Below are 114,068 nucleotides of genomic sequence, written 5' to 3'. Positions count from 1 at the left end.
ACGACGTCGGACAGGTGGTGGCCACCGCGCAGACCGCGGGGGCATCGGCGCTGGCGGTCGCCGTCGTCGTGAAGCTCACCAGGGTGATCCTGCTGGCTCCCATCGTCGCCGCCGCGGGCCTGCACCACCGCAGCACCGCCGACGCCGGCGAGGGGCTGAAGCGGCCGCCCATCGTCCCGCTGTTCGTGCTCGGGTTCGTCGCCCTGGCGGCCCTGCGGACCACGGGCTGGCTCTCCCCTGCAGTCCTCGACGCCGCCGCGGTGCTTCAGGACGTTCTGCTGGGGATGGCCCTGTTCGGCCTCGGTTCGGCGGTGCGGGTGGGCCAGTTGCTGCACACCGGTTCGCGGGCCCTGCTGGCCGCGCTGGCGTCCTGGCTGCTGATTGCCGCGCTGGGGCTGGGCGCCGCGTTCCTCATGATTAGATAGCTGGGTGTCGAACCAGAACCTGCGCCGCGATGAAGCCGCAACCCGCTCAGCCCTGATCACTACGCACAGCTACGACGTCTCACTGGACGTCCGGCAGGCCGCGGACCAGGATGTCGCCGGGTACACAAGCCGCAGCGTCATCAACTTCTCCGCCGGCGAGACCGGGTCCTCCACGTTCCTGGACTTCATCAGCAGCGACGTGCACAGCGTTTTCCTTAACGGAAAGGGTCTGGACGTCAAGGACGTCGTGGACGGCTCCCGGATCCGGCTGGACAACCTTCTTGCGGAGAACCAGGTCACCGTCACGGGCACCGCGCTGTACAGCACGTCCGGGGAGGGCATGCACCGCTTCTTCGACCCGGCTGACGGCCAGTGCTACCTGTACACCCAGTACGAGCCCGCGGACGCCCGCCGGGTCTTCGCAAACTTCGAACAGCCCGACCTCAAGGCGGAATTCACCTTCCACGTCATGGCCCCCTCGGCCTGGCAGGTGGCCTCGAACGGCGTCGAGACCGGGCGCACGCACCTGACCAGCGACCCGGACACCAGCCGCTGGGACTTCGCCCCCACCAAGGCGATGTCCACCTACATCACCACCGTCCTGGCCGGCCCCTACTTCAAGGCCGAGGATTCCTGGCGCGGGACCCTCGGGGACGGCACCAGCCTGGAGGTGCCCCTGGCCCTCTACTGCCGCGCGTCGATGGCGCCGTCCTTCGACCCCGAGGCGCTCTTCGCCCTCACGAGGAACGGCCTGGACTTCTTCAACGAGCTCTTCGACTTCCCGTACCCGTGGGGCAAGTACGACCAGGCCTTCGTGCCTGAGTACAACCTCGGCGCCATGGAAAACCCCGGACTGGTGACCTTCACGGAGAACTACGTCTTCACCTCCCGGGCCGCCGATTCGCAGTACCAGGCCCGCGCCAACACCCTGCTGCACGAGATGGCCCATATGTGGTTCGGCGACCTCGTCACGATGCAGTGGTGGGACGACCTGTGGCTCAAGGAGTCCTTCGCGGACTACATGGGAACCCTTGGCGTGGACCGCACCACGGACTGGGCCACGGCCTGGGTGAACTTCGCGAACAACCGCAAAGCCTGGGCCTACGTGCAGGACCAGCTCCCCACGACGCACCCGATCGTCGCCGACATCCCCGACCTTGAAGCCGCCAAGCAGAACTTCGACGGCATCACGTACGCCAAGGGCGCCTCGGTGCTCAAGCAGCTCGTCGCCTATGTGGGTTTCGAAGCCTTCATCGCCGGTTCGCGCCAGTACTTCAAGGACCACGCCTACGGGAACACGACCCTGGCCGAACTGCTGGCCGCGCTCAGCGCCGCCTCCGGCCGCGACCTCGCGGACTGGGCCCGCCAGTGGCTGCAGACCTCCGGGATCTCGACCCTCACCACCGGGATCGAGGAGCGCGACGGCGTCCTCGGGACCGTGACCCTCCATCAGGACGCCGAGGACCCGACGACGGGCCGGCAGGAGCCGCGGCCGCACCGCCTGCGGATCGGCCTTTACGAGATGGACGACGCCGGTGCCCTGGTCCGCACGGACAGCGTCGAGACCGACGTCAGCGGCGCCCGGACCGAGGTGGCGGCCCTGTCCGGCAAGCCGCGGCCGGCCCTGCTGCTGGTCAACGACGTTGACCTCAGCTACGCCAAGGTCCGGCTGGACCCGCGCTCCGAGGCCACCGTCCGGGCCTCGCTCGGCGCGCTCACGGATCCGATGGCCCGGGCCCTGTGCTGGACCGCGCTCTGGGATTCGGCGCGTGACGCGGCCACGCCGTCGTCCCTCTATGTGGACGCCGTGAAGCGCTTCGGCCCCGCGGAGACCGGCATCGGCGTGCTGCTCAACGTCCTGGGCAACGCGTCCACGGCGATCGAACGCTATGTGCCCGCGTCCCGGCGGGACACGGTCCGCCATGGCTTCCTGTCCCTGGCCGCCGACGAGCTGCAGAGGGCCGCGCCGGGCTCCGACGAGCAGCTGGCGTGGGCCCGGACGGTCGCCGCGACCAGTCGCTACGACGGCAGTCGGCTGGACCTGCTGCGCGGCATCCTGGACGGCAGCACCGTGATTGACGGCCTGTCCGTGGATGCGGAGCTCCGGTGGAACCTCTGGCACGCCCTGGCCGCCAACGGACAGGCCACTGCCGAGGAGCTCCACGGCGAACTGGCGCGGGACAACACCGCCGCCGGAAAATCCGGGCATGCCACCGCCCTCGCCGCCCGCCCCGAGTCCGCCGTCAAGGAGGCGGCCTGGCAGGAGGCGGTGCATGGCACCTCGCTCTCCAACCAGCTGCTGAGCGCCACGATCGCCGGTTTCAACACGGCCCCGGCGGCCCTGCTGGGTGGATTCGTGGACCGCTACTTTGAGTGCCTGGAGGACGTGTGGGCCGGGCGCAGCATCGAGATTGCCAGCCGGATTGTCCGCGGGCTGTACCCGGCGGGCCAGGACCTCGACGGCGGCGCTCCGGACACGCACGCCGTCGTCGTCCGGACGGATGAGTGGCTTGCCGGGCACGTGGACGCCCCGCGGGCGCTGCGCCGCATCATCATCGAACAGCGCAGCCACCTGCACCGCTCCCTCACGGCACAGGCCGTGGTCTAACCCCCGGTCGACTGCTCCGTAACTGCCCTTTTGGCGGCCCATAAGGGCGGCTGGGCCCACGCCGGCAGGGTTCCCTGGCCGAGCTTGCGAGGCGAGTGTGCCGGTACGGAGCAGCCGATGCGATCGCAGGGCCCTACGGGACGCGGTGCAGCCACTCCTCGGTGCCGAACTTGGACTCCACCCGTTGATGGGCCGCGGCCAGTTCTGCGTCGGTGAGCTCCGACGGCGTTGCAGCGTAGCGCTCGGTGAAGACGTCCATCATGGCCGCGACGATGTCGGTCCGGGACAGTCCGGTCTGCCGGCGGAGCGGATCCACCCGCTTCTTCGCACTGCGGGTGCCCTTGTCGGAGAGCTTCTCCTTGCCGATCCGCAGGACCTCCACCATCTTGTCCGCGTCGATGTCGTAGCTCATGGTGACGTGGTGCAGCATGCCGCCGTTCGCGAGCCTTTTCTGCGCGGCTCCGCCGATCTTTCCCTGCTCGGTGGCGATGTCGTTCAGCGGCACATAGAAGGCGCTGATGCCCATCTTCTCGAGGGCTGCCATCACCCAGGCGTCAAGGAAGCTGTAGGAGTCGGCGAAGCTGATGCCGTCCACCAGGGTCTGCGGCAGGTACAGCGAGTACGTGATGCAGTTGCCGGCCTCCATGAACATCGCTCCCCCGCCGCTGATCCGGCGGACCACGCTGATGCCGTGGCGTTCGACGCCGGCCGGATCGAGCTCGTTCCGGACCGACTGGAAGCTGCCGATCACCACAGAGGGTTCCTCCCAGTCCCAGAAGCGCAGGGTGGGGTTGCGGCGGCCCGCGCCGACTTCTTCGGTCAGGACCTCGTCGAGAGCGACGTTGATGTGGGTGGGCAGCACCGAAGGCCCAATGATGTTCCAGTGGTGGTCCGCCCAGCCGGTGGCCTTCGCGAGGGCGCGGCGGACGGTCACCGCCACGGCGTCGGCGGAAAAACCGAACAGGACTGCGTCGGCGGGCAAGGCAGCCGCCACGGCGGCGGAAATATCCGCCGCGCCGGACTCCGCCGGGAGGCCGGTGAGAGCCCGGTTGATCGCCAGCAGCGCCTCGTCCGGCTCCAGGAAGAAGTCGCCGCTGAGCGAGACGTTCGCGAGGGCACCGTCGACGACGTCGAGATCGGCCACCACGAGCTTGCCGCCGGGAACCTTGTACTCCCCGTGGCGGCGCGTGCCGCCGTCGTCAGCGCTGTTGGAACCGGGATCCGGGCGGAGGGTTGTCATGCCCTCAATCCTGCCACGTGGCGGCCGGCCTGCAGGAACAGGGTCGTTCGGGGGTCATCTGACGCAAAAAGCCCGCACCGTTTCCGGTGCGGGCTTTTCCAAAAGACCTTGGGGAGAAGTAGTTACTTCTTGCCGCCGAAGCCCTTGAAGCGAGCGTTGAAGCGCTCGACGCGGCCTGCAGAGTCCATGATGCGCTGCTTGCCCGTGTAGAACGGGTGGGACTCGGAGGAGATTTCGACGTCGATGACCGGGTAGGTGTTTCCGTCTTCCCACTCGATGGTCTTCTTGGAAGACACGGTGGACTTGGTCAGGAACTTGACGCCGGAAGCCAGGTCGTTGAAAACAACAGCTTCGTACTTCGGGTGGATATCAGACTGCATAATTGGACCTTTGTTCGCGCAACTGGATTTTGCCAGCTGCCAGGTATGAGTGGGATGGCCGGCGGAATGGACCGGACGGCCAGCTATCAATCATAGCGGAAGATCGGCGCGTTCGCCGCCTGACCAGCTGTTCCGTTTTTTAGCCGCGCGGTTCAGGCATACGGTTCAGTCGCGCGGCCGGAGTTCCCAGAATGCGACGGCGGACGCGGCCGCCACGTTGAGCGAGTCAACGCCCGGCCGCATGGGGATCTTGACGGCAAGGTCGACGGCGGCGAGGGTGCCCGCGCTCATCCCGGCACCCTCTGTGCCGAGGACAAGGGCGAGTTTCCCCGGCTGGCGGGCAGCCAGCTCATCGAGGTCGACGGCGTCGCCGGTGAGCTCCATGGCGGCCACGGTGAAGCCATGGTCCCGGAGCGCCTGGAGGTCCCCCGGCCAGTTCTCCAGCCGGGCCCACGGCACCTGGAACACCGTACCCATGCTAACCCGGACACTGCGCCGGTACAGCGGGTCCCCGCAGCGCGGGGAGACGAGGACGGCGTCGACGCCGAGGGCTGCGGCGGAACGGAAGATCGCGCCGACGTTGGTGTGGTCCACGATGTCCTCCAGCACGGCGACCCTGCGTGCCCCGGCGAGGAGCTCGGGCAGCGGCACCGGTTCGGGGCGCTGCATGGCGGCCATCGCGCCGCGGTGGAGGTGGAAACCGGCGATGTCCTCGAGCAGGGCGGCGGAACCGATATAGGCCGGGACGTCCGGGTACTCCGCGAACACATCGGCGAGGTCCTCGAGCCACTTCTCGGCGAGGAAGAAGGACCGCGGCCGGTGTCCTGCCGCGAGGGCGCGGCGGAGCACCCGTGAGGACTCGGCGATGTACATGCCCTCGACGGGTTCCCGGAGCTTGCGCAGGTGCACGTCGGTGAGCTGGGTGTAGTCGGAGACCCGCGGGTCGTCGGCGGACTCAAGGTGGTGGAAAGTCACGGGCGGGCCATTTCAGCGGAGTAATTCGGGAAAGGTTCAGGGGTCACGGGACGGGATCACTTGAACAGGTTGGCGATCATGAACCCCAGGGCCACGAGGCCCAGGACAAAGATGACCCCGCGCAGGACCACCGGGGACAGCCGGCGGCCGACCTTGGAGCCGATCACACCGCCGATCAGCGAGCTCACGGCGATCAGCCCGACGACATTCCAGTCGATCCGGCCGAACGCGAAGAGCAGATAGGAGGCCGCCGCCACAACGTTGACGGCGAGGACCAGGATGTTTTTCATGGCGTTGGCGTTCTGCATGGTCCCGGTCATGAAGATGCCCAGGATCCCGACGAGCAGGATGCCCTGCGCGGCGACGAAGTATCCGCCGTACACGCCGGCGAGGTACACGAGGACCACGAGGATGACGCCGTGGCGGCGGTCCCGGATGGCGTGCTCGGGGTTCTGTTCCCGGTTCCGGACCCATTGCTGCAGCTTGGGCTGGAAGGCCACCATCAGCAGCGCCAGCACGATCAGGACGGGGGCGGCGTAGTAGAAGACCCTCTCGGGCAGGTGCAGGAGCAGGTAGGCGCCGGTGATGCCGCCCAGTACCGAGGCGGGCAGCAGCTTGAGCAGCTGCCTGCCGCGTCCGGTGAGCTCCTTGCGGTAGCCCCAGGCGCCGGAGGCGTTCCCGGCCACCAGGCCCATCGCGTTGCTGATCGAGGCCGTAACCGGCGCGTAGCCGAGGGCGATCAGCACCGGAAAGGTCACCAGGGTGCCGGAGCCCACCACGCTGTTGATGGTCCCGGCCCAGAGCCCGGCAAAGAAAATGAAGACGCTATTGAGGAACTCCACGCGCGGTCAGCGGTCCGTTCAGCGGCGTGCGGTGGCCGTGTACCGGCCGGCGGCGACGCTGACGTCCAGCTGTAGGCCGAAGGTCTCGCTCAAGTTCTCCGCGGTCAGGACGCCTTCGATCGGGCCCTGGGCCACCACGCCGCCGTCGCGCATCAGCATGGCGTGCGTGAAGCCCGGCGGGACCTCCTCGAGGTGGTGCGTGACCAGCACAATGGCCGGGGCGGCCTCGTCGCGGGCAAGTTCACTGAGCCGGTACACGAGGTCCTCGCGGCCGGCCAGATCGAGCCCGGCGGCGGGTTCGTCGAGGAGTAGCAGTTCCGGGTCCGTCATCAGGGCACGGGCGATCTGGACGCGCTTGCGCTCCCCCTCGGAGAGCGAGGCGAACGGCCGGTTCAGCAGCGGGCCCATGCCCCACTCGTTCAGCAGGGAGAAGGCGCGGCGTTCGTCGTCCTTCTCGTACCCCTCGCGCCACCGTCCGGTGACACCGTAGGCGGCCGTCACGACGACGTTGAGGACCTTCTCGTGTTCCGGGATCTGATTGGCCAGCGCGGCCGAGGACAGGCCGATTCGGGGCCGGAGTTCGAAGACGTCGACGGCGCCGAGGATCTCTTCGAGGATGCCCGCCATCCCGCTCGTGGGGTGGATCCGCGCCGCGGCGATCTGCAGCAGAGTGGTCTTGCCGGCGCCGTTGGGGCCAAGAATCACCCAACGCTCGCCTTCCCGGACCTGCCAGTCGACCTTGTCCAGGAGGGTTTTTGCCCCACGCACAACGCTGACGGCGGCCATTTCAAGAACATCACTCATAGGAGTAGACACTAGGACATAAAAGCGGACGACTGATAACCGGAACACCGGGCGCGCGCCGGGCGCGCGCCGGGTGCGTGCCGGGCAGCCGCCGCCTGGCTGCCGCGGCGTCACCGGGGCGCAACGAATTCGGGCCCCCATCCGCCTGATCGCTAGGATTGAAGCCATGAACCTGTTCGTGACCGCAGTGAGCTATGCCCCGAAACTGACCCACCCCGAAGTGCAGCGGCTCCGTGCGCTGCTGGCAGACGCGGGAGTGGCGCTCGACGCCGAAACCCGCACCGGCGACTCCCGCTTCGAGGTGTACACGGCGGACGGCAGCGTTGATTTTGGTTCCGGCCCGGACAGCGGGGAGTCGGCACTGGCTGGACTGCGCCGGGCGGCAGCCGATACCGGCCCAGCGGGAGTGGACACGGCGATTGTCCCCGCCTCGCTGCGGAACGCGCAGCGGAAGTTCCTCATCATGGATGTGGATTCCACCCTGATCCAGCAGGAAGTCATCGAACTCCTGGCCGCCTACGCCGGCAAGCGTGAAGAAGTGACCGAAGTGACGGAGGCCGCGATGCGCGGTGAGCTGGATTTCGCCGAGAGCCTGCACGCCCGGGTGGCGGTCCTCGCCGGGCTGCCCGCCGACGTCGTCGATTCCGTCCGTGCCGAAGTGGAGCTGAGCCTCGGCGCGGCGGAACTCGTGGCCGCGTTCCAGGCCGCGGGCCACGTGGTGGCAGTGATCTCCGGCGGTTTCAACCAGATCCTGCAGCCCATCGCGGAGGGGCTGGGGCTGGACTACTGGATCGCCAACGAGCTCGAAATCGTCGACGGCGCCCTGACCGGGAAGGTGATCGGCGAGGTGATCGACCGGGCGGCGAAGGAGAAATACCTGCGCGCATGGGCCGCCAGGGAAGGCATCCCGATGGAGCACACGATTGCTGTGGGCGACGGCGCCAACGACCTGGACATGCTCGGCGCCGCAGGGATCGGCGTGGCGTTCAACGCCCAGCCGGCGGTCCGTGCTGTGGCGGACGCCGCGGTGAACCTGCCGTACCTTGACGCGGTGCGGCACATCGCCGGCGTCTGAGAGGCCGCACGGTCACCTGATGGCCCTGAACAAAGGAAGGCCGGGGCGGTTGCCCCGGCCTTCCTTGTTGTCCTGCCTGTGAGGCGGGTGCTTAGTTGTTCTTGTTGAAGTAGTCGGAGCCGCCGACGTACTCGGTGTGGCCGGACTCGACGTCGGCCGTGACCATCTTGGCAACCTCGCCGGCGAACTCGACCACGGAGTACAGCTTCCCGGCCTCGGCACGCCGGGCCTCGATGGCGCCCGGGTTTGAGCGGTCCAGCAGGGTGGCCGTCACGGTGCCCTCGATCATGTCGCCGGAGACGACGACGAGGGAGATGCCCTTCTCGGCCAGGTTCGGGACGAGTTCGCGGAGGGCGTCCTCGCCGGCGCGCTTGCTGCGTGCCACGGGCTCGTAGTTTTCCATGGTGGGCACGGTGTTGATGAAGTGTGCCTGGTGGCTGGTCACGAAGACCACCCGGGAACCCTCGGGCATCAGCGGCACGGCGGCGTTGAGCATGTTCACCTGGGCGTCACGGTTGAGCTTGAGGGCGTAGCCCTCTTCCACGCCGGATTCCATCCCGCCGGAGGCGTTGAGGACCAGGACGTCGAGCGAGCCGAAGTTTTCCATCGCGGCGCTTGCCAGGGCCTGGACGCCTTCCTGGGTGGTGAGGTCGGCCCCGACGGCGGCGGCACGGCCGCCGGCGGTCTCGATTTCCGTAACGACCTTGTTGGCGCGCGGCGCCTTCTGGCGGTAGTTCACGACGACGGCGGCGCCCTCGGCGGCGAGGATCTTGGCGACTTCAGCGCCGATGCCCCTCGATGAACCGGTCACGATTGCGGTCTTGTTGTCCAGCAGTCCCATACGAGCTCCTTTGTTCCAAACGTCCAAAAACGGTGGGTCTGCAGTCCATCATGCCAGCGCCACGGGCGTTTTCAGTTGTTCGGGTTCCACAAAGAAGCAGCAGCGGGCTAGTGGCGGCCGGGTCCACGGGCGCCGGCCCCGCCGCATCCGGCCCCGCTACGGGTGGTCGATCCTGATCTTCCGGGACGTCGTGTCGGGGGTGGTCACGGGGGCGGGTGCCCGCACCTCGAGGACGCCGTCCTTATACGTGGCGGTGATGTCCTCCGCCCGGGTGCCCGGCGGCAGCGCAACACTGCGCGAGAAGGAGCCGTAGCGGAACTCCGAGCGGTAGCCGTCCTTGCTCTTGTGCTCGGTTTTTTCCTCACGTTCCGCCCTGATGTGCAGCATGCCCCCGCTCACGGAGACGTCGACATCTTTGTCGGGATCGATGCCGGGGACTTCGGCGCGCACCACCTGCGTGGTTCCGTCCAGAAACTGTTCGACTTTGATGGACGGCGTCATGGTGAGGTCGCCGTCGAGGAAGCGTTTGATCGGCTCCAGCATGTCCGAGGCGACCCACTTGTTCAGTTCAGCCACAGTTGTCCTCCTGAATCCATGCCCCCGCCAAGGTGGGGTCAGGGGCTGTAGCCCTATTACACACCTGCGGACGCACGGCGCAAAGGGCTGAAGGTCCCAGCGAGGCAGGCCCTGAGCGGTGGTGGGCGGGCAGCCGCGTGCGGGCGGGTGCGGCCGGCCCGGTGAGGTGCCGGCCGCGGCGATTCCCGTCGTCGCCGTTGCCGCCTGTTGGAGCCTAGTGGCCCATGCCGAGGCCGCCGTCGACCGGGATGACCGCGCCGGAGATGTAGGCGGCCTCCTCGCTGGCGATCCAGCGGACCACGTTGGCAACCTCGGAGGCTTCGGCGAAGCGGCCGGCGGGGACCTTGGACAGGTAGTCCTTCTGGGTTGCCTCGGGCAGTTCCGCCGTCATGTCGGTGTTGATGAAGCCGGGCGCCACCACATTGGCGGTGATGCCGCGGCCGCCCAGTTCGCGGGTCAGGGAGCGGGCGATGCCGACCAGGCCGGCCTTGGACGCGGAGTAGTTGATCTGGCCGGGCGCGCCGTAGAGGCCCGAGACGGAGGAAATCAGGACGACGCGGCCCTTGCGTGCCCGGATCATTCCCTTGGAGGCGCGCTTGATCACGCGGAAGGCGCCGGTGAGGTTGGTGTCGATGACCGAGGTGAAATCGTCCTCGCTCATCCGCATCAGGAGTGTGTCCTTGGTGATCCCGGCGTTCGCCACCAGCACCTCGACGGGGCCGTGCGCGGCTTCAACTTCTGCGAACGCGGCGTCCACCGAGGCTTCGTCGGTGACGTCTGCCTTGACGCCGAGAATGCCCTCGGGGAGCGCTGATTCGCTGCGGTATGTGACAGCCACCTTGTCACCGTTGGCGAGGAAGGCTTCGGCGATGGCGAGGCCGATTCCGCGGTTTCCGCCGGTGATTAGGACGCTGCGGCCGGTGGTTGCTGTTTCAGACATGGTGGGGCTCCGGAATTCTGCGGCGGACGGCGCCGCGCTGGGGGCGGGATTTTCCTGCCTCCGATCTTAGCGCCCGGCCGGCCCGCGTTTGGGCGGCCCTGCCGTTGGTGAGAGAATTGGAGTAAGCCTTGGGAGCGTGATCTGACAGCCGTGACACTCAAAAACCGACCCGGTGTACCTGTGCCCGGGACCCCGGACGTCCCGTCCGGTGATTCCGAGGTTCACAGCATCACGGACGCCGCTACGGCGCATTCTGAAGAGATGCGCCAGCGGATGATCAAGTACGCCGTGGCGATGGGTATCCGCATGGTGTGCCTGATCCTGATCTTCGTGGTGGACGGCTGGTTCAAGGTCCTGCCGGTCATCGGGGCCGTGTTCCTGCCCTGGGTTGCCGTTATCATCGCCAACGGCGGTGACCAGGCGGAGGTCCACGCCGACTCGCTGCTGGACTACGCCCCGCTGGCCCAGCTCGATGCCCCGGCCCCGGTTCCGGGGGGCCCGGAACAGGAGGACCCGTCGATGACGCTGTTGCAGGGCGAACTCGTCGACGACGAGGACGCCCCGAAGGATGGGCGGGAAGACGCCGCGGAAGACGCCGGGGACGACGCCGGCCAGGGACGGGCGGCGTCGTGAACCTTTTTGATCTCACCGGGAACGGCGGAGCAGCCGGACCTGCGGAAGCCGTGTGCTCCCGCAAGGCATGCCGGAGCGGCGCCGAATGGCAGCTACTCTGGAACAACCCCAAGATCCACACCCCGGAACGGCGCAAAATCTGGCTGGCCTGCGGAGAGCATCGGGCCTGGCTCGAGGATTATCTGCAGACCCGCGGGCTCTGGAAAGACACTGTGGCACTGGACCCGGCAGGCAAGGCAATCTGAATGTACCGTTTTCTCTTTTCCAGCAAATGGCTGGGCTATTTGTTGCTGGTCGCTATTTTTGCGGCCGCCTGCGTCGGGCTGGGCCGCTGGCAGATGGACCGCCGCGCGGAAACCCTCGCGGAGATCAACCGCGTTACCTCCAACTATTCCGCCACGCCGGTCCCCTTCGCCGAGGTCAAGGAGCAGTTCAGCTCCCTCGCGGCGGACCGCGAGTGGACGCAGGTGGAGCTAAAGGGCACTTACGACGTCGACGGGCAGCGCATCGTCCGCAACCGGCCCCTCAATGGCCAGCCCGGCTACGAAGTCGTGGTCCCGTTCCGGGTGGAAACCGGCGAGACCGTCGTCATTAACCGCGGGTGGCTGCCGATCGGCAACAACAACCCGGGCCGCCCGGACTCGGTCCCGGCCCCGCCCCAAGGCACGGTAACCGTCGTCGCCCGTCTCAAGCCTTCCGAGCCCGAGCTCCAGCGCGGCGCCCCGGACGGGCAGCTGGCCTCGATCGACCTCAAAACCTACTCGAGCCAGCTCGGCTACCCCTTGCTGACGGGCGCGTATGGGCAGCTAGCGTCCGAGAGCCCGTCTGTGGCGGCGATGCCCTTCCCGTTCCCGAAGCCGACCACCGAGGAGGGTACCCACCTGTCGTACTCGCTGCAGTGGTTCGCCTTCGGCGTCCTGATGTTCATCGGCTTCGGGTACGCGGCACGTCAGCAGGCCCGGAACGCGGCCATCGACGCCGAGGACGCCGCAGCGCAGGCGGCAGAGGGAGGCTCCGCCGGCGGGTTCATGCACTCCAGCGGTCCGGTGACCCGCCGTCGTCCTGTCCCCCGCAAGCGGAAGAACGCGACGGCGGAAGAAGAGGAAGACGCCATCCTGGACGCACAGGGGTTCTGAGCCGTGGACATCGTGGTTCCGGATCCCGTGGCCCGGGTCAAGCGCGCGTTGACCGTGCTGGGCGCAGAAGACACCGTTACAGTGTTCGATTCGAAAGTCCCGACGGCGGCTGCGGCCGCCGCCACGCTGGGCTGCGATGTCGCGGCGATCACCAACAGCCTCGTATTCGACCTCGACGGCACCCCGCTGCTGATCCTGGCCAGCGGTGCCGCAAGGGTCGATGTCCTGAAGGTCGCCGCCCAGTTGGGTACGGGCCAAATCCGCCGCGCCTCCCCCGGATTCGTACTCGAACACACCGGCCAGGAAGTTGGCGGCGTAGCCCCGGTAGGCCACCCGGCGAAAATTCGGACGCTGCTGGACGAGTCCCTGGCGGCCCATCCCGTGCTCTGGGCCGGCGCGGGAGACCACAATTCGATGTTCTCCATCACCTACGACGAGCTGCATCGGATCACCGAGGCCAAAGAAATGCCCGTCCGCTAGTCCTCCCCGCGTGGATCCTTTGCCTCACATGGACGTTCGGTTTGGAGGTTCCGTGGCTGCCGGGACACGTGGGCGCGGCCATCCCTCGCCCGTTTGCCACGAATGGCCGCTAAACCTGCTCGGTTAGCGGCCATTCGTGTCATGTGGACGGGTACGGGGCGCCGGAACCGGGTCACAACTAACGTCGGCACTCCGACGTCTCGGGGTAAACCACCCGGGCCAGGCCGGAGGCGCCCGGAAGCAACCGCCGCAGCCGCTTACGCGAGCGTGATCAGGTCCAGGTAGTCCGCGTTCCAGAGGTCTTCGACGCCGTCGGGCAGCAGCACCACGCGCTCAGGATTCAGCGCTTCAACCGCACCCTCATCGTGACTCACCAGCACCACGGCGCCGGTGTAGTTGCTGAGGGCTCCGAGGATTTCGGCGCGGCTGGCCGGGTCCAGGTTGTTGGTGGGCTCATCGAGGAGCAGCACGTTCGCGCTCGAGGCCACAATGGTGGCCAGTGCCAGACGGGTCTTCTCACCGCCGGACAGGACACCGGCGGGCTTGTCGACGTCGTCACCGGAGAACAGGAACGAACCGAGGATGTTGCGCACTTCCGCGTCGTTCATGTCCGGGGCGGAGGAACGCATGTTCTGCAGCACGGTCCGGTCGACGTCGAGCGTCTCGTGTTCCTGCGCGTAGTAGCCCACTTTCAGGCCGTGGCCCGCGACGACTTCGCCGGTGTCCGGCTTGTCGACGCCGGCGAGCATCCGGAGCAGGGTGGTCTTGCCGGCGCCGTTGAGGCCCAGGATGACCACCTTGGAGCCGCGGTCGATGGCGAGGTCCACGTCCGTGAAGATCTCCAGCGAGCCGAAGGACTTGCTGAGGCCGTCCGCGGTGAGCGGGGTCTTGCCGCAGGGCGACGGATCCGGGAAGCGCAGGGCTGCCACGCGGTCGGTCGCGCGCACGGCCTCGAGGCCGCCCAGCAGACGCTCGGCACGCTTGGCCATGTTCTGCGCGGCGACGGCCTTGGTGGCCTTGGCACGCATCTTGTTGGCCTGGTCCATGAGGACCTGGGCCTTCTTTTCCGCGTTGGCGCGTTCCCGCTTGCGGGCACGCTCGTCCGTCTCGCGCTGCTGGAGGTAGCGCTTCCAGTCCATGTTGTAGAAGTCGATCTGCGCGCGGTTGGGGTCCAGCAGGAACACCTTGTTCACGGTGGCTTCAAGCAGTTCCGTGTCGTGGCTGATCACGATCAGGCCGCCCTGGTGGTTCTTAAGGAACTCGCGGAGCCAGGAGATCGAGTCGGCGTCGAGGTGGTTGGTGGGCTCATCAAGGAGCATCGTTTCGGCGTCCGAATACAGGATGCGGGCCAGCTCCACACGGCGGCGCTGGCCGCCGGAAAGAGTCTTGAGCGGCTGGTTCAGCAACCGGTCCGGGAGCGCCAGGTTGGAGCAGATCGCGGCGGCCTCGGCCTCGGCCGCGTAGCCGCCGGCCGCCAGGAACTCGGATTCAAGCCGGTCGTAGCGGTTCATCGCCTTGCGCTGGATGTCGGCGTCGTCGCTGGCCATCTCTTCGTGGGCCACGCGGAGCTTCCCGACGGCGATGTCCAGGCCGCGGGCGGACAGGATCCGGTCACGGGCCAGCTGCTCCATGTCCGGCGTGCGGGGGTCCTGCGGCAGGTAGCCGATCTCGCCGCTGCGCGTCACCTTGCCGCCGGCGGGCAGGCCCTCGCCCGCGAGCACCCGCGTCAGTGTGGTCTTGCCTGCACCGTTACGGCCCACAAGGCCGATCTTGTCTCCCTTGTCGATCCGGAAGCTCACCTGGTCCATAAGGAGGCGGGCGCCGGCGCGCAGTTCGAGATCCTGGACGGTAATCAATGCAGCTAAGGCCTTTCACAACAGGGAACGCCGCGGCACAAAAGTGGAGTCTGGAAAGGCCGGGGCAGTGTGGCCGAGAGAACGGCCTCTCCCAGTCTACCGGCCAGGCCTCCACCCCATGACAAGGACACTGGCCGGGAGCCTTTGGCGCTGCCCTCCAGCAACCGGGCCGGCGGTTAGTGGAGCATCTACAAAAAACGCGCGCCGCCATGCTCGTACAGTCAGAAACAGAGAAGCATGTCCCCGGTTCATTCGCGATAGGAACTCCCATGACACAGACCGACGGCGCCGCTGCCGCCGCCCCCGCCGCCGCCCCCGCCCGGCGCCGCAACCGCTGGAACGCCACCGACCTGGGCCTGATCGCCGTCTTCGCCGCGCTCGTCGCAGGATCAGCCCTGATCGCCGCCATCCCGGTGGGCGGCCTCGGTGTCCCCATCACCCTTCAGACGCTCGCCGTGATGCTCACCGGCCTTGCCCTGGGCCCCGGCAGGGCTTTCGCCGCCGTCGGGCTCTACGTCCTCCTCGGGTTCGCCGGGCTGCCGATCTTCAGCGGCGGCCGCGCCGGACTCGGCGTCCTCGCGGGCCCCTCCGCGGGTTACATCATCGGCTTCGTGTTCGCGGCCACGGCGGTGGGCTGGCTAACCGTCGTCGTGCTCCGCCGCACGGCGGGCCGTCCCGGCAAGCTCCGGGCGCTCCTCCTTTTCGCCTCCGCGATGGTGAGCAGCATCATCTTCATCCATGGCCTCGGCATCCTGGGAATGATGGTCAACGCGAAGCTGGACTTCTCCAAGGCGTTCCTCGCCGACCTGGTTTTCTACCCCGGCGATGTGATCAAGAACGCACTGGCCGTGACCATTGCCCTGGCGTTGCACAAGGCGTTCCCGGATCTGCTCATCCGCAGGGTCCGCACTGCCGGGATTCCCGGTCCCGTAACCGCCGCGACCGTTCCCGGCGCCGAGGCGGACAGCCGGCCGTGAGCACCATCGTCCTGGACCGGGTTGCGGTGCGGGTCGCCGTCGACGGCCGCCCTGCGCCCAAGATCCTGCTGGAGGAGCTGAGCCTGCGGCTCACAGAGCAGCGGATCGGCGTGATCGGCGCCAACGGTTCCGGCAAGTCCACCCTGCTGCGGCTCCTCAACGGGCTCGTGGCGCCGAGCAGCGGAACCGTCACGGTGGACGGCTCGGATACGGTCCGCGCGGTGCGGGAAGTACGGCGGCGTGTCGGCTTCGTGTTCACCGATCCCCTGTCCCAGCTGGTGATGCCGACGGGGCGGGAGGATGTCGAGCTGTCACTCCGGCGTTCGGTCCGTAATTCCCGCGAACGCAGCCGCCAGGCGGAGGCAACCCTGGACCGCTTCGGCCTGCTGCCGCTGGCCGACCAGAGCATCTATGAGCTTTCCGGCGGTGAACGGCAGCTGCTGGCCCTCGCGGCGGTTCTCGCCGTTGACCCGGAAGTGCTGGTCCTCGACGAGCCGTCCACCCTGCTCGACCTGCGCAACAGGGAGCTGCTCCGGCGCACGCTGGCCGGGCTCAGCCAGCAGATCTTCCTTTCCACGCACGACCTGGAACTCGCGCTGGACCTGGACCGGGTCCTCGTTGTCGACGCCGGGGCGGTGGTGTTCGACGGCGGTCCGGCCGCCGCCGTCGCGCATTACCGCGAGCTCTGCGCGGCGGTTCCCGCGGCCCCCGGCGGGGGCCTGGAAAAGCCGCGCCTGGAGCAGCGGTGAGCGGCCACGGGTTCCTGCTGGCCAACTATGTGCCAGGGAACTCCCTGCTGCACCGCGCACCGCTGTGGCTGAAGTTCCTGCTGGTCCTCGGCTGCGGCATGGCGTCGTTCCTGATTGTGGACTGGGCCGTGGCGGCCGGGGTCCTGGTGCTGATGTGCGCCCTGTTCCTGCTCAGCGGGGCAGGTTTCCCGCGGCTGTTCCGGGCGGTCCGGCCCGTGCTGCCCGTCCTCGCTGCCATCGGCCTGTTCCAGTGGTGGCAGCTCGGCGGTCCCACGGCGGCGCGGATTGTGCTCAACGTGCTGGTCTGCATCGTGGCGGCGTCGATCCTCACCGCCACCACTCCGGTGCAGCGGCTGCTGGACGGGGTAGCTTCCCTGGCTACGCCGTTCCGCCGCTTCGGTGCGGATCCGGAGCGGTTCGCCCTGACGATCGCGATCATGCTGCGCAGCATCCCGTTCATCGCGGGCGCGTACAGCGATGTCCGCGACTCCGCCCGTGCCCGCGGCCTGGAGCGCAACCCCCGGGCGCTGATTCTTCCGGTCTTTATCACCACGGTGGCCTTCGCCCGGCAGACCGGAGACGCCCTCGCGGCCCGCGGCCTCGGCGAAGCCGAGACCGAGGAGCATGCACCTCCTGCCACCCCCTTCACGGGACATGCCCTCCCCTAGCGCGGACCACTGGACATGCCCTCCCCACCGCGCGGCCGCTGGACATAAGCCCGGTATGTCCACTGGCCGGGCCCAGGAATGGGCATGTCCCGCAGTGCCCGGGTGAAGTGACCGGGAGCAGCAGCTAGGAAATGCTCCGGTACTCCAGCAGCGCGGCGGTTCCCATGCCCCCGGCGATGCTGATCATCGCCAGCGCCAGTTGCCCCTCGACCGGGTTGCGGCGGGCCTGCGCCAGGAGCCGGGTCACCAGTACCGCGCCGGATGCCCCGTAGGCGTGGCCCAGGGCCAGGGCGCCGCCGTCGAGGTTGGCGCGTTCCGGCGCGATGCCGAGGCAATCCAAGCATGCCAGGGTCTGCGACGCGAAGGCCTCGTTGAACTCGACGAGCCCCACCCCGGCGGACGTGACGCCACACCGCTCCAACAGACGTTCGGCAGCCGCGGCGGCCCCGATGCCCAGCAGCTGCGGGTCCACGCCCGCCGTGTCCGTGCCGCGCACCAGGAATCCGTCGGCGGCCCCCAGTTCGCGGGCCCGCTGCACCGAGGTGATCACGACGGCGGCGGCCCCGTCCGCGTCAAAGCAGGAGTTCCCTGCGGTGACGGTGCCGCCCTCGGCGAACACCGGTGGGAATCGGGCCAGCACAGCTGCGGTCAACCCCGGGCGCGGCCCGTCGTCGGCTGACACCGTGCCGCCTCCGGTGCCAACAGCGCCGTCCGGTCCGGGAACACCGGGGAGCTGAACGATCTCGGCGTCGAACATCCCGGCGGCGGCGGACGCCAGGGCACGCCGGTGGCTGCGCAACGCCAGCTCATCCTGCCGCTCCCGGCTGATGCCGAAATGGGCGGCCACATTCTCTGCGGCCACTCCCATGTCCGGATCGCCGAGGCCCTTGGGGGCGAACTGCGCCCGCGAAAAGAACTCGGGGTCGCCCAGGGCACTCCGGCGGGCGCGCAGCGGTGCCGTGCTGATGCTTTCCACCCCGCCGGCCAGGAACAGGCCGCTGCCGCCGGCTGCCACGAGATGGGCGGCGAGCACGATCGCGTCGAGTCCGGAACCGCACTGCCGGTCCACCGTGACACCGGGGACGCTGACCGGCAGCCCGGCTTCGAGGGCCGCGAGCCGGGCCACGTTTCCGCCGCCGCCCACGGCGTTGCCGATCACCACGTCCGCGACCGATTCCGGGGCGGCTCCGGCGTCGGCCAGCAGGCTGCGGAGCACGGGGGCGAGTAGTTCGTGGGCGTGGAAGGTCTTCAGGACGCCGTTGGCGCGGCAGACTGGGGTGCGCCGCGCCGCGATGATGACGGGCTGCCGGTCGTCGGGCAGAATCCGCAGCTGCTCAGCCAAGGCGCCGGATCCGCGGGTCGTTGTGTGCGATCCAGTCGAGCAGCACTTCGCGGCTGAGCTTGCCGCGGTCCGTCAGGGGCAGCTCGGCCAGGGCGAAGTACTCCAGGGGCCGCTTGTTCCGCGCCAGCACGTCCTCCACGCCGGCCTTCACCTGGGTGGCAGTCACGCCGCCGTGGGAGGGAACGATGCCGGCGACGACCTTCTGGCCGCGGAGATCGTCTGCCTGGCCGGCGGCCACCGCAGCGGCCACGCCCGGCACGGACGCCAGCGCCAGCTCCACCTCGTGCGGGTAGACGTTGGTGCCGGCGGTGATGATCATGTCGGAGCGGCGGCCCAGCATGTGCAGGATCCCGCCGTCGAGGTAGCCCTGGTCCCCCACCGTGTGCCAGCCGTCGAAGCTCTGCAGGGCCTGGCCGTCGTCGCCCCAGAGATACCCGTTGCTCACCATGCCGCTGCGGACACTGATGTTGCCGTCGGCGCCGTTCGGCAGCTCGGCTCCGTCGTCGTCGAGGATGCGGATCTCGACGCCGGGAAACGGCCGCCCGATCCCGGTTCCGCGCTGCTCCGGCTGCTGCCCGGGCGGGAGTCCGGCCCCGGAGACGAAGCTGAGTTCCGAGGCGCCGTAGTACTCGAAGATGGTCGCGTTGGGTGCCCAGCGGCGGGCCGCCTCGAGGGTCCGGGCGTCCAGTTTTGACCCGGCGCAGATGATGCTCCTGATGCCGGAGGCGTCCACCCCTCCGCTCAGTCCCCGCTCGCTGAGGAGCCGCAGCATCGTGGGGACGAGCACCAGCCGGGTGATGCCGTCATGGCGGACCGCGGCGTGGGCGTCGCCGACGTCGAACCCGGACAGGGTGTGGAACTCCGAGCCGGCGTACAGGCATTCGGCCAGGGCATACAGGTTCAGGCTGGCCGCGAGGGGACCGGGCGCCAGGGTCTTGTCGTCCGCGGCCAGGCCAAAAAACTCGACCGACGCGTCAAAGGACAACTGCCAGGACCTTCGGGAGCGGCTGAAGGCCTTGGGGACGGACGTAGTCCCGGAAGTCAGGCCGATCAGGAACGGAGTGTCCGGTGGCCCGTCGACGAGCTCCGGCGCGGACGCCCCGCCCGATCGAATAGACAGGCCGCGGATCCGGTCCCGGATCCCGACCTGCAGCTGCGCCGGCCACGACGGGTCCAGCACGGCACACTGCCGCTCCCCTGCAACGCCGGATGCGAACGCGGCGGCGAAGTGCAGGGAGTTCTCCTCCGACAGCACGGTCACAGCGGGCGCGTCCGGCACCAGCCCGGCGGCCGTGTCGCGCAACTCTTCCCAGCTCAGGCGTTGCCCGGCCACGACGACGGCGGTCCCGTCGGGGCGGTCATCGGCCCAGCGCTGAAGTCTGTCGAGGAAAGGCATCAGACCAACTTTACCGGCCGCAGGCCGCCCGGAAGCCGGCACGCGATATTGTGACAGCATGAGTTTCAACGACAATGTTCAACTGGATCCCTCGCAGGTCCAGGACCGTCGCGGCATGGGCCGCGGCGTCAAAGTCGGGGGCGGGATCGGCGGCGGCATCGTCCTGCTGATCGCGGTGCTGCTCGGCATCAATCCGAGTCTGCTGGAGGGCCTGGGCGCCGGCACGCAGGATCCCGGATCGCAGAGCCAGGGCACCGCCCCGGCCTGCACGACGGGCGCCGACGCCGATGCCCGGCTCGACTGCCGCATCACCGGAACGGTCAACAGCCTGAACGCCTTCTGGCCCGCCTACCTGGCCCAATTCAACAGGCAGTACCCGCAGCCGGAAACCGTGATCTTCGACAGGGCCACCAACACCGGCTGCGGCTCGGCGACGTCGGAAGTGGGCCCGTTCTACTGCCCCGCCGACTCCACCGCGTACTTCGACCCGGGCTTCTTCCAGGAACTCGTGGACCGCTTCGGCTCCTCCGGCGGACCCCTCGCGCAGGAATACGTCGTGGCGCACGAATTCGGCCACCACATCCAGAACGTGCTGGGGAACCTGGACCGGGCCCAGCAGGACCCGCAGGGACCGGAATCCGGGGCTGTCCGGGTGGAGCTGCAGGCTGACTGCTATGCCGGCCTCTGGGTCCGCTACGCCACGACCCAGCAGGATCCCAAGACCGGGCTGCCGTTCCTGGAGCCGCTGACGGAGCGGGACCTGCAGGATGCCCTTTCCGCCGCCTCCGCCGTCGGTGACGACCGGATCCAGCAGGCCGCTACCGGCCGGGTCTCCCCCGAGGCCTGGACTCACGGCTCCAGCGCCCAGCGGCAGAAATGGTTCTACCAGGGCTACTCGACCGGCGACATCAACCAGTGCGACACGTTCGCCGTCGCCACCCCCTGACACCGTAGCGCCGTCGGCTGCTCCGTAACTGCCGTCATGGGCTGCCAAAAGGGCGGTTGCGGAGCAATCGATAGAACGACGACGGCGGGCCCACCTCAGAAAGGTGGACCCGCCGTCGTCGTTTAAGCGGTTCAGTTCTAGATGTTGAAGCCGAGGGCGCGCATCTGGTCGCGGCCGTCCTCGGTGATCCGTTCCGGACCCCACGGCGGCATCCACACCCAGTTGAGGCGCCAGTCGTCGACGACCCCGTCCAGGGCCTTGCCGACCTGCTCCTCGATCACGTCGGTGAGCGGGCACGCGGCCGTGGTGAGCGTCATGTCGATCAGCAGGGCGCCGTCGTCGTCTGAGTACTTGAGGCCGTACAGCAGGCCGAGGTCAACGATGTTCACCCCCAGTTCAGGGTCGATCACATCCTTGAGTGCCTCTTCGACATCCTCGAGGCCCGTGCGGGCCACATTGAGTTCGGTCATTGTGAAGTCCTAACTAGGCCTGGGCTGCAGCGTCAGCGGCAGCGATGGTGGCTGCCCCGGCGCCGGTGGCGTAGCGGTCGTAGCCTTCTTCTTCGAGGCGGTCGGCAAGTTCCGGGCCGCCTTCTTCGACAACCTGGCCGTCAACGAACACGTGCACGAAGTCCGGCTTGATGTAGCGCAGGATCCGGGTGTAGTGCGTGATGAGCAGGGTGCCCATGTTGCCTTCGGCGTGGGCGCGGTTGACGCCCTCGGAGACAACCTTGAGTGCGTCAACGTCCAGGCCGGAGTCGGTCTCGTCGAGGATGGCGAACTTCGGCTTGAACAGCTCCAGCTGGAGGATTTCGACGCGCTTCTTCTCGCCGCCGGAGAAGCCCTCGTTGACGTTGCGCTGGGTGAAGTCGGCGTCGATGCGGAGCTGGGCCATGGCGGCCTTGACGTCCTTCGTCCACGTGCGCAGCTTGGGTGCTTCGCCGTCGATGGCCGTCTTGGCGGTGCGCAGGAAGTTGGTCATGCTGACGCCGGGAACCTCGACCGGGTACTGCATGGCCAGGAACATGCCGGCGCGGGCGCGCTCGTCGACGCTCATCGCGAGGACGTCTTCGCCGTCCAGCGTGATGGTGCCGGAGGTGACGTTGTAGCGCGGGTGCCCGGCGATGGTGGACGCCAGGGTGGACTTGCCGGAACCGTTCGGGCCCATGATGGCGTGGGTCTCGCCGGTCCGGATGGTCAGGCTGACGCCCTTCAGGATTTCCTTCGTGCCCTGCTCGGTGTCAATGCTGACGTGCAGGTCCTTGATCTCAAGAGTAGACATGTGCCTTGTTCTCCTCTGCACCGTGCCCTTCGGCACCGTGCGGTTTCTTGTCGATAAGTTCTGTTGTGCGGGTTGCCGGCTGCAGGCAGCTAGCTGAAGTTCGGAGCCGCGGCGCCGTTCACGACGTTGGTGAAGTCCACATAGACCTCGTCGTCCAGTACGGTCACTGCGAAGACGGGAACAGGATCATAGGCCGGCAGCTGAAGCGGCTCGCCGCTGCGCAGATCGAACTGGGAGCCGTGGCCCCAGCACTCGATCATGCAGCCTTCCACTTCGCCCTCGGAAAGGGAGATGTCGGCGTGCGAGCAGGTGTCACCGATGGCATGGATTTCGCCCATCGAGTCCTTGACGATCGCGACAGGGTAGTCGTCGACCAGGATCCGCAGCGCCTGCTTGAGTTGGATCTCACTGGCGTTGCAGACGAGCTCGCCTCTTGGCTGTTCGGTCATTGATGCTTTCCCGTGCTTCTGTCTTCTCTAGTGGTTCGTTGCCGCGAGTTCACGCTCGACGGCGTCCGTGAGGCGCTCTTCGATCGCCGGAACGTTGATCTTCTGAATGATCTCGTTCAGGAAGCCGCGGACCACCAGACGGCGGGCCACCTCTTCCGGAATGCCGCGGGCCATCAGGTAGAACAGGTGCTGGTCATCGAACCGTCCGGTGGCGCTGGCGTGGCCGGCGCCGGCGATCAGGCCGGTCTCGATTTCCAGGTTCGGCACAGAATCGGCGCGGGCGCCGTCGGTGAGGACCAGGTTGCGGTTGGCCTCGTACGTGTCGGTGCCTTCTGCTTCCTTGCGGATCAAGACGTCGCCCACCCAGACGGTGTGCGCGTTGCGGCCCTGCAGGGCGCCCTTGTAAAGGACGTTGGACTTGCAGTTGGCGACGGCGTGGTCGACGAAGAGGCGCTGCTCCAGGTGCTGGCCGGCGTCGGCGAAGTACAGGCCGAACAGTTCAACTTCGGCGCCGGGGGCGGTGAAGCGGGCCGACGGCGTGACGCGGACGAGGTCGCCGCCGAGGCTGACGACGATGTGCTTGAACTTGGCGTCGCGGCCAAGCTTCGCCTGCTGGGAGGAGGCGTGCACGGCGTCGTCGTTCCACTCCTGGAGCGAGATGACGGTGAGCTGCGCGCCGTCCTCCACGAGGATCTCGATGTTCTCCGAGACGACGGCGGTGCCCTGGTGGTCCAGGACGACGACGGCCTTGGAGAACTTCTCCGCGACAATCACGATGTGCTGGGCGGAAGCCCCGGTGCCCTGGCCGGTCAGCAGGACGCTGACTTCCCCTTCGGCCTGGACCTCGGCGGGAACCGTGATGACGGTGGCCTCGGTGAAGTTCTCCCAGGCGTTCGCGGACACACGGTCCTCGGGGATCGCGGCGGAGCCGATGCGGGCATCGTCCCGGCCCACGGTTTCGACCCGGACGCTGTCCGGAGCGGTGACGGCCACGGAGGGCGCGGCGCCGCTGAGGACCTCGGTGTGCAGGCCGCGGAGGCGCTTGAGCGGGGTGAACCGCCAGTCCTCCTCCATGCCGGTCAGCGGCTTGAAGTCCGCCAGCTGGTAAGAGGTCAGGCGGCCGGCGCGTGAGCTGTCCGGAACGCCGACGCCGCCGCCGTGCGAGTGCCGCTTGACGGCCTCGCCGGCCAGCGGGGACTTGGACTCCGCGGCGTTCAGCGGTGAAAGGCTCTCGCCTTCCTCGGTGAAACCGTTGATGAACGGCTGGGCTGACGGCGCGCCGATGCGGGCCTTTTCAGTAGTGATGTCAGTCATTAACCGACCGATCCTTCCATCTGCAGTTCAATCAGGCGGTTCAGCTCGAGGGCGTATTCCATCGGCAGCTCACGGGCAATCGGCTCGATGAAGCCGCGGACGATCATCGCCATGGCCTCGTCCTCGCGCATGCCGCGGGACATCAGGTAGAACAGCTGTTCTTCGCTGACCCGCGAGACCGTGGCCTCGTGCCCCATGGTGACGTCATCCTCGCGGATGTCGATGTACGGGTACGTGTCCGAGCGGCTGATGGTGTCCACCAGCAGGGCGTCACAGCGGACCGTGTTGGCCGAGTGCTTGGCGCCTTCGCGGACCTGGACCAGGCCGCGGTAGGCGGCACGGCCGCCGCCGCGGGCCACGGACTTGGAGATGATCGAGCTCTTGGTGTTGGGCGCGATGTGGACCATCTTGGAGCCGGTGTCCTGGTGCTGGCCTTCGCCGGCGAACGCGATGGACAGGGTCTCGCCCTTGGCGCCCTCGCCGACAAGGTAGACGGCCGGGTACTTCATGGTGACCTTGGAGCCGATGTTGCCATCGATCCACTCCATGGTGGCGCCCTCTTCGCAGATGGCGCGCTTGGTGACCAGGTTGTACACGTTCGTGGACCAGTTCTGGATGGTCGTGTAGCGGACGCGGGCGCCCTTCTTCACAACGATCTCCACGACGGCGGAGTGCAGCGAGTCCGAGGTGTAGATCGGCGCGGTGCAGCCTTCGATGTAGTGGACGTAGGAGTCCTCATCGGCGATGATCAGCGTGCGCTCGAACTGGCCCATGTTTTCCGTGTTGATGCGGAAGTAGGCCTGCAGCGGGATGTCCACGTGGACGCCCTTGGGGACGTACACGAAGGAACCGCCGGACCAGACGGAGGTGTTCAGCGAGGCGAACTTGTTGTCGCCCACCGGGATGATCGTGCCGAAGTACTCCTGGAAGATCTCCGGGTGCTCCCGCAGCGCGGTGTCGGTGTCCAGGAAGATGACGCCCTGGGCTTCCAGGTCCTCGCGGATCTGGTGGTACACAACCTCGGATTCGTACTGGGCCGCGACGCCGGAGACGAGGCGGCTGCGCTCGGCTTCCGGGATGCCCAGCTTCTCGTATGTGTTCCGGATGTCCTCGGGCAGGTCTTCCCAGGTGGCGGCCTGCTTCTCGGTGGAGCGCACGAAGTACTTGATGTTGTCGAAGTCGATGCCGGAGAGGTCTGCACCCCAGGTGGGCATGGGCTTGCGGTCGAAGTACTTCAGGCCCTTCAGGCGCAGGTCCAGCATCCATTCCGGCTCGTTCTTCTTGGCCGAGATGTCACGCACGACGTCCTCGTTGATACCACGGCGGGCGTTGGCGCCGACGTCGTTCTTGTCGGACCAGCCGTACTCATAGGTGCCGATTCCGTGGAGCTCGGGATTCTTTTCGAGAATCTCCGAAATCACAGTAGATTCAGCAACCTTCTTCTCTGATAGTTGGTCCGTCATCACGGCCTTTCTTGCAGATGGTTGGATACTTCGTCCAGGCTGCCCGGCGTGGCGGCGGGGCTGTGGAGCCCCGGTGCCGCCGGACGGCCTGTAGGTATGTGGGTGGTGCAGACGTGGCCGCCGCGCGCCAGCGTGGAAAGCCGGCGGACGTCGACGCCGACCAGCCGGGCGAACACGTCGGTTTCCACGTCGCAGAACACCGGGAACTGTGCGGCCAGCTGCTGGATGGGACAGTGGCCCTGGCACAGCTGGACGCTGGAGAGCGCCGCCGGCAGGGGTGCCTTGGCTTCGATCGACGCAGTGGAGGCGACGAATCCGTCCCGGCTGAGCGCCGCGGAGAGTGCCTGCGCGCGGGCGGTGATGTCCGGCCCGGCCGCGTCGATTTCGGGTGCGTAGCGGCGCTCCATGTCGCCGAAACGCTCGACGGCGAACTGCCGCACGGCTTCGGGGCCTGCCATTTCGCCGAGGCGCTGCAGCGCCAGGGTGGCAATGTCCAGGTAGTCGTTCCCGAGCGTGGACTGGCCCTGGGAGCTGAGCACGTAGCGGCGGGCGGGGCGCCCGGCGCCCGCGCCGGCACGGGTGGCGCGCTTGACTTCGATCACACCGTCGCGTGAAAGGTGGTCAAGGTGCCGGCGGACAGCGGCCGGGGTAAAGCCGAGCAGATCGCCAAGTTCGGCGGCGCTGATGGGGCCATGTTCCAGGACTGCGTTCAGTACACGGTCCCGGGTGCGTTCCTCGGCGTCGGCCGCCGGGAAGGCGGTAGCTGCCTGTGCCGCCAGGGACCCCGCCGTCCCGGAAGGGGACGCCGACGCCACGCGCGGGCGGCCGGGCACGGCGGGCGCGGCAGAAGTCGGGGTGCTCATGGAATACACAACACAATCATGTCCTAATTTAGTCCCCTGATCCAGTAAGGCATGGCTACCCTCCGGGCAGCCCGCGGATGCGGCCACCCCCGGCCCGGGCGTACTACATCCCGTAGAATGCTGTGGTGCGATCCCCCGAATCCCCCGTCCTGTCCATCAGCGGGCTAGTCAAGGATGTAGGTCCACTGTCCACCCTCGACGGCAAAATGCTGCGTGTGGTCAGCGGCCTTTCCCTCGTCGCCGAACGCGGACAGGTGACAGCCCTGCTGGGAGCCAACGGTGCCGGCAAAACCACCACAATCGAATGCGCCCAGGGGCTCCAGAAACGCACCCACGGCAGCATCAGCCTCCTGGGCGAGGACCCGGACACGGCCGGGGCCGGGCTGCGGGCCCGCGTCGGGGTGATGCTGCAGGACGGCGGGCTGCCGCCGTCGGCCCGTCCCATCCCGCTGCTCAAGCATATTGCCGGCATGTACCAGGACCCCTGGCCGGTCGGGGAGCTTGTTGACCGCCTTGGCATCGATGCCTTCAGCCGGACCTCCGTGCGGCGGCTTTCCGGCGGGCAGAAGCAGCGGCTGGCGCTTGCGGCCGCCCTGGTGGGCAACCCCGAGGTGCTTTTCCTCGACGAGCCGAGCGCCGGCCTGGACCCGCAGTCGCGCCAACTCGTGTTTGAACTCATCTCCGAACTGCGGAACAGCGGCATGGGCATCGTCCTGACCACACACCTCATGGATGACGCCCAGCGCCTCGCCGATTACGTCTACATCATTGACGCCGGCCGCAATGTGGCCGAGGGGACAGTGGCGCAGCTGCTGCAGCACCCCCTGCCGCCCGAGGCCGGGGAACAGCACGTCCGCACCCTGCTCTTCGAGGCCGATCCCGGCCTGGAATTCACCGGAGTGCTGCCCGACGGCGTCGACGTCACCGAAGCGCGGGCGGGAAGCTATGCCGCCACCGGCGCGCTGACCCCGGCCGACCTCGCCGCGATCACCGCGTGGTGGGCGGCCCGGGGAATCATGCCCCGTTCGCTGAGCCTTGAGGCCCGCAGCCTGGAAGACGTTTTCCTCGACATCTCCGGAAGGGAGATCCGATGACCCGCGACAGCGCCGCGCTGGGGAACGCGCCTTCGGGCAGCGCCCCGCCGGCCCGCCCCCTTGGCGGTGCGCCCGCCACGCTGCTGCGGCGCATCCTGCTGCAGGGCAGGTACGAGACCGTCACGATGCTCCGGAACGGCGAACAGCTGATCCTGGCGATCGTCCTTCCGCTGCTGGCCATGGTGGGCCTGACCGTCACCCCCCTGCTGGACGGGTTCGGCGCGAGCCGGATCAATGCTGCCGTGCCGGGGATCCTTGCGCTGTGTGCGATGTCCACGGCCTTCACCGGACAGGGCATCTCCACCGGTTTTGACCGCCGCTACGGGGTTCTGCGTTTCCTCTCCACCACTCCCCTGGGCCGCACCGGACTGATCGCCGGGAAGATCCTCGCGGTCCTCGCGGTGCTGTCCCTGCAGGTGGTCGTGGTCACGGCCGTGGCCCTGTTGCTGGGCTGGCAGCCGGATCCGCAGGGCTGGGCCCCGGCACTCGCCCTGCTGGTGCTGGGCGCCGCCGCCTTCACGGCGCTTGGCCTGCTGGTGGCAGGCACCGTCCGGCCGGAAGCGACCCTGGCCATCACCAACCTGCTGTGGATCCTGCTGGGTGCCCTCGGCGGGATCGTGGTCCCGGCCGAGCGTCTGCCTGCCCTGCTGGAGGCGATCGTGCAGTTCCTGCCCTCCGGCGCCCTGGGGCAGGCAATGCGGGAAGCATTCCTGTCCGGCACCGTCAACCCTGTCTTCGTACTTGTCCTGCTGCTCTGGACGGCGATTGCCGGCGGCGCAGCGACCCGTTGGTTCAAATGGAATTGAGAAAACTGTGAGCACGGCCTCCCGCCCTCCCCGGACCGCTTCCCGGAACATCGCCTGGCTGCCCGTCACCGTCGACAAGACGGTGAAGCGGCTGGCGGTGCTGTCCCTGATCGGCCAGACCCTCCTGATTGTGACCGGCGGCGCCGTCCGCCTCACCGCCTCCGGCCTGGGCTGCCCCACCTGGCCGCGCTGCACGGATTCCTCGCTGGTGAACACCCCGGAAATGGGGATCCACGGCATCATCGAATTCGGCAACCGCCTCCTGACGTTCGCCCTGGCCGCCATCGCCGTGGCGATGCTGGTTTACCTCTGGAACCTCCGCAAGGAGCGCCGCGACCTCTTCCTGCTCGCCCTCGGGCTGCTCGCCAGCATCCCGGCCCAGGCCATCATCGGCGGCATCACCGTGCTGACCCAGCTGAACCCCTGGGTGGTGGGGCTGCACTTCCTGGTCTCCATGGCCCTTGTGGTCGTGGCGACCCTCCTGGTGAACCGCGCTTATGGGCGGACGGGGAAATTCCGGGTGGCTGAACTGCCCGCCCTGCCGGGCGTGGCGCGTCCGCTCATGTCCGCCGTCGCGCTGTTCTCCGCCCTGGCCGTGTGCCTGGGCGTCGTGGTCACCGGCGCCGGCCCGCACGCCGGCGACGCCGACGCCCCGCGCAACAACCTGGACTGGGACCTGTTCTCGCACATCCACGCCGTCCCGGCCTACCTCGTCACCGCCGGGACGCTGTTCGCGCTGTACCTCGTCCTCCGCGACCGGATCACCGGCCCGTTCCGCACCGCCGTCATGCTGCTCCTCGGCATCACCGTGCTGCAGGCCGTCATCGGGTTCACCCAGTACTACAACGGCATCCCGGCGCTCCTGGTCGGGGCGCACATGCTCGCGGCCGCCCTGCTGATGAGCGCGGCCACGAACGCCGCCGACCTGGCCCGCAGCAGCCCGGCCAAGTAGGCACACCCAAGTAGCGCCACACAAACAACGCGGGGTCAGATACGGTCCATTCCGGGCGTCCGGATGGGCGGTATCTGACCCCGCGTTGTTTGTGCCGGGTGTGACGGCTCAGGGTCCCGTGGCTGGCTGATCAGCCGCCCATGATGGCGGAGCCGACGAACGGGTCCACGGCGAGGGCGATGAAGAGCAGGGTCAGGTAGCTGATGGAGCCGTGGAAGACCTTCATGGCGCCCTTGTTGGACACGTCGCCCGCCTGCGCCCTGTTGTACAGCGCGTGCGACTCGTAGAGGAACCAAGCGCCGGCGAGCACGGCGGTGACGGTGTAGACCCAGCCTGCGCCGCCGGCTGGAACCAGCAGCAGCGAGCACGCCACCATGGCCCAGGCGTACAGGACCACCTGCACCGAGACGACCTTGGCCCCGGCGATCGCGCCAAGCATTGGCACGTTGGCGTTGCGGTAGTCCTCGCCGTAGCGCATGGACAACGGCCAGTAGTGCGGCGGGGTCCACAGGAAGATCACCATAAAGAGGACGATGGCGGGCCATTCCACCGTGTTGGTCACGGCGGCCCAGGCAATGAGCACGGGGAAGCAGCCGGCTGCCCCGCCCCAGACGATGTTCTGCGCCGTGCGGCGCTTGAGGATCATGGTGTAGATGACGACGTAGAAGACGATCGCGCCGAGTCCAAGCCAGGCTGAGAGCGGGTTGGCGCCGAACCAGAGGATCGCGATCGCGGCCGCGCCCAGGAGCCACGAGAAGACCAGCGCTTCACGCGGGGTGACCTCACCCGTAACCAGGGGCCGGTTCTCCGTGCGGTGCATCAGCTTGTCGATGTCGCGGTCGAGGTAGCAGTTGAACGCGCCCGCGCTGCCGGCGGCAAACGCGCCGCCCACGAGGGTTGCCAGGATCAGGCCGATCGACGGGAAGCCGCGCTCCGCGTAGATCATGGTGGGCAAAGTGCTGACCAGCAGGAGTTCGATGACGCGGGGTTTCGTGAGCGCCAGATAGGCCTTGGCTTTGCGGGAGAAGCCGGTTCTTCCGCGGGTGGTCGAAGCGGTCAGCGGCGTATCTGTTGTGCTCACGGTGGCAGTCACTCTGTTCTGTCTGGCTGTTCAGTCCGGCTGGTTCCGCAACGCGGGTTGCATATCGAGGGGGTCCACGCGCAGCGCACAGGCGTGTCCCTCGCCCCCGTTGGTAGCCACTGACCATCATACCGTGCAGGCACGGGACGGCCGCTCCCGGGCATGCCACCGCCGCACAGCCATGATTCGAACAGATTAACGCGGGCTCACTGCCGCCGCGGCTACCGGTGATTCATATAAGCGTAAAACCCGTCCAATTGGTGAGATATACAGCGCCTGGCAGGTGGAATGGGGCTAAGCTGTCAGCAGATCAGCGTGCACGGGCCGCAGCTATATCCGGCCGCCTTGGTGGCTGCAGCATCTGCAGTTGTGCATGTGCACACGCGACTGAATGATAGATCAACGTTTCGATGGTGAACGGCTGGTACGTACCGCAGCGGGCACCGAACTGTGCCCCGGACGGGACGGACCATACCGCCCGCCGTCAGCACAGAGAGGGGCCCGGTTTTCGTGCCACATTTGGAAGAGCAAGAACTGACATGGACCAGCTTGGACCAGCGCGCCGTGGACACCATCCGCGTCCTGGCCGCCGATGCCGTTGAGAAGGTCGGCAACGGCCACCCCGGTACCGCGATGAGCCTGGCTCCGGCCGCCTACCTTCTCTTCCAGAAGCTGATGCGGCACGACCCGAAGAACCCCGACTGGCTGGGACGGGACCGTTTTGTCCTCTCCCCCGGCCACACCTCCCTGACGCTGTACATCCAGCTCTTCCTCTCCGGTTACGGCCTGGAACTGAAGGACCTTGAGGCGCTGCGCACCTGGGGCTCGCTGACTCCGGGCCACCCGGAGTACAAGCACACCAAGGGTGTCGAAATCACCACCGGCCCGCTGGGCCAGGGCCTCGCTTCCGCCGTCGGCTTCGCCTACTCGCAGCGCCGCCAGCGCGGACTGTTCGACGCCGACGCCGCCGAGGGTACCAGCCCGTTCGACCACACCGTCTGGGTCATCGCGTCCGACGGCGACCTCCAGGAAGGCGTCACGTCCGAGGCGTCCTCGCTCGCCGGGCACCAGGAGCTCGGCAACCTCGTGGTGATCTACGACGAGAACCACATCTCGATCGAGGACGACACCGACATCTCCTTCACTGAGGATGTCCTGAAGCGCTACGAGGCCTACGGCTGGCACGTCCAGCGCGTCGACTGGACCCGCACCGGGGAGTACAAGGAGGACGTGCAGGAACTGCACGCGGCCCTGCTGGCCGCCAAGGCCGAGACCGGCAAGCCCTCCATCGTCTCGCTGCGCACCATCATCGGCTACCCGGCCCCGAAGAAGCAGAACACGGGCAAGATCCACGGCTCCGCCCTCGGGTCCGAGGAAGTCGCCGCCCTGAAGAAGGTCCTCGGTTTCGACCCGGAGCGTTCCTTCCAGGTCGACGACGACGTCCTGGCCCACGCCCGTGCCGTCGTGGACCGCGGCGCGGCCGCCCGCAGCGAGTGGCAGGAGTCCTTCGAGGCCTGGCAGTCCGGCAACCCCGAGGCGGCGGCCCTGCTGGAGCGCGTCGAGGCCCGCAAGCTTCCGGCCGAACTCGACGCCGCCCTCCCGGTCTTCGAGGCCGGCAAGGACGTCTCCACCCGCGCCGCCTCCGGCAAGGTCCTGAACGCGATCGGCCCGGTCATGCCGGAGCTGTGGGGCGGCTCGGCCGACCTCGCCGAGTCCAACAACACCACGATCGAGGGTTCGCCGTCGTTCATCCCGGTCTCGCGCTCCACGGATGCCTGGAAGGGCAACCCCTACGGCCGGGTGCTGCACTTCGGCATCCGCGAGCACGCCGCCGCGTCGATCGTCAACGGCATCAGCCTGCACGGCCGCACCCGCGCGTTCTCCGGCACCTTCCTGATCTTCAGCGACTACCAGCGCCCGGCGATCCGCCTCGGCGCCCTCATGGGAGTCCCGTCGCTGTACGTCTGGACGCACGACTCGATCGGCCTCGGCGAAGACGGGCCGACCCACCAGCCGGTGGAGCAGCTCGCCTCGCTCCGTGCCATCCCGGGCCTGGACGTCGTCCGGCCCGGCGACGCCAACGAGGTCGCGGCCGCCTGGAAGGTCATGCTCGAGAACCACGAGAACCCGGCCGGCATCGTGCTGACCCGCCAGAACATCCCCACGTATGCCCGCGGAACCGGCGACGCCGACGGCGACACGTTCGGCTCCACCGCCGGCGTCGCTAAGGGCGGCTACGTCCTGGCCGAGGCCTCGGCCGACGGCAAGACCGCCGACGCCCGGGTCATCCTGATCGGCACCGGTTCCGAGGTCCAGCTGGCCGTGAACGCCCGTGAGGCGCTCCAGGCCGAGGGCATCCCCACCCGCGTCGTCTCCATGCCGTGCGTCGAGTGGTTCAACAAGCAGGACGCCGCCTACCGTGAAGCGGTGCTCCCGGCTGCAGTCAAGGCACGGGTATCCGTCGAAGCCGGGCTCTCCCTGGGCTGGCGGGAATTCGTCGGCGACGCCGGCCGTTCCGTCTCCCTTGAGCACTACGGCGCCTCGGCGGACTACAAGCGCCTGTTCCAGGAATTCGGCATCACCGCGGAGGCTGTCGCCGCCGCAGCCAAGGATTCCCTCGCGGGCCTCCCGGCCTGACCCAGACTTCCCACTTTCCGGGCCGCCGCCCTACTGATGGCGGCGGCCCCAGACTTCAGGAGTTACCCATGACCACCACCCCCACCCAGCAGCTGTCCGACGCCGGCGTCTCCATCTGGCTCGATGACCTCTCCCGCGGCCGCCTCGCCACCGGAACGCTCCGCAAGCTGATCGAAGAGAAGAACGTTGTCGGTGTCACCACGAACCCCAGCATCTTCCACGCCGCCATCACCACCGGCCACGACTACGACGCCATCATCGCGGCCCAGGCCGCGGCCGGCGCCACCGTGGAGGAGACCGTCTTCGAAATCACCACCACCGACGTCGCCGACGCCTGCGAACTCTTCGCTCCAGTGGCAGCCGCCACCAAGGGCGTTGACGGCCGCGTGTCCATCGAGGTTGACCCGCGCCTGGCCTGGGACACCGCCGGCACCATCGCCGAAGCCAAGCACCTGTACAAAAAGGTCGGCAAGGACAACGTCCACATCAAGATCCCGGCAACCCTGGAAGGCCTCGAGGCCATCACTGCCACCCTGGCCGAGGGCATCAGCGTCAACGTCACGCTGATCTTCTCGCTGGAACGCTACCGCGCCGTCATCAACGCCTTCCAGTCCGGCCTCGAGCAGGCCAAGGACAACGGCCACGACCTCTCCAAGATCCACTCCGTGGCGTCCTTCTTCGTCTCCCGCGTGGACTCCGAAATCGACAAGCGCCTCGACGCGATCGGCACCGACGAGGCCCGCGCCCTCAAGGGCAAGGCCGGCGTGGCCAACGCCCGCCTCGCCTACCAGGTCTACGAGGAGCTGTTCTCCACCGAACGCTGGGCCCTCCTCGCCGACGCCGGGGCGCTCCCCCAGCGCCCGCTGTGGGCCTCCACCGGCGTCAAGGACCCGGCCTACCCGGACACCCTTTACGTCACGGAACTCGTGGCGCCCGGCGTCGTGAACACCATGCCGGAGAAGACCCTCGACGCCACGTTCGACCACGGCACCGTCACGGGCAACACGATCACCCGCGGCTATGACGACGCCAACGCCACGCTGAACGCCCTCGATGCCCTCGGCATCTCCTACAACGAGGTCGTCGCGGTGCTCGAGTCCGAAGGCCTCGACAAGTTCGTGGCAAGCTGGAAGGAACTGCTGGCCGACGTCGAGGGAGCCCTCGCCGCTGCACGGAAGGGCGCATAGTCCCCATGACCACTCTCAGCTACGACGCCACGGGCGCCGCCCGCCTGGCCCACGAACAGCACCTGCCCGCCCTGCTGGAAGACAAAGTCGCCACCCGGATCTTCGCCAAGGACCCCACCCTGTGGGGCCCCGACGCCGAGTCCGAGTCTTCCGTCCGGCTGGGCTGGGTCGAGGCGGCCACCGTCTCCCAGCCGCTCGTGGCGGACATCCTGGCACTGCGTGACGCCCTGCGCGCCGAGGGCGTCAGCCGGATTGTCCTCTGCGGCATGGGCGGATCCTCGCTGGCCCCAGAGGTCATCGCCGGAACCGCCGGCGTCGAGCTGACAGTGCTGGACAGCACCGATCCGGACCAGGTGGCCGCCGCCCTCGCGGACCGGCTGGCCGAAACCGCGATCGTGGTGTCCTCCAAGTCCGGATCCACCGTGGAGACGGACTCCCAGCGCCGGATCTTCGAGCACGCCTTCACCGAGGCGGGTCTCGACGCGAAGAGCCGGATCATCATCGTCACCGATCCGGGCTCGCCGCTGGACAAGTCCGCCCGGGAGGCCGGCTACCGCGCCGTCTTCAACGCCGATCCCAACGTCGGCGGACGCTTTTCGGCGCTCACCGCGTTCGGGATCGTGCCGTGCGGCCTGGCCGGCGTGGACATCCAGGCCTTCCTGGACGAAGCGGAAGAGGCAGCCGAGGTCCTCAACGAGGACGGCGAGGAGAACATCGGCCTCGCCCTCGGCGCGGCGCTGGGCGGCACCAACCCGCTGCGCAACAAGATCGTCATCGCCGAGGACGGCTCCGGCATCAAGGGCTTCGCCGACTGGGCCGAACAGCTCATCGCCGAATCCACCGGCAAGCTCGGTACCGGCGTGCTGCCGGTCGTTGCCGGACCCGCGTCGCCGGAGGCCACCCTCGGTGCAGCCGACGTCCTGGTGGTCCGCCTCGTCGCCGCGGACGCCGACGTCGAACTCGGGGAAAATGAGGTCGCCATCGCCGGCGGCCTGCCCACGCAGATGATGACGTGGGAGTTCGCCACCGCCGTGGCCGGGCGCCTGCTCGGCATCAACCCGTACGACCAGCCCGACGTCGAGGCCGCCAAGGTGGCCGCCCGCGGACTGCTGGACGCCCAGCCGGAGCCGACGCCGGCAGCCTTCACCGACGGTGCCATCGAGGTCCGCGGCGGGGATTGGCTCGGCGCCGCGGACACCGCCGCCGGGGCAGTCACCGCCCTGCTGGGCGAGCTCGGCCCGGACAGCTACTTGAGCGTCCAGGCGTACTTCGACCGGCTCGCCTACGCCCCCCTGGAGGGTGTGCGGGACCAGCTGGCCGCCGTCACCGGTCGCCCGGTGACGTTCGGCTGGGGCCCGCGCTTCCTGCACTCCACCGGTCAGTTCCACAAGGGCGGACCCGCAATCGGCGTCTTCCTGCAGGTGACGGCCGCGGCCGCCACCGACCTCGCCATCCCGGACCGTCCTTTCACCTTCGGCGAGCTGATCTCGGCCCAGGCCGCCGGCGACGCGCAGGTGCTTTCCGACCACGGCCGTCCGGTCCTCCGCCTGCACCTCACGGACCGCGCAGCCGGCGTCCGCCAGCTGCAGGACCTCGTCTCCACGCTGGCCGGCCAGGCAGTCCCCTCCACCTAAAGGTAAGGCACCAACGTAACCATGCCAGAAAAACTCAACGGCGGCAGCACGTCCCCGACGCGTTCGGGAAGGTCTGGGCGCAATCCGCTCCGGGACCCGCGGGACCGGCGCCTGAACCGTATTGCGGGACCGTCATCCCTGGTCCTGTTCGGGGTCACGGGGGACCTCGCGCGCAAGAAACTCATGCCGGCCGTGTACGACTTGGCCAACCGCGGGCTGCTGCCGCCGAGCTTCGCCCTGGTGGGCTTCGCCCGGCGCAACTGGGACAACGAGGACTTCGCGGCCGAGGTCAAGGAAGCCGTCAAGGCTTACGCCCGCACCCCCTTTGATGAAACGGTGTGGAAGCAGCTCTCCGAGGGCATCCGCTTCGTGCAGGGTGAGTTCGACGACGACGACGCCTTCAAGCGGCTGAGTGAAACCATCGACGAACTCGACGAGCAGCGGGGAACGCGCGGCAACCATGCGTTCTACCTCTCCATCCCGCCAAACGCGTTCGAGCTGGTCTGCCGGCAGCTGTCCAAGCACGGCCTGGCCCAGGCTGAGGGCGACAAGTGGCGGCGTGTGGTGATTGAAAAGCCGTTCGGCCACAATCTGGAGTCGGCGCGCCAGCTCAACGACATCGTCGAGTCGGTTTTTCCGCCGGACGCCGTGTTCCGGATCGACCACTACCTGGGCAAGGAGACGGTGCAGAACATCTTGGCGCTGCGCTTCGCGAACCAGCTGTTCGAGCCCCTGTGGAACGCCAACTACGTGGATCACGTCCAGATCACCATGGCCGAGGACATCGGCACCGGCGGCCGGGCAGGGTATTACGACGGCGTCGGCGCGGCCCGCGACGTCATCCAGAACCACCTGCTGCAGCTCCTGGCGCTGACCGCGATGGAAGAACCGATTTCCTTCAACGCCGATGACCTGCGCGCCGAAAAGGAAAAGGTCCTTGCCGCCGTCCGGCTGCCCGAGGACCTCTCCACGCACTCGGCCCGCGGGCAGTTCACCGGTGGCTGGCAGGGCGGCGAGCAGGTCGTCGGCTACCTCGAAGAGGACGGCATCCCCGCCGACTCCACCACGGAGACGTTCGCCGCGATCCGGGTGGACATCAACACCCGGCGCTGGTCCGGAGTGCCGTTCTACCTGCGCGCCGGGAAGCGGCTGGGCCGCCGGGTGACCGAGATCGCGGTCGTGCTCAAACGCGCCCCCAACCTGCTCTTTACCGACCACGGCGAAGACGACTTCGGCCAGAACGCCGTGGTGATCAGGGTCCAGCCCGACGAGGGCGCCACCATCCGCTTCGGGTCCAAGGTTCCCGGCACGCAGATGGAAGTCCGCGACGTGACCATGGACTTCGGCTACGGACACTCGTTCACGGAGTCCAGCCCCGAGGCCTACGAACGGCTCATCCTCGATGTGCTCCTTGGCGAGCCGCCGCTGTTCCCGCGGCACGCGGAAGTGGAGCTGTCCTGGAAGATCCTGGATCCGTTCGAGGACTACTGGGCGTCCCTGGACGAGCAGCCCGAACCCTACGCGCCCGGAAGCTGGGGACCTGCCTCCGCCGACGAGTTGCTTGCCCGTGACGGACGAACCTGGAGAAGGCCATGATCGTAGATCTTCCCGATACCACCACCTCCAAGATTTCCAAGAAGATCATGGCGCTGCGCGAGCAGGGCGGCGTGATTGCCCTGGGCCGGGTGCTGACCCTCGTGGTCGTCACCAAGTCCGGGCTGGAAGAGGAGGCCATCGAGGCCGCCAACGAGGCCAGCCGTGAGCACCCCTGCCGGATCATCGTCCTCGCCGACGCCGGGGCCGCTGCCCCGACCCGGCTCGACGCGCAGATCCGGGTGGGCGGCGACGCCGGGGCCTCCGAGGTCATCCTGCTCCGCGGCTACGGCGAACTCGCGGAGGAAAGCGAGTCGCTCGTCGCGGCCCTGTTGCTGCCGGATGCGCCGATCGTGGCCTGGTGGCCCCACGGCGCGCCGAACAACGCCTGCGAGACGTCGATCGGGCGGATCGCGCACCGCCGCATCACGGACTCGGCCAACGAGACCGATCCGCAACGGGCACTGGAGAACATCCGCCTCACGTACAAGGCCGGCGACACGGACCTTGCCTGGACCCGCCTGACCAACTGGCGGATCCAGCTGGCCGCGGTCCTTGACCAGGTGGACGGTTCACCGGTCACGGCAGTCGCCGTCGAAGGCGCCTCGGACTCCCCCAGCACCATCCTCCTAGCCGCGTGGCTCACCCTTGCGCTGGACGCCCCGGTGACGATTGTCGCGGACCCGGCCGGCACCGGGATCCGGCGGGTGCGGCTCACCCGCACCGGCGGCGACATCCAGCTGTTCCGGCCCGGGCTGACCGTGGCCGAACTGACGCAGCCCGGCCAGCCCGCCCAGCGCATCTCCCTGCCGCGCCGCAGCCTGAAGGACTGTCTCGCCGAGGAACTGCGCCGCCTCGATCCGGACGAAGTGTTCGGCGAAGTGATTACTATTGGACTTCCACGTACCAACCTAAGGAGTGTCCGTCCCAGTGAGCGCTGACCCCAGAGTAAGCATCCATCCCGACTCGACCGTCCTCATGGCTGCCATCGCGGCCCGCCTGATCACCAAACTGGTGGACATCCAGGACAAACATGGCGAGGCGACAGTGGTGCTTACCGGCGGGTCGATGGGGATCGGCTCGCTCAGGGCCGTGGCGGAGTCGCCGGCGGCGCCCGCGGTCGACTGGTCCAAGGTCAACTTCTGGTGGGGTGACGAGCGCTTCGTACCCTCGGACGATCCGGAACGCAACGCCAGGCAGGCCCGCGAGGCGCTGCTCGATCTCATCGCCGCCGACCCTGCGCGGATCCATGTGCCCGGCTCCACCGAGGATTTCGACACTCCGGAGGAAGCGGCCGCGGACTACGCCCGCCGGCTCAGCGACGCGGCAGCCGCGGAGCACGCCGCGGACATGTCTGATGACCGGCCGGAGCACCCGGCCGCCCTCCCCCGCTTCGACATTGTCCTGCTCGGTGTGGGCCCGGACGCGCATGTCGCCTCCCTCTTCCCGGAGCAGGCTGGCATCCGGGAGAAGGAATTGTCGGTGGTGGGAGTCCGCAATTCACCCAAGCCGCCGCCGCTGCGGGTTTCCCTGACGCTGCCTGCCATCAACACGGCGGAGGAAATCTGGATGGTGGTGGCCGGCGAGGACAAGGCGGGCGCCGTCGGGCTGGCCCTCGCGGGGGCGAACCCGGTGCAGGTGCCGGCAGCGGGTCCGCGGGGACGGAACGAGACCCTCTGGCTGATCGACGAAAACGCCGCCTCCCGGGTGCCGGAACAGCTGGTCCGGAAGGGCTAGCTGCCCCGCTATCCCGCTGTGCTATCCCCCCTGTGCTATCCCCTGTGCTATCCCTCCGGGAAGCCCCGCCGGGAGCGCAGTCTCTCAAGCGCTCCGGCCAGCACGTCTTCGGCGTCCTGGCTGGAGCGCCGTTCTTTAACGTATTCCAGATGGCTCTTGAAGCCTTCCACCGGGATTTCCTCGAGCGCGAACTGCGCCTCGTCCCGGGTGGCCGTACCGCCGCAGCGGCGGCAGTCCCACACCCCGGGGATCTGCTCGTCTGGTAGCCGGGCGAAGACCAGCGGGGTCTCGTGGCCCTTGGCGCAGTGGTAGGTGATGCGGATACGGGGCGTGCGGACAGCGGCGCCGTCGATGGGTTCGTGGCGGGGCGCGGCCCCTTCGGTGGCTCCTACACGGATGCCCCGGAATCCGGAGGCGGAATGCAGCATCGGGAACTCCTGGCTACTAGGCGGACGGAATGCGCATGCAATCAGCCACAGTGTAGTTCGGAGTTCCCGATGCGGGCAGGGCCACAGGACCCCTATGAAGTTTTCCGGTATTGGTGCTAGGAGTCTCCGCCGCCGGTGAAACGCATGATCAGGCCGAGGCCGATGATCACGAGGCCCCAGGTGACGCCGAGGATGATCGTAAAGCGGTTCAGGTTCCGCTCGGCCACGCCGGAGGAGCTGAGGCCGGAGCTCATGCCGCCGCCGAACATGTCGGACAGACCGCCGCCACGGCCCTTGTGGAGCAGGATGAGCAAGGTCAGCAGGAGGCTGGTGATACCCAGGAGGACCTGCAGAATGACATGAAGAACGTCCACGACGGCCTTTCAGAAGATTTGGATTACGGGGGCCACAACAGTGTCCGGACTAATCCGTCAGCAGGTGACTCTCGAACCTGACAATATTAGCAAACTCGGCGGCGTCAAGGCTGGCACCACCGACAAGCAATCCGTCCACGTCGCGTTCCTTGAGGATCGACGCGGCGTTGTTGGCCTTGACCGAACCGCCGTAGAGGAGGCGGGTCTTTCCGGCGACGTCTGAGCCGAAGAGGGTGGAGAGCTCGGCACGGATGGCGGCGCACATTTCCTGGGCGTCGTCCGGTCCGGCGACTTCGCCGGTCCCGATGGCCCATACCGGCTCGTAGGCGACGACGAGTTCCGCGGCCTGCTCGGGGGTGAGGCCCTCGACGCCGGCGCGCAGCTGCGTGAGCGTGTGGTCGACGTGCGTCCCGGCCTGGCGGATCTCCAGGCCTTCGCCGACGCAGAGCACGGGGGTGATTCCGTGCCGGAACGCTGCCTTGGTCTTGGCGTTGAGCACTTCGTCGGACTCGTGGTGGATGGTGCGGCGTTCGCTGTGCCCGACCAGTACGTAGCTGCAGCCGAGCTTGGCGAGGAACTGCCCGGAGATGTCGCCGGTGTAGGCGCCGGAGTCGAACTGGGAGAGATCCTGGCCGCCGTAGACGACCTTGAGTTCATCGCCCTGGACCAGGGTCTGGACGCCGCGGAGATCGGTGAACGGCGGGAAGACGGCGACTTCCGCCCGGCTGTAGTCGTGCTTGGCGTCGGACAGGGTCCAGGCCAGTTTCTGCAGGAGGGTGATGCCCTGGACGTGGTCCATGTTCATCTTCCAGTTGCCCGCGATGAAGGGCGTGCGGTCGAATTTGCCGTTCGTTGACGTAGTCACGTGGTCTCCAAAAAGTTCGTAGCAGTGGAACAGCCGGCAAGGCGCCCCGTCCTGGGACCGGGAGCCCTGCCGGCTGGAGGTTTCTAGCGGTCCAGGACGCTCAGGCCGGGGAGTTCCTTGCCTTCAAGGTACTCAAGGCTGGCGCCGCCGCCGGTGGAAATGTGCCCGAACTGGTCATCGGCGAAGCCGAGGGTCCGGACCGCAGCGGCAGAGTCGCCGCCGCCGACCACGGTGAAGGCATCGGTTTCGGTCAATGCCTGGGCGATGGCCCGGGTGCCGGCGGCGAATGCCGCGAACTCGAACACACCCATGGGACCGTTCCAGAACACCGTCTTGGCGCCCTTGATCCGCTCCGCGAAGGCGGCTGCGGACTCCGGGCCGATGTCCAGCCCGATGCCCTGGGCTCCGAAGCTGCTGCCTTCAATCGCGTCGGCGCGCACGGTTTCGTGGTCGGCGTCGGCGGCGAACTTGCTGGCCACCACGACGTCGGTGGGCACCACGAACTCGGTTCCGGCGTCCGCGGCGCGCTTGAGGTAGTCCTGCACGACCGGGATCTGGTCCTCTTCCAGGAGGCTGCCCGCCACCTTGTGGCCCGCAGCGGCGAGAAAAGTGAACAGCATGCCTCCGCCGACCAGGATGGTGTCTGCCTTGCCGATGAGGTTGTCGATCACGGCGAGCTTGTCAGAGACCTTGGAACCACCCAGCACCACAACATAGGGGCGTTGCGTGTCGGTGGTGAGCTTGCGCAGCACCTCGACTTCGGTGCGGACCAGGTCGCCCTGGTAGGACGGGAGGCGGGTCGCGACGTCATACACGCTGGCATGCTTGCGGTGCACGGCGCCGAAGGCGTCATCCACGAAAGCACCGTTGTCGCCGGTCAGGGACACGAGCTCGTCCGCGAACGCGCCCCGCTCGGCGTCGTCCTTGGACGTCTCCCGGGCGTCGAAGCGAACGTTCTCCAGGACGAGTACTTCACCGTCCTGCAGGGCGGAGGCCAGCTCCTTGGCCGACTCGCCGACCGTGTCGCCGGCTAGCGAAACCTTGAACCCGGCGAGCTCGGCCAGCCGGGAGGCGGCGGGCTTGAGCGAGTACTTGTCCTCGGGGGCGCCCTTGGGGCGGCCCAGGTGTGCTGTGACCAGCACGCGGGCACCGGCGTCCGTGAGCTTCGTCAGCACTGGCAGGGAGGCCTTGATGCGGCCGTCGTCAGTCACTGTAGAGCCGTCGAGCGGCACGTTCAGGTCACTTCTGACCAGAACGTACCGCCCGCGGACACCATCAGCGATCAGTTCGTTGAGGGCGTGGAATGTCATGAGTCTTACCCTAGCCCAGCTTGGCTGCGACGAGCTCCGTGAGGTCCACGAGGCGGTTGGAGTAGCCCCATTCGTTGTCATACCAGGAAACAACCTTGACCTGGTTGCCGATCACCTTGGTCAGGCCCGAGTCGAAGATGGACGACGCCGGGTCCCCGACGATGTCGGAGGAGACGATCGGCTCGTCGGTGTAGGTCAGCAGGCCCTTGAGCTCGGCGGTCTCGGAGGCGGCCTTGAGGGCTGCGTTGACTTCCTCGACGGTGGTCTCGCGGGAGACGGTGACGGTGAGGTCCGTGGCGGAGCCGGTGGGGACCGGCACGCGGATGGCGTAGCCGTCGAGCTTGCCCTTGAGTTCCGGCAGGACCAGGCCGATGGCCTTGGCCGCACCGGTGGAGGTGGGGACCATGTTGATGGCGGCGGCACGGGCACGGCGGAGGTCCTTGTGCGGGCCGTCCTGCAGGTTCTGGTCTGCGGTGTAGGCGTGGATGGTGGTCATCAGGCCGCGCTCGATGCCGAAGACGTCGTTGACCACCTTCGCCAGCGGGCCGAGGCAGTTGGTGGTGCAGGAGGCGTTGGAAATGATGTGGTGCGCGGCGGGGTCGTAGAGGCCGTCGTTGACGCCCATCACGATCGTGATGTCCTCGTCGGAGGCGGGGGCGGAGATCAGGACTTTCTTGGCGCCGGCGTCGATGTGCTTCTGCGCGTCGGCGGCCTTGGTGAAGAAACCGGTGGATTCGATCACGATGTCAACGCCGAGCTCGCCCCAAGGCAGCTTGGCCGGATCGCGCTCGGCGAGGACCTTGACAAGGTTGCCGTCGACGACGATGTTGCCGTCCTTGACCTCGATCGTTTCCTGCAGGCGCCCGCCCACGGAGTCGTACTTGAAGAGGTGTGCCAGGGCTTCCGGGCTGGTGAGGTCGTTCACGGCGACGATTTCGAGGTCTGCCCCTTGGGCAAGTGCGGCGCGGAAGTAGTTGCGGCCGATGCGGCCGAAGCCGTTGATACCAATACGGGTGGTCACGTTTTCAGTCTCCTTGGTGCTTCTTCAAGCACGATTAGTTGAGAAGGCGCTCAAGCCAACTAACAGATCCCGCACGCCATTGGGCAGAGATGATTAACAGATCGGAGGGCGACCAGCCACATTGCTGAAGGCTAACCGCCTTCCGTGATCCATCTTACGTTTAACTGGACCCGCCCCCGCAAGTGCGGGGGCGGACCTTCCACGATCCGGGCCGAACGGCCCGAATTGTGAGCTTTGTTACGTTCCGGTTAACGGCTGCGCAAACGACGCGCCGCCGTCCAACACCGCTCTAGAGCGTGATGAGGCCCGTGGCGTTCTTGCGGGCGGCGTCAAAGCGCTTGGCGACGTCGGCCCAGTTCACGATGTTCCAGAAGGCCTTGACGTAGTCGGCCTTGACGTTGACGTAGTCCAGGTAGAAGGCGTGCTCCCACATGTCCAGCATCAGCAGCGGGGTGGTGCCGAGTGCGACGTTGCCCTGCTGATCGTAAAGCTGCTCGATGACGAGGTTGCCGCCGATCGGTTCGTAGGCGAGGAAACCCCAACCGGAGCCCTGCAGGCCCAGTGCCGCCGCGCTGAACTGCGCACGGAAGGCGTCGAAGGAGCCGAAGGCGTCGTCGATCGCGGCCGCGAGCTCGCCCTCGGGCTTGTCGCCGCCGTCCGGGGAGAGGTTCTTCCAGAACACCGAGTGGTTGATGTGGCCGCCGGTGTGGAACGCGAGGTCCTTGGAGAGGCGGTTGATGTTGGCGAAATCGCCCTTCTCGCGCGCCTCGGCCAGCTGCTTGAGGGCGTTGTTGGCTCCGGTGACGTAGGCGGCGTGGTGCTTGCTGTGGTGCAGCTCCATGATTTTCGCGGAGATGTGGGGCTCCAGCGCGGCGTAGTCGTAGTCAAGTTCGGGCAGTACGTACTCGGTCACAAAATCCTCCAATGTCGTGGACTGGTTGTCCGTTTTGGTAACTCTCGGATTGTGCATCCGGATGTTGTGGCACCCGGAAGTCTCTGGATCGTCAATCCTGTGGGCATAGCCTCCGGTCCCCCTGAGGTATTCCCGCCGGCCCGATCCGATTCTGCTGGTGTTTCCCGGCAGAGGCTATTCGTCCAGCATTTCCGGTGTCACATTCGCCTCCGTGCCGGGAATGCCGAGGTCCTGGGCGCGTTTGTCCGCCATGGCCAGCAGACGGCGGATCCGCCCCGCGATGGCGTCCTTGGTCATGACCGGGTCGGCGAGGCGGCCGAGTTCGTCCAGGCTTGCCTGCTTGTGCGCCACCCGCAGTTCCCCCGCGTACTTCAGGTGGTCGGGGACGTCGTCGCCGAGGATCTCCAGGGCGCGGTCGACGCGGGCGCCGGCAGCGACGGCGGCCTGCGCCGAACGCCGCAGGTTGGCGTCGTCGAAGTTGGCCAGCCGGTTCGCGGTGGCGCGGACCTCCTTGCGCATCCGCCGTTCCTCCCACACCATCAGCGCGTCGTGGGCACCCATCCGGGTCAACAGGGCTGCAATGGTGTCGCCGTCGCGGATGACCACACGGTCCACTCCCCTGACCTCGCGGGCCTTGGCCTGGATCCCGAGGCGGCGGGCCGCTCCGACGAGGGCCAATGCGGATTCTGGACCGGGGCACGTGACCTCCATCGCGGAGGACCGGCCGGGTTCGGTGAGTGAGCCGTGGGCCAGGAACGCGCCGCGCCAGACGGCCTCGGCGTCGGCGGCGGATCCGTTCACCACCACGGAGGGCAGGCCCCGGACGGGCCGGCCCCTGGCGTCCAGCAGGCCGGTCTGGCGGGCGAGGGCTTCGCCGTCGCGCACCACCCGGACCACGTAGCGGCTGCCGCGGCGCAGCCCGCCGCCGGACACAACGATAATTTCACTCTGGTGCCCGTAGACCTCGGCGATGGCGGCGCGCAGCCGCCGGGCGGTCGAGGCGAGGTCGACTTCGGCCTCGATCACGATCCTGCCGGAGATGATGTGCAGTCCCCCGGCGAAGCGAAGCATGGCGGACACTTCAGCCTTGCGGACCGAGGACTTCTTGATGTCCAGCCGGGAAAGTTCTTCCTTGACTGATGCTGTCAGTGCCATGGCACCTTTCCTACCTGTTCCCGAAAATGTCGTGGTACGCCGTTGCCAGACGCAGCGGGTCGTGGATCGGCCGGCGGCTCGACGCCCCCACTTTACCCAACACCACCTCGGCACCGAGCATCCCGGCCGCCTGCTCGAAGTCGGCGAGGTCCGTCACGGACGCCGGATCGGCCAGGACGACGTCGATCGTGAAGTCCGGCGCGTACTCCCGGAGCACCCGCAGGTGGTCCGCGGCGGACATTCCGAGGGTTTCCTTGGTGTCCGTCGCGAGGTTCATGGTGAGGCAGCGCCGGGCGGCCGTGTTGCACAGCGCCTCGCGCATTTCCGGCAGCAGCAGGTGCGGGAGCACGGAGGTGTACCAGGATCCCGGGCCGAGGATGACCCAGTCGGCCAGCTCGATGGCGGTGAGCGCCTCGATGCAGGCCGGCGCGTCATCCGGCAGCAGCCGGACGCGTTCCAGCGAGCCGGCCACGGCGCATTTCGCCTGCCCGGTGAGCGTCTGCAGCACCGAGGTGCCGTCCGGGGCGGTGACCCGGACCTGGCCCTCGATGGTCAGAGGGACGCTGGACATTGGCAGGACCTCGCCGCGGGCACCGAGCAGCGCCCCGGCCCACTTGAGGCCGGCGACGGTGTCGCCCAGGAGCTCCCAGAGCGTCACGATCAGCAGGTTGCCCATGGCGTGTTCGTCGAGGGAACCGCCGCGGCCCTTGCCGGGCGCGAAGCGGTGCTGCATAACATCGCGCCAGGTGCGGCCCCAGTCCGTGTCGTCACAGAGCGCGGAGAGCGCCATCCGCAGGTCGCCCGGCGGCAGGACACCGTACTCCTCCCGCAGCCTTCCCGAGGAGCCGCCGTCGTCCGCGACCGTGACGATGGCGGTCAGCTCGGACGTGAGGAGGCGCAGCGCGGACAGCGAGGCGGAGAGGCCGTGGCCGCCGCCGAGCGCGACGACGGAGGGACCCTTATCCTGCTGGCTGGCGAAGGCCGCGCTGGCCGGAGGGACGAGCGGCAGCGGCCCGGTAAGCAGCGCCATTACTCGCGGCCCAGGTCCCGGTGGGTGGTGGTCACGGTGACGCGCGGGTACTGCGCGAGCCGGCGGGACAGTTCGACGGCGACTGCCACCGAGCGGTGCTTGCCGCCGGTGCAGCCGACGGCGATGGTGGCGTAGTGCTTGTTCTCCCGGCGGTAGCCGTCCAGGACCGGTTCGAGGGCCAGAACGTAGCGCTCCACGAAGTTGCTGACGCCCTGCGCCTCCAGCACGTAGTCGCTGACGTCCTTGTCCAGACCGGTGTGCGGGCGGAGCGCAGGGACCCAGTGCGGGTTGGGGATGAACCGGGCGTCGGCGACGAAGTTCGCGTCGACCGGGAGCCCGTACTTGAAGCCGAAGCTCATCACGTTGAGGCGGAGGGCCACAGGCCCGGTCTCGCTGAACAGTTCGGTGATCGCTGTGGCGAGGCCGTGCACGTTCAGCGCCGAGGTGTCCAGGACGATGTCGGCGGAGGTGCGGAGTTCGTGCAGCAGTTCGCGTTCGGCGGCGATACCGTCAAGGATCCTGCCGCCGGCCTGCAGCGGGTGCGGGCGCCGGCCCTGCTCGAAGCGACGGACCAGGACGCCGTCGTCCGCGTCGAGGAACAGGACCCGGAAGCCGACGCCGCTCGCTTCGAGATTGCGGAGGGCGGCGCGGATGTCGGCGAACAGCTCCTTGCTGCGGACGTCCATGACGACGGCGAGCTTGGAAATCGACCCGGGCGCGTGCGACACGATTTCCGCGAGGGTGCCGAGCATCTGCGGGGGGAGGTTTTCCACGACGTACCAGCCGTGGTCCTCCAAGGCGTCCGCCGCGGTGCTCCGGCCGGCTCCCGACATGCCCGTCACTACGAGCAGTTCCGCCTCAACGGGTTTGACCGGCGTCATGCCGTCCGATTCCGTCCCGGATCCTGCCGTCGACTCTGCCATCAGTGAAGCCCCGTTCTGCTGTGCTGTTGTGCGCTATGACCGCCGGGCGGCGGCCGCGTCGCGTAAAGTCGCCGCGCGTGCCGTTTCCCAAGTCCTTACCCTAGCTAAGTTTGCCGGTGCTAGCTAAGTCTCAAGGATTTCGCCGGTGGTCATGTTGATCGCGGGCACGGTGGTGGCGCCGTCGTCGTCGGTGAAGTGCCGGACGATCGCCGCGGCCAGCGACGGACCGATCCCCTTGGCGCCGGTGAGTTCCTCGACGCTGGCCGTCCTGATGCTCTTGACCGAGCCGAACTGGGCGAGCAGGGCCTTGCGCTTGGATTCGCCGAGGCCGGGCACACCGTCCAGCGCGGAGACGGTCATCGCCTTGCCGCGCTTTTGCCGGTGGAACGAAATCGCGAAGCGGTGGGCCTCGTCGCGGATGCGCTGGAGCAGGTACAGCCCGGCCGAGGCCCGCGGCAGGATCACCGGGAAGTCGCTGTCCGGGAGCCAGACTTCCTCGAGGCGCTTGGCGAGCCCGACGACGTAGACGTCGTCGATGCCCAGTCCGGCGAGGGCGCGGGCGGCCGCGTTGACCTGCGGCTTGCCGCCGTCGACCACCACGAGGTTGGGCGGGTACGCGAACTTGGTCCGCGGCGCCGGGGTGGTGGTGTCCGCGACCGTGGACAGCGGGCCGGCCACCGCCGCGTCGGCTGTGGCGTTAAGCATGGCCTGATGGCCCGGCTGGCGGGCGGCGTCGGCCTGGACAGACTGCTCCTGCAGGTAGTTCCGGAACCGCCGCGTCAGCACGTCGTGCATGGCGGCGGTGTCGTCGTTGGCGGCCTCCCCCGTGACAGAGAACTTCCGGTAGTCGGACTTCTTGGGCAGGCCGTCCTCGACCACCACCATGGAGCCGACCACATTGGTGCCCTGGACATGCGAGATGTCGAAGCATTCGATCCGCAGCAGCGCGACCGGCAGCTCGAGGGCCTCCTGCAGTTCCTGGAGCGCCTGGGACCTCATGGTCAGATCGCCGGCACGCCGGGACTTGTGGAGTTTGAGGGCATGCTCCGCGTTCTCCCGGACCGTGGACAGCAGGGCGGCCTTGTCGCCGCGCTGCGGCACCCGGATGTCCACCCTGGCCCCGCGCAGCCCGCCGAGCCACAGCGCGAGCTCGGCGGCGTTGCTGGGTTCCACCGGGACGAGGACCTCGCGGGGCAGCCTGCCCTCAAGGCCGGCTTCCTCGCCATAGACCTGCTGGAGCAGGTGCTCGACGAGGTCCGGGGTGGTGGAGTCCTCGACCTTTTCGACGACCCAGCCGCGCTGGCCGCGGATCCGGCCGCCGCGGACGTGGAAGACCTGGACGGCGGCTTCGAGTTCATCCTCATGCAGGGCGAAGACGTCCGCGTCGGTGCCCTCGGCAAGGACCACGGCGTTGCGTTCGAAGACCTTCTTGAGCGCGACGATGTCATCCCGGATCCGGGCCGCCCGCTCGTAGTCCAGTTCCGCCACCGCGGCGGCCATGTCCTTTTCGAGCCTCGTGACGAACGGTTTGGCCTCACCGCCCATAAAGGTGCAGAAGTCCTCGGCCAGGGCGCGGTGGTCCGCGGCCGAGATGCGCCCGACGCACGGTGCCGCGCACTTGTCGATGTAGCCGAGCAGACAGGGCCTGCCGCTGGCTTCGGCCCGTTTCAGGACTCCAGGGCTGCAGCTGCGGACCGGGAAGACGCGCAGCAGGGTGTCCATGGTGTCCCGGATGGCCCCGGCGGTGTACGGGCCGAAGTATCGGGTGCCCTTGCGCCGCTCGCCGCGCAGGACCTGGACCCGGGGGTACTTCTCCCCCATCGAGACGGCGAGGTACGGGTAGCTTTTGTCATCCCGGAACATCACGTTGAACCGGGGCGTGAATTCCTTGATCCAGGTGTACTCGAGCTGCAGCGACTCGAGCTCGCTGCTGACGACCGTCCACTCGACGCTGCTGGCCGTGTGCACCATGGCATACGTTTTGGGGAGCAGCCCCGCCGGATTGGCGAAGTAGGAGTTCAGCCTCGCGCGGAGGTTCTTGGCCTTCCCGACGTAGACGACCCGGCCGTGCGGGTCGCGAAAGCGGTACACGCCCGGATTGGTCGGAATTTCACCCGTCTGGGGTCGGTAACTCGCTGGATCTGCCACAGTTCAAGTCTACTGAGGAGGCAGCCGTGCCCTTGACGGTTAAGCCGCGGGCAGGGTTTTGCGCTAGTCGGTGGCTTTGCTCTGGTTGTAGCTCGTGGAGCGCTCCTGGCCGCTGAGTCCGGCGATCGCGTCCATGATGCGGTCGGTGGCCTGGCGGCGGGCAGGCAGGGAATGGTCCGGCCCCGTCTTGTCGAAGTACAGCGGTTCGCCGACCTTCATGGTGAAGTGCTGCGGCTTGACCGACTTGCTGTCCGCAGGCTGCAGGTTCTCGGTGCCGATCAGGCCGACCGGGATCACGGGGGCGCCCGTGGTCAGGGCCAGCCAGCCAACGCCGGTGCGGCCGCGGTAGAGGATTCCGTCCCGGGAGCGGGTGCCTTCCGGGTAGATCCCGACGCCCTTGCCGGAGTCGAGGATCTCCAGCAGGGTCTTGAGCGCCTGGACGCTGGCGGCCTGCTCGCCGCGTTCCACCGGGATGGATCCGACGGCTTCGAAGAAGGACTTCATCACTTTGCCCTTGACACCGCCGGTGGTGAAATATTCCGCTTTGGCGAAGAAGGCCACGGGGCGGGGCATAAGCGCCTGGACGATCACGCTGTCCAGGAAGGACAGGTGGTTGGGTGCCACGATGAACGGGCCCTCCTTGGGCACGTTTTCCAGTCCGATGACCGTCGGCCGGCAGGTGGAGCTGACAAGGCCCCGCGTGGTCCAGCGGATTGCGTCAAACATTGCCATCGGTGTGCACCTCGTCTTGGGCTGGTGTCGTCAGGTCGGGGGTCACTGCCCGGTTCGCTGGGCTGCTGTCCGCCGCGCTGCTGCGCGAATGTGCCGCGTCGCGCCGGGCAATCGTCTCAAACAGGGCTGAGCTGCTGTGCACGATCTCCACGGCTCCCGCCTCGTCCAGTTCGCCGTCCGGAGCGAAGCCCCAGCCTACGCCGATGCAGTCGAGGCCGTTGGCAGCGGCGCCGGCCACGTCCTGCGCCCGGTCCCCCACCATCACTGCGTGTTGTGTGTCCAGGCCATGAAGCGCGGAGAGGTCCGCGAGGGCGGCGGCGACGATCCCGGCCTTCCCCGACGGCTCGCCCGCCGCTGCCGCCTCGTCGGCGGCCGCGCCGCGGATGGTGTGGAACAGGCCGGCGATGCCGTGGTGCTCCAGGACTGTCTTGGCGATGCCTTCGGGTTTCTGGGTGGCCACGGCGATGGGCCGTCCGTCCTGCGCAAAGGATTCCAGCAGGTCCCGGATTCCCGGGTAGAGCCGGCTCTGCGCGATGCCGGTGGTGCGGTAGTGCGCGCGGTAGATCCGGATGGCGTCGTCGAGCCGGTCGGCGGGGACCCCGGCGATATCCGTGAGGGAATGGCTGAGTTTCGGGCCGATCATGGCGTCCATCCGGTCCTTGCCGGGGATGCCGAGTCCGAGCTCCGTGAGGGCCGCTGCGATTCCGTCCGTTATGCCCCCGGCCGGATCGACAAGAGTGCCGTCCAGGTCGAAGATCACGGGCACTGTTGTTTGGGTCACCGGCCTAGTTTCTCACGAGTGGACTGATGCCAGAAACTCGCATGCCCCGACCGGAATATAAGGTCGCCCGCAACGCCGATGCATCCGCGGCGGATGCTGCGGATGCATCGGGGCGTGGCGTGGCTTACGCCAGGATGTCGGCCAGGAACGCTGCCGTGTGGCTTTCCGTGGACTTGGCCACCTGTTCCGGAGTTCCCGAGGCGACAATCCGGCCGCCGCCGGATCCGCCGTCGGGGCCCAGGTCGACGATCCAGTCCGCGCTCTTGATGACATCGAGGTTGTGCTCGATGGTGATGACCGTGTTGCCCTTGTCCACGAGGCCCTGGAGCACCAGCAGCAGCTTCCGGATGTCCTCGAAGTGGAGACCCGTGGTGGGCTCGTCCAGCACGTAGATGCTGCGCCCGTTGGACCGCTTCTGCAGCTCCGCCGCGAGCTTGACGCGCTGCGCCTCGCCGCCGGAGAGCGTGGTGGCGGGCTGGCCCAGCCGGACGTAGCCGAGTCCGACGTCGACGAGGGTGCTGAGGTGCCGGGCGATCGGCGAGAAGGCCGCGAAGAACTCGGCGCCTTCCTCGATCGGCATGTTCAGGACATCGGCGATCGTTTTGCCCTTGTAGTGGACTTCCAGCGTTTCACGGTTGTACCGGGCTCCGTGGCAGACCTCGCAGGGCACGTAGACGTCTGGCAGGAAGTTCATCTCGATCTTCAGCGTGCCGTCGCCGGAACACGCCTCGCAGCGGCCGCCCTTGACGTTGAAGGAGAACCGGCCCGGCAGGTAACCGCGGACCTTCGCCTCTGTGGTCTCGGCGAACAGTTTGCGGATGTTGTCGAACACACCCGTGTAGGTGGCCGGGTTGGAACGCGGTGTGCGGCCGATGGGGCTTTGGTCGACGTGCACCACCTTGTCGAGGTGCTCGAGGCCCTGAATCGACTTGTGCCGTCCTGCCACCTGTTTGGCGCCGTTGAGCTTGTTGGCCAGGACCTTGTAGAGGATCTCGTTGACCAAGGTGGACTTGCCGGACCCGCTGACGCCGGTCACCGCAGTGAAGAGTCCCAGCGGGAAGGCAGCATCCACGTTCAGGAGGTTGTTCTCCTTGGCGCCGACCACCTTGAGTTCGCGCTTTTTGTCGTATTTGCGCCGTTTCTTCGGGACGTCAATCCGCTTACGACCCGAGAGGTAGTCGCCGGTGAGCGATTCGGTGTTCTCGAGGAGTTCCTTGTAGGAACCGGAGTGCACCACCATGCCGCCGTGCTCCCCGGCGCCGGGCCCGATGTCCACCACCCAGTCGGCTTCCTGGATGGTGTCTTCGTCGTGTTCCACCACAATCAGGGTGTTGCCGAGGTCGCGGAGCCGGGTGAGGGTCTCGATGAGGCGGCGGTTGTCGCGCTGGTGCAGGCCGATGGACGGCTCGTCCAGGACGTACAGCACACCCACCAGGCCGGAGCCGATCTGCGTGGCAAGCCGGATGCGCTGGGCCTCGCCGCCCGACAGCGTGCCGGAGGGCCGTTCCAGGTTCAGGTACTCCAGGCCGACGTCGAGGAGGAAGGTCAGGCGGGCCTGGATCTCCTTGAGGACCTGGTTCGCGATCTGGGCTTCGCGGCCGGTGAGGACGAGGTGGTCCAGGAAGTGGGCGCATTCGCGCATCGGCAGGGCGGCGACCTCCGCGATCGACTTGCCGTTGATCAGCACCGAGAGCGACGCCGGGTTCAGGCGCGCGCCGTTGCAGGCCGGGCATGGGATCTGCCGCATGTATTCCTCGTAGCGGTCGCGGGCCGAGTCCGAGTCCGTTTCGAGGTGCTTGCGGTGAACGTACTGGATGACGCCCTCGAAGCCGGTGCTGTATTTGCGTTCGCGGCCGAAGCGGTTGCGGTATTGCACCACCACTTTGTGGTCCTTGCCGTGCAACACCGTCTGGCGGGCGTCCTCGGACAGCTTGTCCCACGGGGTGGTCATGGAGAAGCCGAGTTCGCTGGCGAGGCCGTCGAGCAGGCGGTTCCAGTACTCGGTGGTGGCGGTGCCGAGGGACCAGGGCGCGATGGCGCCCTCCCCCAGGGACAGTTCGCCGTTCGGGATGATGAGTTCCTCATCAACCTCCAGCTTGGTGCCGATGCCGCTGCAGGCCGAGCAGGCGCCGAACGGGTTGTTGAAGGAGAACGAGCGCGGTTCAATCTCGTCGATCGCGAGCGGGTGCTCGTTGGGGCAGGCGAGGTGCTCGGAGAACGCCCTGATCCGTTCGGGGTGGTCCTCTTCGAGGTCCACAAACTCGGCCAGGATCCGCCCCTCGGCCAGGCCGAGGGCGGTCTCCACCGAGTCGGTGAGGCGCTGGCTGATGCCGTCCTTGACCACGAGTCGGTCCACGACCACTTCGATGGTGTGCTTGAACTGCTTGCCGAGCTTGGGCGGATCGCTGAGCTGGATCAGCTTGTCGTCGACCCGCGCCCGGGAGTAGCCCTTGGCGGTGAGTTCCTTGAACAGTTCGACGAATTCGCCCTTGCGGCCGCGGACCACGGGGGCCAGAACCTGGAAGCGGGTTCCATCCGGCAGTTCCAGCAGTTGGTCGACGATCTGCTGCGGGGTCTGCTTCGTGACGGGCTCGCCGCAGACGGGGCAGTGCGGGCGGCCGACACGGGCCCACAGGAGGCGCATGTAGTCGTAGATCTCGGTGATGGTGCCCACGGTGGAACGGGGGTTCTTGCTGGTGGATTTCTGGTCGATGGACACCGCGGGCGAGAGCCCTTCGATGAAGTCGACGTCGGGCTTGTCCACTTGGCCCAGGAACTGCCGGGCGTAGGCGGAGAGCGATTCGACGTAGCGGCGCTGGCCCTCGGCGAAGATCGTGTCGAACGCCAGGGAAGACTTGCCGGAGCCCGAGAGACCGGTGAACACGATCATTGAATCGCGCGGCAGATCGAGGTCCACGTTGCGCAGGTTGTGCTCCCGCGCGCCCTTGACGACGAGCCGGGACATGTCCGGTCGTGTCACTGCGGGGCGGGTTTCGACGGCGCGTCCCGGCTTTGCGGAGTCCTTGGGAACTGCAGTCTCCGGGACTGCGGCGGGCTGGGTATCAACGGCTGGATCTTCAGCTACGGCTTTAGGCACGCTACCAATGCTAATCGAAAACTTCTTCGAATATCCATTCCCGGCCGTGTCCCGCGCCGGGGACTGCCGGCCGCTGTGTTAGCGGCCGGCTACTCGCGGTCATAGGCGGCGGCGAGCAGCTGCACGGCCTCGGCGAAGCTGGCACCCTGGGCCTTGGCCGAGGCTGCGAATTCGGCGGCGGCGTCGGAGAGCGAGCTCCAGGCCTCGTCCCGGGCGCACACCACCGTCCCGTTCCGGCCGCGGGTCACCACGACGCCGGCGGCCTCCAATTCCTTGTAGGCGCGCGCCACAGTGTGCGGAGCGACGGCCAGCTCGCCGGCGAGGCTCCGGACTGCGGGGAGCTTCGTTCCGGGCGCCAGGGTCCCGTTGTCGGCCCGTTCGATGATGTTGAGCCGGAGCTGTTCAAACAACGGGACGGTGCTGCCCGGATTGGGCCGCCAGGCGCCGGGGAAGGGTGTCACTGATGTTGCTGAAGTATCACTGGTCGTCACTGTCCGGGCTCCTGGGCACTCTTAGGCTGTTCGCGGCGGGCGAACTGCGCCTCGTACAATTCCACGTAGAGCCCGCACTTGGCCATCAGCTGCTGATGGGTCCCCTGTTCAACGATCCGTCCTTGGTCCATGACCAGAATTAGATCAGCGTCCCGCACGGTGGACAAGCGGTGGGCAACGACGAAGCTTGTGCGGCCGTGCCGGAGCCGTTGCATCGCCTGCCGGATCTGCAGTTCGGTGCGGCTGTCGACGGAGCTGGTGGCTTCGTCGAGGATCAGGATGCTGCGCCCGGCCAGGTGCGCCCTGGCGATGGAAATGAGCTGGCGCTGGCCGCGGCTCAGCGAGTCGCCGTCGTTGCCGAGCATGGTGGCGTAGCCGCCGGGGAGGGATCGGACGAACTGGTCCACGTGGCTGGCCTGCGCCGCGGCAACAATATCCGCTTCGCCGGCGCCGGGGCGCCCGTACTCGATGTTGTCCCGGATGCTGCCGGTGAACAGCCACGCGTCCTGCAGCACCGTTCCGAACCTGGACCGCAGTTCATCCCGGGACAGATCAGCGATGTCCGTGCCGTCGACAGTGATGCGGCCGGATTCCAGTTCGTAGAAGCGCATCAGGAGGTTCACCACGGTGGTCTTGCCGGCGCCGGTGTGGCCCACGATAGCCACGGTCTGCCCGGGTTCGACGGTGAAGGACAAATCCTGGACCACCGGCGAGCCGGTGCTGTAGCCGAAGGTGACCTGGTCAAAGGCGACCCGGCCGTAGACCCGGCCAGCGGTGTCGGCCGGGTCTGCCGCGGACGCCGCCTCCTCGGCCGGGTCCGCCACGGACCGCGCGGCGCTTGGGTCAGCGCCGGTGACGCCGGGCTCCGCCGGGATCTCCGGCGCGTCAAGGAGTTCGAAGACCCGGCCGGCCGAAACGAGGCAGGACTGCATCAGGGTGAGCATGCCGCCAATCTGCCCCATCGGCTGGCTGAAGAGCCGGGTGAACTGGATGAAGGCCTGGAGGCCGCCGATGGTCATGGCGCCGGCCAGCACCTGGAGCGCCCCGACGACGGCAACGGCGATGTAGTTGAGGTTAGACACAAAGACCATCAGGGGCTGAACAACGCCGGAAACGTACTGGGCGCGGGCGCTGGCCCGGTACAACTTGTCGTTGCCGTCCTTGAAACTGGCAGCGGCGGCATCCTGCCGGCCGAAGGCCATGAGTACCTCGTGGCCGGTGAAGAATTCTTCCAGCTGGGCGTGCAGTTCGCCGGTGCTTCCCCACTGCTCGGCGAAATGGGCCTGGGACTTCCTGGCCACGAGGACGGTGATGAGCGTTGATACCGGGACGGAGACCAGCGCAACCAGGGCCAGAACCGGGGAGAGCCACAGCATCATGGCCAGCGCCCCGGAGAGCATCAGCAGCGACATGATCAGCTGGTTGAGCAGCTGATTCAGGGCCTGGGCGATGTTGTCGACGTCGTTCGTGGCGCGGCTCAGCACGTCCCCGCGGTGCTGCTCATCAAAATGGCTGGACGGCAGCACCTGCAGTTTGGCCTCCACCGAGGCCCGGAGCCCGTAGCCGAGGCGCTGCACGGCGACGGCTGTCAGGGTGCCCTGGATCCAGCTGAAGACGGAAGCCCCCAGGTACATCACGGACACCCCCGCCAGCAGCGCGGCGAGCATTTCCTCGTTGAAGGATCCCCCGACCACACCCGCAACCACGACGTCGGTGGCGTCACCCAGGACCTTCGGCGCCGCCACGTTGAGTACCACGAACGCGCACGTGGCGGCGATGACTCCCACCATCCGCCACTTGGACGGCCGCAGCAGTCCGAGCAGGCGCCCGGCGGTCCGCCAGCGGAACCGGCTGCCCGTCGGTGCCTCCTCCTGGGCCATCACCGGGAGGGACTGGCTGCGGCCGCCGGACGGGGTGTCCACCAGGGGCTGGTCTTTGGCGTCCCGCGCGGCAGGTGCATCCGTGCCGGCGCCGACCGCCTGTTCCGGGGTCACAGGGTTTCCTCCAGCACCAGCTGGGAGGCGGCGATTTCCCGGTAGCTCGCCGAGGATTCCATCAGCTGCTGATGTGTTCCCTGCGCCACCAGCCGGCCGTCCTCAAGGACCAGGATCAGGCCCGCGTCCACGATCGTCGCCACCCGTTCGGCGACAACCAGGACGGTGGCCGTGCGCAGCAGCGGCGCCATGGCCTCGCGGAGCCGGTAGTCGGTGCCGTAGTCCAGTGCCGAGAAGCTGTCGTCGAACAAGTACACGGGAGCCTCCCGAAGCAGGGCGCGTGCGATGCACAGGCGCTGCCGCTGCCCGCCGGAGAAATTCGTGCCGCCCTGGCTCACCGGCGCCTCCAGTCCCAGCGGCAGCTTCCGCACAAACCCCTCCGCCTGCGCGCTGCCCAGCACACGCCACAGGTCCTCGTCCGTCGCCGACGGGGCGGCCATCCGCAGGTTCCCGGCAAGCGTCCCGGAGAACAGATAGGAATGCTGGGGTACGACGGCGATCAGGCTCCGCAAAGTGTCCAGCGGGAGGCCGCGCACATCGCAGCCGCCGATGCTGATTTTCCCGCCGGTAGCGGCGAGGAACCTGGGCAACAGGTTCAGAAGGGTGGTTTTGCCACTGCCCGTGGCGCCGATGACGGCTGTCACGGTCCCGGGAACGGCCGTGAAGCTGACCCCGTCGAGGACCGGAGCCTCGGCGCCGGGATACGCGAAGGAGACGTTCCGGAACTGCACTGCGTGGCCCTCGGGGGTGGCGCCGCCCGGGCCGTCCGTGATCGCCGGCGCCGTGTCGAGGACCGCCTGGATCCGCTCCGCGCAGGCTGCCGCCCGCGGGGCCGTCATAAAGACGTACATGGCCATCATGATGGCGATCAGGATCTGCAGGATATACGCGATGAACGCCGTCAAGGCGCCCAGCCGCATCTCGCCGGCCTCGATCCGGTGTCCGCCGAACCAGACCACACCGACAGAGGACAGATTGACCACCAGCATGATCAGCGGCATCATTCCGGCGACCAGCAGCGCGGACCGCAGGTTGTTCTTCGTCAGGTCCTTGTTGAGCGAGTCGAAACGCCGGATCTCGTAACTTTGGCGGACAAAGCCGCGGATGACATTGGCCCCGATGATCTGCTCACGCAGCATCCGGCTGGTCCGGTCGATGAGTTCCTGGCCCTGCCGGTAGAGGGGCACGAGCCGCCGGACGATCAGGATCATGATGACGGCGAGCACCGGGATCACAGCGACCACGATTCCGGACAGGGCGATGTCCTGGTGCAGGGCCAGCACGATCCCGCCGACAAAGATCGCCGGCGCGGCGACCAGCATCGTGAACACGAGGACCACCAGGTTCTGGATCTGCGCGACATCGTTGGTTGCCCGCGTGACCAGGCTGGCAGCGCCGAACGCGGCGACTTCCTGGGAGGACATGGACTGCACTTTGGCGAACAGCTCTGCGCGAAGTTCCCGGCCCAGCTCCATGGCCGCGACGGCGCCCAGATAGCCGGCGGCAATGGCCGTGACGACCTGCACCAGGGCGATCGCGGCCATCCAGGACCCCAACCGCAGGATCGCCGGGACGTCCCCGCCGACTACTCCGTCATCGATGATGGCCGCGTTCAGGGTGGGAAGGAGGAGGCTGGCAGTGGTCTGCACCAGCTGCAGGAGCACGATGGCGAGCACGGTCCCTTTGTGGGCGGCTAACAGCCGGCCCATCAGGCCTATAAGCACCGATCCTCCATCGCTAATTTAGGGCATGGATTCAGCTTCGCGACTGCAGCGGCCCCCACGCTGCCCCGACATTGTAAGCACGATCACACAGTGCTCTGTTGTCACACGTCGGCCGGCCGCGGTGGCCGTTCAGAAAGGAGCGTCCGCGGGTCATTCCCGCTTGCGGGCCACGGCGAAGATCCGGCGGAACGGGAACACGGTTCCGTGCGGTCCGGCCGGGTACGCCAGGGCCAGCTGCGCCGAGTACTCGGCTTCGAAATCGCTGGCGTCCGGGGCGGACAGGGCGGCCAGCACCGGCCTGAGTCCGGTGCCGCGCACCCACTCCAGCACGGGATTGTCGCCGTGGAGCAGCTGGTAGTAAGTGGTTTCCCACACGTCCGCGTCGCAGTCGGCGTCGAGCATGATCTTCAAGTATTCGTCCGGTTCGCCCACGACGTCGTCGTGGCGCAGCACACCGGCGAGCCGGCCCGCCCACCCTGCGGACTCCGCCAGTCCGCGCATCAGTGCGTGCGAGGGTGCGTTGAAGTTGCCGGGGACCTGCAGCGCGAACCAGGCGCCGGGCTTGAGCGCCGCGAGCCAGCGGGCCAGCAGGTCCCGGTGGCCGGGCACCCATTGCAGGGCGGCGTTGGTGACGACGACGTCCGTCCCGGCAGAGGGCATCCAGCCGGCGATATCCGCCAGGCCGAAGGACAGATGGGGCAGCCGGCGGGTGTGCACCGCAGATCGGGCCAGCATGTCCGCGGACGAGTCCAGGCCGGTGACTTCAGCCGCGGGCCAGCGTTCGGCCAGGGTGGCGGTCAGGTTCCCGGGACCGCAGCCGAGGTCGACCACGTGGCGGGGTTCGTCCGCATGGATTCGGGCTGTCAGGTCGAAGTACGGCCGGTCCCGGTAGTCCCCGAACTGCACATACTTGGCGGGATCCCATTTCACGGTGTTTCCTCCAGTTCCCGTTCCTCCAGCCACCGGCAAACGACGCGACCTCCGAAGCCTATCCCCGGCCGGGACGGCGGCCAAGGAGGCGCGCACCCGGGACAGAGCAGGCCACTAAGCTGGGGAGCGATGAAACTTGTTGAACAGCTCCCCGCCCCGGCCGCCCGGGTCCCAGGCCGGACAGGCCTCGACCCGGACGAGCTCTACACCCGCTTCGTCGAGTGGACGGAAACCCGCGGGCTGGCCCTGTACACCGCCCAGGACGAGGCCATCATGGAGCTTGCCTCCGGCGCCAACGTCATCCTGGCAACCCCCACCGGCTCCGGCAAATCCCTCGTTGCCATCGCCGTCCACTTCCAGGCCATGGCCCGCGGACAGCGCAGCTACTACACCGCCCCGATCAAGGCCCTCGTCTCGGAGAAATTCTTCGCCCTGTGCGAGATCTTCGGCGCGGAGAACGTCGGAATGATCACCGGCGACTCAGGTGTCAACCAGGACGCCCCGATCATCTGCTGCACCGCGGAGATCCTGGCCAATATCGCGCTCCGCGAAGGCGCCGCCGCCGAGCTCGGCGCCGTCATCATGGACGAATTCCACTTCTACTCCGACCCGCAGCGCGGCTGGGCCTGGCAGGTGCCGCTCCTGGAGCTCCCCCAGGCACAGTTCCTGCTGATGTCCGCGACGCTCGGCGACGTCAGCCGCTTCGAAGCCGGCATCACCGAGCTGACCGGCCGCCCGACGACGACCGTCAGTTCGGTGGAGCGGCCCATCCCGCTGCACTATTACTACGAGCAGACGCCCGTCCACGAGACACTCGAGGAACTCCTCGCGACCAAGCAGGTTCCCGTGTACGTCGTGCACTTCAGCCAGGTGGAGGCGATCGACCGGGCCCAGAACCTGATGAGCATCAACGTCTGCACCCGCGAGGAGAAGGACAAGATCGCGGAGCTGATCGCCGGGTTCCGCTTCGCCGCCGGTTTCGGTAAGACCTTGAACCGGCTGGTCCGGCACGGCATCGGTGTCCACCACGCCGGCATGCTGCCCAAGTACCGGCGGCTGGTGGAACAGCTCGCCCAGGCCGGGCTGCTCAAGGTCATCTGCGGGACGGACACGCTCGGCGTGGGCATCAACGTCCCCATCCGCACCGTGCTGCTCACCGCGCTGAGCAAGTACGACGGCGTCCGCACCCGGCTTCTGAACTCCCGCGAATTCCACCAGATCGCGGGCCGCGCCGGACGTGCCGGCTACGACACCGCAGGAACCGTTGTGGTGCAGGCCCCGGAGCACGTCACGGAGAACGTCAAGGCGATGGCCAAGGCCACTGCCAAGTTCGGCGACGACCAAAAGAAGCTCCGCCAGGTGGTCAAGAAGAAGCCGCCGGAAGGCTTCGTGTCCTGGGGCGAACCGACCTATACACGCCTCGTGGAGTCCGTGCCGGATCCTCTGACCTCAAGCTTCACCGTGACCCACGCGATGTTGATGAACCTGATGGAACGGCCGGGAGATCCGTTCAAGGCCGCCCGCCGCCTGCTCACGGAGAACCATGAGCCGCGCTCGTCCCAGCTGCAGCTGATGAAGAAGGCCCTCGGGATCTACCGCGAATTGCTGGCCGCCGGCGTCGTGGAACGGATCCCGTCTGAGGAGCAGGGCACGGACGGCCGCACGGTCCGGCTGACGGTCCATCTGCAGGCCAACTTCGCCCTGAACCAGCCGCTGTCCCCCTTCGCTCTGGCGGCGCTGGAACTGCTGGATCCGGAGTCGCCGTCGTACGCCCTGGACGTCGTGTCCGTGATCGAGTCGACGCTGGAGAAGCCTCGGCAGATCCTGTCTGCGCAGCTGAAGAAAGCGCGCGGTGAGGCAGTCGCCGCGATGAAGGCGGACGGCATCGACTACGACCAGCGTATGGCCATGCTGGATGAGGTCACCTACCCGCAACCGCTCGCGGAGCTCCTCGGCGAGGCCTTCGATGTCTACCGCCGGGCCGCCCCGTGGATCGGTGACTTTGAGCTTGCGCCCAAGTCGGTGGTCCGGGACATGTACGAGCGGGCGATGAACTTCGGCGAGTTCGTCCAGTTCTACGGACTGGCCCGGTCCGAGGGCATTGTGCTGCGCTATCTCGCCGACGGCTTCAAGGCCCTGCGGCAGACCGTCCCGCAGGACGCCCTCCGCGAAGACCTGGAAGACCTCATCGCGTGGCTCGGCGAACTGGTCCGCCAGGTCGACTCCAGCCTGCTGGATGAGTGGGAGGAGCTCACCTCCGGCAAGGCGCCGACGCCGCACGATGCTCCCCCGCCCCCGCCGCCGTCGCTAACCTCCAACGTCCGGGCGTTCCGGGTGATGGTGCGCAACGAGATGTTCCGCCGGGTGGAGCTCTTCGCGGACGAGGACGCCACTGCCCTCGCCGAGCTCGACGCCGGTTCCGGCTGGGATGCCGAGCGCTGGGAGGACGTGCTGGATGACTACTTCGACGAACACGACGACATCGGCACCGGCCCCGACGCCCGCGGACCCGGCCTGCTGATGATCACCGAGGAACCCGGGACGTGGAAGGTGCGGCAGATCTTCGAGGACCCGGCCGGGAACCACGACTGGGGCATCTCCGCGGAGGTCGACCTCGCGGCATCCGACGAGACCGGCACCGCCGTCGTGCGTGTCACGGATGTGAACCGGCTCTAAACGGTCCTGCACGTGGGGTGGGCCCAGTCGGGCCCGGTCAACTTGTAAACTCGAACAATGAGTGTAATCCGGCCCGCGACGGCGAATGATGTCCCCGCAATCCTGCAGATGATCCATGACCTGGCCATCTACGAGAAGGAGCCGGACGCCGTCCGGAACACTCCGGAGATGCTGAGCGAGGTCCTCTTCGGCGAGAATCCGCGCGTGTTCGCCGCCATGGCCGAGAACGAGGACGGCGACGTCCGGGGGTTCGCCCTCTGGTTCCTGAACTACTCCACGTGGGAAGGCGTCCACGGTATCTACCTGGAGGACCTCTACGTGCGGCCCGAGGCCCGCGGCGAGGGCCACGGCAAAGCACTCCTGCAGCATCTGGCCGCGACCGCCGTGGACCGCGGCTACGCGCGCGTCGAATGGAGCGTCCTGGACTGGAACGAGCCCTCCATCAATTTCTACAAGAAACTCGGCGCCAACCCGATGGAGGAATGGTCCACGTTCCGCCTTACCGGCGAAGCGCTTGAAGCCTTCGGGGCCAGCAAAGCCGAAGCCCGTGGCTGACCTGTCTGCGTCCCGGACGGCGGCCGATCTGCCCCTGGCCGACCTGCCCCTGGCCGGATCCGGTGCCGCGGGCCTGCTCGAGGCGGCGCGGCCGCCGGTCCCCCACACCATCAAGGCACGGCACGAATACCGCGGGATGCGCACCGCGGAGCATTACTTCGAGGTGCCGCTGGACCATTTCGGCGGCGACGCGCCGGCCGGCGAGACCATCACCGTCTTTGCCCGCGAATACGTCTCCACGGACCACACCGAGGAGGAGGCCGCCCGGCTCCCGTGGCTGCTCTACCTCCAGGGCGGCCCGGGCGGCCGCGGCAACCGCCTCCCCTCCCTTGGCGGCTGGAGCAAAGCCGCCGCCAAGGACTTCCGCATCCTGATGCTGGACCAGCGCGGCACCGGTCTGTCCTCCGCGATCGACCGCAACACCCTGCCGCTGCGCGGGAACGATGCCGACCAGGCGGGCTACCTGGCGCACTTCCGTGCGGATTCGATCGTCGCCGATGCGGAGTCCATCCGGCTGGCACTGGGGTCCGCGCCGTGGTCCATCTACGGCCAGAGCTACGGCGGCTTCTGCGCCCTCAGCTACCTTTCCTTCGCCCCGGAGGGCCTTCGCGAAGCCCTGATCACCGGAGGGCTCGGCCCCCTCACGGGCCCCGCGGACCGGGTCTACCGCGCCACCTTCCAGCGGGTGGCCGCCCGCAACGCCGAGTACTTCGGACGGTATCCCGAGGACCGTGCGGCGGTCACCCGGATCGCCCGGCACCTCCGCGACACGGAGGAATTCCTGCCCGACGGCGGACGCCTCACCGTGGAGCGCTTCCAGATGGTGGGTTCCTTCCTGGGCGGCAACACGCGGGTGGATGCGCTGCACCACCTGCTGGAGGACGCCTTCGTGGGCACGCCCGGCGGCGACCGCCTCTCGGATGCCTTCCTCGAACAGGTCCGCGGGCTCGTGTCCCGGTCGGCCAACCCGCTGTACGCGGTGATGCACGAATCGATCTACGGCCAGGGCGAGTCCACCGACTGGGCGGCCTGGCGGGTCCTGCAGGACTTCCCGGAGTTTTCCCCGGAGGCCCCCGAGCCGCTGCTTACCGGCGAGATGGTCTACCCCTGGTACTTCGAGCAGGATCCCGCGCTCCGGCCCCTGCAGGGGGTTGCCGGGCTGCTCGCGGAAAAGGACGACTGGCCGCCGCTGTACGATCCCGAACGGCTCGCACTCAACACCGTCCCGGTGGCCGCCGCCGTGTACAGCGATGACATCTATGTGGACCGCGACCTCTCGCTGGAGACGGCCGCGGCCGTCCGCGGCCTGCAGGTCTGGGAGTCTGCGGACTTCCACCATGACGGCATCGCGGACGACGGCGAGGGCATCTTCGCCCGGCTGCTCGGCCTGACCCGGTCCGTCCGGGCCTAGGCGGAGTCCGGGGCAGAGCGGCCACCGGCCCTCCGGCCGCTAGGCTGCCATTTGGAGCCGGCGGACCCTGGCCGCCGCGCGCAGGGCGGCCACAAGCACCGCCGCGGCGACTGCGGCGGCCGCCAGGTTGAGACCCTGATAGCCGACACCGCTCATCACCAGTCCGGAGAACCCTGCTCCGACCGCTCCGGCGACCCCCATCATGGTGTCTGAGACGCCCTGGACCAGGACGCGGTCATCCGCGCCGACACTCTCGGCGAGCAGGGTGGAACCGGCGATGGTGGCAGCGGACCAGCCCAGTCCGAGCAGCACCAGCCCCACCGTCACCAGGGCCGGCTCGGTGTCCCCGAAGCCGGCCACCAGGACGGACAGCAGGATCAGCCCGTGTCCCAGCAGGATGACCGGGAGCCGGCCCGTCTTGTCCGTCAGCCAGCCCATGACCGGAGACAGCGCGTACATCCCGGCGATATGCAGCGAGATGGTGAATCCGATCAGGACCAGGACGTCGGTGCTGGCGGCGTGGGCGTGGCCGGAGGGCATGTCGGCCAGCGGACCCTCGGTCAGCAACTGCAGGTGGAGGGGCGTCATGGACATCACGGCCGCCATGCAGCCGTGTGCGGCAATCACTGCGAGGAGGGCGAGCCGGGCCCGCGGGGCGGCCTTGATGGCGCGCATTCCGTGACGGAGGCCGTGCCGCCGTCGGGCCCCGGAAGTGCCTTTGGCAGCGCCGCCGGCCGCGGCTTTGGCGGCTGGGGCTCCGGTTGTTCCGGTTGCGCGGGGTTGCCCGGCGGAGCGGAGGCGTGCGGCGAGCAGCAGCGGATCCGGCCGCAGGCCCACGATCAGCAGCAATGCGGCAAGTGCCAACCCGGCCGATGAGAACACAAAGGGACCGGCTAGAGCCGGCAGGCCGAGGGCTTCCCCGACCAGGGCGCCGGGGCGGATGAGGTTGGGACCGGCGACGGCGCCGACGGTCACGGCCCACACCACGATTGCCAGGGAACGGCCGCGGTGTTCAGGTTCGGCGAGGTCGACGGCGGCGAACCGGGCCTGCAGGTTGGCGGCCGTGCCGAGTCCCAGCAAGGCCGCGGCCAGCAGCAGCACCGGGAAGCTCCCGGTTACCGTGGATACGATCACCAGCAGTGCGCCGGCCATGGCTGCGAGCAGACCCGTGACCAGGGAAGCCCGCCGGCCGCGGCGTCCGGCCAGTCCCGCGAGCGGAAGGGCGGCCGCCGCGGCGCCGAGGGTCATGGTGGTGGTTACGGAGCCCGCCCAGGCGTTGGAGCCGGACAGCTGGACGGCCAGCAGCGATCCGACGGACAGGCTGGCGCCGTTGCCGATTCCACTGAGCAGCTGCGCGGAGCTCAGCACCCAAACGGTACGGCGCTGGACCCGTTGCGGGTCCAGCGCCGTACCGTTCACAGCTGTTGTGTCAAAGATTTTCACGGTCCGAGCATAGCCGAACCGGAATACCTACTCTGCGTCGCTCAGGCTCTTGCGGGCGTCCTCTTCGAGCCGGGCGTCTAGCTTCGTCTGCGTGGCCTTGGAGCTGATCAGGCTGGCGATCACGGCGACGATGATGGTGCCGATGATCACTCCGAGGGAAACATACGTGGGGATCTCGGGGGCCCATTCGATGTGCTGGCCGCCGTTGATGAAGGGCAGCTCGTTGACGTGCATGGCATGCAGGACCAGCTTCACGCCGATGAACGCGAGGATCACCGAGAGCGCGTGCTTGAGGTAGATCAGGCGTGTCATCAGGCCGCCAAGCAGGAAGTACAGCTGCCGCAGGCCCATCAGCGCGAAGATGTTTGCGGTGAAGACGATGAACGCGCTCTGCGTCAGGCCGAAGATGGCCGGGATGGAGTCCACGGCGAAGAGCAGGTCCGTCAGGCCGATGGTCACGAAGACGATCAGCATGGGCGTGAAGACCTTCTTGCCGTCCACCACGGTGCGGAGCTTGCCGCCGTCGTACTTATCCGACATCGGCAGGACCCTGCGGATCCGGGCGATGAGCGGGTTTTCCTTGTCTTCCTCCTCGTGGCCGTCGTCCTGGGCCTGCTTCCACGCGGTCCACAGCAGGAAGGCACCGAAGATGTAGAAGACCCAGCTGAACTGTTCGATCACAATGGCACCGAGCAGGATGAAGATGCCGCGGAGGATCAGCGCGATGATGATGCCGACCATCAGCACTTCCTGCTGGTACTTACGGGGTACCGAGAAGCGGGCCATGATGATGATGAAGACAAAGAGGTTGTCGATGCTGAGGCTGTATTCCGTCACCCAGCCGGCAAGGAACTGCCCGCCGTACTCGGGGCCCGTGAAGGCGAACATGGCACCGGCGAAGACAAGCGCGAGGGCAATGTAAAACGACACCCACAGGCCGGCCTCCTTCATGGAGGGTTCGTGCGGGCGCTTGAGGACCAGCAGCAGGTCGATGGCCAGGATGATGCCGAGGACGACAAAGGAGCCAACCTCAAACCAGACGGGAAGTTCGGGCACGAAGATACCTTTCGCAGGGTGTGACAGTGCGGTGTAAGTCTCTCCGACTGGCCTGCGTGTCCGGTACCGCGTACCTGGTACTGCCTGGCTGCCCGCTACGCCCGGCAGGGCATCTGTGCCGTGCGTGTTGACGATCGTAGCGCTTGGGATACTCCCCTACGTCCGCCCAACATTACCCTAGGCGTGCCCCGCGGACTGCATTTGACGCAGCTCCTTTTTGAGCTCGCCCACCTCGTCACGGAGCCGTGCGGCGAGTTCAAACTGCAGTTCACCGGCGGCGGCATGCATCTGTTCGGTGAGCTGTTCGATCAGGCCCACCAGGTCCTCGGCCGGCGCGGCCGCCAGGCCGTCCGCCCGGACCTTCGCCGCGCCCTTGCCCTTGCCGCGGGCCTTGCCGGCAGCGGCCAGCAGTTCGCGGGTGTCCGCGTCCTCCTTGTTGATCTGGTCCGTGATGTCGGCAATCTTCTTCCGCAGCGGCTGCGGGTCGATGCCCTTTTCCGTGTTGTAGGCGACCTGGATCGCACGGCGCCGGTTCGTTTCGTCGATCGCGTGCGCCATCGAGTCGGTGATTTTGTCCGCATACATGTGCACCTCGCCGGAGACATTGCGGGCGGCACGGCCGATGGTCTGGATCAGCGAGGTGGAAGAGCGCAGGAAGCCTTCCTTGTCGGCGTCCAGGATGCTCACGAGCGATACTTCGGGCAGGTCGAGGCCTTCACGGAGCAGGTTGATGCCGACCAGCACGTCGAAGACGCCCATCCGGAGTTCACGGAGCAGCTCGACGCGGCGGAGGGTATCGACGTCGGAGTGCAGGTATTCGACCTTCACCCCGTGCCCCAGCAGGTAATCGGTGAGGTCCTCGGCCATCCGCTTGGTCAGCGTGGTGACCAGGACACGCTCGTTCTTCCCGGTGCGGATCCGGATCTCGCCCAGCAGGTCATCGATCTGCCCCTTGGTGGGCTTCACAATCACCTCAGGGTCGATCAGGCCGGTGGGCCGGATGATCTGCTGGACAAAGCCGTCCGCCTTGCCGAGCTCGTACTTGCCGGGGGTCGCGGACAGGTACACGGCCTGGCCCACGCGGTCCTGGAACTCGTCCCACTTAAGCGGGCGGTTGTCCATCGCCGAGGGCAGCCGGAAGCCGTGGTCCACGAGGTTCCGCTTGCGGGACATGTCGCCCTCGTACATGGCGCCGATCTGCGGCACGGTGACGTGTGATTCGTCGATGACCAGCAGGAAGTCGTCGGGGAAGTAGTCGATGAGGCAGTGCGGGGCGGTTCCGCGGGCGCGTCCGTCGATGTGTGAGGAGTAGTTTTCGATGCCGTTGCAGAACCCCATCTGCTGCATCATTTCCAGGTCGTAGGTGGTGCGCATCCGCAGCCGCTGCGCCTCCACCAGCTTGTTCTGGCTCTCCAGGACCTGGAGCCGCTCGGCGAGCTCGTCCTCGATCCTCTTGATGGCCCGGCCCATACGCTCCGGACCGGCCACATAGTGGGAAGCCGGGAAGACGTACATCTCGGTTTCGTCCCGGATCACCTCGCCGGTCAGCGGGTGCAGCGTGTAGATGTTCTCGATCTCGTCGCCGAAGAACTCGACCCGGATCGCCAGCTCCTCGTACATCGGGATGATTTCGACCGTGTCCCCGCGGACCCGGAACGTGCCGCGGTGGAAATCCATGTCGTTGCGGGCGTACTGCATGGAAACGAACTTCCGGAGCAGGTCGTCGCGGTTCATCTCCGCCCCCTTGCGGAGCGTCACCATGCCGGCGATGTACTCTTCCGGGGTGCCGAGCCCGTAGATGCAGGACACCGTGGCCACAACGATCACGTCGCGGCGGGTCAGGAGCGCGTTCGTGGCCGAGTGCCGGAGCCGCTCGACTTCCTCGTTGACGGAGGAGTCCTTCTCGATGAAGGTGTCCGTCTGCGCGACGTAAGCCTCGGGCTGGTAGTAGTCGTAGTAGGAGACGAAGTACTCCACGGCGTTGTTCGGGAGCAGTTCGCGGAATTCGTTGGCCAGCTGCGCCGCGAGGGTCTTGTTCTGCACCATCACCAGCGTGGGCCGCTGCACCTGCTCGATCAGCCACGCTGTCGTCGCGCTTTTGCCGGTACCCGTGGCACCAAGCAGCACCACGTCCTTTTCGCCGTTCTTGATGCGTTCGGTCAGTTCGGCGATCGCTGCCGGCTGGTCACCCGCCGGCTTGAACTCGCTGATGACCTCGAAGGGCGCCACGACACGGTTGATCTGCTGCGCAAGACTCATGTACCTAATCTACCGCCGGGCTGCGACAGGATGTCCTGATTCAGCTTTGGGCGGTACCGGAGCCGGTACGGTCCGCGCCGGGCTGCGTCTCCGGCCGGGTCCCGGGCTCGGGGGCGGCGTACGACGGCGGCCGCCACCCCGTGCGCCGGGCCCACGTGTCCATCCGCGGCGCGGCGTAGTCCGTGAACCAGCCTTCCTTGTCGGCGGCGTAGCCTGCAGTGGATTTGTCCACGCCGTGCATCTTGGCGACGCGGCGCTTCTCGGCCAGGTAGACGGCCCGGGCGGCCGCGTCGTCGCGAAGCCAGTCCCGGAAGCAGAGCGCAAACCGCCAGCCCGGGGACCCGACGGCGCGGACGTGGAGGTTGACGGCCCGCCCGGGGTCCGCGTTGCCGTGCATCCGCTTCCACCAGTCAGCCGGGTCCGGGTGCGAGGGCTTGGGGTTGTCGGTGAAGACCCCCGGCCAGCTGGGGAAACCGGCTTCGGCCAGCAGCGGGGCAATCCGCTCCGCTGCAGCCGCGTCCTCCACGCCGAGCTGGAGGTCGAGCACGTCCTTCGCGGCGAGTCCGGGGACGGCAGTGGACCCCACATGGTCGAGGGCCAGGACATCCTCGCCGGCGGCCGCCCGCAGGCGCGCGATGAGCCGGCCGGCCTGCGCCGGCCAGTCCTGGTTGGCGGGTGCCAGCACGGGCCCGCCCGCGCGCGGTGCGAGGCGGTGCCTGGACAGGTTCTCCGCAAACGGTCCCAGCCGGAACTTCCAGAGCCGGTCGACCGCGTCCCGGAGTTCGTCCTTGAAACCCGAGTTGTCCAGGACCACGTCGGCCGCTGCCAGCCGGACGTCACGCGGGGCCTGGGCCGCCATCCGGGCTCTGGCCTCGTCAATGGTCATGTGCCGGTGCTGCACCATGCGCTGCACACGGACGTCGTCCGGGGCGTCGACCACCAGCACCAGATGGAAACTCGCGCCCTGGCCGGTCTCCACCAGCAGCGGGATGTCCTGGACCACCACCGCGCCTTTCGGGGCGCCGGCGGCCAGCGCGGCAGCACGCTCCCGGACGAGGGGGTGGATGATGCCGTTGAGTACCGCGAGCCGTTCGGGGTTGCCGAAGACGAGGGCGCCAAGCTTCGGCCGGTCCAGGCTGCCGTCGGGAGTCAGGATGGCCCGGCTGAAGGCCCCGACCACCCGCGCGAGTCCCGGTGTTCCGGGTTCCACCACCTCGCGGGCCAGGGCATCGGCGTCGATCACCACCGCGCCGAGTTCGCGCAGGCGCGAGGCCGCCACTGACTTCCCTGAGGCGATGCCGCCCGTCAACCCGATTTTCAGCACCCCACCAGACTAAACTGATCCGGTGCCTGAAGACGTGGTTTCCCCGGAGAGCAGGGCCACCGTTTACACCACCCTGGCCGCGGGTCCGGAGTTCCGCCACGAGATCGAGGTGAAACGCTCGCGCTTCATCACTGTGCTGCACCGCACCGGGGATGAGGAGAGCGCCCGGTCGGTCCTCGCCGGGCTGCGCAAGGAATTCCACGATGCCCGGCACCACTGCTCCGCGTTCGTGCTCAGTCCGGACCGCGACGTCCAGCGGTCCAACGACGACGGCGAGCCGTCCGGCACCGCAGGCATCCCGATGCTCGACGCGTTGCTGAAGCGCGAGACTGCGCCCGGCGTGGCGGACCTCAGCGACGTGACCGCCGTCGTCGTCCGCTACTTCGGCGGAGTCCTGCTGGGCGCCGGCGGACTGGTCCGGGCCTACTCCGAATCTGTGACCGCGGCCCTGGATCGGGCGCCGCTGGCGCAACGGCGCCGGCTGCGGATCTGCACAGTGACGGTCCCCCATGCGACGGCGGGCCGGCTGGAAAATGACCTGCGCGCCGCGGGCTACGTCATGGCCGAAACCAGCTACGAGGCGCAGACTACTGTTCTGAGGCTTGCCCTGCCGGACGACCCGGCGGGACTGGCCCTGGCTGGTGACCGGCTCGCCGCGCTGTCAGCCGGCACCGCCGCATTGCTGCCTGGAGAAACGGAGTGGATCGATGTCCCCCTCAGCTGAGCCCTCCCCCGCCCCGGTCCGGCTCGTCGACGTCTCCGGAGCGGTCCTTGAGCAGCTCCTGACCGTCGCGATCCAGGACGCCGACGCCGACGAGGTAACGCCTCCGCTGGGCAGCGCCGCCGGCTGGAATTCGGAACGAATCAGCTGGTTCCGCGAATACCACCACGCCGCCGCGGGACTCGACGGGCCGGCGCAGCAGAAAAGCTGGGCGATCAGCTGCGACGGGAAACTGGCCGGCTCCATCCGGCTCAAGCGGACCGGCGAAGGCACGCTGGAAACCGGAATCTGGCTGGGCCGGAGCTTCCGGGGCAAGGGAATCGCCCGGGAGGCCCTTAGCCTCGTGATCGACCGGGCCGCAGCGTCCGGTGCCGCGGTGCTCGAAGCCGACACAACGGCAGGAAACACGGCGGCCCTGGTCCTGCTGCGCTCCGCCGGCGCCAGGCTCGACGAGGGCCAAGCCGCCGGTGATGCCGCGGTTCCGGTCAAGGCTAGGATCCCGCTGCGCTGAGGGCTGCCCGGGACCGGCGGGGCATGTCCCCCTGCCCGGGCCCAGGAATGGACATTGTGCCCCTATGTCCGGCGACCGCGCCCAGGAATGGGCATGTCCCGTCGTGCAGGTACCCACCAGTGGGCATGTCCCCTGCCGCCCCGGTTCAGGTGGGCCGGGAAGACCCTGGGAAGACAGGGCATGCGCCACGTCCGGGCCCAGGAGTGGACAGGATGCCACTATCTCCAGTGGCCGACCCCAGGAATGAGCATGTCCCGTGGCGCGGGTACACACCTCTGGACATGTCCCGTGGTGCGGGTGCCCACCAGTGGGCATGTCCTCCTCCTCGGTTCAGGTGGCCCGGGAAGATCCCGGGAAAACAGGGCATGCACTCCGCCCGGGCCCGGGACTGGACATTGTGCCGCTATGTCCGGTGGTCGCGGCCAGGAATGGGCATGTCCCGTGGGGCGGGTACCCACCAATGGGCATGTCCCCCTGGAATAGACACCCGCCGGACATGTCCTTCAACGAAAAGTGGCCGCCCCCCTGGGGGACGGCCACTTTCACGGTGTTACTTCAAGCTGGCAACTGCCAAGCCCCGGGGAGCCTACTCCCCGGGGACGTTGGGCAATTAGTTGCCGGTCAGCTTCTCGCGCAGAGCGGCAAGAGCCTCGTCCGAAGCAAGCGTGCCTGCACCGGTCTCGGTTGCGGCCGGCTCGGAGGAGTAGCTGGTGGTGCCGGAGTCGCTCTCGCCGGACGTTGCAGCTGCAGCGTCGTCGGCAGCGTGCTGGGCAACCTGCTTCTTGTGGGCTTCCCAGCGGGTCTGGGCGTCAGCGTACTGCTGCTCCCAGGCGGCGCGCTGCGTCTCGTAGCCTTCAAGCCACTCGTTGGACTCCGGGTCGAAGCCCTCCGGGTACTTGTAGTTGCCCTCTTCGTCGTACTCTGCGGCCATGCCGTAGAGAGCCGGATCGAATTCGGTGGACTCGGCGTCGACGCCCTCGTTGGCCTGCTTGAGGGACAGCGAGATGCGGCGGCGTTCGAGGTCGATGTCGATGACCTTGACGAACAGCTCGTCACCAACGGAGACAACCTGCTCGGCCAGCTCAACGTGGCGCACGGCGAGCTCGGAGATGTGGACCAGGCCTTCGATGCCGTCTTCAACGCGAACGAACGCGCCGAACGGAACCAGCTTGGTGACCTTACCCGGAACAACCTGCCCGAGGGCGTGGGTGCGGGCGAAGGTCTGCCACGGATCTTCCTGCGTAGCCTTGAGCGACAGGGAAACACGCTCGCGGTCCAGGTCGACCTCGAGCACCTCGACGGTGACTTCCTGGCCAACTTCGACAACCTCGGACGGGTGGTCGATGTGCTTCCAGGACAGCTCGGAAACGTGAACCAGGCCGTCTACGCCGCCCAGGTCCACGAAGGCACCGAAGTTGACGATGGAGGAAACGACGCCGGGACGGACCTGGCCCTTTTCCAGCTTGTTGAGGAACGTGGAGCGGACCTCGGACTGGGTCTGCTCGAGCCATGCACGGCGGGACAGAACAACGTTGTTGCGGTTCTTGTCCAGCTCGATGATCTTGGCTTCGATCTGCTGACCGATGTACGGAGCCAGGTCGCGCACACGGCGCATCTCGACGAGGGATGCGGGCAGGAAGCCGCGCAGACCGATGTCGAGGATAAGACCACCCTTGACAACCTCGATGACGGTACCGGTAACGACACCGTCTTCTTCCTTGACCTTCTCGATGTCGCCCCAGGCACGCTCGTACTGAGCACGCTTCTTGGAGAGGATCAGGCGGCCTTCTTTGTCTTCCTTGGTGAGCACCAGGGCTTCGACGAGATCGCCAACGGAGACGACGTCTCCGGGATCAACATCGTGCTTGATGGACAGCTCGCGGGAGGGAATGACACCTTCGGTCTTGTAACCGATGTCGAGCAGAACTTCGTCGCGGTCGACCTTGACGACGGTACCTTCGACGAGGTCTCCGTCGTTGAAGTACTTGATGGTGGCGTCGACTGCTGCGAGGAAGTCCTCAGCGGTACCGATGTCGTTAATCGCGACTACGGGGGTACCGGGCTTCTCGGTGGAGGTGATGGTCATGTAGTAGGGGCTCCGTTGTGGATAGTTAGTCGGTCAGGCAAACCGCTGCGCCCGCGTCGGCGACACGGGCAAAGAACACGGCAAAACGCCGGGTCATCCTGATTTTGTGGATTGTAGATGCGCGCACGTAGTGCACGCCCGTTTAGTCTAGTCGCTTTGGTGAACGGGGGTCAAAGCGCAACGGGACGATGCAACAGGCCGGCGGGGACCCGGCTAGAAGTGCGTGAGGCAGTGCGATGCGCGTTCGACGGCGAACATGAGGCGCGCTGTCAGCGCTGCCCCGGGGGCGTGCTCGGTGATGCGCCCGGCGGCGGTTAAGGTCACCGGGCAGACGGCGCCGAGGTAGATGGAACCGAGGTCCGCCACATCCAGCGTCAGCTCCGGCGTAGCCTCCGGGGCCGGGGTCACGACCGCTTCTCCCCCGACAATGTCCAGGGCGAAGGTCCCGGCGGCGAACCCGAGACTGTCGGTGACCGCGAGGACCAGGGATCCGTCGGCCGAGTAGCGCCGGGCGCCCAGTGCTTTCGGCACGTCCAGAACGCGCAGCCAGAGCATGTCCCGGGCGTCCGAGGCGTCCACGCAGCGCGGATCCGTGAGGGCCCACCGTAGCGGGTCGTCAACGGGGGCTTCGTCCCATGTCACGCGCTCGACGAGGTCGATGGCCCCCAGGTATTGCCACAGTTCGAGGTAGGCGGCCCGGGTTGCCGCCACCAGGTCAACGACCTCCATGGTGTACGGGGTGCTGGACCAACCGCCGAACTTGTAGGAGACATAACCGTCCACGTCGCCGTCAGGGCCGTAGTGCAGCGCGACCTTGACCTTGGGGTCTTCACCGTCCTCGCGGCTGATGGAGCCTGAGGCGAACTGCCGATAGAAGTCGTGCCGGCCGATGGACCCCGGCGTCTGGCGGTGCAGGCGCTCGAAGATCACAGGGGCCAGCTCCAGGAGCACCTTGGGATCAGCTACCTCGACGCTGCCTACCGGGGTGTGGTTCACAACGAAACGGGCGCTGGTGTCAACCTTGATCGACTGTTCCGACGTCGCGACGCCGAAACCGAACCGGCCGTAGATCGAGGCTTCCGAGGCCGTGAGGGCGGCCATCGCCAGGCCTTCCTGCTGAGCCAAACCCAGTTCATCGGCCATCATGCGGCGCAACAGCCCGCGGCGGCGGTGCGAGGTCCGCACGGTGACGGCTGTCACGAGGCGGGTGTCCACGAACCGTCCGAAACCGACGTTGAGTGTCTTGGTCATGGTGCCGAAGGTCGCCACCGGAACGTCGGTACCGAGTGCGTGGTCGGCGACGGGGCCGGTCTGGTAGGCGCCGGTCATCACGCGCCCGTCCGCGCGCTGCATCTCAAGGCCCCGGTCGACGCGTTCATCGCTGCGCCGGGCATCGTGGAAGCCGAAGGCCACCGCCCGCATCCAGGCCACCGACTGCGCGTAGCCCGGCTCCTCCTTGGCCGCCGGTGTGAAACGCCTGAATTCGTAGTGCTGTGCCACGTGCATATCCCCCTGGAAATTCCTGCAACTTTGAAAGAACTGAAAAGTGGAACCGGGCCAGGCTCTCCGGGCCTGCCGGGTGGCGGGCTTAGTGCCCGGCCTCGTACCAGCTGGAGCCGATGCCGATCTGGACGTCGAGCGGCACGGTCAGCTTCGCTGCTGCGCCCATCTGCTCCGTTACAAGCTTCTCTACAGTCTCACGCTCTCCGTGCGCCACTTCGAGGACCAGTTCATCATGGACCTGCAGCAGCATGCGCGATTTCAGGCCCTGCTCGTCCAGCGCGCCGGAAACACCCAGCATGGCGCGCTTGATGATGTCCGCGGCGGAGCCCTGGATGGGCGAGTTCAGTGCGATGCGCTCCGCGTTCTCGCGCAACTGGCGGTCGGTGCTGGTGAGGTCCGGCAGGTAGCGCCGGCGCCCTTCGATGGTGGCGGTGTAACCGTCGATCCTGGCCTGGTCCACCACGCCGCGGAGGTAGTCGCGGACGGCGCCGAAGCGGTCGAAGTAGTCCTTCATCAGGGTCCGCGCCTCATCGACGGAGATCTCGAGCTGCTTGGACAGGCCGAACGAGGTCAGGCCGTAGGCAAGGCCATAGGACATGGCTTTGACCTTGGAGCGCATCGCACTGGTGACCTCGTCGGTGGGCACATGGAAGATGTTGGACCCCACGAACCGGTGCAGGTCCTCGCCGTCCCTGTAGGCCTGGATCAGCCCCGGATCGCCGGAAAGATGCGCCATGATGCGCATCTCGATCTGCGAGTAGTCCGCGGACAGCAGGCAGTCATAGCCTTCGCTGACCACAAAGATGCCGCGGACGCGCCGGCCTTCCTCGCTGCGGATGGGGATGTTCTGCAGGTTCGGGTTATTGGAGGAGATCCGGCCCGTGGCTGCGACGTTCTGCGCGTACGTGGTGTGGATCCGGCCGTCGTCGGTGACCGACTTTTTGAGCGATTCCAGCATCTGCCGCAGCTTCGAGGACTCGCGGTGCGCCATGAGCTGGACCAGGAATTCGTGGCCGGTCTTCTCCAGCAGGTTCTTCAGCGACGCGGCGTCGGTGGTGTAGCCGGATTTGATTTTCTTGGTCTTCGGCAGCCCCAGCTCCTCGAAGAGCACGGTCTGCAGCTGCTTGGGTGACCCGAGGTTCACCTCGTGGCCGATCGCCGCGAAGGCGAGCTCCTGGGCGTTGTCGATCACCTTGGCGAGATCCGCCAGCTGCTCGTCCATGCGCGCCATGTCGATAGCGATTCCCGCGAGTTCCATGTCGGCGAGGACGCGGCTGACCGGCAGTTCAAGTGTCGTCAGCAGGTCCTGGGCTTTGCGTTCGGCCAGTTCCGTCTCGAAGTACCGGCTGAGGGCCTTGACGACGGCGCCCACGTGGACCAGCGCGCCGGCAGCGGCGGCGTCGTCCTCGCCGTCGAACGCCAACTCAAGCTGGCCGGCCTTGGCGGCTTCCGTCGAGACGCTGATGTTGAGGTGGTGCTGGGCCAGTTCGGCGAGCTCATAGCTGCGGCGGTCGGGCTGGATGAGGTATCCGGAGATCGAGGTGTCGTCCACCACGCCTTCCAGGCCAAGGCCCCGGCTGGAGAGCGCTTTGAGGGCAGCCTTGTAACCATGCATGACTTTGGCCGCGGCGGGGTCTTTGAGCCAACCTGCCAGGACGTTTTCGGCGGCGGCGTCCTGGCTGGCGAGGTCGATGTAGGCGGCCCCGTTGTCATGGACGATGGCGAGGGCGGCGGCATCCTCACCAATCCGGCCGGGCACGACGTCGACGGCGACAGCCGCAAGCTTGCCGGCCCCTGATTCGAAGAACGCGCCCAGTTCGGAAGCGTCCGAGGGGATCACGTAGTCCGGGGTGTCGAGGCTTTCGCGTTCCGCTTCAGGAACCTCACTGCCGTAAAGGGCAAAGAGGCGCGTGCGGATGGTCTTGAATTCGAGGGTGTCGAACAGCTCCTCGAGGGCGGCCTGGTCAGGCCGCGGCTCCGCGAGCTCGTCCAGGGTCACCGGGAGGTCGAGGTCCGTGTGGAGCCGGTTCAGCCGGCGGTTGCGCTTGACCTCGTCCACGTTTTCGCGGAGGGAGTCGCCCACCTTTCCGCCGATCGCGTCAAGGTTCTCCAGGACACCCTCCAGCCCGCCGTACAGGTTGATCCACTTGGCGGCCGTTTTGGGGCCGACGCCGGGAACACCGGGGAGGTTGTCCGCGGACTCCCCCACCAGGGCGGCGAGGTCCGAGTACTGGGCGGGGCTGACGAAGTATTTTTCCTGGATGGCCGTCGCATCCATCCGGGGAATGTCGCTGACGCCCTTCCTGGGGTACAGCACAAAGACGTTGTCCGTGATCAGCTGGAAGGCGTCCCGGTCGCCGGAGACGAGCAGCACCTCGAAGCCTGCTTTTTCGCCCATAGCGGCGAGGGTGGCCAGGATGTCATCGGCCTCATAGCCGGGCATCTTTATGGTTTTGATGCCCCAGGCGCCCATGACTTTGTCGATGAGATCAATCTGGCCGCTCATCTCGCGGGGGGTTTCGTTGCGTCCGCCCTTGTAGTCGCTGTACTCGGCCTTGCGGTGGGTGGTGTCGTCCGAGACGTCAAAGGCCACGGCGACGTGCGTGGGCTTCTGCTCCTTGATCAGGTTGATGAGCATGGACGTGAAGCCGTGGATCGCGTTGGTGTGCTGCCCCGTGGCGGTGGAGAACTTGTCCGCGGGCAGGGCGAAGAACGCCCGGAATGCCATGGAGTGCCCGTCCAGGACGAGGAGGCGGGGCTGGTCCGTGATCGGAATTACGGGCGCCTCAGTGGCGGATACAGGCTCGGCGGCCCGGCTGGACTTCCGGGCGGGCTTGGCCGCAGCCACGGCTGTGGTCTCAGTTGCCGGGAGTAGGCCTACGGCGGTGTCTGCTGAAAGGGGGGCCGCAGAATTGAGGGCAGCAGCATCGAGGGCAGGGGCCGGTTTGGTAGTTTCGCTCACAGGTGCCAGCCTAGTTCCCATGACGGACAATTTCACGCCGGGCCCTTACGCGGCCGAGCTCGCGGCTGCCGGGGTTCCCGAGGAAATGCATGAATGGCTGGGTCAATACGGCGTGGGCGCCCTGGTGGTGAAGATGGGGATCCATTTCCTGGAGATGAGTCCCGAGCGGACAGTTGGCACCATGCCGGTGGAAGGCAACACCCAGGTGGCCGGGATCCTGCACGGCGGCGCCCACGTGGTCCTGGCCGAGACCCTGGGTTCCTTCGCCGCCGGAATGCACGCCGGGCCGCGGCGGCAGGCCCTGGGGATCGACGTCAGCGCCACGCATCACCGGGCCATCACCTCGGGCACTGTGACCGGGACGTGCACGGCAATCCACCTCGGCCGGACCCTCACCACGCACGAGATCGTTATGACGGACGAGCTGGGCCGCCGGCTGTCCACAGCGCGCATCACCAATCTGATCCGCGACATCGGCGCTTAGGCAGGACACACAGGCCCGACCCACCCGCAGGCGCCGGAGCGCCCAAGGCACTAGGCCGGGCTGCCCCCGAGGCGGTAGCGCAGCTCCACGATGCCCCGGCCCATGGCGTGCGAGGAGAGCAACTCCAGCGGCGGCGTCGGGCCCGACATCGGCAGTACCGCCTTGCCGCTGCCCAGCACCACCGGAATGATCGAGATAATGATCTCGTCGAGCGCTCCGGCGTCGGCGAACTGGGCAGCAAGGACCCCGCCGCCGACGATCCAGACGTTCTTGTCTCCCGCGTCGGCCTTGAGGTCTTCGACGAATTCGGCCACCGGCCCGCGGACGAATGTCACGTCCGCGCCTTTGGGGGCTGAGTGCTCGTGGTGGGTAAACACCCAGCACGGCGTGGCGGGATACGGCCAGTTGTCCGGTTCGTGTTTCTGCAGCCACGCATAGGTGTCGCCGCCCATGACGATGCAGCCGACCTCCGCCATGAAGCCGTCGTAGCTTTCCTTGCCACCGGCGAAACCGTCGAACTGGAGCAACCAGTCCAGATTGTCGTCGCCGGTGGCGATGAATCCGTCCAGCGAGGACGCCACAAAATACTGAAAACCAGGCATGGCCCCAGCCTAGCCACTTCCTGCCGGGGTGCCCATCCTGCGGAAAACCGCAGCGCAGGCAGACGCCGTTCCGGCTATTTGCTGAAGTAGGGAATGATCAGGTAGAGCCCGAACAGCACGGCCAGGGCGCACAGGCCGAAGCACACGTATGCGAGCGGCCGCACCCAGGTCGGCTTCCTTTCGCTCACGTCACCGGCGATGGCAGTGAGACGGACCCCGAGGGAGTACAGGACCACGACGGTCACCGCCGCGACGAGCGTTGCGCCCGCCACCTGGATAAGTTCCAGCCACTTCATTACAGTCCGCCCTTCGGCTCGTCCTTGGCCCTGCTGACAGACACGGCTTTCTTCTTTTTGCGGAACCGCACAGCCTGGCCGGCTTCCTCGACCGCGACAGCGTTGTGGTGCCCCACCTGGGATTTCTTGGAGCGGAAGAACATGTAGAGCACCGCACCCGTGCCGGCCACCGCGGCGATAACGACGCCGACGACGCCGGTCAGGACCAGCATTGCCGTGAGCGCCCCCACGATGCCGGCGGCGGGAAGGGTGAAGAGCCAGCCGAGCGCGATCCTTCCGGCGGTTCCCCAGCGGACGGTGGCGCCGCGGCGTCCCATGCCCGAACCGATGACCGAGCCGGAGGCCACCTGGGTGGTGGAAAGGGCGAACCCCAGGTGTGAGGAGGCGAGGATGGCCGAGGCCGTGCTGCTTTCTGCTGAGAAGCCCTGGGCGGGCTTGACTTCGGTGAGGCCGGATCCCATGGTGCGGATGATCCGCCAGCCACCGGAGTAGGTGCCGATCGCGATGGCGAAGGCACAGGAGGTGATGACCCAGAGCTGCGGACCGGTGCCGGGCTCTTGGGTGCCCGCGGAAATCAGCACCAGCGTGATGATGCCCATGGTCTTCTGAGCATCGTTGGTGCCGTGAGCGAGGGCCACGAGGCTGGATGTGAAGATCTGGCCGGTGCGGAAGCCGCCGCGCTTTTGCGTGAGCTTGCTGCCAGACTCCGGGTCGTGGCGGGAGGTCAGTGCGTAGGCCAGCTTCGTGCACAGGTACGCCACGGCGCCGGCGATGATCGGCGCGAAAATCGCGGGGAGGATCACCTTCTGCATCAGGCTCTCGAAGTTGATCGAGTGGATACCGATGCCGGCGATGGCAGCGCCGATCAGGCCCCCGAAGAGCGCGTGCGAGGAACTCGACGGGAGGCCCTTGAGCCAGGTGATCATGTTCCAGAGGATGGCGCCCATCAGTCCGGCGAAGATGATATCCGGGGTGATCTGGACCCCGTCCGATCCTTCTTTGATGATGCCGCCGGACACAGTCTTTGCCACTTCCGTGGACAGGAAAGCCCCCACCAGGTTCAGCACCGCCGCGAGGGCGACGGCCGTTTTGGGTTTGATGGCACCGGTTGCGATGGGCGTGGCCATCGCGTTGGCGGTGTCATGGAATCCGTTGGTGAAGTCAAAAAAAAGCGCCAGGACTATTACCAGCGCCACCATGATGGTGATTTCCACCTGTTGCCCAATCTGCAGAGTCGACGGTCAGAGGTTTCATTCCCCGCTGCCGGCATAGTTCATCCGGGATCTACCGGGAGGAAGTGCGGCGTTCAGCAAAGTTGCCTGACCCGTTAAAGCGTACGGGGCATTGGCATCAGGGCAAAACAAGCGCCGGAGAAGGCCGTGAGCAGCCCTTCGTCAGCCGTGGTGCAGATCGGGCGTCTTCCCAGCGTCGATCATGCTGGCGATCTTCTCCTCCAGCGCGGCCAGGGTGGCGTCCGGCAGCACAATCAGTCCGTCCAGTTCGCGCCGCGCGCGCTTGTACGCCGTTTGCCGTTCCGCCGGGGTGGCGGCGGCATCCGAAGCGATCCGCAGCAGCTTCCGGGCCGTGGCGAGGCGCTCCCGTTCCGGTCCGGTGAAGTTGCTGTCCTTGATCCGCCTGGCTTCCCGCTCGGCGACGTCGAACGCCAGTTCGTAGCTGGTGACGGCCTCGCGGTACTCCGCCAGCCGCGCCGCCGTCGTGATGTCCCCGGGGGCTTCCGGCCGCAGGCCGTCGGCCAGCCGCTTCGCCCGGAGGAAACCCACGGTCAGGGGTTCACGGACATCGGTCATGACCGGAAAGTCGATGAGTTTTCCCACGTCAAGCTCGTAGTCGAGCCACCGCCGGTTGACGGCGTCGTGGCTGTCCATGAGCTGCCTGACTTGGGCCTGGCTGGCCTGCTCCACCTTCGCGGCCTGGTTGCGGAGCTTGTAGAGCTCCACCCTGCGGCGATGCCGGCGTTCGCTGGCCCTGGACCAGGAGCGCGCCCAGCCGCCGAACAGCCCGCTCAACGGGAAGATGAGCCACCAGAAGTGGCCGACGAAATCGAAGAAGGGCTCCACTGCATCATCCTCCCACCCGCCCCGGACAGGCTCAAGAGCCGGTCAGCGGGAGAACCCCCTCGAGTGAGGAGGCTCGCCCGGTGACCGCCGGCCGTCAGTCCTCGTGCTTTACCTTGTGCACCCGCGTGACCAGGGTCGGGCACGGCACGTTGAGCAGGACGGCGTGGGCCGTGGAGCCGAGCACCATCCGCGAGAAGCCACCGCGTCCCCGGCTGCCGATCACCAGGAGCCGGGCCTCTTTGGCGGCGCCGATCAGTGCCTTGGCGGGTTCGGTGTCGGTCTCCAGCTGTTGGTGGACCACGAGGTCCGGGTACTTGTCGCCCAGCCCGGCGACGGATTCCGCCAGGACAATCCGGTCCTCCTCGAGGATCGATTCGGCCAGGCCGCTCTTCGGCAACTGGTTTTCAACCCAGCGCGCCGGCCTGCGGAAGGCGAGGACCACGGCTAACTGGTCGCCTCCCTTGTCCGCTTCCGCGGCGGCGAACTCGACCGCCTGCAGCGACTCCTCGGAGCCGTCCACACCCACCACGACGCCGGCGGCCCCGGCTCCGCGCGTCAACGGGACTACGGCCGCGGGGGTTACCGAGGCGGAGACGATCTGCAGGGCACGATCCGTCAGCGGACCGCCGTCCATCCAGTGCTTGTCATGTTCGCCGACGACCACCATGGACGCTTCTTTGGACACCTCCCGGAGGACGGAGCCGCCGCTGCCGTGACGAAGTTGGATGTCCACCTTCACGCCTGGTGCCTGATCGCCGGCACTGGCTTGAGCCTTCTGGAGCAGGTCCATGCCCGCTTGCCTGATGATCTCGTGGTACTGGAAATCCGGAGAAATCCAGCGGTCGTCCACTGCGTGGATGATGGTGACCGGAAGCTTGTCCCGGGCTGCCCGCTCCAGGGCCCAGGTCAGCGCGGCTTCGCTTCCGGCTGATCCGTTGATACCGACGACGATTGGCTTGTTCATTCTGAATCCTGCTCTTTTCCTGGCGCGGACAATTCTGCATCGCATGATGGGGACGGCAGGACCGCAGGCCGCCGTCGCTTCAGTGTGTGCCGGACACTGACCCCGGGTTAGGGCCATAAGCCCCTCACTCCCCCTGGGTGCCGCGCGTACCGTCGACCCATGGAGCAGGGCCCGTTGACTGAGCGGAGGCCAGCCCACGCAGGAGGACTGTTCCTCCTGGCCGGAGCACTCAGCGGCCTCCTCGCCGCCGCCCTCGGCGTGGCCGGGGGCCTGCTGGAAGGGGCGCTGACCGGGCCATGGCCGGACGCCGCGGACCCCGGCTACGCGGACTATCTGGTGGCGAACCGCGCCCCGATCCTTGCCCAGAGCCTGCTCTTCGTCTTCAGTTCCGCAGCGCTGCTCTGGTTCCTCGGCTACGTCCGGGCCAGGCTGGTCCGCGCCGAGCCGGCGCCGGGCACGTTGTCTGGCATCGCCTTCGCCGCGGGGGTATTGGCGGTGGGGCTGAACATCCTGGGCCAGGCCGCCCAGATCACCCTGACGCTGCCCTCCCAGACGCGGATCCCTCCGAACGTCGCCGCCGCAGTGGCAGATCTGTGCCTCGTGACACTGAACCTCGCCAACCTGCCCGCTGGCGTGATGTTCCTTGCCATCGCGCTGCTGTCCTTGCGGCTGCTGGCCTTTCCCCGCTGGCTGGGCTGGATTGCCGCGGTGGCGGCCGCGGCCGCCTTCCTGTCCACGCTGTCGCTGGTCCCGGCGGACGGCCCGCTGTCCCCGACCGGCGTCGCGACTACCGCGCTGCGGCTGGTGCCGCTTTTCTGGTACGTCCCGGCCGCCGTCGTTATGCTGCGGCGGCCGGGCCGATTGCCGCGGACGGCCGGTTAGAGTCCGGTGGGCCCAGTCTCGAACTCCGGTTCCCGCGGGGGTCCTTAATGGCCCACCGGGGCGCAGCGCGGCCGCAGGCATCCGCTTCGATCACCTCGCCCCGGTGGGAGGCGAGGCCCACCAGCATCACCCCATCCGCGGCATGCCGTTCGCGCAGCGGCTGCCTCACGTTGACGAGTCCGTCTTGGGCCATGTCCGTGTGGTGGTCCCAGATGTTTCAGGACCGGCTGTCGCCGCGGACCATGATCCGGTATTTATGCTCGGCGTTCTGCACCGCACCAAAGGCCGCCTCGTCATGGTCACCGGGACCGGACACCCGGTTCCTGACCTCGGTCAGGAGGGCGATAACGCCAGCTTCACAGGACTGTGGCACCAGCCGGGTGCTCCAGCCGTACTGGTGCAAATCCTCGTCGTGGGGCAGGAAGCACTCCCACGCGCGCATGGCCGCGGGCACCGGCACCAGGCCCCGCCGTGGCCGCCGCGCGGGCCATGCCCCGGCACCGGTAAGATTTTCCGGCAGGCTCTTTGGCTCGCGCACACCCGGCGAATTCCAGCGGCAAGGACTGATCATGAAGAAGAAATCCCCGCGGACAGCCGCCAAGGGCACGGCTTCCAAGGGCACGGCTTCCAACGGCACCGCTGCCAAGGGCGCGGCGGCGGACAACACCGGCCAGGCCCCGGTGCCCTGGAGTGACCGGCCGTGGACCGGCTCCTACGGGCCAGGCGTGCCGGCGCACCTCGTGCTCCCCGAGGGTTCGCTCGTGGACCTCATGGACGCGTCCGTCCGCCGCTACGGGTCGAAGCCCGCCCTGGAGTTCTTCGGCGCCCGCACCAGCTACCGCGAGCTCGGTACCCTGATCAGCCGCGCGGCCGCCGGCCTGAAGAAACTGGGAGTCAAGGCCGGCGACAGGGTCGCCCTCGTCATGCCGAACTGCCCGCAGCACATCATTGCCTTCCATGCCGTGCTGCGCCTCGGCGCCGTCGTCGTCGAGCACAATCCCCTCTACACGGAACGGGAACTCCGCCACCAGTTCGAAGACCACGGGGCCGGCGTCGCGATCGTCTGGGACAAGGCGGTGGAGCGGGTCCGGCAGCTGCCGGCCGACGTCGGGCTCGGCACTGTCGTCTCAGTGGAACTGATCCCCGCGATGCCGCTGCTGCAGCGGCTGGCCCTGCGGCTGCCGGTCCCCGCGGCCCGTAAGGCCCGCGCTGCCCTCTCCGCCGGCAAAGAAGAGCGGCGTGCCCGGCCGGCTCCCGCCATGCGGCCCGTGCTGCTGTGGCGCGGGCTCCTCGACGCCGGGGAACTCAAGAAGAAGCATCCGCGCCCGTCGGCCGGGGACCTCGCCGTCCTGCAGTACACGTCAGGCACCACCGGCCCACCCAAGGCCGCCATGCTTACCCACGCCAATCTGCAGGCCAACGCCGCGCAGGGCCGGGCCTGGGTGCCCGGGCTCAAGGACGGCCGGGAAACCGTGTACGCGGTGCTGCCGATGTTCCACGCCTACGGCCTAACCCTCTGCATGACGTTCGCGTTGAGCATCGGCGCGAAGCTGGTCCTGTTCCCCAAATTCGACGTCGACCTCGTGCTGAAGGCACTCAAGAAGTCGCCCGCGACCTTCCTGCCGGCCGTTCCGCCGATCTACGACCGGATCGCCGCCGCCGCGGCGGAACGCGGGATCGGGCTGGAGAGCATCCGCTTCTCGATCTCCGGGGCCATGAACCTGCCGGCGGCGACAGTGGAGACCTGGGAGAAGGCCACCGGCGGCTTCCTGATCGAGGGCTACGGGCTGACCGAAACCTCCCCGATCGCGATCGGCAACCCGTTCGGCCCCAGCCGCAAGCCGGGCACCGTCGGAGTTCCGTTCCCGCTGACCGACATCCGGGTGGTGGATCCGAGGAACACCGCCCTGGACCGCGCCCCGGGCGAGGAAGGGGAACTCCTGATCCGGGGCCCGCAGGTGTTCGCCGGCTACTGGAACCGGCCGGAGGAAACAGAAGATGCCCTGCTCGACGGCGGCTGGTTCCGGACCGGTGACATCGTCTCGGTGGATGACGACTACTTCATCACGATCCGGGACCGGATCAAGGAATTGATCATCACGGGAGGCTTCAACGTCTCGCCCAGTGAGGTGGAGGACGTCATCGCTACCTTCCCGGGCGTTTCGGAGGTCTCCGTGATCGGGTTGCCGCGCCCGGGCGGCGGCGAGGACGTCGTCGCCGCCGTCGTGCCGATCCCGGGCACCACCATCGACCCGGACGCGCTCCTGGCCTTCGCCCGGAAACATCTGACCGCCTACAAGGTGCCGCGCCGGGTGGTGGTGCTCGATTCCCTGCCCCGGTCGCTGATCGGCAAGGTCCTCCGCCGCGAGATCCGGGACACGCTGGTGGCAGGGCGCTGAACCGCTTCCTGCGTCACTGCCCGTCTGTTGCAGCCCGTGGCGCCGTCCCGGGCAGCAGCCGCTCGCCGATGAACTCGATGGTCCGGTCCAGGGCTTCCCTCGTCGGGTGCCCGGGGGTGTCCACCAGGTCCACCGTCAGCACGCAGTGCGCTGACCGGGCGATGCCGAACCGGTTGCCCGGCGACGAGTCGATTTCGATGCTTTCGAAACTCTCGCCGAACTCCCGCCGCATCGTCTCGAAGCGCGCCGCCGGGCATGCCCGGTCGTCGCTGAACCGCAGGCCGAGCAGTCCCAGTCCCTGGCTGGTCCGCGCCTTCACCCGTGCCAGTTCGCCGTCGTCGAGCCCGACGGCGGCGCGGCGCCGGGCGGTCAGGCCCGCCGGCAGCCCGGGCTGGCTCATGACCGGCGCCAGGACAGCGGGTTCCAGGGCCATGGCGAGGGCAAAGCTCCCGGTCATGCACATGCCGATCGCCCCGACGCCGGGTCCGCCGCATTCCTGATGCGCCTGGGCGGCGAGGGCACGGAGCCATCCCGTCGCCGGGCTGGTCCGGTTCGCCAGCACGGCGAATTCGCGGGAAATGCAGACTTTGGCGATGGACGTCGCGATTCCTGCGCCCGCGGCACCTCCCGGCCGGCCGAACAGCGACGGAAGGTACACGGTGTACCCCCGGCCGATGAGGCGGCGGGCGAGGTCCACCACTCCGGGATGGATCCCCGGGACCTCATGGATCAGGACCACTGCCGGGCCCGCTCCAGCCCGGAAGACCTGGTGGCTGATGCCGCCGTGGCTGAAGGTTGACTCGGTAAACCCCTCCAACGTGTCCCGCTGCTCCGGCATGAACGGTCCTTTCGGTTCCGGGCGGCAGTTTTCGGCTTCCCCGGCCGCCCTGGGTACCGCACATGCTACGGAACGGCAGTGCCGGCGTCGACGGCAGATCCCTTGCGGCACTCCATGCCAGCTGATAGGCCTGTAATGGGCCAAAAGGTAGGGTGCCTTGTAGAAGAGAAGCGCCGGCCTGAACAGGCGGTGGTTGCAGAAGGGAAGTTCACGTGACCCGCAAGAATCCCAAGGTCGAGGAATACGACGAGAAGGACCTGGAGGTCGGAGGCGGTCCAAAGGACTGGGCCGCCGGCATCCCGGGGGTGCTGCACTCCATGACGCCCGCGATCGAGCACATGGGCCTGAACCGGACGCGCAAGACCGTTCTGGCGATGAACCAGAAGAAGGGATTCGACTGCCCCAGCTGCGCGTGGCCGGACCCGGGCCACCGAAAGACCTTCGAGTTTTGTGAAAACGGCGCCAAGGCCGTCACGTGGGAGGCGACGCCGGTGGTCATCGCCCCGGAATTCTGGGCGGAACACTCCGTGACCGAGCTGCGGAGCCGCTCCGAGTACTGGCTGGGCATGCAGGGCCGGCTCACGGAACCGGTGCACAAGCCCGCCGGAGAGGACCACTACAAGCCGGTCACCTGGCCCGAGGCGATCCGGATCATCGCGGACAAGCTCAAGAGCCTGGACTCACCTGACGAGGCCGCCTTCTACACCAGCGGCCGCACGTCCAATGAGGCTGCCTTCCTCTACCAGCTGATGGTCCGCGGCTACGGCACCAACAACCTGCCGGACTGCTCCAACATGTGCCACGAATCCTCGGGCTGGGCGATGGGACAGACCATCGGCATCGGCAAGGCCACGGTCAGCTTCGATGACTACGCCAAGGCCGACCTGATCATTGTGATGGGCCAGAACCCGGGCACCAACCACCCGCGCATGCTGACCGAACTCGAGGCGTGCAAGGAAAATGGCGGCGAGATCGTCGCCGTCAATCCCCTCCCCGAGGCCGGCCTGCGCCGGTACAAGAACCCGCAGAAGGTCAGTGGCATCGTCGGCCGCGGCACGGAAATCGCGGACCAGTTCCTGCACATCCGCATCGGCGGGGACATGGCGCTGCTGCAGGCGCTCTCCAAGCGGGTGTTCGACGCCGAGGCCCGCAACCCGGGCACCGTCCTGGACCACGCGTTCCTCGCCGAGCACTGCGAGGGGCTCGAGGAGCTCCGGGAGCACCTCAGCCTGCTGGACGACGCGGCGGTCCTGGAAGCTACCGGCCTGCGAAGCGAGGAGATCGATGAACTCGCCGCCCGCTACCTGAAGGCCGAGAAGGTTATCATCACCTGGGCCATGGGCATCACGCAGCAGAAAAAGGGCGTGGCCACCATCAAGGAGATCATCAACCTGCTCCTGCTGCGCGGCAACATCGGCAAGCCCGGCGCCGGCGCGTCCCCCATCCGGGGCCACAGCAACGTCCAGGGCGACAGGACCATGGGCATCTGGGAGCAGATGCCGCAGTCCTTTATGGACTCCCTCGGCGAGGAGTTCGATTTCGAGCCTCCCCGCGAACACGGCGTGGACGCCGTGGAAACCATCAACAAAATGGCCGACGGCGGCATCCGGGCCTTCGTGGCGCTCGGCGGCAACTTCGTCGGCGCCATCTCGGACACGAACGCCACCGAAGCGGCCATGCAGAACACCGAACTGTCGGTGCAGATCTCCACGAAACTCAACCGGTCCCACACGGTGACCGGGGCGGAAGCCCTGATCCTGCCCACGATGGGACGGAGCGAGATCGATATCCAGGAGTCGGGGCAGCAGTTCGTCTCGGTGGAAGACACCGTCTGCGCCGTGCACCCCTCCTGGGGCAGTGTTGAACCCGTCTCGCACCATCTGCTGTCCGAGCCGGCCATTGTCAGCCGGCTCGGCAAGGCGCTGGTCGGGGACAAGGTCAAGGCCGATTGGGACGGTTACGAGAAGAACTACGACCTGATCCGGGACCACATCTCGCGGGTCGTCGGCGGCTGCGAGAACTACAACGAGCGTATCCGGCACGAGGGCGGCTTCATCCTGGCGAACGGGCCGCGGGATTCGCGTACCTTCCCCACCCCGACGGGCAAGGCCGTGCTGACCGTCAACGACCTGGAGCATGTGGATCGGCCGGAAGGCACGCTGATCCTGCAAAGCATGCGCTCCCACGACCAGTTCAACACCACCATCTACGGCCACAACGACCGCTACCGCGGCATCAAGAAGGGCCGCCACGTGGTGTTCGTCAACCCGGACGACATCGCCGAACTGGGGCTGGCCGACGGGATGTTCGTGGACATCCGGGGCGAATACAAGGACGGCGTGGAGCGGATGGTCCGCAAGTTCCGCGTGGTTTCCTACCCCACCGCCCGGGGCTGCGCGGCCGCCTACTACCCGGAAGCCAACGTCCTGGTGCCCCTGAACCACACGGCCGAGGGCAGCAACACGCCGGTGTCTAAGGCAGTGATTGTGAGGCTCGAACCCAGCGAGGACCAGGTCCCGGACGGCTCGACTGCGATGGCATCCGGCGCGGCCCAGAAGCAGTAGGCCGCCTCCACGGGACATGCCCAGTCCGGGTCGCGGCCACTGGACACAACGCCTATATGTCCATCCCAGCGCGCACAGGGAGGGCATGTCCCACGAGGGTCTCAGACCGCTCCACGGGACATGCCCAGTCCTGGCCGCGGCCACTGGACATAATGCCCACATGTCCAGCCTTCGCCACCAACGGAGGGCATGTCCAGCGGGGGTGGAGCAGCAGTGCGGCGTGCGGACCGGCCCCCGCGGGCTACTGGGCCCGCTTGGCCCAGCCCTTTTCGTCGGGGCCGCCGGATTCGCCGTGCTCGCACAGCTCTATGACCTTGTTCGATGCAGCGTGGACGGCGTCTTGGGTGCTCTTCCGTCCGTCGGTCGATGCGGTTCCCGCGGCGTAGCCGACAATGAAGGCGCTGATGGCATCCGCGTGCGGGCCGACGGCATTCCGCGACTCGTCCGCGACCCGGACGATCGTTTCGTGGTCCACTTCGAGGTCAAGGATCTGCAGTGCCTGGATCAGGCGGGCACTCCAGTGCCGCAGCGCGCTGTCTTCATCCCGGGGCAAAGTCATGGTTACTCCTCTTCGTAGGGCACGTCAGGTGATCGTCTACCCCCACAAGGGTTAGCACCGACCTCCGCGAACCGCAACGCGACACAGGCACTCCCGCCGGAGAATCCCGGGGCCGCCTCAGCTCCACAGCGCGACGTGGAACTTGGACCCGCGGCGTTCCAGGCCCCGCGAGCCGCCGGGGGCAACCATCGCGGCGGTCGCGTCTGCGGTGCCGGCAAAGCGCTGCAGCGTCTGCGCCATGGTGGTGGTCCGGCGGTGGTCCAGGGTGCTGGCCCACCACAGCCCGGTGACCGGTGTCCCGACGACGGGAAACCGGATGAGGACCCCGCTCTGGAGTTCGGCCCGGACGATGTGGCCGAGCGCCAGCATGATGCCCTCCCCCGCCCTCACCGCGGCCAGGGCTTCCGTCTCGCTGCTCAGCCGGATGATCTCCGGCGCCACCCCCATCGCCGCCAGCCAGCGGCCTTCCTCCGAGCTGTCCTGGATCCCCGCGGGCCCGGCAAACCAGGGCCGGTCCAGCAGCCGGGCCACCGGAACCGGTCCGTGCAGCGGGGCCAACGGATGTCCCGCCGCGGCGACCAGAGCGCGCTGGTACCGCAGGAACGGAACGCAGTCCAGGCCTAGCTCCGTGACCACCGGCCCCGCGGGCGCCGTCGGCCTGGCTCCCAAGGCGATGTCGTATGCGCGTTCGTGCAGGAGCGAGCCAAGGTCCTCAGCGGACTCCACCACCACATCCACCGACGCGCCAGGAACCCGCTTGGTGAACAGGTCCAGGAGCCTGCCTGCCGCATGTTCGGCAAAGGGGGCGGTCGCAACGATCTTCAGCCGGCCGGCGTCGTTCTTGGCGTTGGAAACTTCCCAGCGTGCCTGGTCCGCCAGCCCGACGATGTCCTGGGCATAGTCAGCCAGCGCCCGGCCGCCGGGGGTCAGTGCGATGCCGCCCGCGGCACGCACAAACAGCGGATCACCGAGGTCCTGCCGGAGCGCCGCCAGGGCCGCGGAAACTGCCGGTTCGCTGACGCCGAGGCTCTCCGCGGCAGCGTGCAGGGAGCCCAGGCGGGCGACCAGGGCGAACGTGCGGAGCTGGCTCAATGTCATCGACACGGCGTCATAACCTTTCGCTTATGACGATATTGACACTCCGTATCAGGCGGGGCAAGACTTGCCTCACACTGGTGCTGCGCGACGCTGCCAGCGCCCCGGAGTGAGGTAGGGACTATGCAGATTCCGGCTCCATTCGACTACGTGCGGGCCACGTCCGTGGCCAACGCACTCGAACTCCTCTCCCGCCACGGCCCCGAATCGAGGGTCGTCGCCGGAGGCCACAGCCTCCTGCCGATGATGAAGCTCCGGCTCTCCCGGCCCGAGTGGCTGATCGACATCAATGACCTGTACGAACTCGATTTCGTCCTGCGCGACGGCGACAAACTGCGCATCGGCGCCCTGACCCGCCACACCACGCTCCTCGAGTCTGACGAAATCGCGGCGCTCTTCCCCATCGTCCGGGACGCCGAGGCAGTTATCGCCGATCCGATCGTGCGGAACCGGGGAACCATCGGCGGCTCACTCTGCCAGGCCGACCCCGCCGAGGACCTCTCCACGGTCTGCGTCGTGCTCGGCGCGGAAGCAGTGGTCCGGGGGCCCGCCGGCGAGCGCATCCTGACCATGGCCGACTTCCACCGCGGACCCTACGAGACGGCGGTGGGCCAGGACGAACTGCTGTGTGAGCTCCGCTTCCCGATCCGCCCCCGTTCCGGCAGCGCCTACGAGAAGGTCGAACGCCGGGTGGGTGACTGGGCCGTCGGCGCCGCCGGCGCGTCCGTGACACTCGCGGAGGACGGTACCATCGCCGACGCCGCCGTCGGACTCACAGCGCTCGGGCTCGACCACACGGTGGCCGGCACCGCGGAACTGTTCCGCGGCCAGCAGCCCGGGGAGGAACTGTTCGCGGAGGCGGCACGGCTGGCAGCGGCAGCCTGCGACCCGGTAGCCGACCAGCGCGGCCCGATTGACTACAAACGGCATCTCGCCGACGAACTCACCCGGCGGGTCCTGCGACAGGCCTGTGCCCGCGCCGCCCAGACACAGGAAGGCTGAAGCGGATGCAGATCAGCATGACCGTCAACGGCAACGAAGTCACGTCCGACATTGAGCCCCGCGTGCTCCTTGTCCACTACATCCGCGAAGTCCTGGGCCTGACCGGCACCCACTGGGGGTGCGACACCAGCAACTGCGGGACCTGCGTGGTCCTGATGGACGGCCAGCCGGTGAAGTCATGCACCGTCCTCGCCGCGATGGCCGCCGGACACGACATCCGCACGGTCGAGGGGCTCGCCACCGGCGGCACCCTTGACCCGGTCCAGCAGGGCTTCATGGAGGAACACGGGCTGCAGTGCGGCTTTTGCACCCCCGGGATGATGCTGACCGCCCGGGCACTGCTCGACAAGAACCCGCACCCGGACACCACCGAGATCCGGCAGGCCATTTCGGGCCAGATCTGCCGGTGCACCGGCTACGCCACGATCGTCCGGTCCGTGCAGTGGGCCGCCGCCCACCCGGCAGGCGGCGACAGCGACGCCACGGTGGACGAGGTCATCGACGGCACGGACACCGTGATTGAGGACATCCCGGCAGAGACACAAGACGCAGAGGTGAAGGCATGACCGTCATCCACGAACGGCACGGCAATCCGGCGGCCGGCGACGAGGACCGCCCGATCGGCTACGGCCGGATCCAGCGGAAGGAAGACCCACGGTTTGTCCGCGGCAAGGGCAACTACCTGGACGACATCGTCCTGCCCGGCATGCTGCACGGCGCCATCTTGCGCGCGCCGGTGGCGCACGCAAAGCTCGTCTCCATCGACACCACCAACGCCCTCGCCCACCCCAAGGTCCTCGCCGTCATCACCGGAAAGGACCTGCTGGGACTCAAGCTCGCCTGGGCCCCCACCCTCTCCGCGGACGTCCAGGCAGTCCTCGTGACCGACAAGGTGCGCTTCCAGGGCCAGGAGGTCGCGTTCGTCGTGGCCGAGGACCGGTACGCCGCCCGGGACGCGCTGGAACTGATCGACGTCGAATACGACGTCCTGCCCCCGGTCATCGACGCCCGGAAAGCCCTCGACGCCGATGCCCCCGTGATCCGCGACGAGATCGAGGGCCGGACGGACAACCGCATCTTCGACTGGGAAATCGGCGACAAAGCCGAAACCGAGGCCGCCTTCGCGGACGCCGACGTCGTGGTGGCCCACGAGATCGTCTATCCGCGCGTGCACCCCGCCCCGATGGAGACGTGCGGCGCGATTGCCGACTTCGACGCCGTCGACGGCAAGCTGACCCTCTACGAAACCACCCAGGCCCCGCACGCCCACCGCACCCTGTTCGCGATCGTCGCGGGGATCCCGGAGCACAAGATCCGCGTCGTGTCCCCGGACATCGGCGGCGGCTTCGGGAACAAGGTCGGCATCTACCCCGGCTACATCCTCGCCGTCGTCGGCTCTATCGTCACCGGCCGGCCGGTCAAATGGGTGGAGGACCGTTCGGAGAACCTGATGTCCACCTCCTTCGCCCGCGACTACATCATGCAGGGCGAGATCGCCGCCACCAAGGAGGGCAAGATCCTCGCGGTGCGCACCAGTGTCCTGGCAGACCACGGCGCCTTCAACGCCACCGCGCAGCCGACCAAGAACCCCGCCGGCTTCTTCTCCATCTTCACCGGCAGCTATGACCTGAAGGCCGCCTACTGCAGTGTCACGGGCGTCTACACGAACAAGGCACCGGGCGGCGTCGCGTATGCCTGCTCCTTCCGCGTGACCGAGGCCGTCTACCTCGTCGAACGGATGGTGGACATCCTGGCCCGCAAGCTGGACATGGACCCGGCGGAACTGCGGCTGAAGAACTTCATCAAGCCCGAGCAGTTCCCCTACGCCAACAAGACCGGCTGGGTGTACGACTCCGGGAACTACGAACCGGCCATGCGGCTGTCCATGGAGCTGGCCGGCTACGACGAACTCCGCCGCGAGCAGCAGGAGAAACGCGAGCGCGGCGAGCTGATGGGGATCGGCGTCTCCTTCTTCACCGAGACCGTGGGCGCCGGCCCGCGCAAGCACTTCGACATCGTGGGCCTCGGCATGGCCGACGGCGCCGAACTGCGCGTCCATCCCACCGGCAAGGCCGTCGTCCGGATCTCCGTGCAAAGCCAGGGCCAGGGCCACGAGACCACCTTCGCGCAGATCGTCGCCGAGGAACTAGGGATCCCGCCGGAGGACATCGACGTCGTCCACGGCGACACCGACCAGACGCCGTTCGGCCTCGGCACGTACGGCAGCCGTTCGACGCCGGTGAGCGGCGGCGCCGTCGCCCTCGTTGCCCGCAAGGTGCGGGAGAAGGCGAAGCTGATCGCGGCGGCCATGCTGGAGACCCGGCCGGATGACCTCGAGTGGGAGAAGGGCCGCTGGTACGTCAAGGGCGATCCCAGCGCCGGGAAGACCATCTCCGAGATCGCCCTGGCCGCCCACGGCACCATGACGCTGCCCGAAGGGGTCGACGGCAACCTCGACGCCGAGGTCACCTACGACCCGCCGAACCTCACCTTCCCGTTCGGCGCCTACATCTGCGTCGTCGACGTCGATCCGGGCACCGGGCACGTCAAGGTGCGCCGCTTCATCGCCGTGGACGACTGCGGCACCCGGATCAACCCGATGATCATCGAGGGCCAGGTCCACGGCGGCCTGACCGACGGCGTCGGAATGGCCCTGATGGAGATTATCGAATTCGACGCCGACGGCAATAACCTCGGCGGGTCGTTCATGGACTACTTGATCCCCACCGCGATGGAGGTGCCGGACTGGGAAACCGGCTTCACCGTCACCCCGTCCCCGCACCACCCCATCGGCGCCAAGGGCATCGGCGAATCCGCCACTGTCGGGTCGCCGCCGGCGATCGTGAACGCCGTCGTCGACGCGCTGGCCCCCTACGGCGTGGTCCACATGGACATGCCCTGCACCCCGGCCCGCGTCTGGGCCGCCATGCAGGGCCGGGCAAGGCCGCCGATCTGACATGGCGACGATGGGAGATTCCCTCGCGGCCCGGGCGAACGACCTCGCCTCCCGCCGTGAGCCGTTCGTGCACGCCACGGTGGTCCGCGCCCAGCGCCCCACCAGCGCCCACGCCGGAGACACGGCCCTGGTGCTGCCCGGCGGCGACATCCAGGGCTTCGTCGGCGGCAACTGCGTCGAGTCCTCAGTGCGGGAGTACAGCCTGCAGGTCCTGGCGTCCGGGGAACCGCTGCTGCTGCGCGTTGTCCCCGGCGAACCGTCCCGCAGCGCCGAGGAAGGCGCCGTCGAGGTCTCCAACCCGTGCCTGAGCGGCGGGGCCATCGAGATCTTCCTCCAGCCCCGCATCCCGGCGCCGCGGGTCCTGGTGGTCGGCACCACGCCCGTGGCGCAGGCCCTGGCGACCCTCGGCTCCGGCGTCGGGCTGGCCGTGGAACTCACCGACGGGGAATCCGCCCGGCCGGGGGCCGATGATGCCGCGCTGATCGTGGCGTCACACGGCAAAGCCGAGGAGGTCGCGCTCGAGGCGGCCCTGCGCGCCGGAGTACCCTATGTCGCGCTGGTGGCCAGCGGCACGCGGGGCAGCGCGGTGCTGGAGTCCCTCGACGTCGAGCCGGCACAGCGCTCGCGGGTCTTCACACCCGCCGGGCTGCAGCTGGGCGCCCGCACCCCCGGCGAGATCGCGCTGTCGATCCTGGCCCAGCTCATCCAGGAGCGGGCCAAGTCCCGGCACGCCGCGCCACCGGCGGGGCCGGCCCCAGTGGCGGCGCCGCTGCCCGGACCTGCGGCGCAAGCCCCGGCGACGGCAGTCGACCCCGTCTGCGGCATGACCGTCGCTGCGGTCGAATCCTCGCTGCACCTCGAGCACAACGGTGTCACCGTCTACTTCTGCTCGCCCGGCTGCCGCGCTGCCTTCCGCAAAGATCCGGAGCGCTATGCCCTCACTCTCTGACCGCGCCCCCGCACAACACCGGACGGCGGGGCTGGTCCTGGCGGCCGGGGCCTCGCGGCGCCTCGGCCGGCCCAAGCAGCTCCTCCCCTACGGCCGGGGCGTGCTCCTCGACGCCGTGCTGGCGACCGCCCGGGACTGCGGCTTCGACCAGACGGTGCTGGCCCTGGGCGGCGCGGCCGCCGAAGTGCAGCGCACGGTTGACACCACCGGCTGCGAAGTCGTGCTCAACCCGGACTTCGGCGAAGGCTGTTCCTCCTCGGTCGCCGCCGGCATCGCCGCGCTCCACGCGGACACGGACGCCGTCGTCCTCCTGCTCGGGGACCAGCCGGAGGTCCGGTCGGCCACCGCACGGGCGCTGCTGCAGCTGCTGTTCGCTTCAGACGCCGGCAACGACAGCCCGGGCGTCGCCGTCTGCCGCTACGACGACGGCGTCGGCCACCCCCTGGCGTTCACCCGGCGGATGTTCCCGGAACTGGCCGCCCTGCACGGCGACAAGGCGGTCTGGAAGCTGCTGGAGCAGCGGGCGGCCGACGCGGTCGAGCTTCCCGTGCCGGGAACGGTGCCCCTCGACGTCGACACGGAAGACGACTACCGCCGGGTCCTGGCCGCACTGGAGGGCGCCCAGTGAGCGCCGCGGCGCGCACCGGCGCGGAGGAGGATGTCCAGCGGAGGATCCCCGACGTCGCGTCCCTGGCCTCGGCGCTGGACAGCAGCGACTACCTTGCCGACGCCGGGCTGGCCACCGCGCTGTTCCTGGCCGTCCGGCTGCCGCAGCCCATCCTGCTTGAAGGCGAGGCGGGCGTGGGCAAGACCGAGGCGGCGAAGGCCCTTGCCGACCTGCTGGACACGCCCCTGTACCGGCTGCAGTGCTACGAGGGGATCGACGCCGGAGAGGCCCTCTATGAGTGGAACCACCAGCGGCAGCTGCTCGGGATCCGGCTGGCGGAAGTGCGGGACGCCGCCGTCACCGAAACCGACCTCTTCGGCCCGGAGTACCTGCTGCGCCGGCCGCTGCTGCAGGCCATCGAGCATCCCGGCCCGCGCCCCGCCGTCCTCCTGCTGGACGAGATCGACCGGGCCGACGCCGAATTCGAAGCCTTCACCTTCGAGTTGCTGGCCGAGGCCGCCGTCACCATCCCGGAACTCGGCACCATCCGTGCCACGCACCCGCCGATCGTCATCCTGACGTCCAACCGCACCAGGGACCTGCACGACGCCCTGACGCGGCGCTGCCTTTACCACTGGATCGACTACCCCGGCCCGGAACGGATCGCGGAAATTGTCCGCCGCCGCGTGCCCGCCAGCAGCGGCCCGCTGGCGCTGCAGGCCGCAGCAGTAATCACGAAGCTGCGCACACTGGACCTCGCCAAACCGCCGGGGATCTCAGAGGCCATCGACTGGGTGTCGGCGCTCGCCGTGCTCGGCATCGACCGCATCGACGCCACGACGGCGGACCGGACCCTCGGCTCGATCGTCAAGAACCGCGACGACCTGGAACTGGTCGGCGCCCGCGGGGCCGACTGGCTCGTGGCGGGCACGGGCGGGTGAGCCGCTGATGGCTGGGCCCACCCACACCACAGCCGCAGCACTCCCCGCGGTGGAGGCGGCCACCTTCTCTGCGGCGTTTGTCACCGCCCTGCGCCGGGCCGGGCTGTCCTGCTCCCCGGACCGGGCAGTCCGGCTGGCTGAAGCACTCCGCCTGGTCCCGCCCTCCGACGTCGGGCAGCTCTACTGGGCATCCCGCGTGGTGCTGGTGTCCGCGCGCGAGCAGCTGCCGGTGTTCGACGCCGTCTTCGCCGCAGTGTTCCGCGGCGCATTCTCCCCCTCCGTCGCGCCCCGCAACGCCGCTCCGCGCACCGTGTCGCCGGCCGAAGCCCCCGAGGAGGCGCGCACCCGTCCTTCCCCGGCCGAGGACCGCGCCCCCGGGCACCCGCCCGCCCAAAGGCCCACGGCGCCGGCGATTGCCTCCGCGGGCCCGGACAGCACCGGGGACCGAAACGCGCCCGAGCGGCAGGCCGTGCTGGCCATGGCCTCCGCCGAGGAGCGGCTGCACAGTATGTCGTTCGCCCAGCTCACGGAGGCGGAAGTCCTGGAGATCCGGCGGCTGGCGGCCAAGCTGCTGCTCGCCACGCCGGCACGTTTGAGCCGCCGAACCCGCAAATCAGCCCACAGCAGCCCCCGGCTGGACGTCCGCGCCACGGTCCGCGCCGCACGGCGCTCGGGGACCGACACCACCCGGCTGCTGTATGCCCGCCGGCGCCAGCAGCGCCGCAAGCTGGTGATGCTGTGCGACGTCTCCGGTTCCATGGAGCCGTACGCACGGATCTTCGTCTCGCTGCTGCAGGGGGCGGTGGCGACGGCCGGCGCGGAGGCCTTCGTTTTTTCCACCCGGCTGACGCGCCTGACCCGGCAACTCGCGCTGCGCGATCCGGACGAGGCCCTGGCCCGCGCCGCCGTCGCCGCCCCGGACTGGGCCGGCGGTACCCGGATCGCCGACTGCATCCGGCACTTCGTCGACGAACACGGCCGCCGCGGCCTGGCCCGCGGCGCGGTGGTGGTGATCTTCTCGGACGGCTGGGCCCAGGAGGATCCCGGGCAGGTGGCGGCGCAGATGGCGAGGCTGCGGCGTCTGGCGCACCGCATCGTCTGGGTCAATCCCCGCAAGGCCGCCCCGGAATACCGGCCGCTGACCGGCGGCATGGCCGCGGCCCTGCCCTACTGCGACGCGTTCGTCAGCGGACACAGCTACACGGCTTTGGCAGAGGTGGCGGCCGCAATCCGCGGCGACGGCCAGTCATCACTTAAGGGAAGAAGGACCTAATGCAGATTGACAGCACTTTCTCGGTCGTCGCTCCGATCGACACGGTCTGGGAAACCATCATGGACTTTGAACGCGTGGCCGGCTGCGTTCCCGGTGCCAGGATCCTGAACAAACTGTCGGACGACGCCTACCAGGTGGGCATGACCGTCAAACTCGGCCCGGTAAACATGCAGTACAAGGGCCTGCTCAACGTCATCGAGCGGAACGCCGCCGAACACCGCGCCGTGCTCGGAGGCAAAGCCCAGGAAACCCGCGGCCAGGGCACGGCCGAGGCCACGGTGACCCTGCAGCTGGCCGAAGAGGCCGCCGGTACCACCCGCGGCACCGTCAGCGCCGACCTGAAACTGTCCGGCAAGGCCGCGGCAATGGGCAAGGGCGTGATCGGCAGTGTGACCGAACAGATGATGGCCCTGTTCGCCAGCAATCTGCAGGCCATGGTCACCTCCCCCGCTCCGGCCGGAGGAACAGATCCGGCCGAAGAAGCAGACGCCGGCGTTCCCGAACCCGTGCCCGCGGCGGAGGCAGTGGCGGCCAAGGTCGCCGCCGCGACGGCCCCGGCACCGGCGTCGGAACTTCCGGGCGCGCCGGCGGGCACCATTCCCGCAGCGCCACCGAAGGCGTCCGCGCCCACACCGGCGCATGCCCCCGCGGGCAGCCTGGACGCCCTCAGCCTCGCGAAGGGGATGGCGGCGGAGCAGCTGTCCAGCCCCGGGAAGGTCCTGGCCCTCGTGGCGGTGGTGGCGTGCCTTTCCTACTGGGCGGGCCGGTGTTCCGCGTTCCGGCTGGTCCGGGCGGTTGGAAGGATGAAGACCGACCGTGCGTGATGTCCTGGCAGCCATGATGCCGGGCTGGCAGAGGGGTGACACCGCCGGCCTGGCCACCGTAGTGAGCACGTTTAAGTCAGCCCCGCGGCTCCCGGGCGCGTCCATGCTCGTCACCGCCGACGGGGAAGCAGTGGGTTCCGTCTCCGGCGGCTGCGTCGAAGGTGCCGTCTACGAGCTGGCCACCCAGGTCAAGGAGGACGGCACCCCCGTCCTCGTCCGCTACGGGATCAGCGACGATGACGCGTTCGCCGTCGGCCTGACCTGCGGCGGGATCATCGACATCTTCGTCGAGCCGGTGTCCCGGCACAGCTTCGCGGAACTCGACGCCGTCAGGGCGGACATCGCCGGCGGACGCCGCGTCGGGGTCGCCACCGTGATCGAACACCCGGAGAGCAGCTGGCTGGGCCGGCACCTGATCGTGCGGCCGGACGGCTTCGACGGCAACCTTGGTTCCGAGCGGGCCAACCACGCCGTGGGCGACGACACGCAGGGCCTGCTCGCCGCCGGACGTTCCGGCATCCTGAGCTATGGCCCCGACGGGGAACGGCTGGACGCCGGGATGCGGGTCTTCTTCGCAAGTTACGCCCCGCCACCTCGGATGCTGGTCTTCGGCGCCATCGACTTCGCCTCGGCGCTGGCCCGTCTGGGCACGTTCCTGGGCTACCGCGTCACGGTGTGTGATGCCCGGGCCGTCTTCGCGACGCCGGCACGGTTTCCCGATGCCGCCGAGGTGGTCAACGCCTGGCCACACCGCTACCTCGCCGGGCAGCTGGAACAGGGGCTGGTGGATGAGCGCACGGTGATGTGCGTCCTCACCCACGATCCGAAGTTCGATATTCCACTGCTGGAGGTTGCCCTGCGCAGCCGGCCGATCGCCTTCATCGGCGCCATGGGTTCGCGCCGGACCCATGCAGACCGGATCGCCCGGCTGCGCCGGGCCGGCCTGGCCGAGGAGGAGCTTGCCCGGCTGCACAGCCCGGTGGGCCTTGACCTCGGCGCGAGGACGCCCGAAGAGACGGCAGTGTCCATCGCTGCGGAGTTCATCGCCAAGCAGTGGAGCGGAAGCGGCGAACCACTGCGGGAACGCGACGAGCGCATCCACCACGACGAGCAGCACTGACCGGGCACCCTTGATCGAGAACGGGGTCCTGAGCTGGGGGCTGACGGCACTGCTGCTGGCAGCGTCGCTGTACGCGGCGTTCCGTGCCTGCCGCAAGTCGACGCCGGCCACCCGGGCCGGTTTTGGCCTCCATGCCGCGATGATGACCGCCATGGTGTTGATGCTGGCACCCGGACTCCGGTGGCCCGTCCTCCCGCAGATCCTGTTCTTCGGCCTTGCCGCGTGGTGGTTCGTCCTCCGCGCCGTCTCCGCGCGGCCTGTCCCCGCCGCCGGGCCCGGGCACCGGAGCCCCGCAGGAGCAGCCGGCCCCGGCACCTTGCTCTACAACGGGCTGACCATGGCCGCGATGGCCTACATGCTGGCCGCCATGGACGTGCACGGTGGCCACGGCGCGCTGGCCGGTCCTAATGTTGCCGGGCTTCCGGGCCAGACGTCGCACCATGCCAGCGCCGCCGCCGCCGCCGTGCCGCTCCCCGCGGCCCTGCCGGGCTGGAACGGCCTGCCGGTGCTTGTCCTGGCGGTTGCCTTCGGGGTGTCAGCGGCGCTGTGGGCCTTCCTCCTGCTCCGTCGGCTCCACCCTCACACCCGACGCGACAACGGCAACGCGTTCCTGGAACTCGTGTCCGCGGCAGCGATGTCAGTCATGTTTTCGGCGCTCGCCGCCGCCTGACATGCGGCTGGGCCGTCAGGCGGCGCGCCGCCGTCGGGCGTAAGCTCGTCCCATGGCGAGATACTTCGATGTTCACCCCGAAAACCCCCAGGCACGCTCCATCAGCCAGGCGGTGGAAATCGTCCGTTCCGGCGGGCTGATCGCGTATCCCACCGATTCCTGCTACGCACTCGGCGCGCAGATCGGGAACAAAGAGGCCCTGGACCGGATCCGGAGCATCCGCCAGCTCGACAGCAAGCACCACTTCACGCTGGTCTGCAAGGACTTCGCGCAGCTGGGCCAGTTCGTGATGATAGACAACGACGTGTTCCGCAGCATCAAGGCGGTCACTCCCGGGAGCTACACCTTCATCCTCCCCGCCACCAAAGAAGTCCCCAAGCGGCTGCTGCACCCAAAGAAGAAGACGGTGGGCGTCCGGATCCCGGACAACAAGGTGGTCCAGGCCCTGCTGGCCGAACTGGGCGAACCGCTGCTCTCCAGCACGCTGCTGCTACCCGACGAGGACGAGCCGCTGACCCAGGGCTGGGAAATTAAGGAACGGCTCGAGCACGTGGTCGACGCCGTGATCGACTCCGGGGACTGTGGTTCGGAGCCTACTACTGTCATTGACTACTCCGGCGGCGCGGCGGAAATCGTCCGTCGCGGCATGGGCGACCCTGCACGGTTCGAATAAGGCGGCCGGGCTTAGGCGGACGCGGTCCCCGCGGTTCCCCCGACGCCCGACGCCCGGTTGCGCAGCCAGCGGCGTGACAGGTCCACCACGGCGATAAGGCCAGCGAGAGGCGTCAGCACAGCCGCGGCGTAGACGAAGAGCAACCAGCTGAGGGTTGTCAGGAGCGTCTGGTGGTTGCTCAGTAACGAGAGCCCGCCGAAGATCCCGAGGACCCAGAACAAGAGCACTCCGGCCAGCACCGCCGTGGCAGGAAAGTACTCGTTCGTGACGGTGCTTTTCACAGTGCCCTGCAGAATTTTCAACGTTTTCATGGACCCTCCTCATGCCTGGCGGTGGGGAGAATCCGCCGGGGTCATTCCAAGTATGGGGCCGTCCGGCACCGGATTTTCAACGATTCCGCGCGACGTGAGCAAGCTAACGAATTGCACTCCGATTTACTCCTGCCGGCCCGGAGCTTGGCCGGCGAGTGGTGGCATGATGGGCGCATGAGCCAAGTCACATGCGATCTGACGGTCTCCCTCGACGGATTCGCCGCCGGCCCGAACCAAAGCCTCGCGGAACCTCTGGGCGAGGGCGGCGAGCGCATGCACAGGTGGCAGTTCGAGGAACCCCACGCCAACGCGGCCTGGCGTGCAGGCATCCTCGCATCCGGCGCGTACATCATGGGACGGAACATGTTCGCCGGGCCCGGGCCGGGGCCGTGGGACGATGAATGGCGGGGATGGTGGGGTGAAGAACCGCCGTATCACGCACCCGTGTTCGTCCTCACTCACCATCCACGCGAGCCACTGGAGATGCAGGGCGGCACCACGTTCACCTTCGTCACCGACGGAATCGAATCGGCGTTGAGCCAGGCGCGGAAGGCCGCTGGCAGCAAGGACGTGGCCATTGCCGGCGGGGCGCAGACCGTCCGCCAGTACCTTTCGGCGGGGCTGATCGACGAGCTGCGGCTCCACACCGCGCCCATCGTCCTGGGAGCGGGCGAACGGCTGCTCGACGGCGTCACGAACCTCCAGCTCGAGCCGACGGAAGTGAGCGGTACCGGCCTCGTCACCCACGTGCGCTACCGGGTAACCCGCTGAAACGCACGACGCCGGCCCTGCTGCCGCTGGCTTGCCTCGCCGTCATCGCCGTGACCGCAGCCTGCGCGGCTCCGTCGCCAAACGCGGACGCCAACATTCAAGCGGTCGCCCAGCCGCCGGCTGCCTCGGCCGCACCTTCCACGGGCGCCGGACTGCCGCCAGGCATGACCCTCGGGCCGGTCCCATCGGTGCCGCCAGCCCCCGCCGGGCAGGGTGCAGATGAATGCCTGCCCCGGGGTGCAGATGACGCCGCGCCCACCGGAACGCTGGAATGTCAGTACTTCACTTCCGGGTCCATGCAGCCGGCTACCGTGCCCCGCGGTCCGGGATTGAGTTCCGGAGACTACGCCGTAAGGTTCGGCAGCCTCGGCGGCCGCCCATTGATGACGGTGCGGATCCCGTGCGCCTCCTACGCGGTTAGGGTCAGCATTGCCGGCCAGACAATCACGCCGGTGCCGGGAACAACGGAGAGTTTTGTCGGCACTTGCGGCTTCCCGTGGGACGAGGAACAGCAGCGGATGTCACGGTACATCCAAGCCCCGCTGCAGTTCGTGGAACGTGAAGCCAGTATTGTGCTGCACAACTCCGAATGGGGAGTCACGCTCTCCCGCACTCCCTACGGGACCCCCTAGCCTTCCTCGCCACCCCCCGTCGCCGCGGGACGTGGGCCGACGTGCCGCCACGGGGATGCCCGACGAGGCCCCGAGGACAGTGTCTGGTAGCCGTCGTCTCAGGCCTCCGCTACCTCAACCTCGACCCGGCTTTCCCCCTTGTGGCAGTCAAAACCACTGCCCGCGTGAACGATGCTGAGGCTGTCGATGAACTGGCGGCGAAAGTGACTTCGGCCTACCGCGGCGTTGGAGTGCGTGGCTTCACATTCTGGGAGCGGCCGGGCCTCGACCTACCCTCCGCGGAAGGCTGGGCAACAGTCATGGCCGGGTCCCTCAGCGCGGCCGCCGGCGCCAACGAACGGGACCTGATCGGGGCTCTAACGATCTCCTGGCCGGAAGCGGCGGCTGAAGTGTTCACCGAATACCGGCTCGAACATCAGGCGTGGCGGTCCGGCGCCCCGGAGCTCTCACCGTTTGTTTCAGAGTCCGACCAGGCGGGGCTCCAGGAAGCGACGGACCAGGGCTTGCTGATGTCGCTCCGGGACGACCACGGCTTTGCGGGACTGGCTGCCGCCACAATCTCGCCGCTCTTTGGCCGATCGGCACTCTGCATGCTGGATGTATTGCTGACGGAGCGCCTGCGCGGCAGGGGCTTGGCTCCCGCGGTGCAGTCGTCGTTTCTGACCGGTCAACGATCGGGTGTGGACACCGTATGGGGCCACATCCACGCGAGGAACGTGCCTTCGCTCCGCACGGCGCAAAAGCTAGGCCGCCGCCCGGTCCAGCAGGGGTACTTCGTTAGCCTGCCCGCGTCCTGAAGGCGGCTCCCACCGACTGATATCCCGGTTGGCCGTCCTGACGAATCCGTCCAGGCGACCGACCTCTAACGATAATCTTGCGCATTCGAGTACCTCCCCGGCACTACCAGGGCAGGTCCTGTTCACCGAGGGAGCAGAAGCGGGGCGAAGTCCGGACGCCTGAATCGACCAGCTCACGGAGTTGGCGGGCGGCGACGCCTGGATCCTTGGAAGCGCCAGGCTGTCCCATGTCAGTCGCCAGTTTGCCCGGGTGAACTGCCCAGCAGCGAACGCGGCCCCGCAGGTCCTGAGCCAACGAGACGGTCAGCATGTTCTGCGCGGCTTTGGAGATTTTGTAGGCATAACTCGTCGACAGATGTGAGAAGTCACCATTGGCCTGGGCAGCAAGGGATCCCAGCCGGGACGTCATGTTGATGATGATCGGATCGGGGGCCGCCAACAGGTTCGGCAACAGGAACTGCACCAGGCGAAGCGGACCGGCGACGTTGACATCAACCGCGTTCAGGATGCCTTCAGGGGGAATCGACCCGAGATCGCCATGGGGTGCCCCCTGCGCCGCATTATTGATCAGCAAGTCGACAGGGCGGCCGTCCAGGACTTCGAGAAGTTCTGCAGCAATGTCCTTTCGAACATCCTGCCGGACCGTTACGACGTCCCGCGGGTAGGCGCCCGTGCTCTGGGGCCGGGGTGACCGCGCGACGGAGACGACACTCCAGCCGGACTCCGCAAACTCGTCCGCCAAAGAGAGCCCCAGACCTCGGTTAGCGCCTGTAACGACAACCAGCTTCTTCATCCGCTCAGGCTAGCCGCAGTGCGGGGCACTTCGTTCATTGGCGGTTCGCGTGCGGATTCAGTCTGCCTCGAGGACGAAGAAGATGAAGGACAGGAACGCTGTCCTCTCGCCTTTGAGGATGCGCGGCGGAAGGAGTTCGTGCGGCGTGTCCGGAGCTGGCTCTGGTTCGCTCACGGCGGCTACGCGGTATCCCGCCGACGTGAAGGCGCTGATCATCGCATGAAGGGGCCGGTGCCAGAAGGTCAGGACCGCCGGTTCGCCGTCGAACTCGTAATCCTCCGAGTACTGGCGGGTGGCGAAGTAGTCCTCGGTTGGATAGTTGACCACGCTGACCGTGGGGTGGTTGACCGACAGGATCAGGCGCCCGCCCGGCTTCAGCACTCGCCGCAGTTCGGCAAGAGGTGCCGACCAGTCTTCCAGGTAGTGCAGGACCAAGGACGAGACGACGTCGTCGAAGGAGCCGTCGGCGAAAGGCAGCGGCTTGCTGAGGTCGGCCACGTGCAGGTCCGCGTCCGCGCCCAAACGCTGTCTTGCCAATTCCAGCATCGCAGGACTGGAATCGAAGCCGGTCACGACTGCGCCTTTCGCGCCCAGTGCCGCGGACAGGGGCCCGGAGCCGCACCCTGCGTCCAGGACCCGGTGGCCGGTCACGTCGCCGGCAAGGCCCACCATCGCCGGGCGCTCGTAGTAGGCGTTGAGGAGGCTGGACTCATTTTCAGCCGAGTAGTTCTCGGCGAAATCGTCATAATGGTCGGATTTCATGTCTATTCCCTTCAGGCGGATTCTTACGGGCGGGACAACAGGGTTGACCCTAGCAAGCAAGAGCCGCCCGACCATGGAACTTCCGGTAACTTGCCCCTTTATCGAATAGCTCCGGCTCCAGCCGTCGAGGTGAAAGGTTGCCGGATGCGGGGCGAATATGCAGATAGAGCTGGTGTATCAGGGCTAAGGCGTCGGTAATGTGATGGGACGGCAGTGACTTTTCCCGGTAACCAGGCAGCGGCAGGAGGCGCAGATGACTCGTCGAACCTCGTTCGCGCTGATTGCGGGACTTCGCATCTTGCTGCTCATGTCCGTGTTCGCGCAGGTATGGATCATCCCCTCCGCGGTGGAGAGAGCAGTTGCTGTCTTCCCGGAAGTCGAGCCCCTCGCGGTTCCTGCCATCATCTGGGGAATCTGCGCAATTGCCTGCTGGCAAGCCATCGCCGTCATTGGACTGCGGCTGGTCATATGCGCCCGCGACCACAAATTCGATCCATCAACCGACAAATGGCAACGCGCGATGGTTGGTTGTCTCCTCGCCTTCCTCGCGCTGGTCGTGGCAGCGTTCATCGCTCTCAACGTACTGGCATACACGCCCCCAGGTGTGATGCTTGGACTCATCGCCGGAGGGCTCATCGCGCTGATCGCAGCGAGCTCTCTCGTTACCTCTGCCGTGACAGGTTAGTCCCTGCGGGCTCTAACTGCGTGCACGAGGCGCCCCGCGAAGTAGACGACGGCGACCACGCTCACCGTCGCCAAAATCCACGTGCCATCCATGCTGAGGGCGGGGCCGCTAGTACACATGCTCGTAGCGCCAGACTCGATTGTGTAGTCAACGCACTCGCCGCTCCTATACCCCAGAAGCGTTATGTTCACGGTGATCAAGAGGAGGATCGCAACGGCCCAAGGCCACCATCGCGGTGAACGGAATCGCGGCGTTTCATCCATGCAGTCACCCTACAGATCGGGCCATCACATTTCTGCCCCCTTCGACGATCTGTTCAGTACCTGCAAATCCTGCGGTCGCAACGGCCGGCCGTGGACTGAGGCCGCCGCACGGCCCAGGCTGTCCCACTGGCGTTCAAGCCGTCCGACGAAGGCCCGCGCCGGCGCCCGGGTCTGCTCAATGTCAGCGCCCGGGGCTACACTGAATGTATCGAACATATATTCGAATAAAGGTGTGTTGTGGGCGTAATCATTGGGCCCCGCGTGATAGACGCGGGCACTTCTCTTCTGTCGGTCCTGATCTCGCCAGTGCCGGTTGCCGCAGGCTACCCTTCTCCGGCCCAGGACTACTTCGACGGCCGCATCGACCTCAACGAACACCTCATCAAGGACATCACCAGCACCTACATCGTCAGGGTGTCCGGGGACTCCATGGAGGGCGCCGGGATCAGCGACGGCGACGAGCTGATCGTAAACCGCGCGCTCGAGCCCCGCGACGGCTGTGTCGTCGTCGCGGTCCTTGATGGCGAGCTCACGGTCAAGAGGCTGCGCATCACGGCCGCGGGCGCAGTGCTGCAGGCCGACAACTCCCGCTACCCGGACATCAGGGTTCCGGCGCTGTCGGACCTTGTCGTCTGGGGCGTCGCGACCCGCTGCCTGCACCATGTCTAGGGCTACCCCCGGCCGGGGCAGCATCGCCTTGGTTGACGTGAACTGCTTCTACGCCAGCGCCGAACGCGCTTTCGACCCCTCCCTGGAGGGACGTCCGCTCGTGGTGCTCTCCAACAACGACGGCTGCGCTGTCACCCGCTCCCCTGAAGCGAAGGCCCTCGGGATCCCCCTCGGCGAGCCTTGGTTCAAGCTCGCACCCCGGGCGAAGGAATGGGGGCTCGTGGCGCGTTCCAGCAACTATGAGCTCTACGGCGACATCAGCGCCCGCGTCATGGAGCTCCTCGGCCGCTACTCCGCCTGGCTGGAGGTTTACAGCATCGACGAGGCCTTCCTTGGCGTCAACGGCAGCCCGGAGGAACTGCAGCGCCTGGGCCACACCATGAAAACGGCGGTGCGCCGGAACGTCGGAGTCCCCGTCTGCGTCGGGATCGCCGGCACCAAGACCCTGGCGAAACTCGCCAACAAGTGGGCGAAACACAATCCGGCGTTCGACGGCGTCTGCCACTGGGACGCTGTCCCCGCCGCCCAGCGCGAGAAGCTCATGGCGGGTCTGTCCGTGGTCGAACTCTGGGGTGTGGCCGCGCGGCTGACCAAACGCCTGAACGCACAGGGAATCCACACCGTGCTGGACCTCGCGCGTGCGGACCCCATCAGGATCCGGGACCGGTTTTCGGTGGTGCTGATGCGGACGGTCCTCGAACTCAACGGGACGCCGTGCATCCCCCTGGAAGAGGAACGAACCGGCCGCGACCAGCTCATCTTCAGCCGGTCCTTCGCGGCTCCGATCACCACCGGCGCCGGGCTGCGCCAGGTGCTGGGCGTCTACGGCCAGCAGGCCAGCGCCCGGCTGGCGCGTCACGGGCTGCAGGCCAAGGTGCTGACAGCGTTCGCCGCCACGTCCTACTACAACCCGGATAGCAGCTCGAACCCCTCCGTCTGCGTGCCGTTGCCGATGCCCACCGCCGACCCCGTTCTCCTGGCGAGGGCAGCCTACGCCCTGCTCCCCCGGATTGACGACGGCGTCAAGTACGTCCGCGCGGGCATCATGGTCACCGATCTGCGCCCCACCGGCAACCAGGCGCCCCTGGCGGTGTTCGAGAATCCACACGAGCAACGCGGCATCGGCCCGCTGCTGGAGGACGTCAGCCGAAGATACGGGCGGGGGTCAATCGGCCTGGGCTACGCCGGAATCCGGGGCGGACCTGATTGGAGCATGAAACGCGACATGCTGTCTCCGCGCTACACGACGCACTGGGCCGAGCTCCCCGTCGTCAAAGCCGCGTGACTGCCCCCGAAAACAGCGCCGATAAACACCGTTGCTTCGCACCGGGCACGTGTGCCAGCCTCGAAGTGATTCCGTCGCCGGCCGACGACGGGCGGCACAGAAGGAGCACGGCATGGGACTCATCCATATCGACCTGTTCACGACGCTCGACGGCGTCGCGCAGGCGCCAGGCGGGCCGGAGGAGGACCCTAACAACGGTTTCGCGTTCGGGGGCTGGCAGGCGCCGCTCATAGACAAGGTGGTCGGCGAGCAGATCGACGCAGGAATGGCGGGGATGGACGCGTTGCTGCTGGGACGCCGGACCTACGACATCTTTGCCGCGTACTGGCCGCACGCTGACGGGAACATCGCGCGGCTGTTCAACCGGCTCCCGAAATACGTGGCCTCACGCCAGGCGCCGGACCTGGAGTGGGCCGGCTCCACACTGCTCGGACCCGACGTCGTCGCCGCCGTGCGAGAACTGCGCGACCGGCACACCAACATCCACGTCATCGGCAGTCTCAACTTCGTACAAACCCTGCTCGCCGAGCGGCTCTTCGACCGGCTCACGCTCTGGGTTTATCCGATCCTCCTCGGCAGTGGGAAGAAGGTCTTCGCCGACGGAGTGGTCCCGACAAACCTCAGACTCATCGAGCCGGTGGTCGCTTCACCAATGGGTGCCGTGCTCCAGCGCTACGCGCTCGCCGATGGCACGCCCGGCGTCGGCGATATGTCCGTCGGCAACCAGTAGGGCAGACACACCCAGTCAGACGGCGGCGGCAAGCGCCTGCTGAAGGAATGAATCGAGGACCCGGCCGGCATTCTCGTGCATGCGCCGGGATTCCTCGGCGGCAAACTGCGTGCGCTTGGGGCCATGCAGACGTTCCCCCAGGTAAAGCAGGGCCGCCAGGACTTCGGAAAGCTCAGTGTTTCCCTCGGCGCGCTGCCGCAGCAGCCTCAAATGCGCGGCCTGCAAGGCCGGACCAGGGGCACAGCCCAGGTCGCGGTCAAACAGCCGGCGGCAGCGTTCGTAGGCTGACAGCCCCTCCACCGGAAGTCCGGCCTGTTCATACCCCGAGACAAGAATGGTCCAGGCACGTTCGTTGAGCGGTTCGGACTGGATGGCCGCCTGTGCGAGCGAAATGGTCAGCTGTGGTTTGTCGAGGAAAGCGGCGGTCTCGGCGGCGAGAATCTGGGCGGCAACCTTCTCGGCAGCATGCCGCGTCCGGGCATCTTCAGCCCAATCGGCCACGAGCTCAAAGCCCAGCAGCGGCTCATCGGCGAGTTTCAGGGCCTGCAGGGCCAGCTCGTGAGCCTCGGCCGGGGCGGACTGCCGGGCCGCATGGACCAGCTGTTGGAACTCCGACAGGTCCAGCTCCACCAGCTGCGGATCCAGTACATAGCCGCCGTTCGCTGTGCGCAGAGGTCCCGTCTTGGTGTTGCCCGGCTGGATCGCCCTGCGGATACCACTGACATAGCTCTCCAGGTTGGCGACGGCGCCGCTGCTGGCCCGTGGTCCCCACAGGATCTCCACGAGGCGCGTCTTGGAGACAGGGGTCCCCAGATTCAGCAGGAGAATTTCCAGGATGTGTCGGGGCTTGCAGCCGCCCATGTCCGCGGCCGTGAGTACGGCGCCATTTCTCCGGATTTCGAAGGTCCCGAATAGCCGGACCGAAATTGCTGGCGCACTTACGCCCAAATTGTCCACATTGATCTCCGATTTCCCCATTTAGAACTTAATCCATATTCGGAGAGTCGGAAGGAATTATTGAAACGCGTGCTGAGACTCATTTCCGTCCGACTTTCTACGGAAACGGTGACACGCAAAGCGCAGCACAACAAGCAATGAAGCTACCCGTTCCTTTACCGTGAGGAAAGTCGAGTACACCCTTGAGCGCCACCAAGTACCGCCCGAAAACAATGTGAGTACTCTGAACCGGTGGCAAGTATCGCCGCACCCAGTCGGCCCGACTTCGTCGGGTAGGTGAATCCAAACCCCTTGCGGACCCACGAACAGGGGCGGTGGCGTCGCCGCAGAGGGGCCGAAGGCCAGTTGCTGAACGGAACTTCCCCCCGTGAGTAGGTGCGTGAGCCGCCCTGCCGCACCTCACCGAGAATTCAGCGGCGCGGGCTATTTCTGCATATTTCCGGCCGCTGCCAAACGACAGTTCACCCCGCCTGCGTACGGAAAAATTTTCCAGCCGCATTCCCTTAGAAATTCGGAACTGCATTGAAAATCCATCATTCCTCGGACATCTCCTCGGGAACGGTGGTCACCGTGGTTTCCGCGCCGTCGCGCAGGACCGACAACTCCAGGGGCATGCCAATCGCCTCAGCAAAAAGCAGTCTTTGAAGACTCTCGGCATTGGAAACTGCCTTTTCGCCGACGCTGAGGAGCACATCGCCGGGCCGGAGTCCGGCCCCCTCGGCGGGAGAGCCAGCCAGAACTTCCACCACCAGCAGACCTTCGCGGCGTCCGGTTCTGATCACAGCGCTTGGCTGCAGCCGGACAGGGGTGTTGACTAGGCCTAGGTAGGCCCGCCGGACGCGGCCGTCCTTCAGGAGGGCAGCAATGATCCGCCTGGACGTGGCGTTCACGGGAACCGCCAGTCCCAGCCCTGCCCCGGCCACCGCCGTGTTGATGCCGACGATTCTGCCCCGCGCGTCCGCGAGCGCCCCGCCGGAGCTTCCCGGGTTGAGGGCAGCGTCAGTCTGGATGACGTCCTCGATCATGCGGCGGTTACGGCCGGACCAGACGGGGATTGAACGGCCCAGTCCGCTGACCACGCCGGCGGTCACGGACCCCGAGAGTCCCAGTGGGTTCCCGACCGCGATGACCAACTGTCCCACCCGGAGCGACTCCGCATCGCCGAGATCCGCCGGGGCGGCGGTCGGGGCCTTCCCGTGCACCACAGCGAGGTCCGAGAGAGGATCAGAGCCGACCACGTCCACGGCTGTGCGTGTCCCGTCGGAGTACACCGCGCTGCCCCGCTGGGCGCCGGCCACCACGTGGGCGTTGGTCAAGAGGTACCCGTCGGAGGTGAACAAGACGGCGGATCCGGCGCCGGTGCGGAACCGGCCGTGCCGGCCCGTGCCGTCCACTTCGAGCGCGGCCACATGCGGGGTCACGGCAGCGGCCACACGGATGACCGTCGCGGAGTAGGAATCGAGAGGGTCCCCGGACGCCTCGGGTCCGGGGATCCGGCTGGTCGCAGTGGCCACATTGCACCTCCAGAGCTGGTACTTATCTAAGTCAACCACTGGCCCCTCGGAGGTAGTCCGGGGCCGCCTACGCCCTCAGAGAAATACTCCGGATGTCGCGCTGACCGGGCGCCAGTTCATCCGGCGGGCAATCCGCCGATAGGCTCAGGAGAGACCAGCCTCACAGCCACAGGAGAACGTACGTGCACCCAGCGAACACCGCGCCCGATCCGCTGCCTCCGCCGGGCCTGAGCTGGGGCATCAAGCGCAGCTTCATCGATTACATCGCCAGCCTGCCGGACGGGTCGGTTTCGGCGACCGCCGGGGCCACCGTGTCCGGATCGTCGCTGTTCTCCTTCAGCCCCGATACGTCCGACTACGACGCCGCGCGCGGCACCGGCGTGTTGCGCTTCCGGGGGGACGTCCGGCTGGCCGGGCACCACGGCATGCTCCTGGTCCGGCTGCTGGACCCCTGGATCACCTTCACCTCCGGCAGCGGCGTGTTGTCCATCAGTACCGGCGACGGCGGCGGCCAGGACCGTACCGCCGTCGGCTTCCTTAGCCCTGTGAAACCGCGCGACGCCGACGGGTCCCTCGTCTGGGACCACGTCGACGTCGTCATTTCTCCCGAGGGGTCCGAACTCTTCGACGGCCAGTACGCGGCCGGACAGCCGATGGATCCGCTCTTCATCCGGGTCGCCAGCTAGACCAACAAAGGAGAACCTCCGTGGTTGAAATCGCCGACGCCGTCGAAACAGCCCGCCAGCGCGCCCTTCCGGGCCCTGGACCCGGGCCCGGAGACAAGGACGCGGCTGATTTCCGGGGCCGCCTGGACGCCCACCTCCCCGAACTGGCGCGGCTGTTCCACGATCTTTACGGCACCCGCGCGGACTGGGCGGACCAGCTGACTGCCCTGGTGCAGCAGGCCGCACAATCGTGGGCCGAGCGGCCGGCGGAGCTAAAGTCCCTCGACGACGTCCGCGGGGAAAACAGCGGCTGGTTCCTGACCAACGAGATGCTCGGCGGAGTCTGCTACGTCGACCGGTACGCCGGGAACCTGGACGGTGTCCGCGGCCGGATCCCGTACTTCAAAGAACTGGGCCTCACGTACCTTCACCTGATGCCCTTGTTCCTGGCGCCCGAGCCGCACTCCGACGGCGGGTATGCCGTCTCCAGCTACCGCGAAGTCAACCCAAGCCTTGGCACCATGGAGCAGTTGCGCGCCCTTGCCGCCGAGCTACGGGCCAACGGCATCAGCCTGGTGGTGGACTTCATCTTCAACCACACGTCTGACGAACACGAGTGGGCGCGTAAGGCCTCCGCCGGGGATCCCGACTACAGCAACTACTACTGGATCTATCCCGACCGGACCATGCCGGACGCGTTTGAGGAACAGGTGCGCGAGATCTTCCCGGATGACCATCCGGGCTCGTTTGTTCCGATGCCGGACGGGCGCTGGGTCTGGGCGACGTTCCACACCTTCCAATGGGACCTGAACTACTCCAACCCTGAGGTGTTCCGGGCCATGACGGGCGAGATGCTCTTCCTGGCCAACCTTGGCGTGGACATCCTGAGGATGGACGCTGTTGCCTTCATTTGGAAGCAGCTCGGAACGCCCTGCGAGAACCTGCCCGAAGCACACCTGCTGCTGCGTGCCTTCAACGCCGTGTGCCGGATCGCGGCCCCATCGCTTTTGTTCAAGTCCGAGGCGATCGTGCACCCGGACGAGGTGGCGCAATACATCGACCCGGGAGAATGCCAGCTCTCCTATAACCCGCTCCAGATGGCGCTCATCTGGGAAGCCATGGCCACCCGGGATGTCTCCCTGCTGGCCCAGGCGCTGGAACGGCGGCACAACATTCCGGAGGCCACCTCCTGGGTCAACTACGTCCGGAGCCACGACGACATCGGCTGGACCTTCGCGGACGAGGACGCCGCTGAGCTGGGCATCAACGGCTTCGACCACCGGAGGTTCCTGAACTCCTTCTACGTCAACCGCTTCCCGGGCAGCTTTGCCCGGGGCGTTCCGTTCCAGGACAACCCCCGGACAGGCGACTGCCGCATTTCCGGGACGACGGCGTCCCTCTGCGGGCTGGAGGGCGGCACCGGCCAGGCGGTGGACCGCATCCTGCTGGCCCACTCGGTCGCGTTCAGCACCGGCGGAATCCCGCTGCTTTACCTTGGCGACGAGGTGGGGCAGGTTAACGACTACGACTTCCCCCTTGAGGACGGCCACGGCACCGACAGCCGCTGGGTCCACAGGCCGCACTTCCCCGCCGCCCGGTATGCCCGGCGCCATGACACCTCCACACCGGAGGGCGCGGTGTTCGCCGGGCTACGGAACATGATCACCGGCCGCTCCCGCGCGCCCGAACTGGCTGGCACCCGCCTGCTGGATTTCGCAACAAAGAACCCAGGCGTCCTCGGCTACCAGCGGCCGGGGGACGGAACCCGGATCCTGGCGCTGGCCAACTTCAGTGACCTGGCCCAGACAGTGGCGGCGGCCACGCTCTCCGGATTCGTAGTCGACGCCCTCGATATCCTGACCGGAGCCCCCGCGAACCTTGAACACGGCATCGCGCTCGAACCCCACGAGTTCGTCTGGCTTAGGGTAACGCCGCTGTCCTGATGCCCCGCATTGGCGGACCGGAACGGGCACCTCTGGGCGTCACAACGCAAAAAAATGACCGGCCGCACACTGGTTGAGGAGAGAGTGCGGCCGGTAGTCTGTTTTGGACTTC

Annotated in this window: 104 protein-coding genes (1 of these 104 only partly in view); 48 read left to right on the top strand and 56 right to left on the bottom strand. The window is 67.6% G+C overall.

All coding sequences use genetic code 11. The annotated features are described in order from the left end of the window. Window positions 1-425, top strand: the final stretch of a protein-coding gene (locus AC1DC5_RS07420) for a YeiH family protein (RefSeq protein ID WP_476864708.1). 607 nt of this gene lie to the left of the window's left edge; only the last 425 of its 1,032 coding nucleotides appear in the window; its start codon lies off the left edge, out of view; it ends in the stop codon at window positions 423-425. 4 nt (window positions 426-429) lie between these two features. Further along, window positions 430-3,033, top strand: a complete 2,604-nt coding sequence (gene pepN, locus AC1DC5_RS07415; RefSeq protein ID WP_476864707.1) for an aminopeptidase N — start codon at window positions 430-432, stop codon at window positions 3,031-3,033. 133 nt (window positions 3,034-3,166) lie between these two features. On the opposite strand, the gene AC1DC5_RS07410 is transcribed toward pepN, so the two are convergent. The 5 genes from AC1DC5_RS07410 to AC1DC5_RS07390 all read right to left on the bottom strand — a co-directional run bounded on the left by AC1DC5_RS07410 (window position 3,167) and on the right by AC1DC5_RS07390 (window position 7,274). Next, on the bottom strand, window positions 3,167-4,273 hold the full coding sequence (locus AC1DC5_RS07410) for a lipoate--protein ligase family protein (RefSeq protein ID WP_476864706.1): 1,107 nt from the start codon (window positions 4,271-4,273) through the stop codon (window positions 3,167-3,169). Window positions 4,274-4,395: 122 nt separating this feature from the next. Beyond that, the gene (locus AC1DC5_RS07405; protein ID WP_441404071.1) at window positions 4,396-4,653 is read right to left on the bottom strand and encodes a type B 50S ribosomal protein L31; all 258 of its coding nucleotides are present in this window, start codon (window positions 4,651-4,653) and stop codon (window positions 4,396-4,398) included. A gap of 165 nt (window positions 4,654-4,818) precedes the next feature. Continuing rightward, window positions 4,819-5,628 (bottom strand): TrmH family RNA methyltransferase, encoded by an 810-nt coding sequence (locus tag AC1DC5_RS07400; protein WP_476864705.1) that lies wholly within the window; start codon window positions 5,626-5,628, stop codon window positions 4,819-4,821. Between the two features lie 56 nt (window positions 5,629-5,684). Further along, window positions 5,685-6,470: a sulfite exporter TauE/SafE family protein gene (locus AC1DC5_RS07395; RefSeq protein ID WP_476864704.1), complete on the bottom strand. Its 786-nt coding sequence runs from the start codon at window positions 6,468-6,470 to the stop codon at window positions 5,685-5,687. A gap of 18 nt (window positions 6,471-6,488) precedes the next feature. After that, window positions 6,489-7,274, bottom strand: coding sequence for an ABC transporter ATP-binding protein (locus tag AC1DC5_RS07390; protein ID WP_476864703.1), 786 nt, complete (start codon window positions 7,272-7,274; stop codon window positions 6,489-6,491). A gap of 166 nt (window positions 7,275-7,440) precedes the next feature. Here AC1DC5_RS07390 and serB point away from each other — a divergent pair, with 166 nt between their 5' ends. Further along, the gene (serB, locus tag AC1DC5_RS07385) at window positions 7,441-8,349 is read left to right on the top strand and encodes a phosphoserine phosphatase SerB (protein ID WP_476864702.1); all 909 of its coding nucleotides are present in this window, start codon (window positions 7,441-7,443) and stop codon (window positions 8,347-8,349) included. Between the two features lie 91 nt (window positions 8,350-8,440). On the opposite strand, the gene AC1DC5_RS07380 is transcribed toward serB, so the two are convergent. From AC1DC5_RS07380 to AC1DC5_RS07370, 3 genes are all read right to left on the bottom strand, one after another. Next, window positions 8,441-9,190: an SDR family oxidoreductase gene (locus AC1DC5_RS07380; protein WP_441404066.1), complete on the bottom strand. Its 750-nt coding sequence runs from the start codon at window positions 9,188-9,190 to the stop codon at window positions 8,441-8,443. Window positions 9,191-9,346: 156 nt separating this feature from the next. Continuing rightward, complete coding sequence (locus AC1DC5_RS07375; RefSeq protein ID WP_441404065.1) at window positions 9,347-9,766, bottom strand: Hsp20/alpha crystallin family protein; 420 nt, start codon at window positions 9,764-9,766, stop codon at window positions 9,347-9,349. A gap of 214 nt (window positions 9,767-9,980) precedes the next feature. Continuing rightward, window positions 9,981-10,706 carry a beta-ketoacyl-ACP reductase gene (locus AC1DC5_RS07370; RefSeq protein ID WP_441404064.1) on the bottom strand — a complete coding sequence of 242 codons (726 nt, stop codon included), beginning with the start codon at window positions 10,704-10,706 and terminating at the stop codon, window positions 9,981-9,983. A gap of 150 nt (window positions 10,707-10,856) precedes the next feature. Here AC1DC5_RS07370 and AC1DC5_RS07365 point away from each other — a divergent pair, with 150 nt between their 5' ends. The 4 genes from AC1DC5_RS07365 to AC1DC5_RS07350 are packed head-to-tail and all read left to right on the top strand — an operon-like array spanning window position 10,857 to window position 12,955. Continuing rightward, on the top strand, window positions 10,857-11,339 hold the full coding sequence (locus AC1DC5_RS07365; RefSeq protein WP_476864701.1) for a DUF3099 domain-containing protein: 483 nt from the start codon (window positions 10,857-10,859) through the stop codon (window positions 11,337-11,339). Beyond that, the gene (locus AC1DC5_RS07360) at window positions 11,336-11,584 is read left to right on the top strand and encodes a hypothetical protein (RefSeq protein WP_441404062.1); all 249 of its coding nucleotides are present in this window, start codon (window positions 11,336-11,338) and stop codon (window positions 11,582-11,584) included. The genes AC1DC5_RS07365 and AC1DC5_RS07360 overlap by 4 nt, the downstream gene beginning before the upstream one ends. Further along, window positions 11,585-12,475, top strand: coding sequence for an SURF1 family cytochrome oxidase biogenesis protein (locus AC1DC5_RS07355; protein ID WP_476864700.1), 891 nt, complete (start codon window positions 11,585-11,587; stop codon window positions 12,473-12,475). A 3-nt stretch (window positions 12,476-12,478) separates the two neighbouring features. Beyond that, window positions 12,479-12,955 carry a YbaK/EbsC family protein gene (locus AC1DC5_RS07350; protein ID WP_476864699.1) on the top strand — a complete coding sequence of 159 codons (477 nt, stop codon included), beginning with the start codon at window positions 12,479-12,481 and terminating at the stop codon, window positions 12,953-12,955. Window positions 12,956-13,212: 257 nt separating this feature from the next. Here AC1DC5_RS07350 and AC1DC5_RS07345 read toward each other — a convergent pair whose 3' ends face one another. Further along, window positions 13,213-14,811: an ABC-F family ATP-binding cassette domain-containing protein gene (locus tag AC1DC5_RS07345; RefSeq protein WP_476864698.1), complete on the bottom strand. Its 1,599-nt coding sequence runs from the start codon at window positions 14,809-14,811 to the stop codon at window positions 13,213-13,215. Between the two features lie 269 nt (window positions 14,812-15,080). Here AC1DC5_RS07345 and AC1DC5_RS07340 point away from each other — a divergent pair, with 269 nt between their 5' ends. The 3 genes from AC1DC5_RS07340 to AC1DC5_RS07330 are packed head-to-tail and all read left to right on the top strand — an operon-like array spanning window position 15,081 to window position 17,205. Beyond that, window positions 15,081-15,788: a biotin transporter BioY gene (locus AC1DC5_RS07340; RefSeq protein ID WP_476864697.1), complete on the top strand. Its 708-nt coding sequence runs from the start codon at window positions 15,081-15,083 to the stop codon at window positions 15,786-15,788. After that, on the top strand, window positions 15,785-16,537 hold the full coding sequence (locus tag AC1DC5_RS07335) for an energy-coupling factor ABC transporter ATP-binding protein (RefSeq protein ID WP_476864696.1): 753 nt from the start codon (window positions 15,785-15,787) through the stop codon (window positions 16,535-16,537). The genes AC1DC5_RS07340 and AC1DC5_RS07335 overlap by 4 nt, the downstream gene beginning before the upstream one ends. Beyond that, entirely contained in the window at window positions 16,534-17,205 is a 672-nt protein-coding gene (locus AC1DC5_RS07330; protein ID WP_476864695.1) for an energy-coupling factor transporter transmembrane component T family protein, read from the top strand. The genes AC1DC5_RS07335 and AC1DC5_RS07330 overlap by 4 nt, the downstream gene beginning before the upstream one ends. 124 nt (window positions 17,206-17,329) lie before the next feature. On the opposite strand, the gene AC1DC5_RS07325 is transcribed toward AC1DC5_RS07330, so the two are convergent. Then, window positions 17,330-18,547, bottom strand: coding sequence for a thiolase family protein (locus AC1DC5_RS07325; RefSeq protein ID WP_476864694.1), 1,218 nt, complete (start codon window positions 18,545-18,547; stop codon window positions 17,330-17,332). After that, window positions 18,540-19,943: a class I adenylate-forming enzyme family protein gene (locus AC1DC5_RS07320; protein ID WP_476864693.1), complete on the bottom strand. Its 1,404-nt coding sequence runs from the start codon at window positions 19,941-19,943 to the stop codon at window positions 18,540-18,542. The genes AC1DC5_RS07325 and AC1DC5_RS07320 overlap by 8 nt, the downstream gene beginning before the upstream one ends. 58 nt (window positions 19,944-20,001) lie before the next feature. Between AC1DC5_RS07320 and ypfJ the strand changes: the two genes are divergently transcribed. Then, a complete protein-coding gene (gene ypfJ, locus AC1DC5_RS07315) occupies window positions 20,002-20,889 on the top strand; it encodes a KPN_02809 family neutral zinc metallopeptidase (protein WP_441404054.1) in 888 nt (295 codons plus the stop codon). A 137-nt stretch (window positions 20,890-21,026) separates the two neighbouring features. On the opposite strand, the gene AC1DC5_RS07310 is transcribed toward ypfJ, so the two are convergent. From AC1DC5_RS07310 to AC1DC5_RS07285, 6 genes are all read right to left on the bottom strand, one after another. Next, the gene (locus tag AC1DC5_RS07310; protein WP_441404053.1) at window positions 21,027-21,359 is read right to left on the bottom strand and encodes a metal-sulfur cluster assembly factor; all 333 of its coding nucleotides are present in this window, start codon (window positions 21,357-21,359) and stop codon (window positions 21,027-21,029) included. 13 nt (window positions 21,360-21,372) lie between these two features. Next, window positions 21,373-22,170: a Fe-S cluster assembly ATPase SufC gene (gene sufC, locus AC1DC5_RS07305; protein ID WP_056434015.1), complete on the bottom strand. Its 798-nt coding sequence runs from the start codon at window positions 22,168-22,170 to the stop codon at window positions 21,373-21,375. A gap of 89 nt (window positions 22,171-22,259) precedes the next feature. Beyond that, window positions 22,260-22,619 carry a non-heme iron oxygenase ferredoxin subunit gene (locus AC1DC5_RS07300; protein WP_346925524.1) on the bottom strand — a complete coding sequence of 120 codons (360 nt, stop codon included), beginning with the start codon at window positions 22,617-22,619 and terminating at the stop codon, window positions 22,260-22,262. 27 nt (window positions 22,620-22,646) lie between these two features. Then, a complete protein-coding gene (gene sufD, locus AC1DC5_RS07295; protein ID WP_441404052.1) occupies window positions 22,647-23,933 on the bottom strand; it encodes a Fe-S cluster assembly protein SufD in 1,287 nt (428 codons plus the stop codon). Next, the gene (gene sufB / locus AC1DC5_RS07290) at window positions 23,933-25,396 is read right to left on the bottom strand and encodes a Fe-S cluster assembly protein SufB (RefSeq protein ID WP_441404051.1); all 1,464 of its coding nucleotides are present in this window, start codon (window positions 25,394-25,396) and stop codon (window positions 23,933-23,935) included. Before sufB ends, sufD begins: the two co-directional genes overlap by 1 nt. Further along, window positions 25,396-26,259 carry a helix-turn-helix transcriptional regulator gene (locus AC1DC5_RS07285; RefSeq protein ID WP_476864692.1) on the bottom strand — a complete coding sequence of 288 codons (864 nt, stop codon included), beginning with the start codon at window positions 26,257-26,259 and terminating at the stop codon, window positions 25,396-25,398. Before AC1DC5_RS07285 ends, sufB begins: the two co-directional genes overlap by 1 nt. Before the next feature lie 125 nt (window positions 26,260-26,384). Here AC1DC5_RS07285 and AC1DC5_RS07280 point away from each other — a divergent pair, with 125 nt between their 5' ends. Genes AC1DC5_RS07280 through AC1DC5_RS07270 form a run of 3 tightly spaced genes read left to right on the top strand, consistent with a single transcriptional unit; the run spans window position 26,385 to window position 29,111 of the window. Further along, the gene (locus AC1DC5_RS07280) at window positions 26,385-27,353 is read left to right on the top strand and encodes an ABC transporter ATP-binding protein (RefSeq protein ID WP_476864691.1); all 969 of its coding nucleotides are present in this window, start codon (window positions 26,385-26,387) and stop codon (window positions 27,351-27,353) included. After that, window positions 27,350-28,159, top strand: a complete 810-nt coding sequence (locus AC1DC5_RS07275) for an ABC transporter permease (RefSeq protein ID WP_476864690.1) — start codon at window positions 27,350-27,352, stop codon at window positions 28,157-28,159. Before AC1DC5_RS07280 ends, AC1DC5_RS07275 begins: the two co-directional genes overlap by 4 nt. 7 nt (window positions 28,160-28,166) lie before the next feature. Further along, on the top strand, window positions 28,167-29,111 hold the full coding sequence (locus AC1DC5_RS07270) for a COX15/CtaA family protein (protein ID WP_441404047.1): 945 nt from the start codon (window positions 28,167-28,169) through the stop codon (window positions 29,109-29,111). Between the two features lie 130 nt (window positions 29,112-29,241). Here AC1DC5_RS07270 and AC1DC5_RS07265 read toward each other — a convergent pair whose 3' ends face one another. Beyond that, window positions 29,242-30,204 carry a heme o synthase gene (locus tag AC1DC5_RS07265; RefSeq protein ID WP_441404046.1) on the bottom strand — a complete coding sequence of 321 codons (963 nt, stop codon included), beginning with the start codon at window positions 30,202-30,204 and terminating at the stop codon, window positions 29,242-29,244. 507 nt (window positions 30,205-30,711) lie between these two features. Here AC1DC5_RS07265 and tkt point away from each other — a divergent pair. From tkt to pgl, 6 genes are all read left to right on the top strand, one after another. Beyond that, window positions 30,712-32,829, top strand: a complete 2,118-nt coding sequence (gene tkt, locus AC1DC5_RS07260) for a transketolase (RefSeq protein ID WP_476864689.1) — start codon at window positions 30,712-30,714, stop codon at window positions 32,827-32,829. Between the two features lie 68 nt (window positions 32,830-32,897). After that, entirely contained in the window at window positions 32,898-34,016 is a 1,119-nt protein-coding gene (gene tal, locus AC1DC5_RS07255; RefSeq protein ID WP_476864688.1) for a transaldolase, read from the top strand. Between the two features lie 5 nt (window positions 34,017-34,021). After that, window positions 34,022-35,650 (top strand): glucose-6-phosphate isomerase, encoded by a 1,629-nt coding sequence (locus AC1DC5_RS07250; RefSeq protein ID WP_441404043.1) that lies wholly within the window; start codon window positions 34,022-34,024, stop codon window positions 35,648-35,650. 21 nt (window positions 35,651-35,671) lie between these two features. Continuing rightward, the gene (zwf, locus tag AC1DC5_RS07245; RefSeq protein WP_476864687.1) at window positions 35,672-37,246 is read left to right on the top strand and encodes a glucose-6-phosphate dehydrogenase; all 1,575 of its coding nucleotides are present in this window, start codon (window positions 35,672-35,674) and stop codon (window positions 37,244-37,246) included. Further along, the gene (locus AC1DC5_RS07240) at window positions 37,243-38,184 is read left to right on the top strand and encodes a glucose-6-phosphate dehydrogenase assembly protein OpcA (protein WP_441404041.1); all 942 of its coding nucleotides are present in this window, start codon (window positions 37,243-37,245) and stop codon (window positions 38,182-38,184) included. Before zwf ends, AC1DC5_RS07240 begins: the two co-directional genes overlap by 4 nt. Continuing rightward, complete coding sequence (pgl, locus tag AC1DC5_RS07235) at window positions 38,174-38,980, top strand: 6-phosphogluconolactonase (RefSeq protein WP_441404040.1); 807 nt, start codon at window positions 38,174-38,176, stop codon at window positions 38,978-38,980. Before AC1DC5_RS07240 ends, pgl begins: the two co-directional genes overlap by 11 nt. Window positions 38,981-39,027: 47 nt before the next feature. Here pgl and AC1DC5_RS07230 read toward each other — a convergent pair whose 3' ends face one another. From AC1DC5_RS07230 to AC1DC5_RS07150, 17 genes are all read right to left on the bottom strand, one after another. Continuing rightward, window positions 39,028-39,408, bottom strand: coding sequence for an RNA polymerase-binding protein RbpA (locus AC1DC5_RS07230; RefSeq protein ID WP_441404039.1), 381 nt, complete (start codon window positions 39,406-39,408; stop codon window positions 39,028-39,030). A gap of 116 nt (window positions 39,409-39,524) precedes the next feature. Then, window positions 39,525-39,782 carry a preprotein translocase subunit SecG gene (secG, locus tag AC1DC5_RS07225; RefSeq protein ID WP_476864686.1) on the bottom strand — a complete coding sequence of 86 codons (258 nt, stop codon included), beginning with the start codon at window positions 39,780-39,782 and terminating at the stop codon, window positions 39,525-39,527. A 49-nt stretch (window positions 39,783-39,831) separates the two neighbouring features. Continuing rightward, window positions 39,832-40,647, bottom strand: coding sequence for a triose-phosphate isomerase (gene tpiA / locus AC1DC5_RS07220; protein ID WP_441404037.1), 816 nt, complete (start codon window positions 40,645-40,647; stop codon window positions 39,832-39,834). 83 nt (window positions 40,648-40,730) lie between these two features. Further along, the gene (locus tag AC1DC5_RS07215; protein WP_441404036.1) at window positions 40,731-41,957 is read right to left on the bottom strand and encodes a phosphoglycerate kinase; all 1,227 of its coding nucleotides are present in this window, start codon (window positions 41,955-41,957) and stop codon (window positions 40,731-40,733) included. A gap of 10 nt (window positions 41,958-41,967) precedes the next feature. Then, window positions 41,968-42,978: a type I glyceraldehyde-3-phosphate dehydrogenase gene (gene gap, locus AC1DC5_RS07210; protein ID WP_441404035.1), complete on the bottom strand. Its 1,011-nt coding sequence runs from the start codon at window positions 42,976-42,978 to the stop codon at window positions 41,968-41,970. A gap of 289 nt (window positions 42,979-43,267) precedes the next feature. After that, a complete protein-coding gene (locus AC1DC5_RS07205) occupies window positions 43,268-43,891 on the bottom strand; it encodes a superoxide dismutase (protein ID WP_441404034.1) in 624 nt (207 codons plus the stop codon). A 174-nt stretch (window positions 43,892-44,065) separates the two neighbouring features. Next, complete coding sequence (gene whiA, locus AC1DC5_RS07200) at window positions 44,066-45,046, bottom strand: DNA-binding protein WhiA (RefSeq protein ID WP_066438143.1); 981 nt, start codon at window positions 45,044-45,046, stop codon at window positions 44,066-44,068. 10 nt (window positions 45,047-45,056) lie between these two features. After that, on the bottom strand, window positions 45,057-46,076 hold the full coding sequence (locus AC1DC5_RS07195; protein WP_441404033.1) for a gluconeogenesis factor YvcK family protein: 1,020 nt from the start codon (window positions 46,074-46,076) through the stop codon (window positions 45,057-45,059). Then, window positions 46,076-46,999, bottom strand: coding sequence for an RNase adapter RapZ (gene rapZ / locus AC1DC5_RS07190; protein WP_441404032.1), 924 nt, complete (start codon window positions 46,997-46,999; stop codon window positions 46,076-46,078). Before rapZ ends, AC1DC5_RS07195 begins: the two co-directional genes overlap by 1 nt. Before the next feature lie 123 nt (window positions 47,000-47,122). After that, window positions 47,123-49,147 (bottom strand): excinuclease ABC subunit UvrC, encoded by a 2,025-nt coding sequence (gene uvrC / locus AC1DC5_RS07185; RefSeq protein WP_441404031.1) that lies wholly within the window; start codon window positions 49,145-49,147, stop codon window positions 47,123-47,125. 63 nt (window positions 49,148-49,210) lie between these two features. Next, entirely contained in the window at window positions 49,211-49,879 is a 669-nt protein-coding gene (locus AC1DC5_RS07180) for a lysophospholipid acyltransferase family protein (protein WP_056433952.1), read from the bottom strand. After that, a complete protein-coding gene (locus AC1DC5_RS07175) occupies window positions 49,866-50,660 on the bottom strand; it encodes an HAD hydrolase-like protein (protein WP_476864685.1) in 795 nt (264 codons plus the stop codon). Before AC1DC5_RS07175 ends, AC1DC5_RS07180 begins: the two co-directional genes overlap by 14 nt. 124 nt (window positions 50,661-50,784) lie before the next feature. Further along, window positions 50,785-53,625: an excinuclease ABC subunit UvrA gene (uvrA, locus tag AC1DC5_RS07170; RefSeq protein WP_441404318.1), complete on the bottom strand. Its 2,841-nt coding sequence runs from the start codon at window positions 53,623-53,625 to the stop codon at window positions 50,785-50,787. Between the two features lie 221 nt (window positions 53,626-53,846). Then, a complete protein-coding gene (locus AC1DC5_RS07165; protein WP_441404029.1) occupies window positions 53,847-54,248 on the bottom strand; it encodes a GntR family transcriptional regulator in 402 nt (133 codons plus the stop codon). Then, window positions 54,245-56,128 (bottom strand): ABC transporter ATP-binding protein, encoded by a 1,884-nt coding sequence (locus tag AC1DC5_RS07160; RefSeq protein WP_441404317.1) that lies wholly within the window; start codon window positions 56,126-56,128, stop codon window positions 54,245-54,247. The genes AC1DC5_RS07165 and AC1DC5_RS07160 overlap by 4 nt, the downstream gene beginning before the upstream one ends. 110 nt (window positions 56,129-56,238) lie before the next feature. Continuing rightward, window positions 56,239-57,951, bottom strand: a complete 1,713-nt coding sequence (locus AC1DC5_RS07155) for an ABC transporter ATP-binding protein (RefSeq protein WP_441404316.1) — start codon at window positions 57,949-57,951, stop codon at window positions 56,239-56,241. 165 nt (window positions 57,952-58,116) lie between these two features. Beyond that, window positions 58,117-58,896: a trans-aconitate 2-methyltransferase gene (locus AC1DC5_RS07150; protein WP_476864684.1), complete on the bottom strand. Its 780-nt coding sequence runs from the start codon at window positions 58,894-58,896 to the stop codon at window positions 58,117-58,119. A gap of 129 nt (window positions 58,897-59,025) precedes the next feature. On the opposite strand from AC1DC5_RS07150, the gene AC1DC5_RS07145 reads away from it, so the two are divergent. The 3 genes from AC1DC5_RS07145 to AC1DC5_RS07135 all read left to right on the top strand — a co-directional run bounded on the left by AC1DC5_RS07145 (window position 59,026) and on the right by AC1DC5_RS07135 (window position 63,538). Beyond that, a complete protein-coding gene (locus AC1DC5_RS07145; RefSeq protein ID WP_441404027.1) occupies window positions 59,026-61,572 on the top strand; it encodes a DEAD/DEAH box helicase in 2,547 nt (848 codons plus the stop codon). Window positions 61,573-61,629: 57 nt separating this feature from the next. After that, a complete protein-coding gene (locus AC1DC5_RS07140; RefSeq protein ID WP_441404026.1) occupies window positions 61,630-62,127 on the top strand; it encodes a GNAT family N-acetyltransferase in 498 nt (165 codons plus the stop codon). A 136-nt stretch (window positions 62,128-62,263) separates the two neighbouring features. After that, window positions 62,264-63,538 (top strand): alpha/beta fold hydrolase, encoded by a 1,275-nt coding sequence (locus tag AC1DC5_RS07135; protein WP_441404315.1) that lies wholly within the window; start codon window positions 62,264-62,266, stop codon window positions 63,536-63,538. Window positions 63,539-63,577: 39 nt separating this feature from the next. Here AC1DC5_RS07135 and AC1DC5_RS07130 read toward each other — a convergent pair whose 3' ends face one another. The 4 genes from AC1DC5_RS07130 to coaE form a co-directional block, all read right to left on the bottom strand. Then, on the bottom strand, window positions 63,578-64,981 hold the full coding sequence (locus AC1DC5_RS07130) for an MFS transporter (protein WP_441404025.1): 1,404 nt from the start codon (window positions 64,979-64,981) through the stop codon (window positions 63,578-63,580). 27 nt (window positions 64,982-65,008) lie between these two features. Continuing rightward, entirely contained in the window at window positions 65,009-66,037 is a 1,029-nt protein-coding gene (locus AC1DC5_RS07125) for a TerC family protein (protein WP_441404024.1), read from the bottom strand. Between the two features lie 177 nt (window positions 66,038-66,214). Continuing rightward, window positions 66,215-68,296: an excinuclease ABC subunit UvrB gene (gene uvrB / locus AC1DC5_RS07120; protein ID WP_441404023.1), complete on the bottom strand. Its 2,082-nt coding sequence runs from the start codon at window positions 68,294-68,296 to the stop codon at window positions 66,215-66,217. A 40-nt stretch (window positions 68,297-68,336) separates the two neighbouring features. Next, the gene (gene coaE / locus AC1DC5_RS07115; RefSeq protein WP_476864683.1) at window positions 68,337-69,620 is read right to left on the bottom strand and encodes a dephospho-CoA kinase; all 1,284 of its coding nucleotides are present in this window, start codon (window positions 69,618-69,620) and stop codon (window positions 68,337-68,339) included. Between the two features lie 22 nt (window positions 69,621-69,642). Between coaE and AC1DC5_RS07110 the strand changes: the two genes are divergently transcribed. Then, window positions 69,643-70,344: an IMPACT family protein gene (locus tag AC1DC5_RS07110; protein ID WP_476864682.1), complete on the top strand. Its 702-nt coding sequence runs from the start codon at window positions 69,643-69,645 to the stop codon at window positions 70,342-70,344. After that, complete coding sequence (locus AC1DC5_RS07105) at window positions 70,328-70,852, top strand: GNAT family N-acetyltransferase (protein WP_476864681.1); 525 nt, start codon at window positions 70,328-70,330, stop codon at window positions 70,850-70,852. Before AC1DC5_RS07110 ends, AC1DC5_RS07105 begins: the two co-directional genes overlap by 17 nt. Before the next feature lie 610 nt (window positions 70,853-71,462). Here the strand turns inward: AC1DC5_RS07105 and rpsA are convergent. From rpsA to polA, 3 genes are all read right to left on the bottom strand, one after another. After that, window positions 71,463-72,938, bottom strand: a complete 1,476-nt coding sequence (gene rpsA, locus AC1DC5_RS07100) for a 30S ribosomal protein S1 (RefSeq protein ID WP_224046436.1) — start codon at window positions 72,936-72,938, stop codon at window positions 71,463-71,465. Between the two features lie 213 nt (window positions 72,939-73,151). Then, window positions 73,152-74,444 (bottom strand): GNAT family N-acetyltransferase, encoded by a 1,293-nt coding sequence (locus AC1DC5_RS07095; RefSeq protein ID WP_476864680.1) that lies wholly within the window; start codon window positions 74,442-74,444, stop codon window positions 73,152-73,154. Window positions 74,445-74,526: 82 nt separating this feature from the next. Further along, window positions 74,527-77,424: a DNA polymerase I gene (polA, locus tag AC1DC5_RS07090; RefSeq protein WP_476864679.1), complete on the bottom strand. Its 2,898-nt coding sequence runs from the start codon at window positions 77,422-77,424 to the stop codon at window positions 74,527-74,529. Here polA and AC1DC5_RS07085 point away from each other — a divergent pair. After that, entirely contained in the window at window positions 77,423-77,887 is a 465-nt protein-coding gene (locus AC1DC5_RS07085; RefSeq protein WP_441404016.1) for a hotdog fold thioesterase, read from the top strand. The genes polA and AC1DC5_RS07085 overlap by 2 nt on opposite strands. A gap of 50 nt (window positions 77,888-77,937) precedes the next feature. On the opposite strand, the gene AC1DC5_RS07080 is transcribed toward AC1DC5_RS07085, so the two are convergent. The 5 genes from AC1DC5_RS07080 to AC1DC5_RS07060 all read right to left on the bottom strand — a co-directional run bounded on the left by AC1DC5_RS07080 (window position 77,938) and on the right by AC1DC5_RS07060 (window position 81,827). Beyond that, entirely contained in the window at window positions 77,938-78,489 is a 552-nt protein-coding gene (locus tag AC1DC5_RS07080) for a dihydrofolate reductase family protein (RefSeq protein WP_441404015.1), read from the bottom strand. A 74-nt stretch (window positions 78,490-78,563) separates the two neighbouring features. Next, a complete protein-coding gene (locus AC1DC5_RS07075) occupies window positions 78,564-78,785 on the bottom strand; it encodes a hypothetical protein (protein WP_441404014.1) in 222 nt (73 codons plus the stop codon). Then, window positions 78,785-79,999, bottom strand: coding sequence for an inorganic phosphate transporter (locus AC1DC5_RS07070; protein WP_441404013.1), 1,215 nt, complete (start codon window positions 79,997-79,999; stop codon window positions 78,785-78,787). The genes AC1DC5_RS07075 and AC1DC5_RS07070 overlap by 1 nt, the downstream gene beginning before the upstream one ends. A gap of 180 nt (window positions 80,000-80,179) precedes the next feature. Further along, window positions 80,180-80,863 carry a hypothetical protein gene (locus AC1DC5_RS07065; RefSeq protein ID WP_441404012.1) on the bottom strand — a complete coding sequence of 228 codons (684 nt, stop codon included), beginning with the start codon at window positions 80,861-80,863 and terminating at the stop codon, window positions 80,180-80,182. Window positions 80,864-80,957: 94 nt separating this feature from the next. Continuing rightward, entirely contained in the window at window positions 80,958-81,827 is an 870-nt protein-coding gene (locus AC1DC5_RS07060; RefSeq protein ID WP_441404011.1) for a universal stress protein, read from the bottom strand. A 159-nt stretch (window positions 81,828-81,986) separates the two neighbouring features. Between AC1DC5_RS07060 and AC1DC5_RS07055 the strand changes: the two genes are divergently transcribed. Then, the gene (locus AC1DC5_RS07055) at window positions 81,987-82,709 is read left to right on the top strand and encodes a hypothetical protein (RefSeq protein WP_441404010.1); all 723 of its coding nucleotides are present in this window, start codon (window positions 81,987-81,989) and stop codon (window positions 82,707-82,709) included. A 217-nt stretch (window positions 82,710-82,926) separates the two neighbouring features. Here the strand turns inward: AC1DC5_RS07055 and AC1DC5_RS07050 are convergent, their stop codons facing one another. Next, complete coding sequence (locus AC1DC5_RS07050) at window positions 82,927-83,151, bottom strand: hypothetical protein (protein WP_476864678.1); 225 nt, start codon at window positions 83,149-83,151, stop codon at window positions 82,927-82,929. Window positions 83,152-83,278: 127 nt separating this feature from the next. Here AC1DC5_RS07050 and AC1DC5_RS07045 point away from each other — a divergent pair, with 127 nt between their 5' ends. Continuing rightward, complete coding sequence (locus AC1DC5_RS07045; protein WP_476864677.1) at window positions 83,279-85,108, top strand: long-chain-fatty-acid--CoA ligase; 1,830 nt, start codon at window positions 83,279-83,281, stop codon at window positions 85,106-85,108. 13 nt (window positions 85,109-85,121) lie between these two features. On the opposite strand, the gene AC1DC5_RS07040 is transcribed toward AC1DC5_RS07045, so the two are convergent. Continuing rightward, window positions 85,122-85,946 (bottom strand): dienelactone hydrolase family protein, encoded by an 825-nt coding sequence (locus AC1DC5_RS07040; RefSeq protein ID WP_441404007.1) that lies wholly within the window; start codon window positions 85,944-85,946, stop codon window positions 85,122-85,124. A gap of 212 nt (window positions 85,947-86,158) precedes the next feature. Here AC1DC5_RS07040 and AC1DC5_RS07035 point away from each other — a divergent pair, with 212 nt between their 5' ends. Then, window positions 86,159-88,510, top strand: coding sequence for an FdhF/YdeP family oxidoreductase (locus AC1DC5_RS07035; RefSeq protein ID WP_476864676.1), 2,352 nt, complete (start codon window positions 86,159-86,161; stop codon window positions 88,508-88,510). A 241-nt stretch (window positions 88,511-88,751) separates the two neighbouring features. On the opposite strand, the gene AC1DC5_RS07030 is transcribed toward AC1DC5_RS07035, so the two are convergent. After that, the gene (locus AC1DC5_RS07030) at window positions 88,752-89,069 is read right to left on the bottom strand and encodes a DUF6457 domain-containing protein (RefSeq protein WP_441404005.1); all 318 of its coding nucleotides are present in this window, start codon (window positions 89,067-89,069) and stop codon (window positions 88,752-88,754) included. A 117-nt stretch (window positions 89,070-89,186) separates the two neighbouring features. Further along, window positions 89,187-90,167: a LysR family transcriptional regulator gene (locus AC1DC5_RS07025; protein ID WP_441404314.1), complete on the bottom strand. Its 981-nt coding sequence runs from the start codon at window positions 90,165-90,167 to the stop codon at window positions 89,187-89,189. Between the two features lie 120 nt (window positions 90,168-90,287). On the opposite strand from AC1DC5_RS07025, the gene AC1DC5_RS07020 reads away from it, so the two are divergent. The 11 genes from AC1DC5_RS07020 to AC1DC5_RS06970 are packed head-to-tail and all read left to right on the top strand — an operon-like array spanning window position 90,288 to window position 101,179. Beyond that, the gene (locus AC1DC5_RS07020) at window positions 90,288-91,166 is read left to right on the top strand and encodes an FAD binding domain-containing protein (RefSeq protein ID WP_476864675.1); all 879 of its coding nucleotides are present in this window, start codon (window positions 90,288-90,290) and stop codon (window positions 91,164-91,166) included. A 5-nt stretch (window positions 91,167-91,171) separates the two neighbouring features. Next, the gene (locus AC1DC5_RS07015; protein WP_441404003.1) at window positions 91,172-91,732 is read left to right on the top strand and encodes a (2Fe-2S)-binding protein; all 561 of its coding nucleotides are present in this window, start codon (window positions 91,172-91,174) and stop codon (window positions 91,730-91,732) included. After that, on the top strand, window positions 91,729-94,122 hold the full coding sequence (locus AC1DC5_RS07010) for an aerobic carbon-monoxide dehydrogenase large subunit (RefSeq protein WP_476864674.1): 2,394 nt from the start codon (window positions 91,729-91,731) through the stop codon (window positions 94,120-94,122). The genes AC1DC5_RS07015 and AC1DC5_RS07010 overlap by 4 nt, the downstream gene beginning before the upstream one ends. Window positions 94,123-94,132: 10 nt before the next feature. Then, complete coding sequence (locus AC1DC5_RS07005; protein ID WP_476864673.1) at window positions 94,133-95,071, top strand: XdhC family protein; 939 nt, start codon at window positions 94,133-94,135, stop codon at window positions 95,069-95,071. Further along, window positions 95,055-95,699 (top strand): nucleotidyltransferase family protein, encoded by a 645-nt coding sequence (locus AC1DC5_RS07000; protein ID WP_476864672.1) that lies wholly within the window; start codon window positions 95,055-95,057, stop codon window positions 95,697-95,699. The genes AC1DC5_RS07005 and AC1DC5_RS07000 overlap by 17 nt, the downstream gene beginning before the upstream one ends. Then, window positions 95,696-96,619 carry an AAA family ATPase gene (locus tag AC1DC5_RS06995; protein ID WP_476864671.1) on the top strand — a complete coding sequence of 308 codons (924 nt, stop codon included), beginning with the start codon at window positions 95,696-95,698 and terminating at the stop codon, window positions 96,617-96,619. Before AC1DC5_RS07000 ends, AC1DC5_RS06995 begins: the two co-directional genes overlap by 4 nt. Window positions 96,620-96,626: 7 nt before the next feature. Further along, window positions 96,627-97,892, top strand: a complete 1,266-nt coding sequence (locus tag AC1DC5_RS06990; RefSeq protein WP_476864670.1) for a vWA domain-containing protein — start codon at window positions 96,627-96,629, stop codon at window positions 97,890-97,892. After that, the gene (locus AC1DC5_RS06985) at window positions 97,892-98,716 is read left to right on the top strand and encodes an SRPBCC family protein (RefSeq protein ID WP_476864669.1); all 825 of its coding nucleotides are present in this window, start codon (window positions 97,892-97,894) and stop codon (window positions 98,714-98,716) included. The genes AC1DC5_RS06990 and AC1DC5_RS06985 overlap by 1 nt, the downstream gene beginning before the upstream one ends. Next, complete coding sequence (locus AC1DC5_RS06980) at window positions 98,709-99,836, top strand: XdhC family protein (protein WP_476864668.1); 1,128 nt, start codon at window positions 98,709-98,711, stop codon at window positions 99,834-99,836. The genes AC1DC5_RS06985 and AC1DC5_RS06980 overlap by 8 nt, the downstream gene beginning before the upstream one ends. 10 nt (window positions 99,837-99,846) lie before the next feature. Continuing rightward, window positions 99,847-100,506, top strand: a complete 660-nt coding sequence (locus tag AC1DC5_RS06975; protein WP_476864667.1) for a DUF5134 domain-containing protein — start codon at window positions 99,847-99,849, stop codon at window positions 100,504-100,506. A 52-nt stretch (window positions 100,507-100,558) separates the two neighbouring features. Next, window positions 100,559-101,179 carry an L-threonylcarbamoyladenylate synthase gene (locus AC1DC5_RS06970; RefSeq protein ID WP_441403994.1) on the top strand — a complete coding sequence of 207 codons (621 nt, stop codon included), beginning with the start codon at window positions 100,559-100,561 and terminating at the stop codon, window positions 101,177-101,179. An 11-nt stretch (window positions 101,180-101,190) separates the two neighbouring features. Here the strand turns inward: AC1DC5_RS06970 and AC1DC5_RS06965 are convergent, their stop codons facing one another. After that, window positions 101,191-101,490 carry a hypothetical protein gene (locus AC1DC5_RS06965; protein WP_476864666.1) on the bottom strand — a complete coding sequence of 100 codons (300 nt, stop codon included), beginning with the start codon at window positions 101,488-101,490 and terminating at the stop codon, window positions 101,191-101,193. A gap of 174 nt (window positions 101,491-101,664) precedes the next feature. Here AC1DC5_RS06965 and AC1DC5_RS06960 point away from each other — a divergent pair, with 174 nt between their 5' ends. Further along, the gene (locus AC1DC5_RS06960; RefSeq protein ID WP_476864665.1) at window positions 101,665-102,261 is read left to right on the top strand and encodes a dihydrofolate reductase family protein; all 597 of its coding nucleotides are present in this window, start codon (window positions 101,665-101,667) and stop codon (window positions 102,259-102,261) included. Between the two features lie 796 nt (window positions 102,262-103,057). Continuing rightward, the gene (locus tag AC1DC5_RS06955) at window positions 103,058-103,690 is read left to right on the top strand and encodes a GNAT family N-acetyltransferase (RefSeq protein ID WP_476864664.1); all 633 of its coding nucleotides are present in this window, start codon (window positions 103,058-103,060) and stop codon (window positions 103,688-103,690) included. Between the two features lie 103 nt (window positions 103,691-103,793). Here AC1DC5_RS06955 and AC1DC5_RS06950 read toward each other — a convergent pair whose 3' ends face one another. Both AC1DC5_RS06950 and AC1DC5_RS06945 read right to left on the bottom strand, forming a co-directional pair. Continuing rightward, entirely contained in the window at window positions 103,794-104,483 is a 690-nt protein-coding gene (locus tag AC1DC5_RS06950) for an SDR family NAD(P)-dependent oxidoreductase (protein ID WP_476864663.1), read from the bottom strand. A gap of 57 nt (window positions 104,484-104,540) precedes the next feature. After that, window positions 104,541-105,245 (bottom strand): class I SAM-dependent methyltransferase, encoded by a 705-nt coding sequence (locus tag AC1DC5_RS06945; protein ID WP_476864662.1) that lies wholly within the window; start codon window positions 105,243-105,245, stop codon window positions 104,541-104,543. Window positions 105,246-105,498: 253 nt separating this feature from the next. Here AC1DC5_RS06945 and AC1DC5_RS06940 point away from each other — a divergent pair, with 253 nt between their 5' ends. From AC1DC5_RS06940 to AC1DC5_RS06925, 4 genes are all read left to right on the top strand, one after another. Continuing rightward, window positions 105,499-105,930: a DUF2975 domain-containing protein gene (locus tag AC1DC5_RS06940; protein WP_476864661.1), complete on the top strand. Its 432-nt coding sequence runs from the start codon at window positions 105,499-105,501 to the stop codon at window positions 105,928-105,930. Between the two features lie 500 nt (window positions 105,931-106,430). Then, complete coding sequence (locus AC1DC5_RS06935) at window positions 106,431-106,862, top strand: LexA family protein (RefSeq protein WP_476864660.1); 432 nt, start codon at window positions 106,431-106,433, stop codon at window positions 106,860-106,862. Next, entirely contained in the window at window positions 106,855-108,147 is a 1,293-nt protein-coding gene (locus AC1DC5_RS06930; protein WP_476864659.1) for a Y-family DNA polymerase, read from the top strand. Before AC1DC5_RS06935 ends, AC1DC5_RS06930 begins: the two co-directional genes overlap by 8 nt. Before the next feature lie 112 nt (window positions 108,148-108,259). Next, window positions 108,260-108,877 (top strand): dihydrofolate reductase family protein, encoded by a 618-nt coding sequence (locus AC1DC5_RS06925; RefSeq protein WP_476864658.1) that lies wholly within the window; start codon window positions 108,260-108,262, stop codon window positions 108,875-108,877. A gap of 15 nt (window positions 108,878-108,892) precedes the next feature. Here the strand turns inward: AC1DC5_RS06925 and AC1DC5_RS06920 are convergent, their stop codons facing one another. Both AC1DC5_RS06920 and AC1DC5_RS06915 read right to left on the bottom strand, forming a co-directional pair. After that, entirely contained in the window at window positions 108,893-109,855 is a 963-nt protein-coding gene (locus AC1DC5_RS06920; protein ID WP_441403984.1) for an AfsR/SARP family transcriptional regulator, read from the bottom strand. Between the two features lie 512 nt (window positions 109,856-110,367). Further along, a complete protein-coding gene (locus AC1DC5_RS06915; protein WP_476864657.1) occupies window positions 110,368-111,348 on the bottom strand; it encodes a S1C family serine protease in 981 nt (326 codons plus the stop codon). A gap of 182 nt (window positions 111,349-111,530) precedes the next feature. On the opposite strand from AC1DC5_RS06915, the gene AC1DC5_RS06910 reads away from it, so the two are divergent. Further along, window positions 111,531-112,034 carry an HtaA domain-containing protein gene (locus AC1DC5_RS06910; protein ID WP_441403982.1) on the top strand — a complete coding sequence of 168 codons (504 nt, stop codon included), beginning with the start codon at window positions 111,531-111,533 and terminating at the stop codon, window positions 112,032-112,034. 20 nt (window positions 112,035-112,054) lie between these two features. Beyond that, a complete protein-coding gene (locus tag AC1DC5_RS06905) occupies window positions 112,055-113,956 on the top strand; it encodes an amylosucrase (protein WP_476864656.1) in 1,902 nt (633 codons plus the stop codon). Window positions 113,957-114,068: the final 112 nt, after the last annotated feature.

The organism is Arthrobacter sp. 10L424, from assembly GCF_056395325.1.
This window is presented reverse-complemented; position numbering and strand designations above follow the sequence as displayed.

What these genes read in the sequence shown, in the direction of transcription:
- AC1DC5_RS07410 (WP_476864706.1), bottom strand. Translation starts at nt 4,273, where the DNA reads ATGACAACCCTCCGCCCGGATCCCGGTTCCAACAGCGCTGACGACGGC.
- AC1DC5_RS07405 (WP_441404071.1), bottom strand. Translation starts at nt 4,653, where the DNA reads ATGCAGTCTGATATCCACCCGAAGTACGAAGCTGTTGTTTTCAACGAC.
- AC1DC5_RS07390 (WP_476864703.1), bottom strand. Translation starts at nt 7,274, where the DNA reads ATGAGTGATGTTCTTGAAATGGCCGCCGTCAGCGTTGTGCGTGGGGCA.
- serB (WP_476864702.1), top strand. Translation starts at nt 7,441, where the DNA reads ATGAACCTGTTCGTGACCGCAGTGAGCTATGCCCCGAAACTGACCCAC.
- AC1DC5_RS07380 (WP_441404066.1), bottom strand. Translation starts at nt 9,190, where the DNA reads ATGGGACTGCTGGACAACAAGACCGCAATCGTGACCGGTTCATCGAGG.
- AC1DC5_RS07370 (WP_441404064.1), bottom strand. Translation starts at nt 10,706, where the DNA reads ATGTCTGAAACAGCAACCACCGGCCGCAGCGTCCTAATCACCGGCGGA.
- AC1DC5_RS07355 (WP_476864700.1), top strand. Translation starts at nt 11,585, where the DNA reads ATGTACCGTTTTCTCTTTTCCAGCAAATGGCTGGGCTATTTGTTGCTG.
- AC1DC5_RS07340 (WP_476864697.1), top strand. Translation starts at nt 15,081, where the DNA reads ATGACACAGACCGACGGCGCCGCTGCCGCCGCCCCCGCCGCCGCCCCC.
- AC1DC5_RS07320 (WP_476864693.1), bottom strand. Translation starts at nt 19,943, where the DNA reads ATGCCTTTCCTCGACAGACTTCAGCGCTGGGCCGATGACCGCCCCGAC.
- ypfJ (WP_441404054.1), top strand. Translation starts at nt 20,002, where the DNA reads ATGAGTTTCAACGACAATGTTCAACTGGATCCCTCGCAGGTCCAGGAC.
- AC1DC5_RS07310 (WP_441404053.1), bottom strand. Translation starts at nt 21,359, where the DNA reads ATGACCGAACTCAATGTGGCCCGCACGGGCCTCGAGGATGTCGAAGAG.
- sufC (WP_056434015.1), bottom strand. Translation starts at nt 22,170, where the DNA reads ATGTCTACTCTTGAGATCAAGGACCTGCACGTCAGCATTGACACCGAG.
- AC1DC5_RS07300 (WP_346925524.1), bottom strand. Translation starts at nt 22,619, where the DNA reads ATGACCGAACAGCCAAGAGGCGAGCTCGTCTGCAACGCCAGTGAGATC.
- sufD (WP_441404052.1), bottom strand. Translation starts at nt 23,933, where the DNA reads ATGACTGACATCACTACTGAAAAGGCCCGCATCGGCGCGCCGTCAGCC.
- sufB (WP_441404051.1), bottom strand. Translation starts at nt 25,396, where the DNA reads ATGACGGACCAACTATCAGAGAAGAAGGTTGCTGAATCTACTGTGATT.
- AC1DC5_RS07285 (WP_476864692.1), bottom strand. Translation starts at nt 26,259, where the DNA reads ATGAGCACCCCGACTTCTGCCGCGCCCGCCGTGCCCGGCCGCCCGCGC.
- AC1DC5_RS07275 (WP_476864690.1), top strand. Translation starts at nt 27,350, where the DNA reads ATGACCCGCGACAGCGCCGCGCTGGGGAACGCGCCTTCGGGCAGCGCC.
- tal (WP_476864688.1), top strand. Translation starts at nt 32,898, where the DNA reads ATGACCACCACCCCCACCCAGCAGCTGTCCGACGCCGGCGTCTCCATC.
- AC1DC5_RS07250 (WP_441404043.1), top strand. Translation starts at nt 34,022, where the DNA reads ATGACCACTCTCAGCTACGACGCCACGGGCGCCGCCCGCCTGGCCCAC.
- zwf (WP_476864687.1), top strand. Translation starts at nt 35,672, where the DNA reads ATGCCAGAAAAACTCAACGGCGGCAGCACGTCCCCGACGCGTTCGGGA.
- AC1DC5_RS07240 (WP_441404041.1), top strand. Translation starts at nt 37,243, where the DNA reads ATGATCGTAGATCTTCCCGATACCACCACCTCCAAGATTTCCAAGAAG.
- AC1DC5_RS07230 (WP_441404039.1), bottom strand. Translation starts at nt 39,408, where the DNA reads ATGCTGCATTCCGCCTCCGGATTCCGGGGCATCCGTGTAGGAGCCACC.
- AC1DC5_RS07215 (WP_441404036.1), bottom strand. Translation starts at nt 41,957, where the DNA reads ATGACATTCCACGCCCTCAACGAACTGATCGCTGATGGTGTCCGCGGG.
- whiA (WP_066438143.1), bottom strand. Translation starts at nt 45,046, where the DNA reads ATGGCACTGACAGCATCAGTCAAGGAAGAACTTTCCCGGCTGGACATC.
- AC1DC5_RS07195 (WP_441404033.1), bottom strand. Translation starts at nt 46,076, where the DNA reads ATGGCGCTGCTTACCGGGCCGCTGCCGCTCGTCCCTCCGGCCAGCGCG.
- rapZ (WP_441404032.1), bottom strand. Translation starts at nt 46,999, where the DNA reads ATGGCAGAGTCGACGGCAGGATCCGGGACGGAATCGGACGGCATGACG.
- AC1DC5_RS07180 (WP_056433952.1), bottom strand. Translation starts at nt 49,879, where the DNA reads ATGGCAATGTTTGACGCAATCCGCTGGACCACGCGGGGCCTTGTCAGC.
- uvrA (WP_441404318.1), bottom strand. Translation starts at nt 53,625, where the DNA reads ATGTCCCGGCTCGTCGTCAAGGGCGCGCGGGAGCACAACCTGCGCAAC.
- AC1DC5_RS07160 (WP_441404317.1), bottom strand. Translation starts at nt 56,128, where the DNA reads ATGGCCCAGGAGGAGGCACCGACGGGCAGCCGGTTCCGCTGGCGGACC.
- AC1DC5_RS07155 (WP_441404316.1), bottom strand. Translation starts at nt 57,951, where the DNA reads ATGGGCCGGCTGTTAGCCGCCCACAAAGGGACCGTGCTCGCCATCGTG.
- AC1DC5_RS07145 (WP_441404027.1), top strand. Translation starts at nt 59,026, where the DNA reads ATGAAACTTGTTGAACAGCTCCCCGCCCCGGCCGCCCGGGTCCCAGGC.
- AC1DC5_RS07140 (WP_441404026.1), top strand. Translation starts at nt 61,630, where the DNA reads ATGAGTGTAATCCGGCCCGCGACGGCGAATGATGTCCCCGCAATCCTG.
- AC1DC5_RS07135 (WP_441404315.1), top strand. Translation starts at nt 62,264, where the DNA reads ATGCGCACCGCGGAGCATTACTTCGAGGTGCCGCTGGACCATTTCGGC.
- uvrB (WP_441404023.1), bottom strand. Translation starts at nt 68,296, where the DNA reads ATGAGTCTTGCGCAGCAGATCAACCGTGTCGTGGCGCCCTTCGAGGTC.
- AC1DC5_RS07105 (WP_476864681.1), top strand. Translation starts at nt 70,328, where the DNA reads ATGTCCCCCTCAGCTGAGCCCTCCCCCGCCCCGGTCCGGCTCGTCGAC.
- rpsA (WP_224046436.1), bottom strand. Translation starts at nt 72,938, where the DNA reads ATGACCATCACCTCCACCGAGAAGCCCGGTACCCCCGTAGTCGCGATT.
- AC1DC5_RS07095 (WP_476864680.1), bottom strand. Translation starts at nt 74,444, where the DNA reads ATGCACGTGGCACAGCACTACGAATTCAGGCGTTTCACACCGGCGGCC.
- AC1DC5_RS07085 (WP_441404016.1), top strand. Translation starts at nt 77,423, where the DNA reads ATGACGGACAATTTCACGCCGGGCCCTTACGCGGCCGAGCTCGCGGCT.
- polA (WP_476864679.1), bottom strand. Translation starts at nt 77,424, where the DNA reads ATGGGAACTAGGCTGGCACCTGTGAGCGAAACTACCAAACCGGCCCCT.
- AC1DC5_RS07080 (WP_441404015.1), bottom strand. Translation starts at nt 78,489, where the DNA reads ATGCCTGGTTTTCAGTATTTTGTGGCGTCCTCGCTGGACGGATTCATC.
- AC1DC5_RS07075 (WP_441404014.1), bottom strand. Translation starts at nt 78,785, where the DNA reads ATGAAGTGGCTGGAACTTATCCAGGTGGCGGGCGCAACGCTCGTCGCG.
- AC1DC5_RS07060 (WP_441404011.1), bottom strand. Translation starts at nt 81,827, where the DNA reads ATGAACAAGCCAATCGTCGTCGGTATCAACGGATCAGCCGGAAGCGAA.
- AC1DC5_RS07055 (WP_441404010.1), top strand. Translation starts at nt 81,987, where the DNA reads ATGGAGCAGGGCCCGTTGACTGAGCGGAGGCCAGCCCACGCAGGAGGA.
- AC1DC5_RS07050 (WP_476864678.1), bottom strand. Translation starts at nt 83,151, where the DNA reads ATGCGCGCGTGGGAGTGCTTCCTGCCCCACGACGAGGATTTGCACCAG.
- AC1DC5_RS07045 (WP_476864677.1), top strand. Translation starts at nt 83,279, where the DNA reads ATGAAGAAGAAATCCCCGCGGACAGCCGCCAAGGGCACGGCTTCCAAG.
- AC1DC5_RS07040 (WP_441404007.1), bottom strand. Translation starts at nt 85,946, where the DNA reads ATGCCGGAGCAGCGGGACACGTTGGAGGGGTTTACCGAGTCAACCTTC.
- AC1DC5_RS07030 (WP_441404005.1), bottom strand. Translation starts at nt 89,069, where the DNA reads ATGACTTTGCCCCGGGATGAAGACAGCGCGCTGCGGCACTGGAGTGCC.
- AC1DC5_RS07025 (WP_441404314.1), bottom strand. Translation starts at nt 90,167, where the DNA reads ATGACATTGAGCCAGCTCCGCACGTTCGCCCTGGTCGCCCGCCTGGGC.
- AC1DC5_RS07020 (WP_476864675.1), top strand. Translation starts at nt 90,288, where the DNA reads ATGCAGATTCCGGCTCCATTCGACTACGTGCGGGCCACGTCCGTGGCC.
- AC1DC5_RS07015 (WP_441404003.1), top strand. Translation starts at nt 91,172, where the DNA reads ATGCAGATCAGCATGACCGTCAACGGCAACGAAGTCACGTCCGACATT.
- AC1DC5_RS07010 (WP_476864674.1), top strand. Translation starts at nt 91,729, where the DNA reads ATGACCGTCATCCACGAACGGCACGGCAATCCGGCGGCCGGCGACGAG.
- AC1DC5_RS07005 (WP_476864673.1), top strand. Translation starts at nt 94,133, where the DNA reads ATGGGAGATTCCCTCGCGGCCCGGGCGAACGACCTCGCCTCCCGCCGT.
- AC1DC5_RS07000 (WP_476864672.1), top strand. Translation starts at nt 95,055, where the DNA reads ATGCCCTCACTCTCTGACCGCGCCCCCGCACAACACCGGACGGCGGGG.
- AC1DC5_RS06990 (WP_476864670.1), top strand. Translation starts at nt 96,627, where the DNA reads ATGGCTGGGCCCACCCACACCACAGCCGCAGCACTCCCCGCGGTGGAG.
- AC1DC5_RS06985 (WP_476864669.1), top strand. Translation starts at nt 97,892, where the DNA reads ATGCAGATTGACAGCACTTTCTCGGTCGTCGCTCCGATCGACACGGTC.
- AC1DC5_RS06970 (WP_441403994.1), top strand. Translation starts at nt 100,559, where the DNA reads ATGGCGAGATACTTCGATGTTCACCCCGAAAACCCCCAGGCACGCTCC.
- AC1DC5_RS06965 (WP_476864666.1), bottom strand. Translation starts at nt 101,490, where the DNA reads ATGAAAACGTTGAAAATTCTGCAGGGCACTGTGAAAAGCACCGTCACG.
- AC1DC5_RS06960 (WP_476864665.1), top strand. Translation starts at nt 101,665, where the DNA reads ATGAGCCAAGTCACATGCGATCTGACGGTCTCCCTCGACGGATTCGCC.
- AC1DC5_RS06950 (WP_476864663.1), bottom strand. Translation starts at nt 104,483, where the DNA reads ATGAAGAAGCTGGTTGTCGTTACAGGCGCTAACCGAGGTCTGGGGCTC.
- AC1DC5_RS06945 (WP_476864662.1), bottom strand. Translation starts at nt 105,245, where the DNA reads ATGAAATCCGACCATTATGACGATTTCGCCGAGAACTACTCGGCTGAA.
- AC1DC5_RS06940 (WP_476864661.1), top strand. Translation starts at nt 105,499, where the DNA reads ATGACTCGTCGAACCTCGTTCGCGCTGATTGCGGGACTTCGCATCTTG.
- AC1DC5_RS06930 (WP_476864659.1), top strand. Translation starts at nt 106,855, where the DNA reads ATGTCTAGGGCTACCCCCGGCCGGGGCAGCATCGCCTTGGTTGACGTG.
- AC1DC5_RS06925 (WP_476864658.1), top strand. Translation starts at nt 108,260, where the DNA reads ATGGGACTCATCCATATCGACCTGTTCACGACGCTCGACGGCGTCGCG.
- AC1DC5_RS06920 (WP_441403984.1), bottom strand. Translation starts at nt 109,855, where the DNA reads ATGGGGAAATCGGAGATCAATGTGGACAATTTGGGCGTAAGTGCGCCA.